Source organism: Serratia sp. A07 (assembly GCF_058725505.1).
Map to the genome: position 1 here is coordinate 55,286 of NZ_JBZXDO010000010.1, position 102,388 is coordinate 157,673.

96 protein-coding genes and 3 tRNA genes (1 of these 99 only partly in view) are annotated in these 102,388 nt (G+C 59.3%); 52 read left to right on the plus strand and 47 right to left on the minus strand.

What is annotated here, in order from left to right:
• A protein-coding gene (locus AC4PR2_RS12795) for a DNA-binding protein (RefSeq protein WP_038879765.1) crosses the window boundary here: on the plus strand, positions 1–244 show its 3' portion. It extends 113 nt beyond the left edge of the window; the window shows 244 of its 357 coding nt (coding positions 114–357); the start codon falls outside the window, past its left edge; its stop codon occupies positions 242–244.
• A gap of 48 nt (positions 245–292) precedes the next feature.
• Here the strand turns inward: AC4PR2_RS12795 and ispB are convergent, their stop codons facing one another.
• A complete protein-coding gene (gene ispB, locus AC4PR2_RS12800; protein WP_047729263.1) occupies positions 293–1,264 on the minus strand; it encodes an octaprenyl diphosphate synthase in 972 nt (323 codons plus the stop codon).
• 270 nt (positions 1,265–1,534) lie between these two features.
• On the opposite strand from ispB, the gene rplU reads away from it, so the two are divergent.
• The 4 genes from rplU (at position 1,535) to cgtA (ending at position 4,387) form a co-directional block, all read left to right on the plus strand.
• Entirely contained in the window at positions 1,535–1,846 is a 312-nt protein-coding gene (rplU, locus tag AC4PR2_RS12805) for a 50S ribosomal protein L21 (RefSeq protein ID WP_004933561.1), read from the plus strand.
• A 17-nt stretch (positions 1,847–1,863) separates the two neighbouring features.
• A complete protein-coding gene (gene rpmA, locus AC4PR2_RS12810) occupies positions 1,864–2,121 on the plus strand; it encodes a 50S ribosomal protein L27 (RefSeq protein ID WP_004933559.1) in 258 nt (85 codons plus the stop codon).
• A 105-nt stretch (positions 2,122–2,226) separates the two neighbouring features.
• Entirely contained in the window at positions 2,227–3,198 is a 972-nt protein-coding gene (locus tag AC4PR2_RS12815; protein WP_055311901.1) for a DMT family transporter, read from the plus strand.
• A gap of 16 nt (positions 3,199–3,214) precedes the next feature.
• Positions 3,215–4,387 (plus strand): Obg family GTPase CgtA, encoded by a 1,173-nt coding sequence (gene cgtA / locus AC4PR2_RS12820; protein WP_004933553.1) that lies wholly within the window; start codon positions 3,215–3,217, stop codon positions 4,385–4,387.
• A 36-nt stretch (positions 4,388–4,423) separates the two neighbouring features.
• On the opposite strand, the gene pmrB is transcribed toward cgtA, so the two are convergent.
• From pmrB to dacB, 3 genes are read right to left on the minus strand one after another with little or no spacing between them, the layout of a single operon-like run.
• The gene (gene pmrB, locus AC4PR2_RS12825; protein ID WP_492175182.1) at positions 4,424–5,485 is read right to left on the minus strand and encodes a two-component system sensor histidine kinase PmrB; all 1,062 of its coding nucleotides are present in this window, start codon (positions 5,483–5,485) and stop codon (positions 4,424–4,426) included.
• Positions 5,482–6,144, minus strand: coding sequence for a two-component system response regulator PmrA (gene pmrA, locus AC4PR2_RS12830; RefSeq protein WP_019453348.1), 663 nt, complete (start codon positions 6,142–6,144; stop codon positions 5,482–5,484). The genes pmrB and pmrA overlap by 4 nt, the downstream gene beginning before the upstream one ends.
• Positions 6,145–6,152: 8 nt before the next feature.
• On the minus strand, positions 6,153–7,586 hold the full coding sequence (gene dacB, locus AC4PR2_RS12835; RefSeq protein WP_492175183.1) for a serine-type D-Ala-D-Ala carboxypeptidase: 1,434 nt from the start codon (positions 7,584–7,586) through the stop codon (positions 6,153–6,155).
• Between the two features lie 256 nt (positions 7,587–7,842).
• On the opposite strand from dacB, the gene greA reads away from it, so the two are divergent.
• Positions 7,843–8,319: a transcription elongation factor GreA gene (gene greA / locus AC4PR2_RS12840; RefSeq protein WP_004933539.1), complete on the plus strand. Its 477-nt coding sequence runs from the start codon at positions 7,843–7,845 to the stop codon at positions 8,317–8,319.
• 112 nt (positions 8,320–8,431) lie between these two features.
• Here greA and yhbY read toward each other — a convergent pair whose 3' ends face one another.
• Positions 8,432–8,725: a ribosome assembly RNA-binding protein YhbY gene (gene yhbY / locus AC4PR2_RS12845; RefSeq protein ID WP_004933536.1), complete on the minus strand. Its 294-nt coding sequence runs from the start codon at positions 8,723–8,725 to the stop codon at positions 8,432–8,434.
• A 143-nt stretch (positions 8,726–8,868) separates the two neighbouring features.
• Between yhbY and rlmE the strand changes: the two genes are divergently transcribed.
• From rlmE to yedF, 19 genes are all read left to right on the plus strand, one after another.
• Positions 8,869–9,498, plus strand: coding sequence for a 23S rRNA (uridine(2552)-2'-O)-methyltransferase RlmE (gene rlmE / locus AC4PR2_RS12850; protein WP_004933533.1), 630 nt, complete (start codon positions 8,869–8,871; stop codon positions 9,496–9,498).
• A gap of 56 nt (positions 9,499–9,554) precedes the next feature.
• Positions 9,555–11,486, plus strand: coding sequence for an ATP-dependent zinc metalloprotease FtsH (ftsH, locus tag AC4PR2_RS12855; protein WP_004933529.1), 1,932 nt, complete (start codon positions 9,555–9,557; stop codon positions 11,484–11,486).
• Positions 11,487–11,578: 92 nt separating this feature from the next.
• Entirely contained in the window at positions 11,579–12,415 is an 837-nt protein-coding gene (gene folP, locus AC4PR2_RS12860) for a dihydropteroate synthase (protein ID WP_060421940.1), read from the plus strand.
• A 4-nt stretch (positions 12,416–12,419) separates the two neighbouring features.
• Positions 12,420–13,757, plus strand: coding sequence for a phosphoglucosamine mutase (gene glmM / locus AC4PR2_RS12865; protein ID WP_038879137.1), 1,338 nt, complete (start codon positions 12,420–12,422; stop codon positions 13,755–13,757).
• A 220-nt stretch (positions 13,758–13,977) separates the two neighbouring features.
• Positions 13,978–14,313, plus strand: a complete 336-nt coding sequence (gene secG, locus AC4PR2_RS12870) for a preprotein translocase subunit SecG (protein WP_492175185.1) — start codon at positions 13,978–13,980, stop codon at positions 14,311–14,313.
• A gap of 70 nt (positions 14,314–14,383) precedes the next feature.
• Positions 14,384–14,470, plus strand: a tRNA-Leu gene (locus AC4PR2_RS12875).
• A 60-nt stretch (positions 14,471–14,530) separates the two neighbouring features.
• A tRNA-Met gene (locus AC4PR2_RS12880) sits at positions 14,531–14,607 on the plus strand.
• A gap of 217 nt (positions 14,608–14,824) precedes the next feature.
• On the plus strand, positions 14,825–15,277 hold the full coding sequence (gene rimP / locus AC4PR2_RS12885) for a ribosome maturation factor RimP (protein WP_028127574.1): 453 nt from the start codon (positions 14,825–14,827) through the stop codon (positions 15,275–15,277).
• 21 nt (positions 15,278–15,298) lie between these two features.
• Complete coding sequence (gene nusA / locus AC4PR2_RS12890) at positions 15,299–16,807, plus strand: transcription termination factor NusA (RefSeq protein ID WP_019453340.1); 1,509 nt, start codon at positions 15,299–15,301, stop codon at positions 16,805–16,807.
• 23 nt (positions 16,808–16,830) lie between these two features.
• Positions 16,831–19,518 (plus strand): translation initiation factor IF-2, encoded by a 2,688-nt coding sequence (gene infB / locus AC4PR2_RS12895; protein ID WP_197784299.1) that lies wholly within the window; start codon positions 16,831–16,833, stop codon positions 19,516–19,518.
• 70 nt (positions 19,519–19,588) lie between these two features.
• Entirely contained in the window at positions 19,589–19,999 is a 411-nt protein-coding gene (gene rbfA, locus AC4PR2_RS12900; protein ID WP_004933508.1) for a 30S ribosome-binding factor RbfA, read from the plus strand.
• Entirely contained in the window at positions 19,999–20,943 is a 945-nt protein-coding gene (gene truB / locus AC4PR2_RS12905) for a tRNA pseudouridine(55) synthase TruB (protein ID WP_039567792.1), read from the plus strand. The genes rbfA and truB overlap by 1 nt, the downstream gene beginning before the upstream one ends.
• A gap of 124 nt (positions 20,944–21,067) precedes the next feature.
• Positions 21,068–21,337 (plus strand): 30S ribosomal protein S15, encoded by a 270-nt coding sequence (gene rpsO, locus AC4PR2_RS12910; RefSeq protein WP_004933502.1) that lies wholly within the window; start codon positions 21,068–21,070, stop codon positions 21,335–21,337.
• Between the two features lie 256 nt (positions 21,338–21,593).
• Complete coding sequence (gene pnp, locus AC4PR2_RS12915) at positions 21,594–23,711, plus strand: polyribonucleotide nucleotidyltransferase (protein ID WP_047729246.1); 2,118 nt, start codon at positions 21,594–21,596, stop codon at positions 23,709–23,711.
• Between the two features lie 128 nt (positions 23,712–23,839).
• Entirely contained in the window at positions 23,840–24,724 is an 885-nt protein-coding gene (gene nlpI, locus AC4PR2_RS12920) for a lipoprotein NlpI (protein ID WP_492175187.1), read from the plus strand.
• Positions 24,725–24,846: 122 nt separating this feature from the next.
• Entirely contained in the window at positions 24,847–24,921 is a 75-nt protein-coding gene (yrbN, locus tag AC4PR2_RS12925; RefSeq protein ID WP_223182019.1) for a protein YrbN, read from the plus strand.
• Positions 24,911–26,833: a DEAD/DEAH family ATP-dependent RNA helicase gene (locus tag AC4PR2_RS12930; protein ID WP_033641661.1), complete on the plus strand. Its 1,923-nt coding sequence runs from the start codon at positions 24,911–24,913 to the stop codon at positions 26,831–26,833. Before yrbN ends, AC4PR2_RS12930 begins: the two co-directional genes overlap by 11 nt.
• Positions 26,834–26,979: 146 nt before the next feature.
• Positions 26,980–28,194 (plus strand): selenium metabolism membrane protein YedE/FdhT, encoded by a 1,215-nt coding sequence (yedE, locus tag AC4PR2_RS12935; RefSeq protein WP_126179787.1) that lies wholly within the window; start codon positions 26,980–26,982, stop codon positions 28,192–28,194.
• On the plus strand, positions 28,191–28,430 hold the full coding sequence (gene yedF / locus AC4PR2_RS12940; protein ID WP_004933486.1) for a sulfurtransferase-like selenium metabolism protein YedF: 240 nt from the start codon (positions 28,191–28,193) through the stop codon (positions 28,428–28,430). The genes yedE and yedF overlap by 4 nt, the downstream gene beginning before the upstream one ends.
• Before the next feature lie 38 nt (positions 28,431–28,468).
• Here the strand turns inward: yedF and AC4PR2_RS12945 are convergent, their stop codons facing one another.
• Positions 28,469–29,482 (minus strand): luciferase-like monooxygenase, encoded by a 1,014-nt coding sequence (locus tag AC4PR2_RS12945; protein WP_197786182.1) that lies wholly within the window; start codon positions 29,480–29,482, stop codon positions 28,469–28,471.
• A gap of 230 nt (positions 29,483–29,712) precedes the next feature.
• On the opposite strand from AC4PR2_RS12945, the gene AC4PR2_RS12950 reads away from it, so the two are divergent.
• From AC4PR2_RS12950 to AC4PR2_RS12970, 5 genes are all read left to right on the plus strand, one after another.
• On the plus strand, positions 29,713–30,684 hold the full coding sequence (locus tag AC4PR2_RS12950) for an HlyD family secretion protein (protein ID WP_060440881.1): 972 nt from the start codon (positions 29,713–29,715) through the stop codon (positions 30,682–30,684).
• A complete protein-coding gene (locus AC4PR2_RS12955; RefSeq protein WP_049201576.1) occupies positions 30,666–31,820 on the plus strand; it encodes an ABC transporter permease in 1,155 nt (384 codons plus the stop codon). Before AC4PR2_RS12950 ends, AC4PR2_RS12955 begins: the two co-directional genes overlap by 19 nt.
• Positions 31,817–32,956 carry an ABC transporter permease gene (locus tag AC4PR2_RS12960; RefSeq protein ID WP_060440880.1) on the plus strand — a complete coding sequence of 380 codons (1,140 nt, stop codon included), beginning with the start codon at positions 31,817–31,819 and terminating at the stop codon, positions 32,954–32,956. Before AC4PR2_RS12955 ends, AC4PR2_RS12960 begins: the two co-directional genes overlap by 4 nt.
• Positions 32,957–33,510: 554 nt before the next feature.
• The gene (locus AC4PR2_RS12965; RefSeq protein WP_060440879.1) at positions 33,511–34,299 is read left to right on the plus strand and encodes an alpha/beta hydrolase; all 789 of its coding nucleotides are present in this window, start codon (positions 33,511–33,513) and stop codon (positions 34,297–34,299) included.
• A gap of 13 nt (positions 34,300–34,312) precedes the next feature.
• Positions 34,313–34,855: a chorismate mutase gene (locus AC4PR2_RS12970; protein ID WP_060440878.1), complete on the plus strand. Its 543-nt coding sequence runs from the start codon at positions 34,313–34,315 to the stop codon at positions 34,853–34,855.
• A gap of 127 nt (positions 34,856–34,982) precedes the next feature.
• Here AC4PR2_RS12970 and AC4PR2_RS12975 read toward each other — a convergent pair whose 3' ends face one another.
• Together AC4PR2_RS12975 and ubiU are read right to left on the minus strand one after the other, a co-directional pair.
• Positions 34,983–35,861, minus strand: coding sequence for a U32 family peptidase (locus AC4PR2_RS12975; RefSeq protein ID WP_492175189.1), 879 nt, complete (start codon positions 35,859–35,861; stop codon positions 34,983–34,985).
• Between the two features lie 11 nt (positions 35,862–35,872).
• Positions 35,873–36,868 (minus strand): ubiquinone anaerobic biosynthesis protein UbiU, encoded by a 996-nt coding sequence (gene ubiU / locus AC4PR2_RS12980; RefSeq protein ID WP_048321239.1) that lies wholly within the window; start codon positions 36,866–36,868, stop codon positions 35,873–35,875.
• A gap of 258 nt (positions 36,869–37,126) precedes the next feature.
• On the opposite strand from ubiU, the gene ubiT reads away from it, so the two are divergent.
• Positions 37,127–37,648 carry a ubiquinone anaerobic biosynthesis accessory factor UbiT gene (ubiT, locus tag AC4PR2_RS12985; protein ID WP_039567957.1) on the plus strand — a complete coding sequence of 174 codons (522 nt, stop codon included), beginning with the start codon at positions 37,127–37,129 and terminating at the stop codon, positions 37,646–37,648.
• Entirely contained in the window at positions 37,642–38,145 is a 504-nt protein-coding gene (locus AC4PR2_RS12990; protein ID WP_048321240.1) for a GNAT family N-acetyltransferase, read from the plus strand. Before ubiT ends, AC4PR2_RS12990 begins: the two co-directional genes overlap by 7 nt.
• Here AC4PR2_RS12990 and AC4PR2_RS12995 read toward each other — a convergent pair.
• The 4 genes from AC4PR2_RS12995 to speFL form a co-directional block, all read right to left on the minus strand.
• Positions 38,132–38,437: a GIY-YIG nuclease family protein gene (locus tag AC4PR2_RS12995; protein ID WP_145958049.1), complete on the minus strand. Its 306-nt coding sequence runs from the start codon at positions 38,435–38,437 to the stop codon at positions 38,132–38,134. The two genes, AC4PR2_RS12990 and AC4PR2_RS12995, sit on opposite strands and share 14 nt — an antisense overlap.
• A gap of 86 nt (positions 38,438–38,523) precedes the next feature.
• Positions 38,524–39,840, minus strand: a complete 1,317-nt coding sequence (gene potE / locus AC4PR2_RS13000) for a putrescine-ornithine antiporter (protein WP_028127578.1) — start codon at positions 39,838–39,840, stop codon at positions 38,524–38,526.
• A gap of 62 nt (positions 39,841–39,902) precedes the next feature.
• Positions 39,903–42,065: an ornithine decarboxylase SpeF gene (speF, locus tag AC4PR2_RS13005; protein ID WP_060448244.1), complete on the minus strand. Its 2,163-nt coding sequence runs from the start codon at positions 42,063–42,065 to the stop codon at positions 39,903–39,905.
• 273 nt (positions 42,066–42,338) lie between these two features.
• The gene (speFL, locus tag AC4PR2_RS13010) at positions 42,339–42,443 is read right to left on the minus strand and encodes a leader peptide SpeFL (protein ID WP_004933443.1); all 105 of its coding nucleotides are present in this window, start codon (positions 42,441–42,443) and stop codon (positions 42,339–42,341) included.
• 433 nt (positions 42,444–42,876) lie between these two features.
• Here speFL and AC4PR2_RS13015 point away from each other — a divergent pair, with 433 nt between their 5' ends.
• Positions 42,877–43,317 (plus strand): YhbP family protein, encoded by a 441-nt coding sequence (locus AC4PR2_RS13015; RefSeq protein ID WP_015376428.1) that lies wholly within the window; start codon positions 42,877–42,879, stop codon positions 43,315–43,317.
• Between the two features lie 30 nt (positions 43,318–43,347).
• Positions 43,348–43,980 (plus strand): NAD(P)H-binding protein, encoded by a 633-nt coding sequence (locus tag AC4PR2_RS13020; protein WP_492175192.1) that lies wholly within the window; start codon positions 43,348–43,350, stop codon positions 43,978–43,980.
• Here the strand turns inward: AC4PR2_RS13020 and phnP are convergent.
• From phnP to phnF, 11 genes are read right to left on the minus strand one after another with little or no spacing between them, the layout of a single operon-like run.
• The gene (gene phnP, locus AC4PR2_RS13025; RefSeq protein WP_492175193.1) at positions 43,937–44,719 is read right to left on the minus strand and encodes a phosphonate metabolism protein PhnP; all 783 of its coding nucleotides are present in this window, start codon (positions 44,717–44,719) and stop codon (positions 43,937–43,939) included. The two genes, AC4PR2_RS13020 and phnP, sit on opposite strands and share 44 nt — an antisense overlap.
• Positions 44,720–44,731: 12 nt before the next feature.
• Positions 44,732–45,334 carry a DapH/DapD/GlmU-related protein gene (locus AC4PR2_RS13030; protein ID WP_015376431.1) on the minus strand — a complete coding sequence of 201 codons (603 nt, stop codon included), beginning with the start codon at positions 45,332–45,334 and terminating at the stop codon, positions 44,732–44,734.
• Positions 45,331–45,900 (minus strand): ribose 1,5-bisphosphokinase, encoded by a 570-nt coding sequence (phnN, locus tag AC4PR2_RS13035; protein WP_492175194.1) that lies wholly within the window; start codon positions 45,898–45,900, stop codon positions 45,331–45,333. The genes AC4PR2_RS13030 and phnN overlap by 4 nt, the downstream gene beginning before the upstream one ends.
• Entirely contained in the window at positions 45,900–47,036 is a 1,137-nt protein-coding gene (phnM, locus tag AC4PR2_RS13040) for an alpha-D-ribose 1-methylphosphonate 5-triphosphate diphosphatase (RefSeq protein ID WP_015376433.1), read from the minus strand. Before phnM ends, phnN begins: the two co-directional genes overlap by 1 nt.
• The gene (phnL, locus tag AC4PR2_RS13045) at positions 47,036–47,740 is read right to left on the minus strand and encodes a phosphonate C-P lyase system protein PhnL (protein ID WP_047729228.1); all 705 of its coding nucleotides are present in this window, start codon (positions 47,738–47,740) and stop codon (positions 47,036–47,038) included. Before phnL ends, phnM begins: the two co-directional genes overlap by 1 nt.
• A 16-nt stretch (positions 47,741–47,756) precedes the next feature.
• Complete coding sequence (phnK, locus tag AC4PR2_RS13050; RefSeq protein ID WP_038879071.1) at positions 47,757–48,545, minus strand: phosphonate C-P lyase system protein PhnK; 789 nt, start codon at positions 48,543–48,545, stop codon at positions 47,757–47,759.
• Positions 48,545–49,405 carry an alpha-D-ribose 1-methylphosphonate 5-phosphate C-P-lyase PhnJ gene (locus tag AC4PR2_RS13055; RefSeq protein WP_049198733.1) on the minus strand — a complete coding sequence of 287 codons (861 nt, stop codon included), beginning with the start codon at positions 49,403–49,405 and terminating at the stop codon, positions 48,545–48,547. Before AC4PR2_RS13055 ends, phnK begins: the two co-directional genes overlap by 1 nt.
• A complete protein-coding gene (locus AC4PR2_RS13060; protein ID WP_041037630.1) occupies positions 49,398–50,483 on the minus strand; it encodes a carbon-phosphorus lyase complex subunit in 1,086 nt (361 codons plus the stop codon). The genes AC4PR2_RS13055 and AC4PR2_RS13060 overlap by 8 nt, the downstream gene beginning before the upstream one ends.
• The gene (gene phnH, locus AC4PR2_RS13065; RefSeq protein WP_048232515.1) at positions 50,483–51,064 is read right to left on the minus strand and encodes a phosphonate C-P lyase system protein PhnH; all 582 of its coding nucleotides are present in this window, start codon (positions 51,062–51,064) and stop codon (positions 50,483–50,485) included. Before phnH ends, AC4PR2_RS13060 begins: the two co-directional genes overlap by 1 nt.
• A gap of 3 nt (positions 51,065–51,067) precedes the next feature.
• Entirely contained in the window at positions 51,068–51,511 is a 444-nt protein-coding gene (phnG, locus tag AC4PR2_RS13070) for a phosphonate C-P lyase system protein PhnG (protein WP_016929298.1), read from the minus strand.
• A complete protein-coding gene (phnF, locus tag AC4PR2_RS13075) occupies positions 51,512–52,240 on the minus strand; it encodes a phosphonate metabolism transcriptional regulator PhnF (RefSeq protein ID WP_015376439.1) in 729 nt (242 codons plus the stop codon).
• A 227-nt stretch (positions 52,241–52,467) separates the two neighbouring features.
• Here phnF and AC4PR2_RS13080 point away from each other — a divergent pair, with 227 nt between their 5' ends.
• Together AC4PR2_RS13080 and AC4PR2_RS13085 are read left to right on the plus strand one after the other, a co-directional pair.
• The gene (locus AC4PR2_RS13080) at positions 52,468–53,529 is read left to right on the plus strand and encodes a permease (RefSeq protein ID WP_492175195.1); all 1,062 of its coding nucleotides are present in this window, start codon (positions 52,468–52,470) and stop codon (positions 53,527–53,529) included.
• Positions 53,530–53,579: 50 nt separating this feature from the next.
• Complete coding sequence (locus AC4PR2_RS13085) at positions 53,580–53,831, plus strand: hypothetical protein (RefSeq protein WP_492175196.1); 252 nt, start codon at positions 53,580–53,582, stop codon at positions 53,829–53,831.
• 158 nt (positions 53,832–53,989) lie between these two features.
• Here the strand turns inward: AC4PR2_RS13085 and AC4PR2_RS13090 are convergent, their stop codons facing one another.
• The 4 genes from AC4PR2_RS13090 to AC4PR2_RS13105 all read right to left on the minus strand — a co-directional run bounded on the left by AC4PR2_RS13090 (position 53,990) and on the right by AC4PR2_RS13105 (position 59,742).
• The gene (locus tag AC4PR2_RS13090) at positions 53,990–55,348 is read right to left on the minus strand and encodes a hypothetical protein (protein ID WP_492175197.1); all 1,359 of its coding nucleotides are present in this window, start codon (positions 55,346–55,348) and stop codon (positions 53,990–53,992) included.
• Positions 55,349–55,811: 463 nt separating this feature from the next.
• Positions 55,812–56,276 carry an anaerobic ribonucleoside-triphosphate reductase-activating protein gene (gene nrdG / locus AC4PR2_RS13095; RefSeq protein WP_197757303.1) on the minus strand — a complete coding sequence of 155 codons (465 nt, stop codon included), beginning with the start codon at positions 56,274–56,276 and terminating at the stop codon, positions 55,812–55,814.
• Positions 56,277–56,444: 168 nt separating this feature from the next.
• A complete protein-coding gene (gene nrdD, locus AC4PR2_RS13100) occupies positions 56,445–58,583 on the minus strand; it encodes an anaerobic ribonucleoside-triphosphate reductase (RefSeq protein WP_015376445.1) in 2,139 nt (712 codons plus the stop codon).
• 244 nt (positions 58,584–58,827) lie between these two features.
• Positions 58,828–59,742 carry a LysR family transcriptional regulator gene (locus AC4PR2_RS13105; RefSeq protein ID WP_102985536.1) on the minus strand — a complete coding sequence of 305 codons (915 nt, stop codon included), beginning with the start codon at positions 59,740–59,742 and terminating at the stop codon, positions 58,828–58,830.
• Positions 59,743–59,848: 106 nt separating this feature from the next.
• Here AC4PR2_RS13105 and AC4PR2_RS13110 point away from each other — a divergent pair, with 106 nt between their 5' ends.
• Complete coding sequence (locus AC4PR2_RS13110) at positions 59,849–60,373, plus strand: NAD(P)H-dependent oxidoreductase (protein WP_047729213.1); 525 nt, start codon at positions 59,849–59,851, stop codon at positions 60,371–60,373.
• Positions 60,374–60,401: 28 nt separating this feature from the next.
• Here AC4PR2_RS13110 and treC read toward each other — a convergent pair whose 3' ends face one another.
• The 3 genes from treC to treR form a co-directional block, all read right to left on the minus strand.
• Positions 60,402–62,066: an alpha,alpha-phosphotrehalase gene (gene treC, locus AC4PR2_RS13115; protein WP_330113211.1), complete on the minus strand. Its 1,665-nt coding sequence runs from the start codon at positions 62,064–62,066 to the stop codon at positions 60,402–60,404.
• Between the two features lie 67 nt (positions 62,067–62,133).
• Entirely contained in the window at positions 62,134–63,549 is a 1,416-nt protein-coding gene (gene treB, locus AC4PR2_RS13120; protein ID WP_492175198.1) for a PTS trehalose transporter subunit IIBC, read from the minus strand.
• 137 nt (positions 63,550–63,686) lie between these two features.
• Entirely contained in the window at positions 63,687–64,634 is a 948-nt protein-coding gene (treR, locus tag AC4PR2_RS13125) for a trehalose operon repressor TreR (RefSeq protein ID WP_038879034.1), read from the minus strand.
• 422 nt (positions 64,635–65,056) lie between these two features.
• Here treR and mgtA point away from each other — a divergent pair, with 422 nt between their 5' ends.
• From mgtA to AC4PR2_RS13145, 4 genes are all read left to right on the plus strand, one after another.
• Positions 65,057–67,765 (plus strand): magnesium-translocating P-type ATPase, encoded by a 2,709-nt coding sequence (gene mgtA / locus AC4PR2_RS13130; protein WP_084826926.1) that lies wholly within the window; start codon positions 65,057–65,059, stop codon positions 67,763–67,765.
• A gap of 211 nt (positions 67,766–67,976) precedes the next feature.
• Entirely contained in the window at positions 67,977–70,370 is a 2,394-nt protein-coding gene (locus AC4PR2_RS13135) for a beta-N-acetylhexosaminidase (protein WP_346420381.1), read from the plus strand.
• A gap of 141 nt (positions 70,371–70,511) precedes the next feature.
• The gene (locus tag AC4PR2_RS13140) at positions 70,512–71,090 is read left to right on the plus strand and encodes a hypothetical protein (RefSeq protein ID WP_346420380.1); all 579 of its coding nucleotides are present in this window, start codon (positions 70,512–70,514) and stop codon (positions 71,088–71,090) included.
• 62 nt (positions 71,091–71,152) lie between these two features.
• Entirely contained in the window at positions 71,153–71,419 is a 267-nt protein-coding gene (locus tag AC4PR2_RS13145) for a hypothetical protein (protein WP_084826923.1), read from the plus strand.
• A gap of 47 nt (positions 71,420–71,466) precedes the next feature.
• On the opposite strand, the gene ridA is transcribed toward AC4PR2_RS13145, so the two are convergent.
• The 5 genes from ridA to argF all read right to left on the minus strand — a co-directional run bounded on the left by ridA (position 71,467) and on the right by argF (position 76,505).
• The gene (gene ridA, locus AC4PR2_RS13150; protein WP_004933379.1) at positions 71,467–71,853 is read right to left on the minus strand and encodes a 2-iminobutanoate/2-iminopropanoate deaminase; all 387 of its coding nucleotides are present in this window, start codon (positions 71,851–71,853) and stop codon (positions 71,467–71,469) included.
• 157 nt (positions 71,854–72,010) lie between these two features.
• On the minus strand, positions 72,011–72,475 hold the full coding sequence (gene pyrI / locus AC4PR2_RS13155) for an aspartate carbamoyltransferase regulatory subunit (protein WP_038879023.1): 465 nt from the start codon (positions 72,473–72,475) through the stop codon (positions 72,011–72,013).
• Between the two features lie 12 nt (positions 72,476–72,487).
• Positions 72,488–73,423: an aspartate carbamoyltransferase gene (gene pyrB, locus AC4PR2_RS13160; RefSeq protein ID WP_038879020.1), complete on the minus strand. Its 936-nt coding sequence runs from the start codon at positions 73,421–73,423 to the stop codon at positions 72,488–72,490.
• 298 nt (positions 73,424–73,721) lie between these two features.
• The gene (locus AC4PR2_RS13165) at positions 73,722–75,290 is read right to left on the minus strand and encodes an ABC transporter substrate-binding protein (RefSeq protein ID WP_346420379.1); all 1,569 of its coding nucleotides are present in this window, start codon (positions 75,288–75,290) and stop codon (positions 73,722–73,724) included.
• A 195-nt stretch (positions 75,291–75,485) separates the two neighbouring features.
• Positions 75,486–76,505: an ornithine carbamoyltransferase gene (argF, locus tag AC4PR2_RS13170; protein WP_110157243.1), complete on the minus strand. Its 1,020-nt coding sequence runs from the start codon at positions 76,503–76,505 to the stop codon at positions 75,486–75,488.
• A gap of 162 nt (positions 76,506–76,667) precedes the next feature.
• Here argF and rraB point away from each other — a divergent pair, with 162 nt between their 5' ends.
• Both rraB and miaE read left to right on the plus strand, forming a co-directional pair.
• Positions 76,668–77,093, plus strand: a complete 426-nt coding sequence (gene rraB / locus AC4PR2_RS13175) for a ribonuclease E inhibitor RraB (RefSeq protein ID WP_025305115.1) — start codon at positions 76,668–76,670, stop codon at positions 77,091–77,093.
• Between the two features lie 177 nt (positions 77,094–77,270).
• Entirely contained in the window at positions 77,271–78,035 is a 765-nt protein-coding gene (miaE, locus tag AC4PR2_RS13180) for a tRNA isopentenyl-2-thiomethyl-A-37 hydroxylase MiaE (RefSeq protein ID WP_015376459.1), read from the plus strand.
• Between the two features lie 15 nt (positions 78,036–78,050).
• On the opposite strand, the gene AC4PR2_RS13185 is transcribed toward miaE, so the two are convergent.
• From AC4PR2_RS13185 to pepA, 5 genes are all read right to left on the minus strand, one after another.
• Entirely contained in the window at positions 78,051–79,658 is a 1,608-nt protein-coding gene (locus tag AC4PR2_RS13185) for a GMC family oxidoreductase (protein ID WP_492175199.1), read from the minus strand.
• 226 nt (positions 79,659–79,884) lie between these two features.
• Positions 79,885–80,388, minus strand: coding sequence for a GNAT family N-acetyltransferase (locus AC4PR2_RS13190; RefSeq protein ID WP_004933360.1), 504 nt, complete (start codon positions 80,386–80,388; stop codon positions 79,885–79,887).
• A 199-nt stretch (positions 80,389–80,587) separates the two neighbouring features.
• A complete protein-coding gene (locus AC4PR2_RS13195; RefSeq protein ID WP_492175201.1) occupies positions 80,588–83,464 on the minus strand; it encodes a valine--tRNA ligase in 2,877 nt (958 codons plus the stop codon).
• Positions 83,465–83,476: 12 nt separating this feature from the next.
• Positions 83,477–83,926: a DNA polymerase III subunit chi gene (locus tag AC4PR2_RS13200; protein WP_019453292.1), complete on the minus strand. Its 450-nt coding sequence runs from the start codon at positions 83,924–83,926 to the stop codon at positions 83,477–83,479.
• Between the two features lie 84 nt (positions 83,927–84,010).
• Entirely contained in the window at positions 84,011–85,522 is a 1,512-nt protein-coding gene (gene pepA, locus AC4PR2_RS13205) for a leucyl aminopeptidase (protein WP_033636874.1), read from the minus strand.
• A 282-nt stretch (positions 85,523–85,804) separates the two neighbouring features.
• On the opposite strand from pepA, the gene lptF reads away from it, so the two are divergent.
• Together lptF and lptG are read left to right on the plus strand one after the other, a co-directional pair.
• The gene (lptF, locus tag AC4PR2_RS13210) at positions 85,805–86,899 is read left to right on the plus strand and encodes an LPS export ABC transporter permease LptF (protein WP_019453291.1); all 1,095 of its coding nucleotides are present in this window, start codon (positions 85,805–85,807) and stop codon (positions 86,897–86,899) included.
• A complete protein-coding gene (lptG, locus tag AC4PR2_RS13215) occupies positions 86,899–87,969 on the plus strand; it encodes an LPS export ABC transporter permease LptG (protein ID WP_019453290.1) in 1,071 nt (356 codons plus the stop codon). The genes lptF and lptG overlap by 1 nt, the downstream gene beginning before the upstream one ends.
• 60 nt (positions 87,970–88,029) lie before the next feature.
• Here the strand turns inward: lptG and AC4PR2_RS13220 are convergent, their stop codons facing one another.
• Complete coding sequence (locus AC4PR2_RS13220; RefSeq protein WP_049271167.1) at positions 88,030–88,788, minus strand: DeoR/GlpR family DNA-binding transcription regulator; 759 nt, start codon at positions 88,786–88,788, stop codon at positions 88,030–88,032.
• A 199-nt stretch (positions 88,789–88,987) separates the two neighbouring features.
• On the opposite strand from AC4PR2_RS13220, the gene AC4PR2_RS13225 reads away from it, so the two are divergent.
• Positions 88,988–89,704, plus strand: a complete 717-nt coding sequence (locus tag AC4PR2_RS13225; protein ID WP_193158605.1) for a helix-turn-helix transcriptional regulator — start codon at positions 88,988–88,990, stop codon at positions 89,702–89,704.
• Here AC4PR2_RS13225 and AC4PR2_RS13230 read toward each other — a convergent pair whose 3' ends face one another.
• The 5 genes from AC4PR2_RS13230 to deoC all read right to left on the minus strand — a co-directional run bounded on the left by AC4PR2_RS13230 (position 89,705) and on the right by deoC (position 95,631).
• The gene (locus AC4PR2_RS13230) at positions 89,705–90,349 is read right to left on the minus strand and encodes an acyl-homoserine-lactone synthase (protein WP_070913710.1); all 645 of its coding nucleotides are present in this window, start codon (positions 90,347–90,349) and stop codon (positions 89,705–89,707) included.
• Between the two features lie 1,249 nt (positions 90,350–91,598).
• The gene (locus tag AC4PR2_RS13235; RefSeq protein ID WP_492175203.1) at positions 91,599–91,991 is read right to left on the minus strand and encodes a VOC family protein; all 393 of its coding nucleotides are present in this window, start codon (positions 91,989–91,991) and stop codon (positions 91,599–91,601) included.
• A 1-nt stretch (position 91,992) separates the two neighbouring features.
• Entirely contained in the window at positions 91,993–93,324 is a 1,332-nt protein-coding gene (gene fucP, locus AC4PR2_RS13240; protein WP_492175204.1) for an L-fucose:H+ symporter permease, read from the minus strand.
• The gene (locus AC4PR2_RS13245) at positions 93,321–94,850 is read right to left on the minus strand and encodes a xylulokinase (RefSeq protein WP_230491083.1); all 1,530 of its coding nucleotides are present in this window, start codon (positions 94,848–94,850) and stop codon (positions 93,321–93,323) included. The genes fucP and AC4PR2_RS13245 overlap by 4 nt, the downstream gene beginning before the upstream one ends.
• Before the next feature lie 67 nt (positions 94,851–94,917).
• A complete protein-coding gene (gene deoC, locus AC4PR2_RS13250; RefSeq protein WP_492175205.1) occupies positions 94,918–95,631 on the minus strand; it encodes a deoxyribose-phosphate aldolase in 714 nt (237 codons plus the stop codon).
• 279 nt (positions 95,632–95,910) lie between these two features.
• On the opposite strand from deoC, the gene AC4PR2_RS13255 reads away from it, so the two are divergent.
• The 5 genes from AC4PR2_RS13255 (at position 95,911) to AC4PR2_RS13275 (ending at position 99,074) form a co-directional block, all read left to right on the plus strand.
• Positions 95,911–95,995: transfer RNA gene (locus AC4PR2_RS13255), tRNA-Leu, on the plus strand.
• A gap of 213 nt (positions 95,996–96,208) precedes the next feature.
• The gene (locus AC4PR2_RS13260; protein WP_492175207.1) at positions 96,209–96,730 is read left to right on the plus strand and encodes a type IV secretion protein Rhs; all 522 of its coding nucleotides are present in this window, start codon (positions 96,209–96,211) and stop codon (positions 96,728–96,730) included.
• A complete protein-coding gene (locus AC4PR2_RS13265; protein ID WP_330113218.1) occupies positions 96,727–97,107 on the plus strand; it encodes a putative T6SS immunity periplasmic lipoprotein in 381 nt (126 codons plus the stop codon). Before AC4PR2_RS13260 ends, AC4PR2_RS13265 begins: the two co-directional genes overlap by 4 nt.
• Positions 97,108–97,450: 343 nt before the next feature.
• Positions 97,451–97,747 carry a helix-turn-helix transcriptional regulator gene (locus tag AC4PR2_RS13270; RefSeq protein WP_330113219.1) on the plus strand — a complete coding sequence of 99 codons (297 nt, stop codon included), beginning with the start codon at positions 97,451–97,453 and terminating at the stop codon, positions 97,745–97,747.
• Positions 97,748–97,751: 4 nt separating this feature from the next.
• Positions 97,752–99,074: a type II toxin-antitoxin system HipA family toxin gene (locus tag AC4PR2_RS13275; protein ID WP_492175208.1), complete on the plus strand. Its 1,323-nt coding sequence runs from the start codon at positions 97,752–97,754 to the stop codon at positions 99,072–99,074.
• 213 nt (positions 99,075–99,287) lie between these two features.
• On the opposite strand, the gene AC4PR2_RS13280 is transcribed toward AC4PR2_RS13275, so the two are convergent.
• Positions 99,288–102,173 (minus strand): AAA domain-containing protein, encoded by a 2,886-nt coding sequence (locus AC4PR2_RS13280; RefSeq protein ID WP_492175209.1) that lies wholly within the window; start codon positions 102,171–102,173, stop codon positions 99,288–99,290.
• On the opposite strand from AC4PR2_RS13280, the gene AC4PR2_RS13285 reads away from it, so the two are divergent.
• Positions 102,159–102,388: hypothetical protein (locus AC4PR2_RS13285; protein ID WP_492175210.1), on the plus strand; the 230-nt coding region annotated here is incomplete at its 3' end. The genes AC4PR2_RS13280 and AC4PR2_RS13285 overlap by 15 nt on opposite strands.

The window sequence follows — 102,388 nt, forward strand, 5'->3', positions numbered from 1 at the left end:
TAAAGGCGTGCAGGGAAAAGCGTTGGAGTACCATATCGACAGCCTGCCTTCAAACGTGCGTAACCTGCTGGTGCTGAAGGAGGACGGGGCGGTATATGACGTAGAGCGTCAGGATCCGTTGGCGGTCTGGATCGAGTATTACTACCATTTGACGGAGAGCGAGCGCGAGAAAATGGTGGCTTTCCTGATGCGGGAAGGGATCGGCGGCCTGTTGGCGCGCATCGACGAAGAGAGCAATAGCTAGGCAGGCCCGCGTACGCGGGCCTGATGGTTTTTAAGAAATATTAATTTCTTAAAAGTCGCGTTGCACCGCCAGATGGGCCAGGCCCTCCAGCGCCGTACGGTGCTCCGATGCCGGCAAGACCTGCAGCGCGGCGATCGCCTTGTCGGCTTCTTCTTCGGCGCGTTTGCGGGTGTACTCCAGCGAACCGCATTGTTGCATCGCCTGCAGTACCGGCTCCAACAGATGACGACCGTTACCTTGCTCAATCGCACCGCGGATCATGTCACGCTGCGCGTCGTCGCCGTTGTGCATCGCGTGCAGCAGCGGCAGGGTCGGTTTCCCTTCGTTCAGATCGTCGCCGGTGTTTTTGCCCAGGGTGCTGCCGTCGGCGCTGTAGTCGAGCAGATCGTCGATCAGCTGGAAAGCGGTGCCGAGGTAGCGGCCATAGTCTTGCAGCGCCTGCTCTTGTTCGGCGCTGGCACCGGACAGGATCGCCGATGATTGCGCCGCTGCCTCGAACAGGCGGGCGGTTTTGCTGTAGATCACCCGCATATAGCTTTCTTCGCTGATGTCGGGATCGTGCACGTTCATCAACTGCAGCACTTCGCCTTCGGCGATGACGTTGACCGCCTCCGACATCAGCGCCAGCACGCGCAGGGATTCCAGGCTGGTCATCATCTGGAAGGCGCGGGTATAGATAAAGTCGCCGACCAGCACGCTGGCGGCGTTGCCGAACGCCGCGTTGGCGGTGGCTTTGCCGCGGCGCATGTCCGATTCGTCGACGACGTCGTCATGCAGCAGCGTGGCGGTATGAATGAATTCGATCAGGGCGGCAACGGTGACGTGCTTGTTGCCTTCATAGCCCAACGCCCGCGCCGCCAGGACGGCGATCATCGGCCGGATGCGCTTACCGCCACCGCTGATAATGTAATAGCCAAGCTGATTGATGAGCGTGACATCGGAATTCAGCTGTTCGAGAATTGTTGCGTTCACGGCCGCCATATCTTGCGCGGTTAACTCGGTAATTTGATCTAGGTTCATTGTGTTTTTTTCAGCTGTGTTTCTCTTCACCGCGTTGAGATCGCTGCTCACATCGGTACATGGCGGTAACTGTCCCTATGATTGTACTTGAAAAACGGTTCAGATAAACGCCACGAAAGAAACTGCGCTTTTTTTCTTCTTTTTTCTCCTTCTGGTCTTATTCTGCTCTTGTCATGCGCTGCTTTTTTGCGTAGAATTCGCGCCCTATTGTGAATATTTATAGCGCGCTCTGAACTAACACAGTCGGGCACGCGGAAAGCGGAGTTTTATATGTACGCGGTTTTCCAAAGTGGTGGTAAACAACACCGAGTAAGCGAAGGTCAGACCGTTCGCTTGGAAAAGCTGGACATCGCAACTGGTGAAGCGGTTGAGTTTGACCAGATTCTGATGATCGCTAATGGCGAAGATATCAAAATCGGCGTTCCTTTCGTCGATGGCGGCAAGATCAAAGCTGAAGTCGTTGCTCACGGTCGTGGCGAGAAAATTAAGATTGTTAAGTTTCGTCGTCGTAAGCACCACCGTAAGCAGCAGGGCCACCGTCAGTGGTTCACTGACGTTAAAATCACCGGCATCAGCGCTTAAGTTAGGAGAGCGGATTAATGGCACACAAAAAGGCTGGCGGCTCGACTCGTAACGGTCGCGATTCAGAAGCTAAACGTCTGGGCGTAAAACGCTTTGGCGGCGAAGCAGTACTGGCAGGCAGCATCATCGTTCGTCAGCGCGGCACCAAATTCCACGCTGGTACCAACGTGGGTTGCGGCAAAGACCACACTCTGTTTGCTTTGAAAGACGGTAAAGTCAAATTCGAAGTTAAAGGCCCGAGCAATCGTAAATTCATCAGCATCGAAGCTGAATAATTTTTCGAGCCTTACGAAATAGATGTAAGCCCCGCAATTCGTTGCGGGGCTTTTTACATTTATGGGCTGCCTGGGGGTTGGCCTGTCAGCGTTGGCGAAGGTGATATGGATACGAAGCAGCAGGTCGGCGTTGGTATTTCCCTGGCGTTAACCACGGCGGTTTGCTGGGGTGCGTTGCCGATCGCGATGAAAGAAGTGTTGACGGTGATGGAGCCGTTTACCGTCGTTTGGTATCGCTTTACCATGGCCGCCATCGGTTTGGGCGCGATCCTCGCGGTGCGCGGCAAGCTGCCGCCGCTGACGATGTTCCGCCAGCCGCGCTGGCTGCTGCTGTTGGCGATCGCGACGGCGGGGCTGCTGGGCAACTTTGTGTTCTTCAGCTCCTCGCTGCAATACCTGAGCCCGACGGCGTCGCAGGTGATTGGCCAGCTGTCGCCGGTGGGCATGATGTTCGCCAGCGTGCTGATTTTAAAAGAACGCATGCGTATCACCCAGGTCATTGGCGCCCTGATGCTGATCGGCGGGCTGATGCTGTTTTTCAACGTCAGTCTGATAGAGATCTTCACCCGGCTGACGGACTACACGCTGGGCGTTATGCTGGGCGTGTGTGCGGCGATGGTTTGGGTGAGCTACGGCGTGGCGCAGAAGGTATTGCTGCGCCGGCTGGCTTCGCCGCAGATCCTGGTTATGTTGTACACTTTATGTGCGATAGCGTTGTTCCCTCTGGCCAAACCCGAGGTGATTTTCCAGCTTAGCGGCTGGCAATTGGCGTGCCTGCTGTTTTGCGGCGCCAACACGCTGATCGGCTATGGTGCGTTGGCAGAGGCGATGGCGCGCTGGCAGGCGGCGCAGGTGAGCGCGTTGGTGACGCTGACCCCGCTGTTTACCCTGCTGTTTTCAGATTTATTGGCGTTGGCCTGGCCCCAGGCATTCGCCGCGCCGACGTTGAATGTCGTCGGCTATGTTGGCGCGTTTGTGGTCGTGGCGGGCGCCATGTTTTCCGCAATTGGTCACCGGTGGTGGCCGCGACGGGCAGAACCCCCCCTGGTTGCTCCTTTGAAGCAGCCCGGTGAATGATTTACGGAGACGGTAAATGAAGTTTGTAGATGAAGCAGCGATTCTGGTCGTTGCAGGCGACGGCGGCAACGGATGCGTCAGCTTCCGCCGCGAAAAATATATCCCGAACGGTGGGCCTGACGGCGGTGACGGCGGCGACGGCGGCGACGTCTACCTGCTGGCGGACGAGAACCTCAACACCCTGATCGACTACCGTTTTGAGAAGTCTTTCCGCGCCGAGCGCGGCCAGAATGGCCAGAGCCGCGACTGTACCGGTAAACGCGGGAAAGACGTCATCATCAAGGTGCCGGTCGGCACGCGCGTGAAGGATCAGGGCACCGGCGAGATCCTCGGCGACATGACCCGCCACGAGCAAAAGCTGATGGTCGCCAAGGGCGGCTGGCATGGCTTGGGCAACACCCGTTTCAAATCTTCGGTCAACCGTGCGCCGCGTCAGAAGACGCTGGGTACCGCCGGTGAAGCGCGCGACCTGTTGCTGGAACTGTTGCTGCTGGCCGATGTAGGCATGCTGGGCCTGCCGAACGCCGGCAAATCGACCTTCATCCGCGCGGTGTCCGCCGCCAAGCCGAAGGTGGCCGACTATCCGTTTACCACGCTGGTGCCGAGCCTGGGCGTGGTGCGTATGGACCACGAGCAGAGCTTTGTGGTCGCCGACATTCCGGGGCTGATCGAGGGCGCATCCGAAGGCGCGGGCCTGGGCATTCGCTTCCTGAAACACCTGGAGCGTTGCCGCGTGCTGCTGCACCTGGTGGACATCGCGCCGATCGACGAATCCGATCCGGTGGAAAACGCCAAAGTCATCATCAACGAGTTGAACCAATACAGCGAAAATCTGGCGCAGAAGCCACGCTGGCTGGTGTTCAACAAAATTGATGTGATTGGTGAGGAAGAAGCCGCCGAACGCGCCAAGGCGATTGTGGAAGGCATGGGCTGGGAAGGGAAGTACTACATGATCTCCGCCGCCAACCGCGAAGGCGTCAACGCGCTGTGCTGGGACGTGATGAACTTCATCAACACCCAGCCGAAAGCGATGGCGATCGAAGAAAGCGCGCCGGAAAAAGTCGAATTCATGTGGGATGACTACCACCGCGAGCAAATCGCGGAAGTGGAAGCCGAAGCAGAAGATGACTGGGATGACGACTGGGACGAAGACGACGACGAAGGCGTCGAAATCATTTACCAGAAGTAATTCGGTGATAAAGGGCTCAGCAACGCTGGGCCCTTGTTATTTGAGCGCCTTTTCCGGCAGCCAGCATTGGGCGTTCAGGCCGCGGGCATCGCGGCGGTTTTCCAGCGTCAAACGCCCCTGGTGCAACTGCACGATGCGGATCACGATATTCAAGCCCAGCCCGCTGCCGCCGTAGCGTTGATCCATGCGACGAAACGCCTGCGTCAGCTCCCCGACCATCTCTTCCTTGATCCCCGGGCCATCGTCGATGACCTGCAGCAGATAGCCGCTGTCCTGCGGCGTTAACCGCACCTGTATTGCACCGCCTTCCGGGCCGTAACGGTGGGCGTTTTCGACCAGGTTGCGCAGCAGCAGCCGCAGCAGCACCGGATCGCCGTTCACCGCGGCGGTGGCCGGCAATTGCCAGTCCAGCGTCTGCGCGCGTTGGGCGGTCATTTCGCCGAGTTCTTCCTGCAGCGGCTGAACCACATCGGCCACCCAATCGAAATGCTGGTAATGACCGCTGGCGAAGTCTTGCCCGGCGCGCGACAGCATCAGCAGTTGCTCAACGGTGTGCATCAGCTGATCGATGCGGGCGATCAGTACCTGGCTGCCTTTGACGCCCTGTTTCTCCATCAGTTCCAGATGCAGGCGAATGCCGGCCAACGGCGTGCGCAGCTCGTGGGCAGCGTCGGCGGTGAACAGGCGTTCCTGCTGGATAGTGTTGTCCAGCCGCGAGAACAGCTGATTGAGCGCATTGGTGACCGCCACCATCTCCAGGCTGTCGCTGTTGATTGGCAGCGGCGTCAGGTTATCGGCAGAGCGCTTTTCCAGCCGCTGCTGCAATTGGTTGAGCGGGCGGGTGATCCAGCTGATGGCCCAGAACGACGCCAGCAGCGTGACGATCATCATGATCAGCGAAGGCGCCAGCAGCGACGCGATGGCCTCGGCTATCTCGGTATCGACGCGCTCGCTGCGCACTTTGGCGGACAAGGTTTCGTCCACCAGGAAGCTGATCTGTTCCTGGCTTTCGTGCCACAGCCAGAAGGCGCTGATGAGCTGTGTGACCAGCAGGATCAGCGCCAGCATCAGCAGCAGGCGGCGGCGCATGCTGATCATGAAGAAGGTTCCAGACGGTAGCCGATGCCGCGCACGGTGCGGATGCGATCCTTGCCCAGCTTGCGGCGCAGGTTGTGGATATGCACTTCCAGCGTGTTGGAGCCCAAATCGTCTTGCCAGGTGTAGAGATCCTGCTGCAGGAGTTCACGGTTGACCGTTTGGCCGGCGCGCATGATAAGACGCGCCAGAATGGCGAACTCTTTCGGCGTAACCTCCACCGGCTGCTGCTGCAGGTAGACCTGCTGGCTGGAGAGGTTCAGCTGCAGGTCATCCACCTGCATCAGATTGTCGCTGTGGCCCTGGTAGCGCCGCAGGAGGGCGCGCACGCGTGCCTGCAGTTCAACCAGCGCGAAGGGTTTGACCAGGTAGTCGTCGGCGCCGGCGTCCAGCCCGTCGACGCGATCTTCCAGGGCGTCGCGGGCGGTCAGGATCAGCACCGGCAGATCGATCTGCTGGCGGCGCCACTGCCGCAGCAGCGCGGCGCCGTCCATGTCCGGCAGGCCGAGATCCAGGATCACCATGCTGTATTGGCTGGTGATGAGCAAGCTGTTGGCCTCCGCCGCCGTGGCGGCGCAGTCGCAGACGTAGCCTTCGCCGGTCAGCGCCAGCGCCAGCCCCTGTTGCAGCAGTTCATCATCCTCAACGACCAACAGCTTCATGACGATCCTCAGTTGTTTTGGTAAATATCTCGATACAGGCGGCTTTCGAAGCGTACCAGCGGTGCGCGGCGCTGTTTCTGATCTTCCGGCGGTACGGCGTAGCCGGAAAGATACTGCACGAAGGTCATGCGCTGGCCGCTGGCGGTGGTGATGAAGCCCGCCAGGTTGTACACGCCCTGCAGCGCGCCGGTCTTGGCCGACACTTTGCCGTCGACGCCGGCTTCGTGCAGGCCGCCGCGGTAGCGCAAGGTGCCGTCATAACCGGACAGCGGCAGCATCGAGATGAAGTTCAGCTCGTTGTCGTGCTGCGCGATGTACTGCAGCGCCTGCATCATGGTCGCCGGCGCCAGCAGGTTGTGGCGCGACAGGCCGGAACCGTCGGCGATGATGGTATTGCCCAGATCGATGCCGGCCTTCTGGCGCAGCACCTGCCGTACCGCATCGGAACCGGCTCGCCAGGTGCCCGGCACGCCGAAGCGTTCGTGGCCGATGGTGCGGAAGACGGTATCGGCGATCATATTGTCCGATTTCTTCAGCATGATCTTCAACAGATCGTGCAGCGGCGCTGACTGGGTTTGCGCGATCACCGTGCCGGTGATGCCAGGGCGCGTCTGGCGTTTCAAATGTCCGTCGATCTGGATGCCGGCCTGCGTCAGCTCGTCTTTCAGGATGGCGCCCGCGTAGCTGGCACCGTCCTGGATGGCGAAGGCCAACGGCAGCGGTTCGCTGCGCTGCGTCAGGCAGCCGGTCAGGGTAAAGCGGTTCAGCTCGCCCGGCACCACGTCCAGTTCGCAGTACTGCGCGTCAGCGGAGCCGCGTGCCAGGGTGCGCACCTGGCTAAACATATTGACCGGATAATAGGAGGCGACGCGGATAAACGCCATGTCGCCCGGGTTCGGCGCGCTGTAGAGCGAGACCGAGAAACAGTTGCGATCGACGATGGCGGCGGCCGGCGGCGCGCTGAAGCACTGCGTCAGATCGTTCCACGGCCAGCCGGGCGCCTTGTCATGGCTGGCGAAGACCGAGGTGTCGACCAGCACGTCGCCGCTGATTTGGCGCACGCCCTGTTTCTTCAGGACGGCCACCATATTGCGCAGGCTCTGGCGTTTGAAGGTCGGATCGCCGCTGAAGCGGGCAATCAGGTTGCCGCGCAGCACGCCGTCGCGAATATCGCCCTGGCTCTCCAGCGTGGTGGTGAAACGGTAATCGGGCCCTAGTTGCAATAGCGCAGCCAGCGCCGTCAGCACTTTTTGGGTACTGGCCGGCAGCGCCATCTGCTGAGAGTGGTAATCGATCGTCGGCGCGCCGGCGCCGATCTTCTGAACGACCAGGGCAAGGTTGGCCCCATCAGGCAGATATTGTGTGTACTCTTCAACCGGGGCCGCATTCGCATTCAGAACAAATGCGCAAGCCAATGCACTGACAATTCGTGAAAAACGCATAATCTCGGGATAACAGCTGGATAACGTGCCGTCATACTACGGTGCAATCAGGGAAAAAGTAAACGATGACCCTCAAGGAACTCTAGGCTAAAATGCGTATCAAAATGCAAAACCGATCTTGGCTTGGGCCCCGTTCCGAGTCAGGTTTCTTTTGTTTGTCGCCTGGAGGCGGGTGGCGGTATGCCAACCGTGTTTTCATACGAATACGTCAGGATGACGGTTATTTGAACAGGAAAGATTTAGAGGTATTTATACGATGAACCAAATTCCGATGACCTTGTTTGGCGCTGAAAAACTGCGCGAAGAGCTCGAATATCTGAAAAGCGTGCGCCGTCCGAAAATCATTGCGGACATCGCGGAAGCGCGCGAGCACGGCGATTTGAAAGAGAATGCCGAGTACCACGCCGCCCGCGAACAGCAGGGTTTCTGCGAAGGCCGCATTCAGGAAATCGAAGCCAAGCTGTCCAATGCTCAGGTGATCGATATCACCAAGATGCCGAACACCGGCCGGGTGATCTTCGGCGCCACCGTATCGGTGATGAATCTGGACAGTGAAGAAGAAGTGACTTACCGCATCGTTGGCGACGATGAGGCCGATTTCAAGAAAAATCTGATTTCGGTAAACTCGCCGATGGCGCGCGGCCTGATCGGCAAAGAGCAAGACGATGTGGTGGTGATCAAAACCCCTGGCGGCGACGTCGAGTATGAGATCCTGAAGGTTGAGTATCTCTGATCGAGGCCGTTGGTCATTAATGCGCCAACGTTTTGTAAAGATAGGAAAAAGGCCGCAAGCGGCCTTTTATCTTGGTCAGGCGCATGGCACCTTTTCGTTAACCTGATGGTTATTAACGCGGTAGACTGATCTTGCGCTCTTTCGACGGGCGGTAAAGAATAAGCGTGCTGCCAATAACTTGCACATTGCAGGCGCCCGTTTCACGCACGATAGCGTCGGCGATCAGGGTTTTGGTTTCGCGATCTTCAGCGGCGATTTTCACCTTGATCAGCTCATGATGCTCCAGAGCCTGTTCAATTTCAGCCAGCACCCCTTCGGTAAGACCGTTATTGCCCAGCATCACCACCGGTTTTAACGGATGCGCCAGGCCTTTCAGGTGCTGTTTTTGTTTATTATTCAGATTCATTGTCTTTTTTGCTTAAGTTGGGATTGAAAACGGTACATTCTACCGCCATCTCATGTATATCACCAAATCGGTCTTCACCGGTGTGAGTCTACGTGAGCAGCGACCCTGACATAAGACTCTTTTTATGATAGTTGGAAAACGAGATGGCTAATAAAAAGCGTTCGGCTAGCTCCAGTCGCTGGTTACAAGAACACTTTAGCGATAAATATGTACAGCAGGCACAGAAAAAGGGACTGCGTTCCCGTGCCTGGTTTAAACTTGATGAAATACAGCAGAGCGACAAACTGTTCAAACCGGGCATGACCGTGGTTGACCTGGGTGCCGCACCGGGCGGCTGGTCGCAGTATGTGGTCACCCAAATCGGCGGTACCGGGCGCATCATCGCCTGTGATATTTTGCCAATGGATCCTATCGTTGGCGTCGATTTCCTTCAGGGCGATTTTCGTGATGAACTGGTGCTGAAGGCGCTGTTGGAACGAGTAGGCGAGAGTAAGGTTCAGGTGGTCATGTCCGATATGGCCCCGAATATGAGTGGCACCCCGGCGGTCGATATTCCAAGGTCGATGTATCTGGTGGAGTTGGCGCTGGATATGTGTCGTGATGTCCTCGCACCAGGCGGAAGTTTCCTGGTGAAGGTGTTCCAGGGAGATGGCTTTGACGAGTACCTACGGGAAATTCGCTCCCTGTTTACGAAGGTTAAGATTCGTAAGCCAGACGCTTCCCGCGCCCGTTCGCGCGAAGTGTACATTGTAGCGACAGGGCGCAAACTGTAGTACCCTAACGCTGTTTGTTAACACAGTTGTAAGATGAGGTTAATCCCTTGAGTGACATGGCGAAAAACCTAATTCTCTGGTTAGTCATCGCGGTAGTGTTGATGTCTGTATTCCAGAGCTTTGGGCCCAGCGAGTCGAATGGCCGTAGGGTGGATTACTCTACCTTCATGTCCGAACTGACCCAGGACCAGGTTCGCGAAGCGCGAATCAACGGACGTGAAATTAACGTTACCAAGAAAGACAGTAACAAATACACGACCTACATCCCTGTCAACGATCCTAAGTTGCTGGATACGTTGTTAACGAAGAATGTGAAAGTGGTCGGCGAGCCGCCTGAAGAGCCGAGCCTGCTGGCTTCTATCTTTATCTCCTGGTTCCCGATGCTGTTGCTGATCGGGGTCTGGATCTTCTTTATGCGGCAAATGCAGGGCGGCGGCGGCAAGGGCGCGATGTCCTTCGGCAAGAGCAAGGCCCGCATGCTGACGGAAGACCAGATCAAGACCACTTTCGCCGATGTCGCCGGTTGTGACGAAGCGAAAGAAGAGGTGAGCGAACTGGTGGAATACCTGCGCGAGCCGAGCCGTTTCCAGAAATTGGGCGGCAAGATCCCGAAAGGCGTGCTGATGGTTGGCCCGCCGGGGACCGGTAAAACGCTGCTGGCGAAAGCGATCGCCGGCGAAGCGAAGGTGCCGTTCTTCACCATTTCCGGTTCTGACTTCGTCGAAATGTTCGTCGGTGTGGGTGCATCCCGCGTGCGCGACATGTTCGAACAAGCGAAGAAAGCCGCGCCGTGCATCATCTTCATCGATGAAATCGACGCCGTCGGCCGCCAGCGTGGCGCCGGCCTGGGTGGCGGTCACGATGAGCGCGAGCAGACTCTGAACCAGATGCTGGTTGAGATGGACGGTTTCGAAGGCAACGAAGGCATCATCGTCATCGCGGCCACCAACCGTCCTGACGTGCTTGACCCTGCGCTGCTGCGTCCGGGCCGCTTCGACCGTCAGGTCGTGGTCGGGCTGCCGGATGTGCGTGGCCGTGAGCAGATCCTGAAGGTGCACATGCGCCGCGTGCCGTTGGCTGCCGACATCGACGCCTCCGTCATTGCGCGCGGAACGCCGGGCTTCTCCGGTGCCGACCTGGCTAACCTGGTCAACGAAGCGGCGCTGTTCGCTGCCCGCGGCAACAAGCGCGTGGTGTCGATGGTGGAGTTCGAGAAAGCCAAAGATAAGATCATGATGGGGGCGGAACGTCGCTCCATGGTGATGACCGAAGCGCAGAAAGAGTCGACCGCGTATCACGAAGCGGGCCACGCCATCATTGGCCGCCTGGTTCCTGAACACGATCCGGTACACAAGGTGACGATCATTCCTCGTGGCCGTGCGCTCGGCGTGACCTTCTTCCTGCCGGAAGGGGATGCGATCAGCGCCAGCCGTCAGAAGCTGGAGAGCCAAATCTCCACTCTGTATGGCGGCCGTCTGGCGGAAGAGATCATCTACGGGCCGGAAAAAGTCTCTACCGGTGCGTCGAACGACATCAAAGTGGCGACCTCCATCGCCCGCAACATGGTGACCCAGTGGGGCTTCTCCGAGAAGCTGGGGCCGCTGCTGTATGCGGAAGAAGAGGGTGAAGTGTTCCTGGGCCGTTCCGTGGCCAAGGCGAAGCACATGTCGGATGAAACCGCGCGCATCATCGACCAGGAAGTGAAGTCGCTGATCGAGCGTAACTACACGCGTGCTCGCTCGCTGTTGATGGAAAACATGGACATCCTGCACTCGATGAAGGATGCGCTGATGAAGTACGAAACCATCGATGCGCCGCAGATCGACGATCTGATGAACCGCAAAGACGTGCGTCCGCCGGCGGGTTGGGACGATGCGAACAAAGGCAACAGCTCCGACAACGGCGGCACCCCGAAAGCCCCGACGCCGGTAGATGAGCCGCGCACCCCAACGCCGGGCAACACCATGTCCGAACAGCTCGACAAGTAACAGCGGCTGTGTAATAACATCAAACCCCGGTACGCCGGGGTTTTTTTTTGCCCGGCGGGCAGTGAACCAGGCAACAGTAAGGTGGACCAACCATGCAGTTAACCGTGCGCGACATGACGCTCAACCTCTCCTATCCGCAGGTGATGGGTATCCTCAACGTGACGCCGGATTCGTTTTCCGACGGCGGCCGCCACAACACCCTGAACCAGGCGCTACTGCACGCGCATGCGCTGATTTCGGCCGGTGCCACGATGATCGACATCGGCGGTGAATCGACCCGGCCGGGGGCGGCGGAGGTGAGTGAAGAGGAAGAATTGGAACGGGTCGTGCCGGTGGTGGAAGCGCTGGCGCAACGCTTCGAAGTCTTCATCTCGGTCGATACCTCGAAAGCGGGCGTGATCCGCGAATCGGCGCACGCCGGCGCACACCTGATCAACGATATTCGCTCACTGCAGGAGCCAGGTGCTCTCGCGGCGGCGGCGGAAAGCGGCCTGCCGGTTTGTCTGATGCACATGCAAGGACAGCCGCGCACCATGCAGCAGGCGCCGCATTACGACGATCTGATCGCTGACGTTCAGGCGTTTTTCGAGCACCATATTCGGCGCTGCAACGAGGCGGGGATAACAAATCAGAAATTGCTGCTCGACCCAGGCTTCGGTTTCGGTAAAAATTTGGCGCACAACTATCAGCTTCTGGCACGGTTGTCGGAGTTTCATCGTTTCGGTTTGCCGCTGTTAGTCGGCATGTCGCGCAAATCGATGATAGGACAACTGCTGAACGTACCGCCGGATCAACGGGTTATCGGCAGCGTGGCCTGCGCGGTAATTGCGGCGATGCAGGGCGCGCAGATTGTCAGAGTGCATGACGTTAAAGAAACCGTCGAGGCGATGCGTGTCGTCGAGGCAACACTTTCAGCTAAGGGACAGTAGAGACATGAGCGAGCGCAAATATTTTGGCACCGACGGCATCCGTGGCAAGGTCGGGGACAGCCCCATCACGCCGGACTTCGTGCTGAAGCTGGGCTGGGCGGCGGGTAAAGTGCTGGCGCGTCACGGTTCGCGCAAAATCATCATCGGTAAGGACACGCGCATCTCCGGTTATATGCTGGAGTCCGCGCTGGAGGCCGGCCTGGCGGCCGCAGGATTGTCCGCCTCCTTCACCGGGCCGATGCCCACCCCGGCGGTGGCTTATCTGACGCGCACCTTCCGCGCCGAAGCCGGCATCGTCATCTCCGCGTCGCATAACCCGTTTTATGACAACGGCATCAAGTTCTTCTCGATCGACGGCGCCAAGCTGCCGGACAACGTCGAAGAAGCGATCGAAGCCGAGATGGAAAAGCCGCTGACCTGCGTGGAGTCCGCCGAGCTGGGTAAAGCCAGCCGCATCATCGACGCCGCCGGCCGCTACATCGAATTTTGCAAAGGCACCTTCCCGAGCGAGCTGAGCCTGAAGGGGCTGAAAATCGTGGTTGACTGCGCCAACGGGGCGACTTACCACATCGCGCCGAGCGTGCTGCGCGAGCTGGGCGCCACGGTGATCGCCATCGGCGTTGAGCCGGACGGCATGAACATCAACGAAAAATGCGGCGCTACCGACGTGCGTCAGCTGCAGGAGCGCGTACTCAAGGAAAAAGCGCACGTGGGCCTGGCGTTCGACGGCGACGGCGATCGCGTGATGATGGTGGACCATCTGGGCAACAAGGTGGACGGCGATCAGATCCTGTACATCATCGCCCGTGAAGGCCTGCGTCAGGGCCAGCTGCGCGGCGGCGCAGTCGGCACCCTGATGAGCAATATGGGACTGGAGCTGGCGCTGAAACAGCTGGGCATTCCGTTCGCTCGCGCCAAAGTGGGCGACCGTTACGTGCTGGAGAAGCTGCAGGAGCTGGGCTGGCGCATCGGTGCGGAAAACTCCGGCCATGTGATCCTGCTGGACAAAACCACCACCGGCGACGGTATCGTGGCCGGGCTGCAGGTGCTGACCGCCATGGTGCGCAACCACATGAGCCTGCATGACCTGTGCAGCGGCATGAAGCTGCTGCCGCAGATCCTGGTCAACGTGCGCTTCGCCGGCGATCACAACCCGCTGGAGTCCGACGCGGTGCGTAAAGTCACCGAGCAGGTGGAAGCCGAACTGGCCGGCCGCGGCCGGGTGCTGCTGCGCAAATCGGGCACCGAACCGCTGATCCGCGTGATGGTGGAAGGCGAGGACGAACAGCAGGTGACCGCGCTGGCGCATCGCATCGCCGACGCGGTGAAATCCGCTGGTTAAAACAGACAGTTAGCCGCCGGGCTCGGCAAAGCTGAGCCCGGAGAGGCGATTGTTGGCGTTTTTTTCCGCAAACGCGCCGGCGGCTGCAAATTGCCCTTGCGCGGGTTGGCGGCTTTGGTTAGTATTCACACCCGCTTCAGTAGGCAGTTTATAAAAACGCCTGCTTGATGAGTGTGAAGCATTTGGCATGCGGTGAGGCCGCAAGGATACGGGTACTACTATGTACGAAGCTCTTCTGGTAATTTTCCTGCTGATCTCAATCGGGCTGGTCGCTCTGATTGTGCTGCAGCAAGGTAAAGGCGCTGATATGGGAGCCTCTTTCGGAGCAGGTGCATCAGGCACGTTGTTCGGTTCGAGTGGTTCCGGTAACTTTATGACCCGCATGACTGCTGTGCTGGCGACGCTGTTCTTCGTCATCAGCCTGATTCTGGGCAACCTCAGCAGCAACCAAAGCAAGAAAGGCAGCGAGTGGGAAAACCTGGGTCAGCCAGTGAAAACTGAGCAGACAACCGCGCCGGCAGCACCTGCCAAGCCGAGCAGCGATATCCCGCAGTAAGCCGCAACAAAGTTTGAAAACGGTGGTTGTGAACTCGAAAGAACAACGGCCGTTAGCAGTAAGAATCAGTACCGAGGTGGTGGAATTGGTAGACACGCTACCTTGAGGTGGTAGTGCCCTAACGGGCTTGTGGGTTCGAGTCCCATCCTCGGTACCAAATCCCAGAGATAACTTGCAATTTTGCGATTATCGGCGTAGTATTTGCCACGTTTTCGGACGCGGGGTGGAGCAGCCTGGTAGCTCGTCGGGCTCATAACCCGAAGGTCGTCGGTTCAAATCCGGCCCCCGCAACCACTTTCCTTTAAGTGTTTATTTTCAAATACACTTTTCGATTGAAACCCGCTTTTCTCGATCAACATTTGAAAATGACACTTGCTCGAAAGTTGTACCGAGGCCGCCTAGCGGCAAACAGGGTCCAGTTGCATAAAGCCCCGATTTTTCGGGGTTTTTTGTTATTTGGCAACAGAATCACTGGGCTATTTAGCCCTTTTTTTATGTCTTGGGGGTGGGCTTGTCCACATTAGAGCAACAGTTAACAGAGATGCTTTCGGCACCGGTAGAAGCGTTGGGCTTTGAGCTTGTAGGCATCGAATTCATTCGTGCGCGCCAATCGACGCTCCGCATCTATATTGATAGTGATAACGGCATCAATGTTGATGATTGCGCTGATGTCAGCCACCAGGTCAGCGCTGTATTGGACGTCGAAGATCCAATCACGGTCGCTTACAACTTGGAAGTCTCCTCTCCTGGCCTTGATCGCCCGATGTTCACCGCTGAGCACTATACGCGTTTCCTCGGTGAAGAAGTCAGCCTGGTCCTGCGCATGGCGGTACAAAACCGTCGCAAGTGGCAGGGTATTATCAAGTCTGTCGAAGGCGAGATGATCACGGTTACTGTGGAAGGGAAAGATGAAGTGTTCGCGCTGAGCAACATCCAGAAAGCGAACCTGGTACCCCACTTTTAAAGTTTGGAAGAGGCAACTAGGATGAACAAAGAGATTCTGGCTGTTGTTGAAGCAGTTTCCAATGAAAAATCCCTTCCGCGCGAGAAGATTTTCGAAGCGCTGGAAACTGCATTAGCCACCGCAACCAAGAAAAAATACGAGCAGGAAATCGACGTGCGCGTCAGCATTGACCGCAGAACCGGCGATTTCGATACCTTCCGCCGTTGGGTCGCCGTAGATGAAGTGACTCAGCCAACGCGTGAAATCACGCTGGAAGCCGCTCAGTTTGAAGACCCGAGCATCGAGCTCGGCGGCTACGTCGAAGATCAGATCGAGTCCGTGACCTTCGACCGTATCACCACCCAAACCGCCAAGCAGGTTATCGTGCAGAAAGTGCGCGAAGCCGAGCGTGCGATGGTGGTCGACGCTTTCCGTGAACACGAAGGTGAGATCGTCACCGGCGTGGTGAAGAAAGTGAACCGTGACAGCATCGCGCTGGATCTGGGCAACAACGCCGAAGCGGTGATTGGCCGTGAAGACATGCTGCCGCGCGAAAACTTCCGTCCGGGCGACCGCATTCGCGGCGTACTGTACGCCGTGCGTCCTGAAGCTCGCGGCGCGCAGCTGTTCGTCAGCCGTTCCAGCTCGGAAATGCTGAAAGAACTGTTCCGCATCGAAGTGCCGGAAATCGGCGAAGAAGTGATTGAAATTAAAGCGGCAGCCCGCGATCCTGGCTCCCGCGCGAAAATTGCAGTGAAAACCAACGACAAGCGCATCGACCCGGTCGGCGCCTGCGTAGGTATGCGCGGTGCGCGCGTTCAGGCCGTGTCGAGCGAGCTCGGCGGCGAACGCATCGACATCATCCTGTGGGATGATAACCCAGCGCAATTCGTCATCAACGCCATGGCGCCGGCCGACGTCGCGTCGATCGTGGTAGACGAAGATAACTGCACCATGGATATCGCCGTTGAAGCCAGCAACCTGGCGCAGGCGATCGGCCGTAACGGCCAAAACGTGCGTTTGGCTTCCCAGCTGCTGAAACAACACCGCGGCGACGATCGTTGGGAACTGAACGTGATGACGGCGGACGACCTGCAGGCCAAGCACCAGGCCGAGGCTCATGCCGCTATTGATACCTTCACCAAGTATCTTGATATCGACGAAGATTTCGCCACCGTACTGGTTGAAGAAGGCTTCTCCACGCTGGAAGAGCTGGCCTACGTGCCGATCAAAGAGCTGTTGGAAATCGACGGTCTGGATGAAGATACGGTTGAAGCATTGCGCGAACGCGCCAAAGCTGCATTGACCACGCTGGCCCTGGCACAAGAAGAAAGCCTGGGCGACAACAAACCGGCCGACGATTTGCTCAACCTGCCGGGTCTTGAGCGCAGCATGGCCTTTAAACTGGCCGCGCGTGGGGTTTGTACGCTGGAAGATCTTGCCGAGCAGGGTGTTGACGATCTGGCTGATATTGAAGGGCTTAGCGACGAGCAAGCCGGTGAGCTGATCATGGCTGCACGCAATATCTGTTGGTTTGGCGACAACGCGTAATAACTGTAGCAGGAAGGAACAGCATGACGACAGATGTAACCGTAAAATCGCTGGCAGCAGAGATTCAGACTCCGGTTGATCGCCTGGTACAGCAGTTTGCTGATGCAGGGATCAACAAGTCCGAGTCGGACTCTGTTACCCAGCAAGAAAAAGAAACATTGCTGGCGCACCTGAACCGTGAACACGGCAGCGCGCCGGGTAAACTCACTTTGCAGCGCAAAACGCGCAGCACCTTGAATATCCCGAGCACCGGCGGTAAAAGTAAATCGGTGCAAATTGAGGTCCGCAAGAAACGCACTTATGTAAATCGCGATACGCAGGAAGCCCAGTTGGCTGAAGCGGCAGAGCAGGCACAGCGTGAAGCGGAAGAGCAGGCACGGCGCGAAGCGGAAGAGCTCGCAAAAAGCGAAGCGGAAGCGAAGCGCGCTGCCGAAGAGCAAGCCAAACGTGAGGCCGCGGAGATTGCTAAGCGTAATTCAGCGGAAAAAGAAAAAGTGACCAATCAACATACCGACGAAATGACCAAGCCAGCTCAGGCGGAAAAAGCACGCCGTGAAGCCGAAGCCGCTGAACTGAAACGCAAAGCGGAAGAGGAAGTGCGCCGCAAGGTTGAAGAGGAAGCCAAGCGCGTGGCGGAAGAAGCCCGTCGCATGGCCGAAGAGAACGGCGAGAAGTGGGCCCAGGCAGACGCGGCAAGCGCCGCGGTTGAAAGCGCCGACTATCACGTGACCACCTCTCAGCACGCCCGTGCCGCAGAAGACGAGAACGACGCCAAAGTTGAAGGCGATCGTCGCAGCCGCACCCGCGGCGGCAAAGCCACCAAGCAGAAGAAAGGCAACAAGCTGTCCGAGTCCAAAGCGGACCGCGAAGAAGCGCGTGCCGTTACCCGTGGCGGTAAAGGCAAACGCAAGCCTAGCGCTCTGCAGCAGGGCTTCAACAAGCCGGCGCAGGTGGTTAACCGTGACGTGGTGATCGGCGAAACCATCACCGTGGCCGAGCTGGCCAACAAGATGGCGGTAAAAGGTTCTCAGGTCATCAAAGTGATGATGAAGCTGGGCGCCATGGCCACCATCAACCAGGTTATCGACCAAGAAACCGCACAGCTGGTTGCCGAAGAGATGGGCCACAAAGTTATCCTGCGTCGTGAAAACGAGCTGGAAGAAGCGCTGATGAGCGACCGTGATACGGGCGCTGCGGCCGAGCCGCGCGCGCCGGTCGTGACCATCATGGGCCACGTTGACCACGGTAAAACCTCTCTGCTGGACTACATCCGCTCCACCAAAGTGGCGGCGGGCGAAGCCGGCGGCATCACCCAGCACATCGGTGCCTACCACGTAGAAACCGAGAACGGCATGATCACCTTCCTGGATACCCCGGGCCACGCCGCGTTTACCTCGATGCGTGCTCGCGGTGCTCAGGCGACTGACATCGTGGTTCTGGTAGTGGCGGCCGACGACGGCGTGATGCCACAGACCATCGAAGCTATCCAGCACGCGAAAGCGGCGCAGGTGCCGTTGGTGGTTGCGGTGAACAAAATCGACAAGCCGGAAGCCGATCCGGACCGCGTTAAGCAGGAACTGTCTCAGTACGGCGTTATGCCGGAAGAGTGGGGCGGCGAAGCGCAGTTCGTCCACGTGTCCGCGAAAGCCGGTACCGGTATCGACGAGTTGCTGCAGGCTATCCTGCTGCAGGCCGAAGTACTGGAGCTGAAAGCGGTTCGCAGCGGCATGGCGAGCGGCGTGGTGATCGAGTCCTTCCTGGATAAAGGCCGTGGCCCTGTGGCTACCGTGCTGGTTCAGGAAGGTACGCTGAACAAGGGCGACATCGTCCTGTGCGGCTTCGAATACGGCCGTGTGCGTGCGATGCGTGACGAGCTGGGCCGTGAAGTGACCTCTGCCGGTCCGTCTATCCCTGTGGAAATCCTGGGTCTGTCCAGCGTGCCAGCAGCGGGTGACGAAGCGACCGTGGTGCGTGACGAGAAGAAAGCGCGTGAAGTGGCGCTGTACCGCCAGGGCAAGTTCCGCGAAGTCAAACTGGCGCGTCAGCAGAAGTCCAAGCTGGAAAACATGTTCGCCAACATGACCGACGGCGAAGTGTCCGAGCTGAACATCGTACTGAAGTCCGACGTACAGGGTTCTTGCGAAGCGATCAGCGACTCGCTGCTGAAACTCTCCACCGACGAAGTGAAGGTGAAGATTGTCGGCTCCGGCGTAGGTGGTATCACCGAAACCGACGCGACGCTGGCTGCGGCTTCCAACGCCATCATCCTGGGCTTCAACGTGCGTGCCGACGCTTCTGCGCGCCGCGTAATCGAAGCGGAAAGCCTGGATCTGCGTTACTACTCCGTGATCTATAACCTGATCGACGAAGTGAAGCAGGCGATGAGCGGTATGCTGGCGCCGGAATACAAGCAGCAGATCATCGGCCTGGCCGAAGTGCGCGACGTGTTCAAATCGCCTAAGTTCGGCGCTATCGCCGGCTGTATGGTTACCGAAGGGACCATCAAGCGTCACAACCCAATCCGCGTACTGCGCGACAACGTGGTTATCTATGAAGGCGAGCTGGAATCCCTGCGCCGCTTCAAAGATGACGTTAACGAAGTCCGTAACGGCATGGAATGTGGTATCGGCGTTAAGAACTATAACGACGTGCGCGTCGGCGACATGATCGAAGTGTTCGAAATCATTGAGATCCAACGCACCATCGCTTAACGATTGCACATCTGCTTATATCTGTTTACGGGGGGCCTTTGTGCCCCCCGATTTGTCTGGAGAATCCAAAATGGCAAAAGAATTCAGCCGCGGTCAACGCGTGGCGCAAGAGATGCAGAAAGAGATTGCGATCATTCTGCAGCGTGAAGTGAAAGATCCGCGCGTCGGCATGGCGACCGTTTCCGGCGTGGAAGTGTCCCGAGACCTGGCGTATGCCAAGGTTTACGTCACCTTCCTGAACGTGCTGACCGAGAACCACGATCCGGATCTGGTCACCAACGGCATTAAAGCGTTGCAGGACGCTTCCGGCTACATCCGCACCCTGCTGGGCAAAGCGATGCGCCTGCGCGTGGTGCCGGAGTTGACCTTCGCCTACGACAACTCCCTGGTGGAAGGCATGCGCATGTCCAACCTGGTGACCAACGTGGTGAAGAACGACGCCGAGCGCCGTTCCGCCTCAGGCGATGACAAGGAGGATTAATGAGTCGCCCTCGTCGCCGCGGCCGTGATATCCACGGCGTGCTGTTGCTGGACAAGCCGCAAGGCTTGTCATCCAACGATGCGCTGCAAAAAGTAAAACGCCTGTACAACGCCAACCGGGCGGGCCATACCGGCGCGCTCGATCCGTTGGCGACCGGCATGCTGCCTATCTGCCTGGGCGAAGCGACCAAGTTTTCGCAATACCTGCTCGACTCCGACAAGCGTTATCGGGTGATCGCCAAGCTGGGGCAGCGTACCGATACCTCCGACGCCGACGGCCAGATCGTGCAGGAGCGTCCGGTGAACTTCACCCAGGCGCAGCTCGACGCGGCGCTGGACACCTTCCGCGGCGACATCCAGCAGGTGCCGTCGATGTATTCGGCGCTGAAATACCAGGGCAAGAAACTCTACGAGTATGCGCGCCAGGGGATTGAAGTGCCGCGCGAAGCGCGCAGCATCACGGTGTACGAGCTGCAGTTTATCCGCTGGGAAGGGGATGAACTGGAGCTGGAGATCCACTGCTCGAAAGGCACCTACATCCGCACCATCACCGACGATCTCGGCGAGCTGCTGGGCTGCGGCGCGCACGTGATCTATCTGCGCCGCCTGCAGGTGGCGACTTATCCGATCGCGCGCATGGTGACGCTGGAACAGCTGAACGCTTTGCTGGCTCAGGCGCAGGAACAGGCGATCGCGCCCGGCGAGCTGCTCGATCCGTTGCTGATGCCGATGGACAGCCCGGTTGAGAACTATCCGGAAGTGAATTTGCTGCCGGTGGTGGCGGGCTACGTCAAGCAGGGGCAACCGGTGCAAGTGGCCGGCGCGCCGGCTTCCGGCCTGGTGCGGATCACCGAGGGTGAAGAGCGAAAATTCATCGGCGTTGGTGACATCGCCGAGGACGGTCGCGTGGCGCCGCGCCGCTTGGTGGTCGAGCATTTCGACTGACGGCGGGGCACTGCGTCGCCTTGCGATCGCACTGCGCTAAGAGTAGAATGGCGCAGCTTATGCATTGGGTTGCTGAATTAGAGATCGGCGCCTGTTTTTATTATCTATAATCTGGAGTATTACAATGTCTCTAAGTGTTGAAGCTAAAGCTCAAATCGTAGCTGATTTCGGTCGTGGTACTAACGACAGCGGTTCTACCGAAGTTCAGGTTGCCCTGCTGACTGCGCAGATCAACCATCTGCAAGGCCACTTCTCCGAGCACAAAAAAGATCACCACAGCCGTCGTGGTCTGCTGCGTATGGTTTCTCAGCGTCGTAAGCTGCTGGACTACCTGAAGCGTAAAGATGTAGCACGTTACACCAGCCTGATCGAGCGTCTGGGTCTGCGTCGCTAATCTAGCAAGTTTCAGTGGAAAGGGGCCTATTTTGGCCCCTTTCTTCTAGGAAGCATAAGCAAATCAGGTTAATGTATTACTGATGTTTCCAAACAGGTTCTTCCGTTACAGAGGTTCGCGCGGCTAATGAGAGGCTTTATCTCCCGTCTGAGATAAGGATTGTCATTAGTCGCGAGGATGTAGTGAGAAGGCAAATCGAGTCACAGGCGTGTCGAGTCGTCAATGCGATTGCGCGCCGCTAATCAAGGATATAATTTTGCTGACACCGATCATTCGCAAATTCCAGTATGGCCAGCATACCGTCACCATCGAAACCGGTATGATGGCTCGTCAGGCCACCGCCGCCGTTATGGTGAGCATGGATGACACCGCCGTCTTCGTTACCGTCGTTGGCCAGAAAAAAGCCAAGCCGGGCCAGAGCTTCTTCCCGCTGACCGTTAACTACCAAGAGCGTACTTACGCCGCCGGCCGTATCCCGGGCAGCTTCTTCCGTCGCGAAGGCCGTCCGAGCGAAGGCGAGACGCTGACTTCCCGTCTGATTGACCGTCCGATCCGCCCACTGTTCCCGGACAGCTTCCTGAACGAAGTTCAGGTGATCGCGACCGTGGTTTCCGTTAACCCGCAGGTGAACCCGGACATCGTTGCGATGATCGGTGCTTCCGCGGCCCTGAGCCTGTCCGGTATTCCGTTCAACGGCCCAATCGGCGCAGCGCGCGTGGGTTACATCAACGACCAGTACGTACTGAACCCAACGACTGACGAACTGAAAGAAAGCCGTCTGGATCTGGTGGTTGCCGGTACTGCGGGTGCGGTGCTGATGGTTGAATCCGAAGCGGACGTGCTGAGCGAAGACCAGATGCTGGGCGCCGTGGTGTTCGGCCACGACCAGCAGCAAGTGGTTATCGAAAACATCAACGCGTTGGTTGCCGAAGCCGGCAAGCCGAAGTGGGATTGGCAGGCGCCTGCGGTCAACGAAGCGCTGCACGCGCGCGTGGCTGAACTGGCCGAAGCTCGCCTGGGCGACGCTTACCACATCACCGAAAAACAAGAGCGCTACGCTCAGGTTGACGCGATCAAAGACAGCGTCGTTGAAACCCTGCTGGCGCAGGACGAGACTCTGGATGCCTCTGAAATTCAAGACATCCTGGGCAACGTCGAGAAAAACGTGGTGCGCAGCCGCGTACTGCGTGGCGAGCCGCGTATCGACGGCCGTGAAAAAGACATGATCCGTGGCCTGGACGTGCGCACCGGCGTACTGCCGCGCACCCACGGTTCCGCGCTGTTCACCCGTGGCGAAACTCAGGCGCTGGTTACCGCGACCCTGGGCACCGCGCGCGACGCACAGAACCTGGACGAGCTGATGGGCGAAAAGACCGACAGCTTCCTGTTCCACTACAACTTCCCTCCGTACTCCGTGGGCGAAACCGGCATGGTCGGTTCACCTAAGCGTCGTGAAATCGGTCACGGTCGCCTGGCGAAACGCGGCGTATTGGCTATGATGCCTAAACCGGAAGATTTCCCGTACACCGTTCGCGTGGTGTCTGAAATCACCGAATCCAACGGTTCTTCTTCCATGGCTTCCGTGTGCGGCGCGTCTCTGGCGCTGATGGACGCCGGTGTGCCAATCAAGGCTGCCGTTGCGGGTATCGCGATGGGCCTGGTGAAAGAAGCCGATAACTTTGTGGTTCTGTCCGACATTCTGGGTGACGAAGATCACCTGGGCGACATGGACTTCAAAGTGGCCGGTAGCCGCGACGGTATCACCGCGCTGCAGATGGATATCAAAATCGAAGGCATCACCCGCGAAATCATGCAGGTGGCTCTGAACCAGGCCAAGGGCGCGCGTCTGCACATCCTGGGCGTGATGGAACAGGCTATCAGCACCCCGCGCGGCGATATCTCCGAATTCGCACCGCGTATTCATACTATCCGCATCAACCCGGATAAAATCAAAGACGTGATCGGTAAGGGCGGTTCCGTTATCCGCGCACTGACCGAAGAGACTGGCACTACCATCGAAATCGAAGATGATGGTACAGTTAAAATCGCTGCGACCGACGGTGAGAAAGCGAAATTCGCTATCCGTCGTATCGAAGAGATCACGGCAGAGATCGAAGTGGGCCGTATCTATCAGGGTAAAGTGACCCGTATCGTTGATTTCGGCGCGTTCGTCGCCATTGGCGGTGGTAAAGAAGGTCTGGTACACATTTCTCAGATCGCCGACAAGCGCGTCGAGAAAGTGACCGACTATCTGCAGATGGGTCAGGAAGTGCCGGTTAAGGTACTGGAAGTTGACCGTCAGGGCCGCGTGCGTCTGAGCATCAAAGAAGCGATGGCGCCGGAAGCGGGTTCACCTGCGCCTGAAGCAGAATAACTGTATAGATAGTTTTACAGCTCCCCGCCATGGGGTTGGGAGCTGTTCGTATCGCGCGGGTAGGATGCCCGCGTATTAGCAAACGGAGGACAGGACGTTCATCCAATGTTTGTCTTCGGGAGTGGGAAATGAAGCCTTTCTTGCGCTGGTGTTACGTTGCGACAGCACTCATGCTGGCAGGATGCAGCAACCATGATTGGCGTAAAGACGAAGTTTTGGCAATCCCGTTGCAGCCAACGTTGCAGCAGGAAGTGATCCTGGCGCGCATGGAACAAATTCTTGCCAGCCGGGCACTGACGGACGACGAACGCGCACAGCTTTTATATGAGCGCGGTGTGCTGTATGATAGCCTCGGGTTACGTGCATTAGCGCGCAATGATTTCTCGCAGGCGCTGGCGATACGTCCCGACATGCCGGAAGTTTTCAACTACCTGGGCATTTACTTAACGCAGGCAGGCAATTTTGATGCTGCCTATGAAGCGTTTGATTCTGTACTAGAGCTTGATCCAACTTACAATTACGCGCGTTTATACCGGGGCATCGCACTGTATTATGGCGGCCGCTTCCCGTTGGCGCAGGATGATCTGCAGGCGTTTTATCAAGACGACCCAAACGATCCCTTCCGTTCGTTATGGCTGTATCTGGTGGAGCGAGAAATCGATCCCAAGAAGGCCGAGGTAGCGCTTCAGCAGCGCTATGACAAAGCGGACAGAGGGCAATGGGGATGGAATATTGTCGAATTCTACCTGGGCAAGATCAGCGAAAAAACGCTGATGGAACGCCTCAAGGCAGATGCAACGGATAACACTTCGCTCGCTGAGCATCTCAGTGAAACTGACTTCTATTTGGGTAAACACTACCTGAGTCTGGGGGACAAGGACACCGCTTCGGCGCTGTTCAAACTGACGGTGTCTAACAACGTTCACAACTTCGTTGAGCACCGCTATGCATTGTTGGAATTGGCGCTTTTGGGCCAAGAGCAAGACGACCTATCGGAATCGGACCAGCAATAGCTGACGAACACCTATCAGCCTGATGGACATTGGTTTTTAACCAAAGTTATCGCCTTCACGGGCGAGGGCTTTTTTGTTCGTTTTATAATCTAATTTGAGCCGGTTCACACTTTTCAATGAAAATGACTGAAAATTTTCTCGACGAGTTATGTAGACTGGCTGCCATTATTAATGAGGCACGTGTACATGACGACTGAGTTTGAAACCTCTTTTGCTGATCTGGGGCTGTCTGCTCCAATCATTTCCGCCCTGAACGATCTGGGCTATGAAAAACCATCTCCGATCCAGGCTGAGTGTATTCCTCACCTGTTGAACGGCCGCGACGTGCTGGGCATGGCACAGACCGGTAGTGGTAAAACTGCAGCGTTCTCGCTGCCGCTGCTGCACAACCTGCAGGCAGACCTGAAAGCACCTCAGATCCTGGTGCTGGCACCGACCCGCGAACTGGCGGTTCAGGTTGCTGAAGCGATGACCGATTTCTCCAAACACATGAACGGCGTCAACGTGGTAGCCCTGTACGGCGGCCAGCGTTACGACGTGCAGCTGCGCGCTCTGCGCCAGGGCCCGCAAATCGTTGTGGGTACCCCAGGCCGCCTGTTGGACCACCTGAAGCGCGGCACCCTGAACCTCTCTAACCTGAGCGGTCTGGTGCTGGATGAAGCCGACGAAATGCTGCGCATGGGCTTTATCGAAGACGTAGAAACCATCATGGCTGAGATCCCGGCTGAACATCAGACCGCGCTGTTCTCCGCCACCATGCCGGAAGCGATCCGTCGCATCACCCGCCGCTTCATGAAAGAGCCGCAGGAAGTGCGCATCCAGTCCAGCGTGACCACCCGTCCGGACATCAGCCAGAGCTACTGGTCGGTCTACGGCATGCGTAAAAACGAAGCGCTGGTGCGTTTCCTGGAAGCTGAAGACTTTGATGCGGCGATCATCTTCGTGCGCACCAAGAACGCGACCCTGGAAGTGGCCGAAGCGCTGGAGCGCAGCGGTTACAGCAGCGCCGCGCTGAACGGCGACATGAACCAGGCGCTGCGTGAGCAGACCCTGGAGCGTCTGAAAGACGGTCGTCTGGATATCCTGATCGCGACCGACGTTGCGGCCCGTGGCCTGGACGTTGAGCGCATCAGCCTGGTTGTCAACTATGACATCCCGATGGACTCCGAGTCTTACGTTCACCGTATCGGCCGTACCGGTCGTGCGGGCCGCGCCGGCCGCGCGCTGCTGTTCGTGGAAAACCGCGAACGCCGCCTGCTGCGCAACATTGAACGCACCATGAAGCTGACCATCCCGGAAGTGGAACTGCCGAACGCAGAACTGCTGGGTGAGCGTCGTCTGGCCAAGTTCGCCGCAAAAGTTCAGCAGCAGCTGGAAAGCAGCGATCTGGATCTGTACCGCGCACTGCTGACCAAACTGCAGCCGGAAGAAGAGCTGGATATGGAAACCCTGGCCGCAGCGCTGCTGAAAATGGCACAGGGCGAACGTCCGCTGATCCTGCCACCGGATCCGGTCTTCAAGCCGCGTCAGCGCCGCGAGTTCAACGACCGTGACGATCGTCGCGGTGACCGTCGCGACAGCCGCGATAGCCGTGACGGCGACCGTCCGCGTCGCGAACGTCGTGACGTTGGCGAAATGCAGCTGTACCGCATCGAAGTGGGCCGTGACGATGGCGTAGAAGTCCGTCACATCGTTGGCGCTATCGCTAACGAAGGCGACATCAGCAGCCGTTACATCGGTAACATCAAGCTGTTTGCTTCCCACTCCACCATCGAGCTGCCAAAAGGCATGCCGGGCGAGATCCTGAATCACTTCACTCGCACCCGCATTCTGAACAAGCCGATGAACATGCAGCTGCTGGGCGATGCACAGCCGTTCGAACGTCGCGAGCGTCGTGACGGTGGCAACGGTGGCGAGCGTCGTGGTAACGGTCGTCCGTTCAACGGCGAACGTCGCGAAGGCGGCCCACGTCGTTCCTTCGGCGAACGTCGTGAAGGCGGCAACGGCGGCGAGCGTCGTGGCGGTAACTACAACCGTGACGGCAAACCGGCGCCACGCCGTGATGACGGCGCACCGGCAGCACCACGTCGTCGTTTCGGCGACGCGTAATCGCTGATTCACCGTTCGCGGTGAAGCGCTCTGAAAAACCAGCCTGCGGGCTGGTTTTTTTATGCCTGAAAGTTGCCGTCAAACGTCCCCGAATGGCGTATCATTCATAAGGTTTTTTCTTACGGATGATATGCACGGGAGATGCCATGAGTTGGCAGCAGTTCAAATCTCAATACCTGGTGCGCTTTTGGGCGCCGCTGCCGGCGGTGGTCGCCGCCGGGATCCTTTCTACCTACTACTTCGGCATGACCGGCACCTTCTGGGCGGTGACCGGCGAGTTCACCCGCTGGGGCGGCCATGTGCTGCAGTGGTTCGGCCTGCACCCCGAGCAGTGGGGCTATTTCAAGGTTATCGGCCTGCAGGGCACGCCGCTGGAGCGCATCGACGGGCGCATGATCATCGGCATGTTCGCCGGCTGCATCGCCGCCGCGCTGTGGGCCAACAACATCAAGCTGCGCCAGCCGCAGCACCGCATTCGCATCGTGCAGGCGCTGCTGGGCGGCATTATCGCCGGCTTCGGCGCGCGCCTGGCGATGGGTTGCAACCTGGCGGCGTTCTTCACCGGCATTCCGCAGTTCTCGCTGCACGCCTGGTTCTTCGCGCTGGCGACCGCCGCGGGTTCGTACTTCGGTGCCAAATTCACGCTGCTGCCGATGTTCCGCATCCCGGTCAAATTGCAAAAGGTGAAGGCCGCCGCGCCGCTGACGCAGAAACCTGAGCAGGCGCGCCGCCGCTTCCGGTTGGGCATGGCGGTCTTCGGCCTGGCGGTGGCCTGGTCGCTGTGGACGCTGTTCGATGCGCCGAAGCTCGGTATCGCCATGCTGTTCGGCATCGGCTTCGGTCTGCTGATCGAACGCGCGCAGATCTGCTTCACCTCGGCGTTCCGCGATCTGTGGATCACCGGCCGCACCCACATGGCGAAAGCCATCATCATCGGCATGGCGGTGAGCGCCATCGGCATCTTCAGCTATGTGCAGCTCGGCGTGGCGCCGAAAATCATGTGGGCCGGCCCGAATGCGGTGCTGGGCGGCTTGCTGTTCGGCTTCGGCATCGTGCTGGCCGGCGGTTGCGAGACCGGCTGGATGTACCGCGCGGTGGAAGGGCAGGTGCACTACTGGTGGGTGGGGCTGGGCAACATCATCGGCGCCACGCTGCTGGCCTATTACTGGGACGATCTGGCGCCGGCGCTGGCGACCGACTACGACAAGATCAACCTGCTCGATACCTTCGGCCCGATCGGCGGCCTGCTGGTGACCTATCTGCTGCTGGCGCTGGCCTTCGCTGCCATGCTGTGGTGGGAGAAACGCTTTTTCCGCGCCCGGCCTGAGGCGCAGGTGGTGAATTTGAGGAGCATGCCATGAAAGAGACGACGATAGTGCCGGACTACCGGCTGGACATGCTGGGCGAGCCTTGCCCGTACCCGGCAGTGGCGACGCTGGAGGCGATGCCGCAGCTGAAGCCGGGGGAAATTCTGGAGGTGATCAGCGATTGCCCGCAGTCGATCAACAACATCCCGCTCGATGCGCGCAACCACGGCTACAAGGTGCTGGATATCCAGCAGGACGGGCCGACCATCCGCTATCTGATCCAGCGTTAACGCCGAGGCGGTGGGGTTCCCCACCGCCTTTTCGCGTTTTATCCCTTCACGACGTCGCCTTTCACTCCGGCAACAATCTCGAACGAACGCAGCCGCGCCTGATGATCGAAGATCTGGCCGTTGACCATGATCTCGTCGGCATCGGTTTCACGCAGCAGCGTTTGCAGCCCGTGGCGCACGGTTTTTTCATCGCCGACGATCGACATCCGCAGCGCCTGCTCGACGCCGTATTGCTCACCGGCGGTCCACAGCGCGTGGATGTTATCCACCGGCGGTGGCAGCGGGCCGGGCGAACCGCGGCGCAGATTGATGAACTGCTGCTGCATCGAGCTGAACAGGAAGCGCGCATCGCTATCGCTCTCAGCGGCGATCACGTTGACGCACACCATGGCGTGCGGCTGCGCCAGCTGTTTGGACGGTTTGAAGTTCTCGCGGTACAGCTGCAGCGCCTGGAACAGCATATCCGGGGCGAAGTGCGAGGCGAAGGCGAACGGCAGGCCGAGCTGCGCCGCCAGCTGCGCGCTATAGAGGCTGGAGCCGAGCAGCCAGAGCGGCACGTGCAGCCCCTGGCCCGGCACCGCCTGCACCGGCTGGCCGGGCTGCGCATCGCAGAAATAGTTTTGCAGCTCCTGCACGTCGCGCGGGAAGGTATCCACATCGCCGGACAGGTGGCGGCGCAGCGCCATCATGGTGCGCTGATCGGTGCCGGGCGCGCGGCCCAGCCCCAGATCGATGCGGCCGGGGTAGAGCGACTCCAGCGTGCCGAACTGCTCGGCGATCACCAGCGGCGCATGGTTCGGCAGCATCACGCCTCCGGAGCCGAGGCGAATGCTCTGGGTGCCGGCGGCCAGATAGCCCAGCAGCACCGAGGTGGCGGCGCTGCCGATGCCGGTCATGTTGTGGTGCTCGGCCAGCCAGTAGCGCCGGTAACCCCAGCGTTCGGCGTGCTGTGCCAGATCCAGCGAACAGTGGAAAGCGTCGCGCGCTTTGGCCCCTTGCGGGATTGGCGATAAATCCAGTACCGACAGCGGTACGGCAGTGTTTTCAGTCATGACATCGTCCATCAGAGAGTGGATCGCTTAAAGGGCGATTGCAGGAGTCTGCATACCAAAAAGCCGAAAATGATGCTTTTTAGTGTTAAAAGCATAATCCAATTTATAGTTATAAAAGAGGAGATATGTGCTTGTGATATCCTCATGAGAGCAATGGTGTTTTTTGGAGCAATTTGAGATATGGAAATGATGATCCCCGCCCGCCGCTTACCGTTCCGGGAGCCGATATAATGAAAAAAAAGACGCTGTTTACCCTGTTGCTGATGATGGTGGCGATCGCATTGGCGATCCTGTTCCGCGCGCATAATCAGGATCTGTTACTGCAGGGTGAAGTGGACGCCCCCGAAGTGATCGTCGCTTCCAAAGCGAAAGGCCGGGTGGTTGAACGCCTGATCGAACGCGGCGACGACGTGAAAAGCGGCCAGCTGATTATTCAGCTCGACAGCCCCGAACTGATGGCGCAGCTGCGTTCCGCGCAGGCGACGCGCGACGAAGCCAAGGCGCAGCTCGATCAGTCGCTGCACGGCACCCGTGAAGAGAGCATCCGCAACCTGCGAGCCAACCTGGCGCAGGCCGAGGCGCAGTACCGCAACGCGCAAAACGACTACAACCGCAACCTGAGCGTGTCCGGCAAGGGTTATATCTCGAAGTCCGAGCTGGACGCTTCGCGCCGGTCGCGCGATACCGCCTTCCAGCAGGTGCAGGCGGCCAAGGCCAACCTGGACGAAGGTATCAACGGCGACCGCGTCGAGCTGCGGCAACAATACGCGGCGGCGCTGCGGGCGGCGGAAGAGAACCTGCTGCAGATCCAGGCGCAGAGCGACGATCTGCAGGTGAAAGCGCCGGTAGACGGCGAAGTGGGGCCGATCCCGGCCGAAGTGGGCGAATTGCTGAACGCCGGCAGCCCGCTGGTGACGCTGATCCGGGTACCGGACGCCTACTTCGTGTTTAACCTGCGCGAAGACATCCTGGCCCACGTGCGCAAAGGCGACAAGGTCAAGCTGCGGGTGCCGGCGCTGAAGGACAAAATGATCGACACCGAGGTACGCTACATCGCGCCGCTGGGGGATTACGCCACCAAACGCGCCACCCGCGCCACCGGCGACTTCGACCTGAAAACCTTCGAAGTGCGCCTGTATCCGTCACAGCCGGTGGACGGCCTGCGTCCGGGGATGAGCACCTTATGGCAATGGAAAGAGTAAGGGCCGGCTGGCGCTGCTTCAGTCACGCGTTCGACAAAGAGTGTCGCGTCGCCTTTCGCAGCCCGGTGGTGCACTGGCTGAGCTGGATCTTTCCGCTGATCCTGTTTGGGCTGATCAGCAGCAACTTCTCCGAAGGCACGCTGCTCGATCTGCCGGTCTCGGTGGTGGACAGCGATCACAGCCCGCTGTCCAAGTCGCTGACGCGGCGGTTGGACGCCGGGTCGCACGCCCACGTCGAGGCCTACGGCGGCGGGCTGCCGGAGTCGCTGAACCGCCTGCGCAGCGCGCAAGATTACGCGTTGCTGTACATCCCGCCGGACTTTGAGGCTAACGCGCTGTCGGGCAAGCAGCCGAGCGTGGTGATGTATTACAACGCGCTGTTCTACGGCGCCGGGCTGTACTCCACCCAGGACTTCGGCGGCCTGATGAACGAAATCAACGCCAGCACCCGCAGCATCATCGCCACCGAGATGGGCAAATCGCTGCCGCCGCTGGCGGACGTAACGCTCTCTTACGGCAGCCTGTTCAACGCCAGCGGCAGCTATATCTATTATCAGCAGTTTGCCGCCACCATTCACCTGCTGCAGCTGTTCGTGGTGACCTGCATGATCTACGTGCTGGCGCGCAGCAAATCGCTGCTGCAGGCCAAGCCGTTCAGCCTGGCGCTGCTCGGCAAGCTGGCGCCTTACACGCTGTGTTTCACCACCCTGCTGATGGTGGAGATCGCGGCGCTGGTGGGCATCTTTGACGCCCGCGTCAGCGGCAACCCGCTGTTTATGTTGATGATCGGCCTGTTTTACGTGATGGCGGCGCAGAGCATCGGCCTGTTGCTGTACACCTTTACCGGCAGCACCATCACCGCGTACAGCCTGATCGGTATTTTGGTCAGTATCGCGATGACCTTCTCCGGCATGGCGGTGCCTGAGCTGTCGATGCCGCTGCCGGCGCGCATCATTTCCAACATCGAACCGCTGACCCACGCGCTGTACGCGATGTTCGACGTGTTCCTGCGGCAGGTGCACGCCAGCGCCATCTTCAGCGTGTGTGCGCTGCTGGCGGTCTACCCGCTGGTGGCCGCGCTGCTGGTGCGTAATCGCCTGCCGGCGCGGCTGGAAAAAGAGGGGAACGCCGGATGAAGCTCTATTGGCAAACCTTCGTTAAGGTGCTGCTCGGCATGCTCGAGCGGCCGGTGTGGCTGATGCTGATCCTGTCGCTGTGCATCATGAGCATGGTGTACGCCAACCGCACGGTGTGGGATCTGCCGGTGGGGGTGGTCGATCAGGACCACAGCACCGCCAGCCGGAAGCTGATCCGTCAGCTGGACGCCACCTCCAAGATAGCGATTGAAACCTACGACAGCCTGGAACAGGCGCAGCGCGATCTCGGCTGGCGCAAGCTGTTTGCGGTGATCATCATGCCGGTGGATCTGGAGAAGAAGATCCTCAGCGGGCAGAACATCGTGGTGCCGGTGTACGGCGACGCCACCAATCGCCTGGCCAACGGCCAGATCCAACAGGACGTGGTGGCGGCCTACCAGCAGCTGCTGACGGAGTACAACAACGGGCTGCTGCTGCGCAGCGGCTTCAGCGAACGGCAGGCGCAGATACTGCTGACGCCGATACTGGGGCAAACGCTGGACGTGTTTAACCCCGGCATCAGCTTCGCGGCGATCATCTTCCCGGGCCTGCTGGTGATGCTGCTGCAGCACTCGCTATTGATCGCCTGTATCCGCGTCAACATCGCCATGAAGAGCATGCCCGGCGGCAAGGCGCCGCTGGCGGCGCACCTCGGCGGGCTGACGGCGCTGCTGCCGATCTGGCTGTTCCTGTCTATCGTGCTGTTCGTGCTGTGGCCGTGGGTATTGGGCTACAGGCAGACGGCGAACATCGCCGAACTGCTGCTGCTGACCTTCCCGTTCCTGCTGGCGGTACTGGGGCTGGGCAAGCTGGTGACCGAGTGCCTGCGCAGCGTCGAAATGATCTACCTGACGCTGGCGTTCATCACCACGCCGATCTTCTACCTGTCCGGCACCATCTGGCCGCTGCAGTCGATGCCGGCCTGGGTGCGCGCCATCTCGTACAGCATTCCCTCCACCTGGGGCACCAAGGCGATCGCCGGCGTCAACCAGATGGGGCTGTCGCTGAACGAAGTGTGGGGCGACGTGATGATGATGCTGGTGCTCGGCGTGGTCTACACCCTGCTGGGCTTTGGCGTCGGCTTCTTGCGCAACAGCGTGGCGCTGCGCGGGATGTTCAGGAGGCGGCGGGCGTAGGGGATGTATAGATTCATTTCCCGGTGACCACAAGAGTTAATTAATCCCATGGTTTGTTGCGTTATCCCCGCCGTTGGCGGGGATAACGCAACCTGGCACTCTCCTTTCGGCCCTGCATAAACCTCATCCGCTAACGGCACTCAGCAACATCACCTTGATATTCGATCTGGCTCGCCGAAAATAGCGCCCCCTCAATCAAGCCTGTTTGTAAGGTAGTGTTATGTTCTCTTTTTGATAAGGACATTCCTAATTCTTTCAAACTTATCATCCCTAAAAAATAAGCATTCGACTATTTAGCCAAAAGTGATATTTGCCGGAATAGAACATTGCGTATCCAACTTTAATTGTTATATTTCTATCTCGCGCAGAATGATTAGATTCTCTTAATTATTGATGCGTGTGATGAACTCCTCGGTATTTACGATATGAGCATGCGGAAATCATTAAGCATCGCGTAATTCAAATGATTACTCGCTCATAGCCATGAGATTGGTCTGTAAACGGGATGTTTCAGATAGGTGCCGTTATGTAATAAATATGAAGGAGCATGACTTATGACGAGTAAAGTAAGCGTTCAAACGGTGTTGTTTGAATATCATGGGCAAAAATATAAGCTTTTCCTGGCATGGAATAAAAAACACGTTGGGTGTAACGAACTAAATCCGTTGTATTTTTTAGATGCCAACCGACAGTTTGATACCATGATTAAGGAGGATTATCACGGTGATGATATTTCCCCCGTACTTTATATAGGAATAGGCTATCAGGAAGGGGTAGATATTAAGGCGGCTCGCACATTTGACTATACGGTAAGCGATGGCAGCGAGCGCTTCAAAGACGGGGGCGGGGCGGAGCAGTTCTATCGGTTTATTCAGGATGTCGTCAAACCCTGGGTCGAATGTCGTTTTAAGATCAATAAGCAAATGCAAACGCTGGCGGGGCATTCGTTCGGCGGGCATTTCACTTTATATGTGGCGTTTAATCATAATACGGCTTTTCAGCGCTATGTTGCCGCCAGCCCTTCCCTCTGGTGGGCGAATGGCGCGGTGCTGCCCGAAGGCGACGTTAAGCTTGCCGCAAGCATTGATTGGTTATCGCTGTTACTAGGCAGCCGCGAAGAGCGGGCGGAGCCAGACAGTACCGATCTTGAGAGGGAAATCTTCCAGCGTATTGAGGATAACCCAAGGTTGAATATCAGGAATCTGGCGTCTCAGTTAGTGAAAGAAGGCGGGCGCTGCAGCTTCGAGTTTCTTCCCGGGCGAAAACACCCGGCGGTCGTAAAAGATTATGCACGCTTAGCGAATTTCGTTGCGAGCCAAAAACCACTGCCAACCGGGCTGTGACAGGAGAGGTTAAATGGATTTTAAAGTGACGAGAGGGTTGCTGCTTTTGGCTGGATTATTTTTCTCTATCACGGTGGTAGCAAAGCCTATTCAAACCGACGAGACCACATCATTGATTAACCAGCGGTTGTCTTACATGAAAGACGTTGCCGGGTATAAGGCAAACAACCATCTGGCCATTGAGGATTTGCCTCAGGAGGCCAACGTGTTGGCCAATTCAGTCCGCGAGGCAGAAACATTGGGATTGGATGGCAAGACGGTGGCTCCCTTTATACAGGCGCAAATGGATGCCGCCAAGGCGATTCAATATCGTTACCGGGCAGACTGGTTGTCGGCACCGGAAAACGGCTGGCAGCCGGAACCGCTGGATAGCGTAAGAGCGAAAATCAGCCGTTTGAATACCCAAATTTTGACCAGCGTCAGCAATAAATTAAAGAAAGGCGAGCGTTTTAACGACAGGTTTGCCTTTATGAAGTCCCTTGAGCAAACCCACCTGGAAGTCGGCGATAAAGAGCGCCTGTGGCAGTCCTTAAAACAAATTGCGTTGAAAAGGTAATCGCCGCCGGCGCAGGCACTGAATACGCCTGATGAGTGATCTCGGGCGTATTTTCCTCGCTGGCGGCCAGCCGGATGATCGTGTCGAAGGGCCGCTCAGGCGAGGAAAAGAATAGCGGTGGCCTCCATCACCCCACCAACTCCAACCCCGCCACGCGGCGCCAGTAGCCGTTGCAGTCGGCGTGGTCGGTCAAGGTCAGCGGCTGCTCGCCGCGTTCGTTGGCGCGGAAGGCATCGATTTGCGCCAGCGTCTCGGCGCCCTGCGGCGATAGCCGCACGATGTCCACCAGCCCCTGCATGCTCGGCAGCTCGTTGCCGAGGTTGTAGCAGTAGCCGCTCATGGTCTGGATGCCGTTGAGCACGAACACCTGCTGTTGCTCCTGCGAACGCATCATGCGGCCCTGCGGATACTTGATGCAGCAGGTTTCGCACTCGTCCTTGCCGCGGTTCTCCGAGCGGGCGGTGAAGCAGCGCGCCGAGTAGGCTAGCGGCAGGTGGCCGTAGCTCAGCACCTCCACCTCGAAGTCGTGGCGGAACCCCAGCTCGTCGCACTGCGTCAGCAGGTTGGCCAGCCAGTCGCGCGACAGCTCGACCGGCATGCACCAGCGCATCATGCCCTGGCGGCGCAGCAGGCGCAGGGTATAGGCGTTGTAGCAGTTCAGCGCATGGCCGGCGACGAACGGCAGACCGCGCTCCGCCGCCATGTTCACCGTGCCCAGATCGTTGGCTTCAAACAGGAACTCGCCGTTCTCCACATAGCGTTTCAGCTCATTCAGCTCGGATGGCGCCTGCAACAGCGCCAGCGTGGAGATCACCACCTGCTTGCCGCTGCGGGCGATTTCGCGCGCCAGCGCCAGCCAATCGCCGACCTTCATCTCGCGCCGCTTGGTGCAGACGCTCTCGCCGAGATAAATGATGTCGGCGCTGCTCTCCGCCGCCTGCTGATAGAACGCCGCGATGTCGTTTTTCGGCCAGTAGTAGAGTACCGGCCCCAGTGCGTATTTCATGTTTCCTCCGGCTACTGCCATTTGCGGTGATAGGCGCCCAGCGTGGTCTGAGTGCCCTCGGACATCGCGCCCAGCGTCTCCATCCAGGCGGCGTCGGCGCGGTAGGCGGCCGGATCGGCCTGGCAGCGGTCGATCGCCTGGCGCCAGACGCGCGCCACCTGGCTGACGTAAGCCGGGCTGCGCTGGCGGCCTTCGATCTTCACCGAGGCGATGTTGGCGGCCAGCAGCTCCGGCAGCAGCTCCAGCGTATTGAGGCTGGTGGGCTCTTCCAGCGCGTGGTAGCGCACGTCGTCCACCAGATAGCGGCCCTTGCACAGCGTCGGGTAACCGGCGTTTTCATGATCCTGATAGCGGTCGATCAGCACGTCGTTCAGGCGCGACTCCATGCCCTGCGGGGTTTGCTGCCAGCGCACGAAACGCGCCGGCGAACAGGCACCGACGGTGTTCGGCGACTCGCCGGTCAGGTAGGAAGAGAGATAGCAGCGCCCCTCGGCCATGATGCACAGGCTGCCGAAGGCGAACACTTCCAGCGGCACCGGGCTGGTGCGCGCCAGCTGTTTCACCTGGTGCATCGACAGCACGCGCGGCAGCACCACTCGGCCCACGTCGAAGTTGCGCTGGTAGAAACGGATCGCCTCTTCGTTGGTGGCGGAAGCCTGCACCGAAACGTGGCGTTCCAACTGCGGGTAGCGTTGGGCGGCGTATTCCAGCATCGCCAGATCCGCCAGTATCAGCGCGTCGGCGCCCAATTGGGCCGCCATATCCACCGCGCGCTGCCAGCGGGCGTAACCGTCGGGATGGGCGAAGGTGTTGATGGCGATATGCAGTTTGCGGCCGTGGCGATGCACGTAATCGACCGCTTCCTGCAGCTTTTTCTCGGTGAAGTTGAGGCCGGCGAAGTGGCGCGCGTTGGTATCGTCTTTCAGACCGATGTAAACGGCGTCGGCACCGTTATCCACCGCGGCCTTCAGGGCCGGCAGGTTGCCGGCGGGACAAAGCAGCTCCATAGATTTATCCTGGCTTAGCCGTGCGCCCGGCCGGGCGCACGCTGTCTTTAAAGGTTGCCGGCGGCGGTGTTCCGCCGGCAAACGCGAATCGGGGAGGCCATTTTAGGCAAAGGGGCGCACACAGGTTTTGATTTGGGGCAGCTTATGGCGTATTGATAAACATGGCGGTGAAATGCACTATTTGTTGATATAGACCGCTGAAGCCGCGCGCCAGTGTGGCAAAATAGCGATAGTCCGTATTGAAAGGAGTGGATGACCGTGTTGGAACAACTACGAGCACGCCTTGTGCGCCAGGGGCCGTCGCTGCTGCGCATCCCGCTGAAATTCACGCCGTTCGCCCTGCAGCGTCAGCTGCTGCAACAGGTGCTGAGCTGGCAGTTCCGCCAGGCGTTGGCGGATGGCGATCTGGAATTTCTCGAATCGCGCTGGTTGAAGATCGAAGTTCGCGATCTGGCGCTACAATGGTTTATGACGGTAGAAAACGACAAACTGGTGGTCAGCCAGCACGCCGAAGCGGACGTCAGCTTCAGCGGCGACGCCAACGATCTGATCCTGATCGCGGCGCGCAAGCAAGATCCGGATACGCTGTTCTTTCAGCGTCGGCTGCAGATTGAAGGGGATACCGAATTGGGCCTGTATGTGAAAAATTTGATGGACGCCATCGAGCTGGAAAGCATGCCTGCGCCGCTGCGCATGGGGCTGTTGCAGTTGGCGGATTTTGTCGAAGCAGGGTTGCAGGAGGGCACGGCGTCGGCTTCCCGTGTGGCGGTATCATGCTGATCCGCGTAGAGATCCCGGTAGACGCGGCGGGCATCGATGCCTTGCTGCGCCGCGCCTTTGGCCGCGACGACGAAGCCGATCTGGTGCAGCAGCTGCGCGAAGACGGCCTGCTGACGCTGGGCGTGGTCGCCACTGACGACGAAGGCGGGGTAGTGGGTTACGCCGCGTTCAGCCCGGTAGACGTGGCCGGCGAAGACCGCCAATGGGTGGCGCTGGCGCCGCTGGCGGTAGACGAAAGCCTGCGCCGCCAGGGGCTGGCTGAAAAGCTGGTGTACGAAGGTTTGGATTCGCTGAACGAATTCAGCTACGCCGCGGTGGTGGTGCTGGGCGATCCTGCTTACTACGGCCGCTTCGGTTTTAAACCGGCCGCCGCCTATGGCCTGCACTGCCGCTGGCCGGATACGGAAAGCGCGTTCCAGGTCTACCCGCTGGCGGAAGACGCCCTGAATGGCGTCAGCGGCGAAGTGGCTTTTTCGGCGCCGTTTAATCGCTTTTAACGACCGGCAATAGATACTCCAACGACAGCGGCGGGTGATTCACCAGCCGCTCTTTTTGTATTTTGCTCAGCTGTTTGACGCGGTATTCCAGCTTCAGCGCCGTTGAGCGATCCCCCACCTGGCAGTGAAACGCCAGTGTCAATTCCCCTTTGCCGCGCAGCGCCTTGGCGCCTTTGCCGGCCTGATGCTGCGCCATGCGGCGCGCCACGTCGGTGGTGATGCCGGTATACAGCATGCCGCTCGGTAGACGCAGCATGTAGAGGTGCCAGAGAGTGGGGGAAGTGTCGGTCATCGTACGCCGTTTCGGTGGCCAGGGTCGGCGTATGATGGCATGTTCGCCATCACAATCCCATCCCCGGCCGCCGGTGCCCTACCGCTTTACCCCTTTTTTCCCGCCAGCTCGAAGCGCGGCGAGACGATGCCGTACAGCGTCCAGCCGAGGAAGGTGGCGATGGCGCCCCACATCATCGCTTCTTCACCGGAGCTGTAGAGCGCGTAGAAGCTGTACAGCGCACCGATGCCGGCGATGATATTGGCGATGCGCGCCTTGTTGTCCGGCACCTTCGCCACTTTCTGAATAATGACCAGCGCCGCCATCGACAGGATGTAAGGGATGATGTTGGTCACCACCGCCAGGTTCACCAGCACGTTGAACTGCTTGTTCAGCGACGGGCTGATGGTCATCAGCGACAGGCCGCTCTGGATGACGACGATGGTCAGCATGCCTTTAACCGGCGCGTCGGCCTTGCTCAGCTTGGAGAAGATTTTCGGGAAGAAGCCGCTGTCGGCGGAGGATTTGAACACCTGAGCGATGGTGAACTGCCAGCCGAGCAGCGAGCCGACGCAGGACATCACCATCAACGCCATGATGATCTTGCCGACCGTCGGGTTGAACATGTGGGAGAACGCCAGCCCGAACGGGGCGGTGGAGTTGGCCAGATCCATGTTCGGCACGATGCCGGCGATCACGTTGGTCGAAACGATATAGATCACCGCCGCGCTGAGGGTGCCGCCCAGTACGGCGATCGGCACGTTGCGCTCCGGGTTTTCCACCACGTCGGTGTTGGCGCAGGCGGATTCCAGCCCCAGGAACGCCCACAGGGTCATTGAGATGGAGGCGCCGATGGCTTCGAAGGTCGGCACCTGATGCGGGTTCCAGGCGGCGACGTAGGCGCTGCCGCTGAACCAGTACCAGCCGATGACCGAGATGCCCACCACCGGAATGATCACGCCCCAGACGGTGATGCCGCTGATTTTACCGGTGATGCGCGCACCGCCGAAGTTGGCGACGGTCGCAAGCCACAGCACGCCGATGGTGGCGATACAGATCCCGAGCGGGCTGAGCGTAGCGCCAAATAGCTCGGTGCCGTAGCCGACGGCGGAAATGGCGATGGCGATGTTGGCGATCAGCAGCGAAACGCCGTAGGTGTAGTTCGCCATAAAGTTGCCCGATTTGCCGAAGGCGTATTCGGCGTAGCCGCCCATGCCGCCGGATTTACGGCTGAACATGCCGCATTTGGCGAACGCGTAGGCTAGCGCCATCGAGCCGACGGCGGTCACCAGCCAGGAAACGATCGAAATCGTGCCCACTTCGGCCAGCTTGGTTGGCAGCATAATTATGCCGGAACCCATCATATTCACGGCGGTCAGGATCGTTAATTGCACGACCCCCATTTTATTATTGGACTTACTCATGATCATTTTCTCTTTTAGGATGCGATCCGGGCGGCGAGAATCATCGCCGCCCCGTAAGGTGATTAATTTTTCATGACGTAGCCGTAAGCGCGGTTCCAGCCGTCCTCATCCTGTTGGATATAAACGCCCTGCAATTCCGGCGCGAATCCCGGCAATAAGTTGATGCCTTCTTCCAATGCCAGGAAATAACGCTGCGCGGCGCCGCCCCAAATTTCACCGGGTACCACGCACAGCACGCCCGGCGGGTAAGGCAGGGCGCCTTCGGCGGCGATGCGGCCCTCGGCCTTGGCCAGCGAGACCAATTCCACATTGCCGCGCACGAACTCGGTATTGGCGTCCTGCGGATTCATCACCACGCGCGGGAAATAACTTTTGCGGAACATCTCTTTTTGCAGCTCTTTAACGTCGTAGCTGACGTAAAGGTCGTGCATTTCCTGGCACAGCTGGCGGATGGTGTAGTTTTTGTAGCGCTGCTGGTGGTTTTTATAGACCGCAGGCAGCACCTCGCTGAGCAGGGAGTTCTGCTCGATGTGCTTCTCGAAGCGGGCGATCAGGGCCACCAGATGCTGCATCTTGGCGATGTCTTCCGCCGGCGTCAGCAGGAACAGGATCGAGTTGAGATCGCATTTTTCCGGCACGATGCCGTTTTCACGCAGGTAGTTGGCCAGAATGGTCGCCGGGATGCCGAACTCGCTGTAGCTGCCGGTGGCGGTATCGATGCCCGGCGTGGTGAGCAGCAGTTTGCACGGATCGACGAAGTACTGCGATTCGGCATAGCCCTCAAAGGCGTGCCATTTTTCGCCGGGCACGAAGTTGAAGAAGCGCAGATCGTTGGCCATCGCCGCGGTGTCATAGGCCTGCCACGGTTTGCCGTCGATCTGATCCGGCACGAACGGTTTGATCATCGTGCAGGTGTCCAGCAGCATTTTGCGCGCTTCGATCCCCACGCGCACGCACTCCTGCCACAGGCGCTGGCCGCTTTTGCCCTCGTGCATCTTGGCGTTGACGTCCAGCGCGGCGAACAGCGGATAGAACGGGCTGGTGGAGGCGTGCAGCATAAAGGCGTTGTTGAAGCGCTTGTGGTTGCAGTAGCGGCTTTGGCCCTTGATGTGCTTATCTTTTTTGTGGATCTGCGAGGTTTGCGAGAAGCCGGCCTGCTGTTTGTGCACCGACTGGGTGACGATGATGCCGGGATCGTTTTCGTTCAGCTCCAGCAGCAGCGGTGAGCAGTCTTTCATCATCGGAATGAACTGCTCATAGCCTACCCAGGCGGAGTCGAACAGGATGTAATCGCACAGGTGGCCAATCTTGTCGACCACCTGGCGGGCGTTGTAGATGGTGCCGTCGTAGGTGCCGAGCTGGATGATCGCCAGGCGGAACGGGCGGGCTTCGTTGGCGCGTTCCGGCGCCACTTCGCGGATCTGTTGGCGCAGGTAGCGTTCGTCGAAGCAGTGCGCGTCGATGCCGCCGATAAAGCCGAACGGGTTGCGGGCGGTCTCCAGATACACCGGCGTGGCACCGGCCTGGATCAACGCGCCGTGGTGGTTGGATTTATGGTTGTTGCGGTCGAACAGCACCAGATCGCCGCGCGTCAGCAGGGCGTTGGTCGCCACCTTGTTCGAGGCCGAGGTGCCGTTGAGCACGAAGTAGGTCTTGTCGGCGTTGAATACCTTGGCGGCGTGCTGCTGGGCGGCGCAAGGCGCGCCTTCGTGGATCAACAGATCGCCCAGTTTGACGTCGGCGTTGCACATGTCGGAGCGGAAAAGCGTTTCGCCGTAGAAGTCGAAGAACTGGCGGCCCGCCGGGTGTTTGCGGAAGAACTCGCCGCCCTGGTGGCCGGGGCAGGCGAAGGTGGCGTTGCCCATTTCTACGTATTGCGTCAGCGTGTTGAAGAACGGTGGCAGCAGCTCGCTCTCATATTTGGCGGCGGCGGCCTCCAGCTGTTTGCCGTAGAACTGGGTATTCTTGCCGCACAGCTCAAACACGCCGTGCAGCGCCGGCAATACGGCGTTATCCAGCTCTTCTTCGCAGCAGACGGCGACGAACAGCGGAATGTTCAGGCCGTGCTCTTCGATGCGCGCCACCATGCCTTGCGTGACGTCGTCTACCGACAGCACGATGGCGGCGACGTCATTAAAATCGCTGTGGTGCACATCGACGATGTCGCGTTCAGTTTCAAAGCAGCCGAGGGTTTGGGTGTTGGCGGCAATTTTTAATTTTTTCATTTTTCTCATTCTTCAGGCAAAGGCAGTCCGTCGGCAAATAATTCCATTTGCCGCTAACGCCTTCACGAAAATAAAGGTGTGCGAGAACCCAGTGATGCCGAGTGGCATTAACTGTGTTCGCTGTTTTATTTAGCTTGGATGCGCTTGGCCGAAATTAAGAATGAATTGCGTGTCCTTCCCGGTTAGCGAGAAAGCGATATTATCACCGGCGTGCGGAGAATAAATAAAAACGCAATGACACTCTTATCAACGGCGTAAGAGCGAGGGGGAGGGTTATCTGTAGTTGAAGAATGCGAAGCTAAAGCAGCTGCGATGAGCCATCATCATAATATGGGTTGTGCGCCTGATATGCGCCATTTTTCGGTTATTGTTTTCCATTTTCTAATCCACCTTGCTGAGTGAAAAGATGGCGCTATTTTAACGCAAGGTGGGCTAAAAATCGTGATGAAAGTCACATAAATGCCGGTGTTTATAAATAACTATTCACCTGTTATGCAGTAGATTGCATAAACAGCGTTCAGGCGAGCGAACGGGCATGTAAACGAATTGCTAATCGGTACCGGGGCGGTGCGTTAATTTTGCATGCCGTCAGGATAGGAAAAATACAATCGCGCGATTAACCGGTTGCATAACGATCAAATAAATCCGTCTTGTATTTTTTATGTTATAAATCCGCTTCGGGCTTAAATTAATAAAAATGCATTTATTGTGTTTTTATATTCACTTTTGGTTTTTGATGATTATCGTTATTTGTGACTCGCCTCAACAACGCAGGGTAAGATGAAGTGAGTGAACAGGGAGGCGAGCAACCTTGAATACCCCAGAACAACGGCAGCAGATTGCGGATTTCATCGGCAAACAACACGTCTTGACGCTGTGCGCCGGCGACGGTCTCGACATGTGGTGCGCCAACTGTTTTTACGTGTTCGACGCCGCGACGATGGCGCTGTGGCTGATGACCGAACCGCACACCCGCCACGGCGGGCTGATGCTGAACAACGGCCGGGTGGTTGGCACCATCGCGCCGAAGCCGAAAAGCATCGCGCTGATCCGCGGCGTGCAGTATCGCGCCGAGGCGGTGCTGCTGAGCGGCGAAGAAGCCGAGGCGGCGCGCGCGCGTTACTGCAAGCGCTTCCCGATCGCCAGGGCGATGAAGGCCTCGGTTTGGCGGCTGGATCTGCACGAGGTGAAGATGACCGACAACACCCTCGGCTTCGGCAAGAAGCTGCATTGGGCGCGGTCTATACTTTAAGTTGACGTATTGATTACAACGGGAGATTGCATGGCGCGAGCACTGTTAGTCGGCGCAACCGGGTTGGTGGGGCGCGAGTTGTTGCAGCGGTTGCAAAGCGATCCGCATATAACGGCCATCGTGGCGCCGACGCGCACGCCGCTGCCGCCGCACGGCAAGCTGACCAACCCGGTCGGCGATGCGCTGTTCGAGCTGCTGAGTAGCCTGCAGCAGCCGGTCGATCTGGTGTTCTGCTGTCTGGGCACCACCCGCCGGGCGGCGGGCAGCGCCGATGCCTTCCGCTACGTCGATTATCAACTGGTGGTGGAGAGCGCGCTGACCGGCCGTCGCTTGGGGGCGCAGCACTGTCTGGTGGTGAGCGCGCTGGGCGCCAACGCGGATTCCACCTTCCTGTATAACCGCACCAAAGGCGAGATGGAGCAGGCGCTGCGCGAACAGCACTGGCCGCGCCTGACGCTGGTGCGGCCTTCTATGCTGGTGGGGGATCGCCCTGCGCCGCGCCTGATGGAGCGCCTCACGCTGCCGCTGTTCAGGCTGCTGCCCGGCAAATGGCGCGCCGTCTCCGCCAAAGACGTGGCGCAAACGCTGCTGCAGCAGGCGTTCACGCCGGGCGAAGGGGTCAGGGTGCTGGAGTCGGATCGGCTGCACTGCTACCGAGGCTGACGCTGAGGTGATCGAACGCCAGCTCCAGCCCGGCGGGCAGTTCGTTGTCCAGCAGCCACAGATCGAGATGATGGCTGATGTGCGTCAGCAGCGTGCGTTTGGGCTGCAGCAACCGCTGCGTCTCCTGCGCGCGGGTCAGGTCATTGTGGTTGCGCGGCGCCTGCGGCTGAGGCGGCAGGCTGCAATCGAGCACCAGCAGATCCAGCGCCACGTTTTGCAGATAGTCGACGGTGGCCGGCGGCAGGCCGACGGTGTCAGTCAGGTAGGCCAGCGAAGCGCCTGCCGCCTGGATCAGATAGCCGTGGGTCAGCTTGGAGTGTTGCAGCGGCAGCGGGGTGATGCGCATGCCGCCCAGCTCGACGGTGGCAAAGGGCGCCAGCGGCGGCTGAAACGCCAGAATGCCGGGGTGTTTGAACAGGTCGTCGCAGCCCTGTTCATCCGGCGGGCCATACACCGGAATGGAATTTCCGCACCCCCAACGCAAAGGAAATAACCCCTGGACGTGATCCATGTGGTAATGTGTCAGTAAAAAACGTTGAATTTGCCCCGCCGAAAATCGCCGCTCCAAAGCCGGCAATCCCGCATCCAATAAGGTCGTTTCCCCCTGATAGTTAAGCATGGCGCTGCACGCTCGCCGCCGAAATGCCGGCTCGCGCCGCGCCCGTTGGCAGATCAGGCAGTCGCAGCCGAACACCGGCACCTGCTGCGCGCCGCCGGTGCCGAGAAAGGTCAGTTGCATCGCTCCCCTCCGTTAAAGGTACTTCTGGGCAAAGCGGTTGATGTCGCGAAAATCCGCCAGCCGCGCCTGCAGTGTGGCATGATCCCAGTGCCACCACTGGCTGCGTTCGATGCGTTCTATCAGCGCGTCGTCAAAGCGCATGCCGATCTTCTTGGCCGCCACGCCGGCGACGATGCTGTAAGGCTCCACGTCCTTGGTGACCACCGCCGCGCTGCCGATCACCGCGCCGTTACCGACGCTGACGCCCGGCATCAGGATGGCGTTATGGCCGATCCACACGTCGTGGCCGACGGTGACGTGGTGCTCGCGCCGCCAGTCGAAGAACGCCGCGTCGTCTTCCCCCAGCCCGTATTCGGAGGCGCGGTAGGTAAAGTGGTGCTGCGCGATGCGCTGGTAGGTTGGGTGGTTGCCGGGATTGATGCGCGCATAGGAGGCGATGGAGACGAACTTGCCGATGGTGGCGTAAAAGATCTGGTTGTGCCCGGCGGTGTAGGAGTAGTCCCCCATCTCCACCTCTTCCAGGATCGCATCGTCGGCCAGGTGCACATACTGGCCGAGCCGGGTGCGGTTAAGGGTCACGTTGTCGCCGATTTTCGGCTGGGCAAAGTCGTTCATGGCGTCGCGTCCTGAGCTTGTCGGGTAGGGGTGGGCAGCAGCGCCAGCAGCGCTGCCAAAGTGTCGTCGAGTGGGCCATCGTTGTGCAGCACCCGGCAGCCGGCGGGCAGACTCTGCTGATATTCCGCCGCCCGCGCCAGCCGCTGCTCGATCTGTTCGGCGCTTTCTCGCCCGCGATCCTGCAGGCGCCGGCGCAGGATCCCCGCGCTGACCTGCAGGCACACCGGCAGCAGCTGCGCACCATAGCGCTGCTGCGCCTGCGGCAGGTGGGCGCGCGAACCGTTGACCGCCACGTCGATCCCCTGCAGCAGCCAAAGATCCACCTCGATCCCGAACGCGTAGTGCTGCTGATGCGCCTGCCAGTCGAGCGCGAACAGCCCCTTGGCGCGGCGGCGCAGAAATTCCGGTTCGCTCAGCGCGATGTGATTCTCGCAGCCGGCGTCCGCCGGCCGGGTGATGTAACGGTGCGCCACCAGCGGCGCGCTGTCGGCGTCGGCCCGCAGCGCGGCCAGCAGGCTGTCCTTGCCTGCGCCGGAAGGCCCCATCAGGTAGATGAGCCGCGCCATCAGAACACCTGCCTGCCCTGGCGCCACACGTTCTGCACATAAACGTGCTCGCCGTGCGGCCGCGCCAGCACCAGATCCGCCCGCAGTCCTTCGGCGAGGGTGCCGCGATCCTGCAGATCCAGCGCCCGCGCCGGGTTGCGGGTGATCATGCGTACCGCCTGGGGCAGATCGTAGGCGTTGCGCTCGTCCGCCGCGAGGCGAAACGCCGCGTCCAGCAGGCTGGCCGGGTAATAATCGGAAGAGAGAATATCCAGCACCCCCAGCGCCGCCAGGTGGTGCGCCGCCACGTTGCCGGAGTGGGAACCGCCGCGCACGATGTTCGGCGCGCCCATCAGCACCTGCAGGCCCTGCTGGTGCGAGGCGCGGGCGGCTGCCTCGGTGGTGGGGAACTCGGCGATGGCGCTGCCCAGCGCGCAGGATTCGGCCACGTGCGCGGCGGTGGCGTCGTCATGGCTGGCCAGCGAGATGCGGCGCGCGCGGCAGTGGGCGGCGATCGCCTCGCGGTTCGGCGCGGCCCAGCGGGCGGACAGGGCGACCTGCTGCTCCTCGTACTCGCTCATCTGCTGGTCGTTGAGGTGATATTTGCCCTGATAGTATTCGCGGTATTTTTCGCGCGAGGCGAACTGGCGCTGGCCCGGCGAATGGTCCATCAGCGACACCAGCGACACGCCCGGCTTGTCCATCAGCTGTTCGAACAGCGGCAGGGTGCTCTCGTGCGGCAGCTCGCAGCGCAGGTGCAGCCGGTGCTCGGCGCGGTTCACCCCGGCGCGCTGACTGTGGATCACCGCGTCGATCATCTTCTGCAGGTTTTCCAGCCGGTGGCCGCCATCGCGCACGTCGCCGATCGCCACCGCGTCCAATACCGTGGTGATGCCGTTGGCCACCATCAGCGCGTCGTGGCTGCTCATCGCCGAATGGGCCGGCCAGTCAACGTTCGGGCGCGGGGTAAAGAACTTGTCCAGGTTGTCGGTATGCAGCTCGATCAGCCCCGGCAGCAGCCAGCCGCCGTCGCCGTCCAGCGCCTGCGGCAGCCGGCTCGGGCCGTCGGCGAAGCTGCGGATCACGCCGTCCTGCATCTCCAGCGAGCCTTGCACCACCTGGTCATCCAGCACCAGCTTAACGTTATTGACGATCATCAGAGGGCCTCCAGCGCCTGCGGCGCCTGCATGTCATAAAGCCGGTCGGCGACCTGTTGGCGGACGCCTTCATCGTGGAAAATGCCGACGATCGCCGCGCCGCGCGCCTTGGCGCGTTCGATAAGTTGCACCACCGCCGCGCTGTTGCGGCTGTCGAGCGAGGCGGTCGGTTCGTCCAGCAACAGAATGGGGTAATCGACGATAAAGCCGCGCGCGATGTTCACCCGCTGCTGCTCGCCGCCGGAGAAGGTGGACGGCGCCAGCGGCCACAGGCGCTGCGGCACGTTGAGCGCAGCGAGCAGCGCTTCGGCGCGTTCGCGGCACTCGGCGCGCTCGACGCCCTGTTCCAGCAGCGGCTGCATCACCACCTCCAGCGCGCTGATGCGCGGGATCACCCGCAGGAACTGGCTGACCCAGCCCAGCGTATGGCGGCGCACCGCCAGAATTTGGCGCGCGTCGGCGCTGACCATGTCCAGCCAGTCGCCCTGGTGGTTGATCCAGATATGGCCGCTGTCCGGCAGGTAGTTGGCGTACAGCGAGCGCAGCAGGGTGGATTTGCCGCTGCCGGAGTGGCCGTGCAGCACCACGCATTCGCCGCCGTGGACCGTCAGGTTGGCGTCGTGCAGCACCGGCAGGCGGGTGCCGTACTGCTGGTGCAGCACAAAGGTTTTACTGAGATGTTCAACTCGGATTTGCATAGTCATCTGTTATCGCCTTGGGTTACGACAGCACCGAAGAAACCAGCAGCTGGGTGTAGGGATGGTGCGGATCGTCCAGCACCCGGTCGGTCAGGCCGCTCTCCACCACTTCACCCTGTTTCATCACCAGCAGGCGGTGGGCCAGCAGCCGCGCCACGCCGAGATCGTGGGTGACGATCACCGCCGCCAGCTGCATTTCCACCACCAGGTTGCGCAGCAGATCGAGCAGGCGCGCCTGCACCGACACGTCTAGCCCGCCGGTCGGCTCATCCATAAACACCAGCTTGGGGTGGGTCACCAGATTGCGGGCGATTTGCAGCCGCTGCTGCATGCCGCCGGAGAAGGTGGTCGGCAGATCGTCGAGGCGCGACAGCGGGATTTCGACGTCTTCCAGCCACTGGCCGGCCTGGCGGCGAATGTCGCCATAGTGGCGCTGGCCGATGGCCATCAGCCGCTCACCGATGTTGCCGCCGGCGGAGACCTGCGGCCGCAGCCCGTCGAGCGGGTGCTGGTGCACCACGCCCCAGTCGGTGCGCAGCAGGCGGCGGCGATCGCTCTCCGCCATGGCGTACAGATCCTGTTCCTGGCCCGCCTGCGGGCGGTAAAGGATCTGCCCGCGCTGCGGCGCCAGCCGCGCCGAGATCGACTTCAGCAGTGTGGTTTTGCCGGAGCCTGACTCGCCGACGATGCCCAGCACTTCGCCGGGGTAGATGTCGAACGACACGTCGCTGAAGCCCTTGCCGGGGGCGTACAGGTGGGTGAGCCGGTTCACCGACAGCAGCGGAGTGGTGCTCAAAGGGGTGGAAGTCATCAGTGCTGCGCCTCTTGCGAAGATTGCGCCAGCTGCTGCCGGCAGTAGTCGGTGTCCGAACAGACGAACATGCGGTTGCCCCGATCGTCGAGCACCACCTCGTCCAGGTAGCTGTGGCGCGAGCCGCACAGCGCGCAGGGTTCGTCCCACTGCTGCACGCTGAACGGATGGTCGTCGAAGTCCAGGCTCTCCACCTTGGTGAACGGTGGCAGGGCGTAGATGCGTTTCTCGCGCCCGGCGCCGAACAGCTGCAGCGCCGGCATCATGTGCATTTTCGGGTTGTCGAATTTCGGGATCGGCGACGGATCCATCACGTAGCGATCGTTGACCTTCACCGGATAGGCGTAGGTGGTGGCGATATGGCCGTAGCGCGCGATGTCTTCATACAGCTTCACCTGCATCACGCCGTACTCCTCCAGCGCGTGCATCTTGCGGGTCTCGGTTTCGCGCGGTTCGATAAAGCGCAGTGGCTCCGGGATCGGCACCTGATAGATCAGGATCTGGTCTTCGCTCAGCGCGGTTTCCGGAATGCGGTGACGGGTTTGGATCAGCGTGGCCTCCGGCGTGCGTTCGGTGGTTTCTACCCCGGCGACGCGCTGGAAGAAGCGGCGGATCGACACCGCGTTGGTGGTGTCGTCGGCGCCCTGGTCGATCACCTTCAGCACGTCGGCGCGGCCGATGACGCTGGCGGTGAGCTGAATGCCGCCGGTGCCCCAGCCGTAGGGCATCGGCATCTCGCGGCCGCCGAATGGCACCTGATAGCCGGGGATCGCCACCGCCTTCAGGATGGCGCGGCGGATCATGCGCTTGGTCTGCTCGTCCAGATAACCGAGGTTATAGCCGGTCAATACTTCACTCATCGCGGGCCTCCTGACGCTCGCTGTATTCCTGTCGCAGCCGCTTGAGCAGCTCCAGTTCGGCCTGGAAGTCGACGTAGTGCGGCAGCTTGAGATGGGAGACGAAGCCGGCGGCCTCGACGTTGTCGGCGTGGGCCAGCACGAACTCTTCGTCCTGCGCCGGGCCGGCGACGCCTTCGCCGTAGTCGGGGCTCTGCAATGCGCGGTCCACCAGCGCCATCGCCATCGCCTTGCGTTCGGCGCGGCCGAACACCAGCCCGTAACCGCGGGTGAAGTGCGGCGGATGGTCCTTGGGATCGACAAAGCCGTTGACCATTTCGCACTCGGTCAGCAGGATTTCGCCGATGTCGATGGCGAAACCGAGCTCTTCAGGCACGATCTCCACCGAAACGTGGCCGGTGCGGATCTCGCCGGCGAACGGGTGGTTGCGGCCGTAGCCGCGCTGGGTGGCGTAGCCGAGCGCCAGCAGAAAACCTTCGTCGCCGCGCACCAGCTGCTGCAGGCGCGCCGAGCGCGAGCAGGGGTAAACCGGCGGGTTGCGGGTGATGTCGTCCGGCGTACTGCCGTCGTCCTGTTCCTCCCGCGCCAGCTGCTGGCGACACAGCAGATCGAACACGTGGCTGCAGTTGTCCGGCAGCGGTTCGTCGGCCTGCGGCGCACGCGGCGCCTCGCCTTCCGCCAGCAGCGCGAAGTCCAGCAGCCGGTGGGTGTAGTCGTAGGTCGGCCCCAGCACCTGCCCGCCGGGCAAGTCCTTGTAAACCGCCGAGATGCGCCGCTCCAGCCGCATGTTTTCGCTGGCCAGCGGCTCGCTGACCGCCAGGCGCGGCAGGGTGGTGCGGTAGGCGCGCAGCAGGAAGATCGCCTCCACCAGATCGCCGCTGGCCTGTTTGATGGCCAGCGCCGCCAGCTCACGATCGTAGATGCCGCCTTCGGTCATCACCCGATCCACCGCCAGCCCCAGCTGCTGTTCGATTTGTTCCGCGCCGATCGCCGGCAGCGCGTCGTCGCCGCGCCGCAGCTGTTCCTGCAGCTGATGGGCGGCCTCAATGGCTTTTTCGCCCCCTTTTACCGCTACGTACATCAGCACACCTCCACGCGGGTGGTCCGCGGGATCGCCAACAGGCGATCGCCGCAGGTCAGCAAGATATCCAGCCCCAGCGGGAAGCGCTGCGGGCGGTTGACCAGGTAATCCAGCAGCGCCGGCGGCAGGCGCGGCGCAATCAGGCGTTGGCTCTCGATGCCGGGGCCGGTCAGGCGCAGCGGGGCGCCGCTCTCCAGCTCGGCGAGCTGCACGATGACCGTGGCGCCAAACTCCGGCGAGATTTCCGTGCCGTGCGGCAACGCCTGCAGATCGGCGGCCTGCAGCTGCTCATCGAACAGGGCAAAACAGACCTCCTGCGCCGTGGCGGCCAGCGGCGCGCCGCTGTGAAAACGAATGTTTGTTAGCACTTGCTCACTTTTGAGCGCAGCGCACAGCTGCAGCGGCGTTTCCTGATCGGCCAGCGTCAGCAGCGCGGCGGTGCTGGCGGCGTTCAGCGGCGCCCAGGCCGGGCCGTTCGACAGCGTCACCCGGTGGCCCGGTTCGCTCAAGGCTTTAAGAATCAAACGGAAAGCGTGCTGCGATTGGTCTATCGGTTGTTCAAAACCGGTCAATAAACTCATGGCTTAATCCCCTCGCACCAGCGTAAAGAAGTCCACCCGGCTGGCGGCGATCGCCCGGGCGCGCAGCTGGCGCTGTTCGTGCTGCAGCGCGGCCAGCGGCGCGATCAGCTGTTGTTGCAGGCGTTCGCCGTGTTCCGGCTGTTGCAGCAGCGCATCGGCCAGCGCGCACAGCTCGGCGTGCGCCTTGTCGCGCCCGGCGATATAGCTGTAGCCGTAGCCGCCGTTGTCCAGCTGCACCACCGCGCGGGTGACCGTCATGTCCCCCAGCACGAAGCGGCGGCCGGTGGCGCCCATGCGCCCCTGCAGCTGGGCCAGGCCGATCTCCGGCGCGCGGATGCTGCGGTAACCCGGGCTGAGGTTCAGCGCCTGCCAGTGGCTGCGCAGCTGCTCGGGCCGGCTGTGCGCCAGCACCGACATCCAGCGTTGTCTCGACTCTAAGGCGTGCATTCAGTGCTCCATCGTCAGTTCAATCATGTCGGCGCGGGCCAGGCTGACGGAGTATTCCGCCACGTCTTCGCCGCCGCTGCGGACGTTAAGGGTGCGCACGCACAGCAGCGGCGCGTGGGTGGCGATCTCCAGCAGCCGGCTCTCTTTGGCCTGCGCGCGGCGCGCGCTGATGCGCGTCTGGCGGCGGGTCAGCGGCTGCTGGAGATGCTGTTCGATAAACTGGTGCAGCGAACCGCTGTGGAACTGCTGCAGCGCCGGCCACCAGTCCAGATCGGGCAGATAGTGGTCGATCACGCTCATCGGCACGCCGTTGACCCGGCGCAGGGTGCGCAGGTGGATCACCATTTCGCCTTCTTCACGCGAGAGTGCGCTGGCGACATGCCCATTGCACGGGCGCAAGACAGCGAGTAAGCGCTCACTGGTGGGGTGGCTGCCCTGCTCGAACAGGTTCTGGCTGAAGCGGGTATTGGCGTGCAGCGGGTAGTCGTAAGGCCGCATCAGCACCAGAATGCCGACGCCGTGGCGGCGCTGCAGCCAGCCGCGCTCCACCAGCTGATCCACCGCGCGGCGCAGGGTGTGGCGATTGACCTGGTAACGCTCGGCCAGCTGCTGTTCCGAAGGCAGGTAGTCGCCGCAGCGGTACTGCGTGCGCAGCTCCTGTTCCAGCTGCGCGGCGATCTGCTGATAGCGGGTGGGGTAAGTGGTCGGATGTCTAGATAACTCCATCATAATAAAAACCTCGTCATACCGATGGCTGTGCGATGAAGGCGGAAGCGGTGCGTTTCATCGGGCGTCTACCCTGTGGTTTTCAAGTTGGCATCATGGTGCCGGGCGCAGATGACAATCGCGTTACGCCTCGGTGGCGAACAGATGAACTATTTAGGACAGCCCGGGCGTGCACGGGCGGCGGCGGCGCGCTATGCTGGCGCCACTGTTGACTGACTCTGGCCGCTACCATGCCGCAACCTCTGAACGCCCCTGAACCCGCCCCACGCGCCTGGCCGCTGTGGAAACCGATCCTGTTTCTGCTGGTGGTGGCCGTCGGCCTCTACTACGTCAAATGGCAGCCTTACTACGGCAAAGCGTTCGTAGCGGCGGACAGCCACTCGATCGGCAAATCGATCCTGGCCGACGGCGCCGCGAGCCCCTGGCTGGCGGCCTGGCAGTACGCGCTGGTCTACTTCACCGCGGTGTGGAAGGCGGCGCTGCTCGGCGTGCTGCTAGGTTCGCTGGTGCAGGTGCTGATCCCGCGCGACTGGCTGGCGCGCACGCTCGGCCACCGGCGTTTTTCCGGCACCGTGCTGGGGGCGCTGATCGCGCTGCCGGGCATGATGTGCACCTGCTGCGCCGCGCCGGTCGCCGCCGGCATGCGCCGCCAGTCGGTGTCCAGCGGCGCCGCGCTGGCCTTTTGGCTCGCCAACCCGGTATTGAACCCGGCGACGCTGGTGTTCATGGGGTTTGTGCTCGGTTGGCCGTTCGCCGCCATCCGCCTGGTGGCGGGCGTGGTGATGGTGCTGGGCATCGCCTGGCTGGTGCAGCGCATGACCGCCAACGATCCGCAGCCCGCCGCGCCGCAGCCTTTGGTGCTGACGGCGCAGAGCGACGAGCGGCCGTTCCTCGCCCGCTGGGGCAAAGCGCTGTGGGCGCTGTTTTGGTCGACCATCCCGATCTACGTGTTAGCGGTGCTGGCGCTGGGCGCGGCGCGGGTCTGGCTGTTCCCGCACGCCGACGGCGCCGTCGACAATAGCCTGCTGTGGATCATCGCGCTGGCGATAGTCGGCTGCTTGTTCGTGATCCCCACCGCGGCGGAAATCCCGATCGTGCAGACCATGATGCTGGCGGGCATGGGCGCAGGCCCGGCGCTGGCGCTGCTGATGACCCTGCCGGCGGTCAGCCTGCCTTCGCTGCTGATGCTCAACAAGGCCTTCTCCGCCCGCGCGCTGTGCCTGACGGCGGCGCTGGTGGCGCTGTGCGGCGCACTGACCGGCGTGGTGGGGATGGGGTTGGTGTTGGTGTAACTTACCGTTGCTGATGAGTGGCCCGATGCTGTCTCAAGGAGGAGATAGAAATGGAACAGCGGAATAAACCTGAAATGGACGTAGAGGCGATGTTTGTGGTGCAAGCGCTGCGTGAAAGGGTGGATGCCGCCCTTGAACGCTTAAGAAACGGCACCGCGGTTTATCTCAGCCATTCGGAGGCAGAAAAACGAATAGCTTTATTTAAAGCGAAAATTCGGGAACGTTATTGGCGGGGGATTGAGGGGAATTCGTTCAGGGCTGGGCTGGTAGTTTCTACGAATAGAACTGCCAGGCGGCTTTGAGCGAAAAGCGGACATTCAGGTCGTGAATTAAAAACTTGTTTATTAGGAAGGTTAATCTGAACAACCTACATAGACATAGATGGTGAAGTTGATCAAAAGCAGGATATCATAATGCCTATACTGCGTTAATTCTTGACAAGCATATAATTTTTCACTAATTAAACTTTCAATGAGGATACCAGAGAGTCTTTTCTTATAGCATGATCTTTTCGCAATAACACAAGTTCAAGCACTGCATAGGGTTCAAGAGACTTTTTTATAATGCTCTCTTCATCGATAAGCTCATCAAAGGAGGAAGGCCTCTTCAAGGATTTAAATTCTTTTAATATAGTTTGATATTGCTCTGATAAACCATAATGCTGCGCTATTTCTATGAATAAATCCCGATAATATATTGGTTTTTTAATCGGGTATGAATCGACGATTTCGGCAAGGGTACTTAAAACAAGAATGTGAAACATCTGAAAAGGCCATAGTTGTTCATGTTTTCGATTCATTTTCAGGTGCCGTGGAAAAGAGGGGGCTTTCTTGTCTAATACTGGTGTAAAAAGATGTCTCTTAATCATCCATTTTTTCCAAAGCGAATAGTTTTTCTTGAAGAATGTGTCGTGTCCGTTTGAGTATTCTGAGGCTAAAGTTTCAACCTTTTCTTTTATATGACGCAATTTGTCGATGTTAATTAATTCTAGTATATATTGGCTCCTTCTTTTATGAATGCTTGCCTCTACAGAAGGATGTTTCAACCACAAGCAATTAATGACGTTAGACTCATCGTCAAAGTAGTTACATATTGCGTATTTATCAGTAAGAGGCAGCAATTCAGGAATACAGCTTGAGTATGAATAAGCAACTCTGATCGTTCTGCCTCCCGTAACTATATCGAGAATGACACATTCATCAGACTCAAACGTCAGCGAGACTTTTTGACATATAACAGTGCGAGCAGTAAATACCTCTCGATTTATGTTATGCGTCTCACCATTGTGTTCGAGTTCTATGTCTTGGCGTATACAGGGGAGATACAGCGTTTTATCTTTCATAGAACGCTTAACGAGTTCGTGTACTTTAGATTCTCTTTCAGCTTTGGCTCGCTGCTGTTCTTGTTCAACCTTTTCCAAGTGCTTGAGCTTCTTTTTCTCCAGAGCTGAGTGGTAGATCCATTTGTAGTCTACGTTGTTAACTTTTAGTAGAGCGACCCATTCGTCAATGCTCCTGTTTTCATTCGGTGGAAAACGGTACTCAATCGAATCAATCTGGTGGTCGATGTAATATTGTCTCTTCTCTTCTTCACATTCATGGGTAACCCAGACTTCGATTGCTACATCACCAACGCCTGTTTCTAAGTACACATCTGCCCAGTATTTTCCGATCTTGTACTCAAGGGTTGATTTACTAATGTCTGTGGAAAATTCAGGAACAAAGATGTCAGTATCATCTAAAGACAACGAATTTTGGGGGAGGGTAAACTTGGATATCGATAAGAAGTGTTGCTGCATCCCGATGTGCAACTGTGTCATTTGACAGTCTCGGCTTTCTTCTTTAGTTGTATGCGAGAAATGGTGTCTGACTACCCTACCGTTGTTCTTTGCTACCAGAGCGTCTCCACAGTTCTTACAGATGCATTCACAGCGTTTTCCGTTAGGAACGGAATCAACGTGAACAATCTTGTTTGTATTTTTATGGAGGGCATACTCAAATAGCATTTATTCTTTTAGCATCCTTGTTCAGATATGACGCTGATTGGTCTTCATTTGACCTATTCTTGATTAGAAGACCACTTTTCCAACTGTTCGGACCATTCTTGCATCATTGCCTTCCTTTCATCAAGGTAATGTAAACACCCCGTATAACCGTGCCATGCGATTTTAGATATCTTGACTGAATGTGTCGTAATGTTCGCAACATCCGCTCCTGGCACAAACCCGCCCGTCAGATTGGCTCCATGCCGTAATTGTGCCAGATCAAGTCTGTGCTGCCAGCTCATCGCAACCTATGCACCACCTGGTTGCTGCTGCCGCGCCAGATCAGCGCCGGGTCTTTCAAATCCTGCACGAACTTGCCGTCGATCAACACGTTGATCCTGTCCACCACCTGCATTTGCTGCGCGTCCAGTTCCGCCAGCCGGTAGCCGGTCCACAGCCAGATATCCTTGCCGGGGCACTCGGCGCGCACCCGTTTCACCAGCGTTAAGATGCTCGGCACGTTGGCCGGATGCAGCGGATCGCCGCCGGAGAGTGACAGCCCCTGGCGCGGCACGCGCGAATCGTTCAGATCGGTGATGATGCGGTCTTCCAGCGCCGGGGTAAACGGCTGGCCGGAGTTGAGCCGCCAGGTGCTTTTGTTGTAGCAACCGGGGCACTGGTGCACGCAGCCGGCGACAAACAGCGTGCAGCGGGTGCCGGGGCCGTTGACGACGTCAATCGGGTAGTACTGGTGATAATTCATGTGAGGCCTGCCCATCAGGCTATTTTACTGGCCATTTTGCCTCCGGGCAGTGCTGCCAATCCTCACGTACTGCGTGTACGCTCCGGTTGGTGCGCGCTGGCCGAAGGCAAACTGGCTGCGACAATCACGCCTGATGAACAGGCTTCTGCATAGGTTGCACGGCGCTTTTCAGCCGAGCTGCCCGTTGCCGAGGTGTTTCACCCGGCGTTTCACCTCTTCCTGCTTGCCGGCGTTGAACGGCCGGGCATCGGGGCTGCCGAGGTAGCCGCACACCCGGCGGGTGACCGAGACCTTGGCCGAGTCGTGGTTGCCGCATTTCGGGCAGGTGAAGCCCTTGCTGGTGCAGGAGAATTCACCGGTGAAGCCGCACTCGTAGCACTCGTCGATCGGCGTGTTGGTGCCGTAGTAAGGCACCCGGCTGTAGCTGTAGTCCCACACGTCTTCCAGCGCCTTCAGGTTGTGCTGCAGGTTCGGGTACTCGCCGTAGCAGATGAAGCCGCCGCTGGCCAACGGCGGGTAGGGCGCTTCGAAGTCCAGCTTGTCATACGGGTTAACTTTCTTCTCCACGTCGAGGTGGAAGCTGTTGGTGTAATAGCCCTTGTCGGTGACGCCCGGCACTACGCCGAAATCGGCGGTGTCCAGCCGGCAGAAGCGATCGCACAGGTTCTCGCTCGGCGTGCTGTAGAGGCTGAAGCCGTAGCCGGTCTCGTCTTTCCAGGCGTCGACGGCGGCGCGTAGCCGCGCGACGATCGCCACCGCTTTGGCGCGCAGCGCTTCGTCGTCATACACGTGGTTTTCGCCGCCGAACAGCGCGTTGATGGTTTCGTGCAGGCCGATATAGCCCAGCGAGATTGAGGCGCGGCCGTTCTTGAAGATATCGGCGATGTTGTCGTCGGCCTTGAGCCGCACGCCGCAGGCGCCTTCCATGTACAAGATTGGTGCCACCCGCGCCTTGATGCCTTCCAGCCGGGCGATGCGCGTCATCAGGGCCTTTTTCGCCAGCTGCAGGCGCTGATCCAGCAGCGTCCAGAAGCGCGACTCATCGCCCATCGCCTCCAGCGCGATGCGCGGCAGGTTGAGGCTGATGACGCCGATGTTGTTGCGGCCGTCGTGCACCAGTTCGCCGTCCTGCTCGTAGGTGCCGAGGAAGCTGCGGCAGCCCATCGGCGTTTTGAACGAGCCGGTGACCTTCACCACCTGATCGTAGTTGAGGATATCCGGGTACATGCGCTTGCTGGCGCACTCCAGCGCCAGCTGCTTGATGTCGTAGTTCGGATCGCCGTACTGGTGGTTGAGGCCGTCGCGGATGGCGAACACCAGTTTGGGGAACACGGCGGTCTTGCGGTTTTTGCCCAGCCCGGCGATGCGGTTTTTCAGGATTGAGCGCTGGATCAGGCGCGACTCCCAGCTGGTGCCGAGGCCGAAGCCGAAGGTGACGAACGGCGTCTGGCCGTTGGCGGTGTGCAGGGTGTTGACCTCGTACTCCAGCGACTGGAAGGCGTCGTAACACTCTTTCTCGGTACGCGCCATGGCATAGCCTTTGGCGTCCGGGATCTGCCATTCCTCCGCCACCTGCAGGTGTTTGCGGAAGCTCTCGTCGACGAACGGCGCCAGAATTTCATCGATGCGGTTGATGGTGGTGCCGCCATAGATATGGCTGGCGACCTGGGCGATGATCTGCGCGGTCACGGCGGTGGCGGTGGAGATCGACTTCGGCGGCTCAATCTCGGCGTTGCCCATCTTGAAGCCGTTGGTCAGCATGCCTTTCAGATCGATCAGCATGCAGTTGAACATCGGGAAGAACGGCGAGTAGTCGAGATCGTGGTAGTGAATTTCGCCGCGTTCATGGGCCAGCACCACGTCGCGTGGCAGGATGTGCTGCTTGGCGTAGTGTTTGGCGACGATGCCCGCCAGCAGGTCGCGCTGGGTGGGGATCACCTTGCTGTCCTTGTTGGCGTTCTCGTTCAGCAGCGCGCGGTTGCTCTGCTCGACCAGGCCGCGAATCTCCTGGTTCAGGCGGCCGCGCAGCTCGCGCGCCACGTCGCGATCGTGGCGGTATTCGATGTAGGCGCGCGCCAGCTGTTTGTACTCGCCGGCCATCAGCTGGTTTTCCACCGCCTGCTGGATCTCGTGGATATCGACGCGCGGCTGCTGCTCCATGCGCTGAGCGACCACGCGGGCGACGGTGGCGCAGTAGTCGGCGTCAACCACGCCCACCGCCAGCGCGGCGCGCTCAATGGCCTGCGCGATGCGCGCTTCGTCAAAAGGTACCTGGCAACCGTCCCGCTTAATCACTACTGGTTTCACGTTGTACTCCTTGTTCCCCGAGGGAGCGTTCATACCCGCCTGGCGTGGCGAGCAACCGTCAAATTTCGCTTATCCACAGGGCAAAGCCGCAGCGCGCAAGGGCTGTGGCGGCGTGTGGATGATTTTGTGGATAACTACTATATATAGGTGTTCGCAATTCTTAATGCACTATATATAGATATTGGCGAGATTCTTTTGATGTAGAACAAGGAAAACGGAAGAGCGTGCGCAAGCTGAACAGTCGTCAATCGCTCACTGGCCGATCGCGGAAATGTTCCAGCAGAAAGTCGACCCAGACGCGCACCCGCGGCGGCAGATCCGCCGAGGCGTAATAGAGCCACAGCTGCACCGGGCGCGGCCAGCACTCCGCCAGCACCGGCCGCAGCGTGCCCTGCTCAAAGTGCTTTTCGAGGTACCAGCGCGCCAGGTTGACGATGCCCAGCCCGGCCAGCGCCGCATCCAGCAACATTTCCGGGCGGCTCACCACCAATCGGCCGTTCAGATCCAGCGCCAGCGTTTCGCCCTGATGGCGCAGCTGCCATTTGACGTGGCGGCCGTTGCTGGGGTTGCGGTGCAGCAGGCAGTCGTGCCGCAGCAGGTCGTGCGGCGTTTGCGGTTCACCGCGCCGCGCCAGATAGTCGGGCGACGCCGCCAGCACCATGTGCATCGGGTAGAGCGGGCGCGCCACCAGCCGGCTGTCGGGATCGACCCGGCTGCCGATGCCGACGTCGAAGCCTTCGCCCACCAGATTCACCACCCGGGCGTCCAGCGACAGATCGAGATCGATCTGCGGGTAGCGCGCCAGAAATTGCGGGATCAACGGCATCAGCATCTGGCGGCCGAAGCCGGGGATCATCGTGACGCGCACCACCCCGGCCGGCGCCTGCCGCTCGCCGCCGGCGCTTTCCAGCGTCGCCGCCAACGCCTGCCACAGCGGCGCCACCTGCGCCAGCAGCGCTTTGCCTTCGTCGGTCAGCAGCACGTTGTGGGTGTTGCGCTGAAACAGCCGCAGCGCCAGCTTCTCTTCCAGCGCGCGGATATTTTTGCTGACCGCCGCCGGCGTGACGCCCAGCTGGCGGGCGGCGGCGGAGAAATTTTGCGCCTGCGCGGCGGCGAGGAAGGCCGGCAGCAGGCGGTGCACGTCAAAGGGCAGCGACATAGTGGTTGATACTTTCGGTTGAAATTGAAGTGACCTTGAACAGCCTACACCCGAAGCGGCAGAAATGGAAAAATGCCTCATCTTCTTTACGTTCAAGGAATCCTTTATGTCACGCATTTTAGTGTTAACCGCCCACCGCACCCCCGACGAGTCGCGCATCAACCAGGCGCTGATCGAGGCCGTGCGCCCGCTGCCTAACGTGACCGTGCACGAGCTGATCCGCGCTTACCCGGATTACCGCATCGACGTGGCGCGCGAACAGGCACTGCTGGAAAGCCACGATGCGGTGGTGATGATGTTCCCGTTTTTCTGGTACAGCTCGCCGGCGATCCTGCGCGAATGGCAGGACGCGGTATTAACCTATGGTTTCGCCTACGGCAGCGAGGGCACCAAACTGCACGGCAAGCCGCTGCAGCTGGTGGTGAGCACCGGCGGCAACGCACAGGCCTACACGCCGGCAGGCTACAACCGCTATCCGGTGCAGGATCTGCTGCTGCCGTTCCACGCGCTGGCTAACCTGACCGGCATGGATTATCTGCCGCCGCATCTGGTGCAGGGCGTGACCGACATGAGCGATGAGCAGTTGGCGCAAGCGGCCGCCGGGGTGGTGGCGCTGATGGGGACATTGTAGGGCGCAGCGCTCGCCGCGCCCTGCGGGATCAGTCTTCGAGCAGCCACCACACCGCTTCGAACGGCCGCAGCGTCAGAGCCTGCGGCTGATCCGCCGAGTCGCTGTAGTTGCTCATCAGCGGGCGCCACTGGGCGGAGGCTTCCACGCCTTCCGCCGCCCAGGCCAGCGGTTCGCGGCTCAGGTTGGCTACCACCAGCAGGCGCTGGCCGTTCCAGCTGCGCTGATAGCACCACAGCGCCGGGTGATCCGGCGCCAGATCCTGATAGTCGCCGTGGGTCAGCAGCGGATACTGCTTGCGCAGGATGATCAGCTGGCGGTAGGCGTAAAACACCGAGTCGAGATCGGCCAGCGCCGCGTCGGCGTTGATCTGCGGGTAGTTCTCGGCGCAGCCGATCCACGGCGTGCCGGTGGTGAAACCGGCGTGCGGCGCGGCGCTCCACTGCATCGGCGTGCGGCCGTTGTCGCGCGATTTGTCCGCCAGGATCGCCAGCAGTTCGGCGTCGCCGCGGCCCTGGGCGCTCAGTTCGGCGTACATGTTCAGGCTTTCCACGTCGCGGTACTGCTCGATGGTGCGGAAGCCGGGGTTGGTCATGCCGATCTCTTCACCCTGGTAGATATAAGGCGTGCCCTGCATGCCGTGCAGCACCATCGCCAGCATTTTGGCGGCCGGCACCCGCAGTGCGCCTTCATCGCCGAAGCGCGACACGATGCGCGGCTGATCGTGGTTACACCAGAACAGCGCGTTCCAGGCGCGGTTATGCATCCCTTGCTGCCAGTGGCGGAAGATCTGCTTTAACTCCACGTAATCCGGCGCCGCCCGCGTCCATTTTTCGCCGTTGGCGTAGTCCACTTTCAGGTGGTGGAAGTTGAAGGTCATCGACAGCTCTTCGCCGCTCTGCGCCGCGTACTGCTGGCAATGCTCAAGCGTGGTGGAAGACATCTCGCCCACCGTCATCAGGCCGCGTGGCTGGAACACGTCGCGGCTCATTTCCTGCAGGAACTCGTGAATGCGCGGGCCGTCGGTGTAGAAGCGGCGGCCGTCGCCCTGGCTGTCGGACGGGAAGTCCTGCTGCTTGGACACCAGGTTGATCACGTCGAGGCGCAGGCCGTCGACGCCTTTGTCCGCCCAAAACTGACACACTTTCTTCAGCTCTTCGCGCACCGGTGGGTGCTCCCAATTGAGATCCGCCTGCTCGACGGCAAACAGGTGCAGATAGTACTGGCCGCTGTCGGCGTGCCACTGCCAGGCGTTGCCGCCGAACTTGGAGCGCCAGTTGTTCGGCGGCGTATCCCCCTCGCCGTCGCGCCAGACGTAGAACTGGCGATACGGGCTGTGGCGATCCTGCGCGGCCTTGAACCACGGGTGCTCGGTCGAGGTGTGGTTGAACACCATGTCCATCACGATGCGGATGCCGCGCCGGTGGGCGGCGGCGACCAGCTGCTCGAAGTCCGCCATGGTGCCGTAAGCCGGATCGATGGCGCAGTAGTCCGCCACGTCATAGCCGTTGTCCACCTGGGGTGAGACGTAGACCGGCGTCAGCCAGATGGCGTCGACGCCCAGTTCCTGCAGATAGTCCAGCCGCCGGGTCACGCCGGCCAAATCGCCGTAGCCGTTGCCGGTGCTGTCTTGAAAACTCTTCGGATAAATTTGATAGATGACGCCGTTCTGCCACCAGGGGGTTGGGTTGCTCATAGATCAATACCTTTGAATCGTGACAACGGGCCTGCGTAAGCAGGCCCCTACATTCATTTTGCGTCAATTAAACCGGCAGCTCGCCGCGGGCGGCCTTGCGTTTGTAGACCATGATGGTCAGCACCAGCGGGATGACGATCGCCACCAGAATTGCCAGCGAGTAAATCAGCCAGAACTGCGGCTTGATAGACAGGATGCCCGGCAGGCCGCCGACGCCGATGCCGTTGGCCATCACGCCGTCCAGGCCGCAGATAAGGCCTGCGATCGCGGAGCCGATCATCGCGCACAGCATCGGGAAGCGGTATTTGAGGTTGATGCCGTACATCGCCGGTTCGGTCACGCCGAGGTAGGCGGAGATCGCCGCCGGCACCGAGATTTCACGCTCGTTGGCCTTGCGGCTGATGATGATGATGCCGAGCACCGCCGAGGCCTGCGCGATGTTGGACAGCGCAATCAGCGGCCATACCGGGGTGCCGCCCATGCTCTGGATCATCTGCATGTCGATGGCCAGCGTGGTCTGGTGCACGCCGGTGATCACCAGCGGTGCATACAGGAAGCCGAACAGCGCGGCGCCCACCGGGGCGAAGCTGCCGGTCATCACCGCTTTCACCGCCCAGGCGACGCCGTCGCCGATCATGCGGCCGAACGGCCCGATCAGCGCGTGCGCCAGGAACACCGCCAGCAGCAGCGAAACTACCGGCACCACCACCAGATAGAGATAGTCGGGGACGATCTTTTTCAGCCGGGTTTCGATCCAGCCCAGCGCCATGCCCGCCAGGATCGACGGGATCACCTGCGCCTGATAGCCGACTTTCTGGATCACGAACCAGCCGAAGTTCCACACTTCCGGCGTTTGCTGGCCGAGCAGGTAGGAGTTCATCAGCTGCGGCGACACCAGGGTGACGCCCAGCACGATGCCGAGCACCGGCGTGCCGCCCATCTTTTTCACCGTCGACCAGCAAATGGCCACCGGCAGGAACATGAAGATCGCTTCACCCAGCAGCCACAGGAAGTCGTAAACGGTTTTCCACGCCGGGTGTATCTGCGCCAGCGTTTGGCCGTCGGACATCGGGATGTCGCCGATCACGTTGCGGAAGCCGAGGATCAGACCGCCGCTGATCAGCGCCGGCAGCAGCGGGAAGAAGATCTCGGCGAAGTGGGAGATGGTGCGCTCGGTCCTGGTCATGTTCTGGCGCGCGGCTACCTTGGCCTGTTCTTTGTCGGCTTCGTTGACGCCGGTGCTGGCGATCAGCGCCTGATAGTAGTCGCCGACGTCGGTGCCGATCACCACCTGGAACTGCCCGGCGTTGGTGAAGCAACCTTTGACCATCGGCAGCTCTTCGATTTCTTTGGGGCTGGCCTTGCTGGGGTCATTGAGAACGAAACGCAGCCGGGTAATGCAATGGCTGACGGTGGCGATGTTCTCGCGGCCGCCGACCAAAACAATCAGGCGATCAATATCCTGCTGTTTTACTTTGCTCATTATGGGATACCTGCAGAGGTGTTGACTGAGTAATGATCAAAGCTTAGCCACTCGGCTTTTTGAATGAAATGGGAACGTTCCCGGTTTGGGGCGAGGATCACAAAATGACAAAAAATGGTCAACTTCTAAGCAGGTCGTCAGGAAAGTTTGCTGGGCACCACCAGGCGGCGGATCCCCTGTTCGCCGCTGAGCTGTGCCAGCAGCTGCTGCGCCGCCAGCAGGCCGGCGCTGCCGTAGCCGAACTCGACCGACAGGGTATCGGGGAACAGGAAGCTGAGCAGCGGGGTGTTGCCGATGGCGCACACCTGAATGGCGTGCGCCGGCTGCTGCTGCAGATATTTAATCGCCCCCAAGGCGATGCTGTCGGAGGCGCAGATCAGCGCGCTGGTGTGCGAGTCGATCACCTCGGCGGCGTGTTGGAAACCGCTCTGGTAGCTCAGCTCGCCCAGCGTGGCGCGCGGCGTGAGCTTGAGGCGTTCACAGGCGTCGAGGTAGGCCTGGTAGCGGCGTTGGCCGGTGGTGGCGTCGCTGAGCTGCACCCCCAGATAGCCGATATGCCGGTGCCCTTGCCGGTGCAGGCGATCCATCAGCAGGTTCACCGCGCCGGCGTCGTCGTAGCAGACGGACGAGAAGCCGTCGTATTCACGCACCATCACCACCATTTTTTCCTGCCACGGTTTGAGCATCGCCGCGGTCAGGCCGGTGAAGCCGAACAGGATCACGCCGTCGACGTTGCGCTGGCGCAGCACGTGCAGGTGCTCCTGCACCAGGCGGGTTTCGAACTGGCTCTCCATCACGATCGGGTCGAAGCCCTGCTGATACAGCAGCGGCAGCATGGTGCGCACCGCCTGGTTTTCCGACGGCGAATCGAGACGGGAAACGATGATGCCCACCACCTTGTCGCTCTGGCCGCGCATGGCGCGCGCCGACTTGGAGGGGGTAAACCCTTGCTGACGGATCACCGCTTCCACCCGTTCGCGGGTTTGCGGGCTCACGCTGCCTTCATTGTTCAGCACGCGTGAGACGGTGGATTTGCCTACGCCGCTCAGGCGTGCGATGTCCTTGATGGTCAGCCGGTTTTGCATGGTTTACTTGTCGTTTAGGTTGTAAGGCGTAAATTGACGGCCAATAATGAATGCCCGTCAGCATAGCTCATTTTCCGACGCGGATCTTGATGCAAAACGGGATTGTGACATTGCGATGAACGGCCGCTCCTGCCGCTCTGTTTTTCCCTTTACCGGAGGTTATACCCCATATGGACCCCGACCCGACTGCTTTAGACACTCACTCGGTTCTCCGGTAAAACCTCTCCGCCTGGCGCTGCTGTTTTACCGGTGAAGTACATCACGGTAACCGGTGGCGCGCGCTTCGTCGTTCGCTCCTGCTGCTGAAAAAAAGAATAAGGATCTGCATTGGCAGAGGCTTTTTGGCGTGCCCGCCATCCGCCCGGCCGATGACGATCCCCGTTTACCCGCTGCCGTGAGGCACCGGGCGACGAGGTGCGACCATGAAACTGAAAAAACTCCCCCGTCAGCTGCTGGGCCTGTTCGCCCGCGGCCTTCCGCGCCGTTTGGTGCGCCGCGACAGCCTGCTGGACAGCGTCGGCGGCGCTGCGCGCGATATGCCGGCCGGCCTGGCGCAGCAGCGGCTGGAATGCGCCGCCGCAGAGACGATGCAGCTGTTTGAGCGTTTCCACAGCCACCCGGAAGGCATCACCGCCCATGAGGCGGAACAGGTGCGCCAGCGCTGCGGCGAGAACGTTATCGACGATCAGCAGAAAGAGGCCTGGTGGCAGCACCTCTGGCACTGCTACCGCAACCCGTTCAACCTGCTGCTGACCGCGCTCGGCATGATTTCTTATGCCACCGAGGATCTGACCGGCGCCTTGGTGATCGCGCTGATGGTGCTGATCTCCACGCTGCTGAACTTCATCCAGGAGGCGCGCTCCAACCGGGCGGCCGACGCGCTGAAGGCCATGGTGAGCAACACCGCCACGGTGATCCGCAGCGACGCGCTCACCGGCAAGAGCGAGCACGTGGAGCTGCCGATCGCGCAGCTGGTGCCGGGCGATATCATCAAGCTGGCGGCCGGCGACATGATCCCGGCGGATCTGCGCGTGCTGTCGGCCAAGGATCTGTTCATCAGCCAGGCGGCGCTGACCGGTGAATCGCTGCCGGTGGAGAAATCCGCGGCGCCGCAGGCGTTGGCGGCCGATCCGCTCGACTGCCAGAACCTGTGCTTCATGGGCACCAACGTGGTCAGCGGCACCGCGCTGGCGATGGTGATCGGCACCGGCGGCAACACCTATTTCGGCCAGCTGGCGCAGCGCGTCACCAGCCAGGATGAGCAGCCGAACGCCTTCCAGAGCGGCATCAGCAAGGTCAGCTGGCTGCTGATCCGCTTTATGCTGGTGATGACGCCGATCGTGCTGCTGATCAACGGCTACACCAAGGGCGACTGGTGGGAAGCGGCGCTGTTCGCGCTGTCGGTGGCGGTCGGGCTGACGCCGGAAATGCTGCCGATGATCGTCACCTCGACGCTGGCCAAAGGGGCGGTGAAACTGTCGCGCCAGAAGGTGATCGTCAAACGCCTGGACGCCATCCAGAACTTCGGTGCCATGGATATTCTGTGTACCGACAAGACCGGCACCCTTACCCAAGACAAGATCGTACTGGAGCGCCATACCGACGTGTTCGGCGCCAGCAGCGAGCGGGTGCTGCGCTACGCCTGGCTGAACAGCTTCTACCAGACCGGGCTGAAAAACCTGCTCGACGTGGCGGTGCTGAGCTGCGCGGAGCAAAATCAGCAGCCGGAAGCGCTGCAGCACTACCGCAAGGTGGATGAGATCCCGTTCGACTTTGTGCGCCGCCGCATGTCGGTGGTGGTGGCGAAAGACAACGAGTATCACGAGCTGGTGTGCAAGGGCGCGCTGGAAGAGATGCTGGCGATTTGCAGCCACGTGCGCCACGAAGACGAGGTGATCCCGCTCAGCGAGGCGCTGCTGACGCGCATTCGCCGCATCACCGACGATCTCAACCAGCAGGGGCTGCGGGTGGTGGCAGTGGCCAACAAGATCCTGCCGGCACAAACCCATGAATACGGCGTGGCGGACGAGTCGGATCTGATCCTCGAAGGCTACGTCGCCTTCCTCGATCCGCCGAAGGAGAGCACCGCGCCGGCGCTGGCGGCGCTGAAACAGAACGGCGTCACGGTGAAGATCCTCACCGGCGACAACGAGCTGGTGGCCGCCAAAGTGTGCCGGGACGTCGGGCTGGCGGCCGAGCACCTGCTGCGCGGCAGCGAGATCGAGCAGATGGACGACGAGCAGCTGGCCCAGGCGGCGGCGCGCACCACGGTGTTCGCCAAGCTGACGCCGCTGCACAAAGAGCGCATCGTCAAACTGCTGCGCCGCCAGGGGCACGTGGTGGGCTTTATGGGCGACGGTATCAACGACGCGCCGGCGCTGCGTGCGGCCGATATCGGCATCTCCGTCGATTCGGCGGTGGACATCGCCAAGGAAGCGGCGGACATCATCCTGCTGGAAAAAAGCCTGATGGTGCTGGAGCAGGGGGTGATCGAAGGGCGCCGTACCTTCGCCAACATGCTGAAATACATCAAGATGACCGCCAGCTCCAACTTCGGTAACGTGTTCAGCGTGCTGATCGCCAGCGCCTTCCTGCCGTTCCTGCCGATGCTGCCGCTGCACCTGTTGATTCAGAACCTGATGTACGACATCTCGCAGATCGCCATCCCGTTTGATAACGTCGACGACGATCAGATCACCCAGCCGCAGCGCTGGAACTCCGCCGATCTGGGGCGGTTTATGGTGTTCTTTGGGCCGATCAGCTCGATCTTCGACGTGCTGACCTTCTGCCTGATGTGGTGGGTGTTCAAGGCCAATACGCCGGAAATGCAGACGCTGTTCCAGTCCGGCTGGTTCGTTGAAGGGCTGCTGTCGCAAACGCTGATCGTGCACATGATCCGCACGCGCAAAATTCCGTTTATCCAGAGCCGCCCATCCTGGCCGCTGTGCATCATGACGCTGGCGGTGATCGCCACCGGCATCGGCCTGGTGTTCTCGCCGCTGGCCGGCTTCCTGCAGCTGCAGGCGCTGCCGCTCGCCTACTTCCCGTGGCTGGTGCTGATCCTCGCCGGTTACATGGTGCTGACCCAGTGCGTGAAAGGCTGGTTCGTGCGCCGCTACGGCTGGCAATAACCCGCTCGCCCCCTCCGGCCGGGAGGGGGCAACTGTGATCCCGTCCGCTTTTTCACCGTAACGGTTGGACATCTGTTCTGTGCTGAGTCTTTATCTACAGCGTTGGCTGTTTTCCCCTGCGCCTTTCAAGCCACCGCGTTGTTGTTTATCGCCTAGCGGTGGCTTGAAATTCATTGGGGATATTTTGTTTTTTTCCTCTGAGGAATTTCCGATGCACAGACCTTTCCGTTATACGCTACTGGCTTCATCGTTATGGTTTTCTTGCGGCGCGCTGGCGCAGCCGGCCGGCGATCTGCCGCTGATGCCCTGGCCGCAGCAGGTGGACGTGACGCAACCGGCGGGCAAGCTGATTTTGGATCACCAGTTGTCGTTAAGCGTGCAGGGTGACGACTTGGGCGACGTGCTGCCGCGCTGGCGCCAGCGCATCGAACTGCAGACCGGCTGGACGCTGGCGCCGATGGAAGAAGCGAACGGCGCGGCGATCAAGGTGGTGATCAAGGACCGGGTGGCGGCGCAGCCGCTGCCGGGCAGCGACGAAAGTTACCGGCTGGCGGTCACGCCGCAGGGCGCCACGCTGACCGCCAACACCCGCTTCGGCGCGCTGCGCGGCATGGAAACCCTGCTGCAGCTGCTGCAGACCGACGGGCAAAACACCTTCCTGCCGCTGGTGGATATCCGCGATGTGCCGCGCTTCCCGTGGCGCGGCGTCTTGTTGGATTCGGCGCGCCATTTCCTGCCGCTGCCGGACATTCTCCGCCAGCTCGACGGCATGGCGGCGGCCAAGCTTAACGTGTTCCACTGGCACCTGACCGACGATCAGGGCTGGCGCTTTGCCTCCGAGCATTATCCCAAACTGCAACAGCAGGCCAGCGACGGCCAGTTCTACACCCGCGAGCAGATGCGGCAGGTGGTGGCTTATGCCACGGCGCGCGGCATTCGCGTGGTGCCGGAGATCGACATGCCGGGGCACGCCTCCAGCATTGCGGTGGCCTATCCCGAGCTGATGAGCGCGCCGGGGCCGTATCGCATGGAGCGCGAGTGGGGCGTGCATAAGCCGACGCTCGATCCGACCCGCGACGAGGTGTATCAGTTTGTCGACACGATCGTCGGCGAGCTGGCGGCGATCTTCTCCGATCCTTATCTGCACATCGGCGGCGATGAGGTGGACGCCAGCCAGTGGCGGGCGTCGCCGTCGATTCAGGCGTTTATGCAGAAGAACGGGCTGGCGGATACCCATGCGCTGCAGGCCTACTTCAACCAGAAGCTGGAAAAGATCCTCGAGAAGCACCAGCGACAGATGGTCGGCTGGGACGAGATCTACCACCCGTCGCTGCCGCGTTCGATCGTCATTCAGTCTTGGCAGGGGCAAGACTCGCTGGGTGCCAGCGCGCAGGACGGCTATCAGGGCATTCTCTCCACCGGTTTCTACCTCGATCAGCCGCAAAGCACCGCCTATCACTACCGCAATGAAATTCTGCCGCAGCCGCTGGGGATCGAGACGGCGGTGCAACCCGGCGAGCAGGCGCAAAGCTGGCGCTTCAGCATGCCGCGTCTGAAGGGGAGCGCGGTGGAGGGCAGCTTCACGCTGATCGAGGGCAAGCAGGGCTGGCGCGGCTTTATCGATTTCAACGGCAAATCGCGCCGCGCGGTGCACGACATCGTCTGGCGCACGCCGCAGCAGGTGACGTTCCGCGTCGATACCTGGATGGGCGACACGCGGCCGGTGTTCACGCTGCAGCAGGACAAGCTCAGCGGCTATACGCTGGTCGGCAACGTGCGTTACCCCACCCGCGGCGACAAGCTGGCGGCGGTGCCGGCGGGCAAGATGCCGGTGGTGCCGGACGAGAAAGGGCAGGCCAACATTCTCGGCGGCGAAGCGGCGCTGTGGGCGGAAAACGTGCGCGCGCCGCTGCTCGATCTCAAGCTGTGGCCGCGCGCCTTCGCGGTGGCGGAGCGGCTGTGGTCGGCGCAGGACGTCACCGACGAAAGCAACATGTACCGGCGGCTGGCGGCGATCGACGCCTGGTCGGTGGTGTCGGTCGGCCTGCAGCAGCACGCGGAAACGGCGCGCGAATTCACCCGGCTGAGCAACAGCGTGCAGATCCTGCCGCTGCAGATCCTGGCCGAGGCGGTGGAGCCGGCGCAGTATTACACCCGCCAGCACCTGAAGTTCCAGGCCGGCAACTATCACCAGTTCGAACCACTGAATCGCTTTGCCGATGCGCTGCCGCCAGAGAGCAGCGCGGTGCGCGACATGCATGCCCAGGTCGCGGCCTTGTTGCAGGATAAGCGCGATAAGGCGGCGGCGCAGGCGCTGCGCGAACGGCTGCAGCGCTGGCAGGCGAACGGCGCTGCACTGCAGACGGCGATCGCGGGCAACCGCACGCTGCGCGATCTGGCGCCGGTGGCGCAGGACGTCGATGCTTTGGCCGCGCTGGGCTTAACGCTGCTGGATCGCCACCAGCAGGGCAAACCGCTGAGCCGGGCCGAGGCCGAGCAAGCGCAGCGCCGGCTGGATGCGGCGGCGCAGACGCGCGACGAAGTGGTGATTGCGGCGGTTTACCCGCTGGAGGCGCTGCTGCGGGGACTGCAAGCGGCGCCGTAAGGAGAGGTGGCGAATATACTGCGGGGCGTATTCCATATCTCGACATTGCGATGTGGTTGAAAGAGCAGAAACGACGGGCTGGTTGTAAAATCCAGCCCGATTTGTTCATTCAATACGGTTTACGCATTCAAAGGATTGATAATGCCGCATGTTTTTAATGTCCGATTGATTGGAGAACGCGCACTGGCTGCAACCAATGACCTCTTTGCTGAGGCCGGGTATGGCGTCCGGGTGCAAATGATGAATGCTAAAGATTTTGAGTGGTGCGTTGCGTTGGCTCGCCAACAACCTGAAGAGCGCCGTATTCCCTGGGCGTTGAATGGCGCCGCGTTGGGCGATCCTGACGGCTTTATGTTTAGCTTTAAGATACAGGGCATCGATGACCGGCCGGCAGGCGCCTGTCTCTGCCGGTTTTGTCCGGCTGCAGGCGAGCATCTGGCGATGTTAAATATTGAGATGCTGCAGAATTTTCGTATTAGAGACTCGAGCCTTGATGGCAATACGCTACGTTTTGCGCTCTATGTCGCCGTGCTCTTTATGGTGGAGACGGCATGCGCAGGTTTGCGCTTAATATCGCCGATTAATACGGAGTTGGCTGATTATTATATAAATCATCATCATTTTGTCGACCTCACCGGGGGGCTCAAACAGATACTTTATCGAGACGCTGAGGCGCTTTTCCTGTGGTTCCAGGAAGGTTTTTCGCCGCCGGCCTCATAATTGAAGGTGGGTGAAATTTGCGCAATAATGGCGAAATGCCGGTAGGGTCACAGGAGGTTCGCATGGTGATAAAGTCAACAAAACGTCAGGTAACAAAACCTGCCTCTTATGAGCTGAAGGTGTATAAATTCGGCATGGAAGGTGTAGATGCAGTGAACACCTATACATCTGAACAGATTGACCGCATAACGCCTCGCGGCAAACCGATTACGGCTTCGCGAGAAGAGGTTATCGCCGTTTTAAAACAGGCGGTTAAACAGGTTAACGCTTCATCCTCTCCGGCTGCTGAAACTTTGGGCTGTGTCCGTCGGCGCCCAGCATTCAAGTAATGTAAAAACGGCCAGTCTGCGCTGGCCGTGATTCGCGTGAGCGTCGATTAACGACGTACGGCGATGGCTTCGATTTCGATCTTCACGTCTTTTGGCAGACGCGCCACTTCCACGCAGGAGCGGGCCGGGAACGGCGCGCTGTGCTCGGTGAAGAAGGCTTCGTACGCGGCGTTGACGGTGGCGAAGTCGTTCAGGTCTTTCACGAACACGGTGGTTTTCACGATGTCGGCAACGATCAGGCCGGCGGCTTCGACGATCGCTTTGACGTTTTCCAGCGACTGGCGCGCCTGAGCGGCCACGTCGTCGGCAACGGCGCCGGTTTTCGGATCGACCGGGATCTGGCCGGAAGTGATGATCATGCTGCCCAGATCAACGCCCTGCACGTAAGGACCAATGGCTGCCGGGGCGAGTTCAGTGCTGATATTACGTGACATGTTTTCTCCTGATAGACCCGTTGTCTTTCACGCCGCCGCGCGGTCGGCCGCAGCGTAAAATTCGGTGGGTAGCAACGTGGGTAGAGTTATTTTCAGGCATCCATTATAGGGAGTGACGCGCAGATTAACAGCGCCGCTCCCGCTAAAAGGGCAGAATTCAGTCGGCCTGCAACACCACCTGATGCTCGAACTCTTTCTCGCAGTAGCGGCACTTCAGGTGCACTTCGCCGTCGCGCGGCTTCACGCTGAAGCTCGACGCTACCGGCTCGCTGCGGCTGATGCAGTTGCTGTTCGGGCAGGTCAGCACGCCGTCGATGTGATCCGGCAGGCTGAGGGTCAGCTTGCGCACCACTTCATAGTTATCGATGCGGTTTACCGTGGCCTTCGGCGCGTACATCGCCAGCTGGTTGGCCTGCTGCTCGGTCAGGAAGGTGTTCTCGATCTTGATCAGATCTTTGCGGCCCAGCTCGTTGGAGGGCAGGTTCAGGCCGATGGTGATGCGCTGGTCGGTGGCGGTCAGCTTGAACAGCGTCAGCAGTTTGAAACCGATCTGCGCCGGAATGTGGTCGATCACCGTGCCGCATTTGATCGCTTCGACCTGCAGTTTGTTGTCGTGAGTCATGGCGGTTCCCCCTTAAAGAGCCAAATCTGCGTTAAGCACCAGCGCCAGCAGCGCCTGGCGGGCGAAGATGCCGTTGCCCGCCTGCTGGAAGTAGTAAGCGTACGGCGTTTTATCTACGTCGGTGGCGATCTCGTCGATGCGCGGCAGCGGGTGCAGCACCTTGAGGTTGGCGCGCGCGCCGGCCAGATCCGCAGCGCGCAGCACGAACTGCGCCTTCACGTTGGCGTACTCGGACGGATCGAGGCGCTCTTTCTGTACCCGGGTCATGTAGAGAATATCCAGCTCCGGCACCACTTCTTCAATGCTGCTGTGCAGGCTGTACTCGATGCCTTTCTCTTCCAGCATTTTCAGGATGTAGGCCGGCATCGCCAGCGCGTCCGGGGCGATGAAGTAGAAACGGTTGCCTTCGAACTTGGCCAGCGCCTGGGTGAGCGAGTGCACGGTGCGGCCGTACTTCAGGTCGCCGACCATGGCGATGCTGAGGTTGCTCAGGCGGCCCTGGGTTTCCTGGATGGTGAACAGATCCAGCAGGGTCTGGGTCGGGTGCTGGTTGGCGCCGTCGCCGGCGTTGAGCACCGGCACATTGCCGGAGAATTCAGCGGCCATGCGCGCCGCGCCTTCCTGCGGGTGGCGCATCACGATGGCGTCCACGTAGGTGCTGATCACCGAGATGGTGTCGGCCAGGGTTTCGCCTTTCTTGCCGAGCGAGGTGTTGCTGCCATCGGCGAAGCCCACCACCGAGGCGCCGAGGCGGTGCATCGAGGTTTCGAACGACAGGCGAGTACGGGTCGAGGCTTCGAAGAAGCAGCTGGCGATCACCTTGTGTTTCAACAGTTCCGGCTGCGGGTTGGCTTTCAGACCGGCGGCGGTGCGCAGCACCAGCTCCAGATCCTCGCGGCTGAGATCGTTAATAGAGATGATGTGTTTGTGATACAGCGGGTTGGCCATTTTTCACTCCTCCTCGACGCGTGCCCGTGGCGCGGGACTTTGGGATATTCTCAAGGCAAAAAAAAGCCCCTCAATGAGGGGCTTGAAACGATCGGCTTAGCAACAGGAGAAACAACGGCAGCTGGCCGCCGATAGGCAGTCGGTTTTGTCGATTGTGGCTAACAAAACAAACGTCGTTTTTCATGCTTTCTCCTGGCAAATTGTGGCGCATTATACTCGCGCTTTTCGCCACTGCAAGCGTTAAAACGCCGTTTTTTGCCGCCCCGCAATCGATTGGCCGGCGATGGCCGCCCGCCGGCTATTTGCTGACGCGATCGTAGTAGACCATGTCGGCGTTCAGCCCCTGCTGGTAGCCTTTGACGTTGTCGCGCAGCACCACTTCGGTTTTGGCCTGATCGATAAACACGTAAGGCGAACTGCGCTGCAGCTCCTGCTGCATGGCGGTGTACAGCGCGCGGCGCTTGGCCGGATCGGCTTCGGCCAGCGCCGCCAGCGTCTGCTGGTTCAACTGCGGGATCTGCCAGCCGTTCAGTCCGGCTACCGTGCTGCTTTTGCCGTCGTTGTAGGCGAAGGCGCTGGCGTTGGAGTGGGCGTCGAAGTAATCCGGGATCCACAGGCGGATCGCCGCCTGATGCTGCCTGGCGCGCACGCGGGAGTAAACCTGGCTGCCCGCCGCCGGCAGCAGCTCTACCTTCACGCCGGCGGCGGCGAAGCTGCCCTGCAGCGCCTGTGCGATGGTGATGAACGGCGGCTTGTTCTCCACGTCCAGCGTAAAGGCGGCGTGGGTGATGCCCGCCTTGGCCAGGATGGCTTTCGCCTTGGCCGGATCGTAGCTGAACGGGTTGGTCTCCAGCGCGCCCGGCAGCCCGACCGGCAGGAAGCTCTGGTGCACGAAGTATTGGCCCTTCAGCAGATCCTTCGTGATGCCTTGATAATCCACCAGGTAGCGCGCCGCTTCCCAGAAGGCCGGGTTGTTCAGCAACGGATTGGCGCCGTTGCCGGTGTTGAACACCAGGTAGTTTTGCTCGGCGGACGGGATCTCCAGCACCTTGACGCCCGGCTGGTTCTTCAGCGTGTCGGTCTGATCGGCGCCCAGTTCACGGGCGATATCGGCGTCGCCCTGCTGGATCAGCAGGCGGCGGGTGGCCGGATCCGGCACGTTTTTAATGATGATGTTTTTCAGCTGCGGCTTGTCGCCCGGCGAGGTGGGGTTGGCGTCCAGCACGATCGCCTGATGCGGCTGATAGACGCGCATCTTGAACGGGCCGCTGCCGGCGGAGTGCATTTTCAGCCAGGCGTTGCCGAAGTCGCCGTCTTTAACGTTGGCCAGCGCCGCCTTGCTGTCGACGATCGAGGCGATCGGCGTCGAGAGGATATTCAGCGCCACCGCCGGGCTGACGTCCGCCGTCCAGCGCAGCTGCACGGTATGTTCGTCAATCTTCTTCAGCTGCGCGTCGATGTTGTCCGGCTGCCAGCCGAGCACGTTGAGGATGAACGCCGGCGATTTGTTCATCTTGACCGCGCGACTGTAGGAGAAGATCACGTCGTCGGCGGTCAGCGGGTTGCCGGAGGCGAACGCCGCCTGCGGCCGCAGTTTCACCGTCAGCGTTTTGGCCGCCGCATCGCTCTGCCAGCTTTCCGCCAGTACCGGTGCCACCTTGGCCGGATCGTCGCGATCCGCCTGCACCAATCGTTGATACAGGCTGGGCACCGTCTGGATGCTGGAGAGTTCGTTGGCTTCCGCCGGATCGAGGCTGACGATGTCATCCAGCGATTGCACCACCACCAGCGTATTCGGCGGCGTGGCGGCTAACGCGGCGGCGGGCAGGGCGGCGAGCAGGAACAGCGGCAAGAGTTTGGCTTTCATCGGTGTGTATCCCCTGAAGGCGCCGCCAGGCGGCGCTGAGAACGGTTTGTTATCGTTGGTTTTTACGGCGCGGGTGCCGTCGGCCTGTCACGGTAGAACCTTTGCCCGCGGCGGGCAAAGGTCAATCCGCTATTTGATATTCCAGGAATATATTAGCCGCCCTGGCCGGGGGCGCCAGGGCGGAGGGGAGGACTGTCAGAGGGTTTCGCTCAGCGTGGCGACCAGCACCGCCTTGATGGTGTGCAGCCGGTTTTCCGCCTGATCGAACACCACGCTGTGCGCCGATTCGAACACCTCGTCGGTCACTTCCATGCCGCCGTGCAGATCGTACTGCTGCGCCATCTGCTTGCCGAGCGTGGTTTGATCGTCGTGGAACGCCGGCAGGCAGTGCAGGAACTTCACGTTCGGGTTGCCGGTCAGCTTCAGCATCGCCATGTTGACCTGATACGGCCGCAGCAGCGCGATACGCTCCTGCCAGGTCTCTTTTGGTTCGCCCATCGACACCCACACGTCGGTGTAGAGGAAGTCGGCGTCTTGCACCCCTTCGGCGATGTCTTCGGTCAGGGTGAGTTTCGCGCCGGTTTGCTGTGCCAGCGCCTGGCACTCGGCCACCAGCTCCGGCTGCGGCCAGCAGGCCTTCGGCGCCACCAGCCGCAGATCCATGCCCGCCAGCGCGGCGGCTTCCAGCAGCGTGTTGCCCATGTTGTTGCGCGCGTCGCCGACGTACGCCAGTTTCACTTCACTCAGCGCCTTGCCCGGCAGGTGCTCCTGCACGGTGAGCAGATCCGCCAGCAGTTGGGTGGGGTGGAACTCGTCGGTCAGGCCGTTCCATACTGGCACGCCGGCGTATTCCGCCAGGGTTTCCACCAGCGCCTGGCCGTAGCCGCGATACTGAATACCGTCGTACAGGCGGCCCAGCACCCGGGCGGTGTCTTTCATCGACTCTTTATGGCCGATCTGGCTGCCGCTCGGGCCGAGGTAAGTGACCTGGGCGCCTTGATCGAATGCGGCAACTTCGAAAGAGCATCGCGTGCGGGTCGAGTCTTTTTCGAAGATGAGCGCAATGTTTTTGCCCTGCAGCCGGCGCTGTTCCTGCCCCTGCTTCTTGGCCTGCTTCAGATCGGCCGACAGCCGCAGCAGCGCCTGCAGCTCGTCGGGGGTGAAATCCATTAACCTCAGAAAGTGACGTTGGTAGAACGCATTGCCGGTGCTCATAGTCCGATTCCCTGATTGCTTAATTGAATTAAAATTCACTTTATATGTATGAATATTCAATTTCAACCCCGGCGAGGAAATCTTTCACGTTTATCGTGGAAGCAATGTCGGCGGTGTGTGAAAATAGAAGGAATGAAGGCCATTTGACTTGAGGATATAGGCATGGCAAACCGCGAATTGCTGGAAGAACAACGTGAAGAGACCCGCCTGATCATCGAAGAACTGCTGGAAGACGGCAGCGATCCGGACGCGCTCTACACCATCGAGCACCATCTGTCCGCCGAGAAATTTGAGGTTCTGGAGCAGGCCGCCGTTGAAGCCTTCAAGCTGGGCTACGAAGTGACCGACGCCGAAGAGCTGGAAGTGGAAGACGGCTCGATGGTGATGTGCTGCGACGTGATCAGCGAAGTCGGCCTGAACGCCGAGCTGATCGACGCTCAGGTCGAGCAGCTGGTGGCGCTGGCGGAGCGCTGCGGCGTCAACTACGACGGCTGGGGCACCTACTTCGAAGATCCGAACGGTGAAGACGGTGAGGATGACGAAGACGGCGACTACATCGACGAAGACGACGACGGCAAACGCCACTGATTAACCCCGCTTATTCACATGGGCCGGTTCTCGCCGGCCCCTGATATCCCCGTCGTCTTTCAAGCTGCAGCGTTGTTGGCTGCACTCCCTCACCCCAGTCACTTACCTAAGTAAGCTCCTGGGGATGAGTGAGCTGGCCGCCTAGCTGCAACTTGAAATACATAGGGCAATGACGCCATGACATACCAATCCCTGTTAGCCCCGATTTTAAGCTTCCTGCACTGTGAAACTCCCGACGCCTGGATCGACGCCGCGCGCCGTCCGGAAAACCTGCAGCTGTTGCTGACCGACCACCTGGTGTGCGAGCTGAAAGCCGCGCAGACCGGCATGTGGCTGATCCGCCGCTACGTGGCGGACAAAGAGAGCGGAGACGCGCTATTGGCGCTGCTGCGGCCCTACGAGGCGTTTCTGCACGAAGCGCAGGGCGCACCGGACACGCTGTTTCGCCAGGGCCAGTTCACCCGCAAGATCCTGCCGAAAAACGGCTCGGCCTACGGCCAGGATCTGGCGGATCGCATGGTGCTGTTGATCAAGGAAGAGTTGCATCACTTCTCGCAGGTGCTGGAGATCATGCAGGCGCGCGGGATCCCGTATCGCAAGATCACCGCCAGCCGCTACGCCAAGGGCATGATCCGCGAGATCCGCACCCACGATCCGGCGACGCTGATCGACAAACTGATCTGCGGCGCCTACATCGAAGCGCGATCCTGCGAACGCTTCGCCAAACTGGCGCCGCATCTGGACGACGAGCTGAACCGCTTTTACGTCTCGCTGCTGCGATCCGAAGCGCGCCATTATCAGGACTACCTGACGCTGGCCGAACAGATCGCCGGCGGCGACATCAGCGAACGTGTAGCGCATTTCGGCCGTCTCGAAGCTGAGCTGATCCTGTCGCCGGACAGCGAGCTGCGCTTCCACAGCGGCGTGCCCGCCGCCGCCTGACGTTGAGGCGCGCCCTTACTGCGGCGCGCCCAGCAACAGGTCCACTGCCTTTTCCGCCAGCATGATGGTCGGCGCATTGGTGTTGCCGCTGGTGAGCTGCGGCATCACCGAGCAGTCGATCACCCGCAGCCGTTCAAAACCGTGCACCCGCAGCTGCGGATCGGTCACCGCGTCCTGCGGCGACGGCCCCATACGGCAGCTGCCCACCGGGTGATACACCGTCTTGCAGAAGTTGCGCACGAACTCTTCCAGCTGCGCCTCGTCGCGCGTCCACTCCGGCTGCGGCATCAGCAGATCTTTGATCAGCGGCTTCAGCGCCGCGGTTTGCAGGAAGCCCAGGCCGAACTTCACCGCGCGCACGCTGCCGGCCAGATCGTCCGGGTGGCCGAGGTAGTTGGCGTGCAGCTTGACCGGATCGCGCGGGTTGCTGCTGCGCAGCAGCACTTCGCCGCGCGCCTTCGGCTGCAGATAGCCGACCTTGAGTGTGAAGCCGTGAATGTTCGGCAGCGGCTCGCCGGGCACGTCGTCCCAGCTGTCCAGCAGCGGCAGGAAGTGGATTTGTACGTCCGGCCGGCCGTCGCCCTGGCTGTCGGTGAAGGCGGCGCCTTCCAGCACGTTGGACGAGAGCACGCCGCTGCGAAACGCCAGCCACTGCGCGCCGTGGCTCAGCGCCTGCAGGCCGCGATCGGCGCCGAACAGGCTGATCGGCTCGTGGGTGCTGACGTTGATCGACATGTGCAGGTGGTCGTGGAAGTTTTTACCCACCGGCAGATCCGCCCGCACCTCGATGCCCAGCTGTTGCAGGTGGTCGCGCGGGCCGATGCCGGAGAGCATCAGCAGCTTCGGCGAACCGACCGCGCCGGCGCTGACGATCACCTCTTTGGTGGCGCGCGCGGTGACTTCCGCGCCGCCGTTCTGGCTGTAGACCACGCCGGTGGCGACGTTGCCCTCGAAGGTCAGCCGGTGCGCCAGGGCGTTCAGTTTCACCACCAGCCGCCGTTCGTCGCGCACCGCCTTCAGGTAGGTGCGGGCGGTGCTGGCGCGTTCGCCGTTGTGGGTGGTGGTTTGGTAGAAACCGACGCCGTGCTGGCTGTCGCCGTTGAAGTCGTTGCGATAGGGCAGGTTCAGCTCCTGGCCGGCGCGGATACACGCCATGCTGAGCGGGTGGCGGTAGCGGTTTTCGCTGACCGGCAGCAGCCCGTCGGCGCCGTGGTAGTCGTCCGACAGGCTTTCGTTGGCCTCGGCGCGTTTGAAATAGGGCAGCACCTCCCGGTAGCTCCAGCCGGTGCAGCCGTAGCGGTCGGCCCAGTCGTCGTAGTCCTGCGGCTGGCCGCGCAGGTAGATCATGCCGTTGACCGAGCTGCTGCCGCCCAGTACCTTGCCCTGTGCGATCTGCATGCGGCGGTTGTTGGCGTGCGGTTCCGGTTCCGTCTCGTAGGGCCAGCTCTTTTTGGCGATGATCTTGGCCACCCCGGCCGGCATCTTGATGAACAGGTTATTGTCGTCGCCGCCGGCTTCCAGCAGCAGCACCCGCGCCTGGGTGCGGCGGATCAGCTGCGCCGCCAGCACGCAGCCGGCGGAACCGGCGCCGACGATGATGTAATCAAAGGTATTTTCCGACATGACAGCTCTCCGTGCGCGATTGGGATACTGGCAGAGTAACGCGGGGGGAAAAGCGGTCAATTTGCGATCGTTAATTTATTAACGAACTTCACATTAAATTTACATCGTGGTTTTTAACGTCAGTTTATCTGCTTGAAAAACGGCGTTATAGTGAGTTTTACTGATTGATTGCGATATTAATAAAATGGCGCAGCAAGCTACGCCATGATAGAGAGGCGGGGGACGATTACAGCGTTTTCAGCATGGTGACTTCGCAATCGACGTGGCCGGTGGCGCCCATCGCGTGGTCGATGTGTTCGAAGCCCAGGTGTTCGTACAGCGCAACGGCCTGCGTCAGGCTGGCGGTGGTCTCGAGGTAACAACAGCGGAAGCCGTGCTGGCGGGCGAAATCCAGCGCCTGCAGCGCCAGGCGCTTCGCCAATCCCTTGCCGCGCAACACCGGCAGGAAATACATCTTCTGCAATTCGCAAATATCGTCTGCGCCGCCCTGCAGCGGCGCGATGCCGCCGCCGCCGGCGACCTGACCGTCCACCTCGATCACCCAGTAAGCGCTGCGCGGCAGGCTGTAGAGCTGATACAGGGCGTCCAGATTGGGATCGGAGACGGTATAGCCTTTATCCGCCGTCAGGCCGTGCTCGGCAGAGACTTCGCGAATGACGTGAGCAATGGCGGGATTGTCTTCCGCCGTGATGGGGCGCACCAGCAGGCGCGCCGGGGTTGCTGTTGTCATGTTTACACTCGCCATTGAAAGAGACCACGTTCATTTTCGTTTTTATCGCAGCACGAAACGCGCCGGGGGTTATTTCCCGGCGGCGTCCCTGCAGCAGTAATATCTTGTAATAACATCTAACCCGGCCCGGATGCAACGGCGATAAAAAAACAGCGGGGAAGACCCCGCTGTTTTTCAGGCGTTGGCGTGAGCCGGTGGATTACAGCGCGGCGATGGTCGCCTGCTGTTCCTGCAGCTTCACTTTGCCTTCTTTGCAGGCCGCCAGACGATCGCGCTCTTTGGCGACCACCGCTTCCGGCGCGCGCGCCACGAAGCCTTCGTTCGCCAGCTTGCCTTCGATCGAAGCGATTTCCGCATCCAGCTTGCCCATCTCTTTCGCCAGGCGCGCGATCTCGGCGTCCTTGTCGATGAAACCGGCCATCGGGATCAGCAGCTCGGCGCCGTCCACCAGTTTGGTGACGGAGACCGGGCCTTTATCACCGGCCGGCAGCAGCGCGATGGATTCCAGGCGCGCCAGACGGGCGATAAAGCTTTGGTTCTCCTGCACGCGGCGCTGGGCGTCGGCGCTGCAGTTGCGCAGCAGTACGTCGAGCGCTTTGCTTGGCGCGATGTTCATCTCGGCGCGGATGTTGCGCACGGCGATGATGGTTTGTTTGATCCACTCCAGATCGTTCAGCGCCTGCTCGTCTTCCAGCGCGGCGTCGTAGGCCGGGAACGGCTGCAGCATGATGGTGTCTGCGGTCGTGCCGGTCAGCGGCTTCACGCGCTGCCAGATGGTTTCGGTGATGAACGGAATGATCGGGTGCGCCAGGCGCAGCAGCGCTTCCAGCACGGTGATCAGCGTGTGGCGGGTGCCGCGCTGTTCCGCTTCGCTGCCGTTGCTCACGACAGGCTTGGTCAGCTCCAGATACCAGTCGCAGAACTGGTTCCAGGTGAATTCGTACAGGATGTTGGCCGCCAGATCGAAGCGGTAGGTGTCCAGCGCTTCGCGGTAGGCTTTCACCGTGCGGTTGAATTCGGCCAGGATCCAGCGATCCGCCAGCGACAGCACTTTCTCGCCGCCGTTGAAGCCGCAGTCGTGCGCTTCGGTGTTCATCAGCACGAAGCGGCTGGCGTTCCACAGCTTGTTACAGAAGTTGCGGTAGCCTTCCAGGCGCTTCATGTCCCAGTTGATGTCGCGGCCGGTCGAGGCCAGCGCCGCCAGGGTGAAGCGCAGGGCGTCGGTGCCGTGCGGTTCGATGCCGTTCGGGAACTGCTTCTCGGTGCGCTTGCGGATTTTTTCCGCCAGCTGCGGCTGCATCATGTTGCCGGTGCGTTTTTCCAGCAGATCTTCCAGCGAGATGCCGTCGACCATGTCCAGCGGATCGATCACGTTGCCTTTCGACTTGGACATCTTCTGGCCTTCGTCGTCGCGGATCAGACCGGTCATGTAGACGGTCTTGAACGGCACCTGCGGCTTGCCGTTTTCATCCTTGATGAAGTGCATGGTCAGCATGATCATGCGCGCGATCCAGAAGAAGATGATGTCGAAGCCGCTGACCATCACGCTGGTCGGGTGGAAGGTTTTCAGCGCGTCGGTCTGCTCTGGCCAGCCCAGGGTAGAGAAGGTCCACAGGCCGGACGAGAACCAGGTGTCCAGCACGTCTTCGTCCTGGGTCAGCACCACGTCGGCGCCCAGGTTGTTCTCGCTGCGCACTTCTTCTTCGCTGCGGCCCACGTAGACTTTGCCGTTCACGTCATACCAGGCCGGGATGCGGTGGCCCCACCACAGCTGACGCGAGATGCACCAGTCCTGAATGTCACGCATCCAGCTGAAGTACATGTTTTCGTACTGCTTCGGCACGAACTCGATTTGGCCCTGTTCGACCGCTTCCACCGCCACTTTGGCCAGCGGCGCGGTGCGCACGTACCATTGGTCGGTCAGCATCGGCTCGATCACCACGCCGCCGCGGTCGCCGTAAGGCACCGTCAGGTCGTGCGGTTTGATCTCGTCCAGCAGGCCCAGATTATCGAAGGCGGCAACCACCGCTTTACGCGCCGCGAAGCGCTCCAGGCCACGGAACTCGGCCGGGATCTCGTTGCAGTAGTCGGTGCAGACTTCGCCCAGGGTGTTGAACACTTCCGCTTCCTGGCGGATGTCGCCGTCGAAGGTCAGAATGTTGATCATCGGCAGGCCGTGGCGTTTGCCGACTTCGTAGTCGTTGAAATCGTGCGCCGGGGTGATCTTCACGCAGCCGGTGCCTTTTTCCATATCGGCGTGTTCGTCGCCGACGATGCGGATGCGGCGGCCGACCAGCGGCATAATGATCTCTTTGCCGATCAGATCTTTATAGCGCGGATCTTCCGGGTTGACCGCCACGCCGGTATCGCCCAGCACGGTTTCCGGACGGGTGGTGGCGACCACCAGATAGTCTTTGCCCTCGGCGGTTTTCGCGCCGTCGGCCAGCGGGTAGCGCAGGTGCCACATGGAGCCTTTGGATTCGCGGTTTTCCACTTCCAGATCGGAGATGGCGGTGCGCAGCTTCGGATCCCAGTTCACCAGGCGCTTGCCGCGGTAGATCAGGTCTTCTTTGTGCAGACGGACAAACACTTCGCGCACCGCGTTCGACAGGCCTTCGTCCATGGTGAAGCGCTCGCGCTCCCAGTCCACGGAGTTGCCCAGACGGCGCATCTGGCGGGTGATGGTGCCGCCGGATTCCGCCTTCCACTGCCAGATTTTGTCGATGAACGCGTCACGGCCGTAGTCGTGGCGGGTTTTGCCTTCTTCCGCGGCGATTTTGCGCTCCACCACCATCTGGGTGGCGATGCCGGCGTGGTCGGTGCCCGCCTGCCACAGGGTGTTTTTACCCTGCATGCGCTGATAGCGAATCATGGTGTCCATGATGGTCTGCTGGAACGCGTGGCCCATGTGCAGGCTGCCGGTGACGTTCGGCGGCGGGATCATGATGCAGAAGCTTTCCTGGCTGGTGTCGCCGTTCGGCTTGAAGTAACCCTGATTCTCCCAATGATCGTACAGCTTCTGTTCGATCTGTTTTGGGTCGTATGCGGTGTCGAGCTGACTGTTTGTCTTTTCCATTCTTTATCGTATTCAGTGAGTTGGCGGCGTAGCCGTGGTCAAATGGAAGCCGACGCTGCGATAGGCCTTGTAACGGTCGCGCGCCAACTGTTTCAGAGTGTCTTCGTAAGGAACGAAGTCTACCACTTCATGGAAAGCGGTAGCAAAATCGGCAAACTGCGGCAGCAGGGCGATCAGCAGATCGCGCGGGGCATTGCCGCGCTTGCCGGGCCAGCACAGTTCTACCGGCGCGCCGTAGTGCGGCCCTTCGCCGGCCAGGTTGTGCGGCACGAATTCATGCGGCTCGCGCTGCCACAGCGCTTCGTCCAGCCGCTGGGCCTGCTCCTGGCTCTCGCAGGCGATCAGCACCCGCTTGCCGGCACGCCAGCGTTCGGCGGCAACGGCGCAGGCCACGGCCTCATGGGCGCTGAGCGCGCCTGACGGTTCCGCGTTGTCGAGCAAATAAAACGTCGCCTGTTTCATTAAGGATCCACCGCTGCCGATAAAAAAATGTAGGGGCACAGCATGCTGTGCCCCTTGGGATTATACCTGAATTACCGCTCAGATTTAATCGTCGCCGTTCAGGCCCGCGCGGTTCAATAGGAACTGCGACAGCAGCGCCACCGGGCGGCCGGTCGCGCCCTTGGCTTTACCGGAGCGCCAGGCGGTGCCGGCGATATCCAGGTGCGCCCAGGTGTACTTGCGGGTGAAGCGCGACAGGAAGCAGGCGGCGGTGATGGCGCCGCCAGGGCGGCCACCGATGTTCGCCATGTCGGCGAAGTTGGAGTCCAGCTGCTCGTAGTACTCGTCGGCCATCGGCAGGCGCCAGGCGCGGTCGCCGGCCTGCTCGGAAGCGCCCAGCAGCTCGTGCGCCAGCGGGTTGTGGTTCGACATCAGGCCGGTGATGTGGTGGCCCAAGGCGATCACGCAGGCGCCGGTCAGGGTGGCGATGTCGATCACCAGCTCCGGCTCGAAGCGTTCGACGTAGGTCAGGGTGTCGCACAGCACCAGGCGGCCTTCGGCGTCGGTGTTGAGCACCTCGACGGTCTGGCCGGACATGGTGGTCAGCACGTCGCCCGGACGGTAAGCACGGCCGCCCGGCATGTTTTCACAGCCGGCCAGCACGCCGATCACGTTCAGCGGCAGGTTCAGCTCCGCCACCACGCGCATCACGCCGTACACGGTCGCCGCGCCGCACATGTCGTATTTCATCTCGTCCATGCCGTCGGCCGGTTTGATCGAGATGCCGCCGGAGTCGAAGGTCAGCCCTTTGCCTACCAGCACGATCGGCTTAGCGTCCGGATTTGGGTTGCCCTTATATTCCATCACCGACATCAATGATTCGTTCTGCGAACCGGCGCCGACCGCCAGATAGGCGTTCATGCCCAGCTCTTTCATCTGCTGTTCGCCGATGACGCGGGTGGTGATGTGGGTGCTGAAGGCGTCCGCCAGCTGGCGGGCCTGCGAGGCCAGGTAGCCGGCGTTACAGATGTTCGGCGGCATGTTGCCGAGATCTTTGGCCGCCTTGATGCCGGAAGCCACCGCCAGGCCGTGCTGGATAGCGCGCTCGCCGCTGGTGAGCTCACGGCGGGTCGGTACGTTGAACACCATTTTGCGCAGCGGACGACGCGGCTCCACCTTGTTGCTTTTCAGCTGATCGAAGGTGTAGAGCGTCTCTTTGGCGGTTTCTACCGCCTGACGCACTTTCCAGTAGGTATTGCGGCCTTTCACGTGCAGTTCGGTCAGGAAGCAGACCGCTTCCATCGAGCCGGTGTCGTTGAGGGTATTGATGGTTTTCTGGATCACCTGCTTGTATTGGCGCTCATCGAGCTCGCGCTCTTTGCCGCAGCCGATCAGCAGGATGCGCTCGGAGAGAATGTTGGGCACATGGTGCAGTAGCAGCGTCTGCCCGACCTTGCCTTCCAGTTCGCCACGGCGCAGCAATGCGCTGATATAACCATCACTGATTTTGTCGAGTTGTTCTGCGATAGGGGACAGGCGGCGCGGTTCGAAAACGCCGACTACAATACAGGCACTGCGCTGTTTTTCCGGGCTACCGCTTTTTACACTGAACTCCATGCACTCTCCTGAATCTTAAAGACAAAGGCGGACGCTACGGCTAGAATAACCGACTCCGTAACGATCTCCTGCCATTTGAGTTAACGGATTATGTTAACCTGAACGGCATAAATTGCTCTGTTTTGGCGACTATAAGCAAGTTCCTATAGGACACCCAAACGGCTTGATGTTGTAATACTATTTTAGCTGTGAAGGTTGCCATATGATGAGAATAAATGGCGGATTAACGATGAAATTATCGATTTTCCTGCAAAAAGACAAGTTTTCACAGGCGTAATAAGCGTGATCATCATAAGATATCTGGTACGGGAAACGCTCAAGAGCCAAATCGCCATTCTGTTCATCCTGCTTCTGATCTTCTTTTGTCAGAACCTGGTCAGGGTGTTGGGCGACGCGGTGGACGGCAATATCCCGACAAACTTAGTACTCTCCCTGCTCGCGTTGGGCGTGCCGAAAATGGCGCAGCTCATCCTGCCTTTGAGCCTGTTTCTCGGCTTGCTGATGACGCTTGGGCGGTTGTATACCGAGAGCGAAATCACCGTCATGCACGCCTGCGGGCTGGGTAAACGCACCCTGATTATCGCCGCCATGATCCTGGCGCTGCTCACCTCTGCGGTCGCGGCGGTGAACGTGTTTTGGGCCGGCCCCTGGGCCTCGCGCTATCAGGACGTGGTGGTGAACGAAGCCAAGGCCAACCCGAGCATCGCCGGGCTGGCGGAAGGGCAGTTCAAACCCTCGCAGGACGGCAACGCGGTGCTGTTTATCGGCAACGTGAAGGGCAGCACCTTCAACGACGTGTTCCTGGCGCAGCTGCGGCCGAACGGCAACCAACGCCCGTCGGTGGTGGTGGCCGAGCACGGCAACATCGTGCAGCAGAAAGACGGCTCGCAGGTGGTGACGCTCGACAAGGGCACCCGCTTTGAAGGCACCGCGCTGCTGCGCGACTTCCGCATTACCGACTTCACCGACTACAAGGCGGTGATTGGCCACCGCACCGTGGCGGCGGACAACACCGAATCCGAACAGATGTCGATGCAGACGCTGTGGGAGTCCGACGATCCGGACGCGCGCGCCGAGCTGCACTGGCGCCTGACGCTGGTGGTCTCGGTGGCGCTGATGGCGCTGCTGGTGGTGCCGCTCAGCGTGGTGAACCCGCGCCAGGGCCGCGTGCTGAGCATGCTGCCGGCCATCCTGCTGTATCTGATCTTCTTCCTGCTGCAGACCTCGCTGCGCTCCAACGCCGGCAAGGGCAAGCTGGATCCGATGCTGTGGCTGTGGCTGGTTAACGGCGTTTACTTCGCGATCGCGCTGGCGCTGAACCTGTGGGATACCGTGCCGATGCGCAAGCTGCGCGCACGCCTGAGAGGAGCGGCCTGATGTTTGGCGTATTAGACCGGTATATCGGTAAAACGATTTTCAACACCATCATCATGACGCTGTTCATGCTGGTGTCGCTGTCCGGCATCATCAAGTTCGTCGATCAGCTGCGCAAGGTGGGCCAGGGCGAATACACCGCGCTGAGCGCCGGCATGTACACCCTGTTGAGCGTGCCGAAAGACATCGAGATCTTCTTCCCGATGGCGGCGCTGCTCGGCGCGCTGCTCGGCCTGGGCCAACTGGCGACGCGCAGCGAACTGGTGGTGATGCAGGCTTCCGGCTTCACCCGCCTGCAGATCGCCGGCTCGGTGATGAAAACCGCCATTCCGCTGGTGCTGCTGACCATGGCGATCGGCGAGTGGGTAGCGCCGCAGGGCGAGCAGATGGCGCGTAACTACCGCGCCCAGCAGATGTACGGCGGCTCGCTGCTCTCCACCAAGAGCGGGCTGTGGGCGAAGGACGGCAACGACTTCATCTACATCGAGCGCGTCTCCGGCGATAAAGAACTCTCCGGCGTGAACATCTACCACTTCAACGATCAGCGCCGCCTGGAGACGGTGCGCTATGCCGCTACCGCCAGCTTCGAGAACGGCCTGTGGCAGCTTTCGCAGGTGGACACCTCGGATCTGACCAACCCGAAACAGGTGACCGGCACCCAGACGCTGACCGGCGAATGGAAAACCAACCTGACCCCGGACAAGCTGGGCGTGGTGGCGCTGGATCCGGATTCGCTCTCCATCAGCGGGCTGCACAACTACGTGAAGTACCTGAAGCAGAGCGGCCAGGAATCCAATCGTTACCAGCTCAACATGTGGAGCAAAATCTTCTCGCCGCTGTCGGTGGCGGTGATGATGCTGATGGCGCTGTCGTTCATCTTCGGCCCGCTGCGCAGCGTGCCGATGGGTATCCGCGTGGTGACCGGCATCAGCTTCGGCTTCCTGTTCTACGTGCTGGATCAGATCTTCGGCCCATTGAGCATGGTCTACAGCATGCCGCCGGTGCTGGGCGCGCTGCTGCCGAGCATGCTGTTCCTGCTGATCAGCGTGTATATGCTGCTCAAACGCAAATAGCAGGGCGAACGGTTGTGAAGAAAGGCGTGGCCGCGGGGCCGCGCCTTTTTTTTGGGGGGATCAGCCGACGCTTAGTAGCGCAATGCCGGCATCCTGATAGGCCTGCGCGTCTTCCGGCAGGCGATCCAGCACGAGAGTGTCGATCTGGGCAGGGGAGGCGAACTGCGCCAGCGAGGTGTTGCTCAGCTTGGAGTGATCGCACACCACGATCACCTGATTGGCATGCTCCACCATCGCACGCTTGGTTTCGGCCAGCATGATGTCGGCTACGCAGGCGCCCTGTTTCAGCGACAATGCGTTGGTACCCATAAACGCCTTGTCGATGTTCAGCGTATCCAGCAGCGAACGGCCGTTGATGGCGACCGCGCAGTGATAACCCTTTTTGACGATGCCGCCCAGCAGGATGATCTGGATCGATTCGACGTCTTCCAGACTCTTGGCGATCATGAAATCGTTGGTGACCACGGTCAGGTTGCGGCGCTGGCGCAGATGGCGGGCGATCTGCAGGGTGGTGGTGCCGGTGTCCAATACGATGATGTCGCCGTCTTCCACCAGGCCGGCGGCCAATTGACCGATTTGCTCCTTGGCGCTGAGGTTCACCTCTTCACGCTGATCGGAACCGACCTCGAAGCTGGCGCGGGTGCGCAGAATGGCGCCGCCGTGGGTGCGTGTCAGCATACCGGCGTCTTCCAGAATGCGCAGATCGGTGCGGATGGTGGCGCCGGAGACGTTAAAGCGCGAGCTCATTTCCCCCACGGAGAGCTTGCGCTTCTCCTTGAGAATGGCGAGGAGTTTTTCCTGGCGCTCTTCTGCGAACATGCTCACTCATTCACTCCTGACAGGCACAATGGACGTGCGGCTAATATACCCCGCGTATCGGCGGCAGGCAAAGCGCTTGCCGGCTGCCGCTGGCAATATTCCACCGGGCGTTATCCGTGCAAGATGCGAAGGTTACGGCGTGCCGATCCTTTTTGGTATAGTCTACCCAGCGGCGTATTGGGTAGGGGGCAGGCAGTTAATGGAATATGAAGAGAATATCAGTCACATTATCAGCAAGCATCTAGAAGCGGCATTAGGTGATTTCGGCGAGCTTATCTGGGCCTACGTGGTGTTATCCAAGAAAGATATGTCATGTATCTTTGGCGTCACCAATTATCCCGGTGAATGGGTAAAGCAATATAAAGAGCAAGGGCTGCAATATACCGATCCGGTAGTCATTACGGCGCTCAATCGCCTGACGCCTTTTGCCTGGGATGAGAATCTCATGGCCGGCGCCGGCTTCCGTTTTTCTGAGTTGTTCGAGCAAGCACGCGAATTCGGCGTAGCCGACGGCTATACCTTCGTGTTACATGATTTTAATAATAATCTGGTGACCCTTTCCTTTACCCTCGCAGCCGAGCGCAAGGCGGAAATCATGCAGATGCTGAACCAGCATAAAGGCGATATCTCGTTGCTGCTGGCATCGACCCATGAGATGTATTTAACGCTGACTTCACTGTCGGAAAAAAACACCGCACGCCAGGAAAAAAATGCCCGTTTTACAGAGAGAGAAAACGAGATCCTCTATTGGGCCAGCGTGGGGAAAACTTACCAGGAAATGGGCATAATCCTGGGGATCAAAACCTGCACCATCAAGTTTCATATGGGTAACATTGTCAAAAAGTTGGGGGTGGCGAATGCCCGGCATGCTATCCGTTTAGGGATGGAACTTCAGCTGATTAAACCGGTGAGGTAATTAGAACGCAGGCTCGTCGCTCAACGGCCAGGCGTTTAGCATGTGCTCGTCTTGCGTATTCAACTTTTTGAATATTCTGCTTTTTAATGTCTCCTGACTCTGACGATCAACGTGGCCCAACAGCAAATGAACGGGCTCGTTCTTTTCCGACATGCCTGTCTTCAGCAGCGTGACATTCCAGCCGGAGCTTTTGATGATATGCAACATCGGATGGCTGGAGACGGCCAGTATGCCGTCATAGCCGTGTTGCCGCGCATAGTTGATCAGGGACAAGAACAGCGCCAGAGTCACAGGAAACCGGCGGCCCAGCAGTGACTGGGTTCTTTCTTTATCGACGAAAAAGCGTGTGGACTCGATGAAATTCCCCTCTGGAATGACGACGTCATGAAAGAAAGAGGAAAATGCGCTGTTCAGCATATTCTTGTGTTTCATATCAATCATCCTGGTACCACAAACTATCATGTTGTCCTTTACGCCAAATATATAGTTTGTCTTATCATTATCAAACTCATCCAGCTCCTTGCCGTCTGAACAGTTCACGGCCCATTGCAGTCTATCTTTAAAGACGTTTTTCCTTAAAACATAAAGATCTGCTGATTTTTCGGTGCTCATTGATGCGTAGTTGGTGCTGTAAATATTAAACATAATGTTACCTTTGAATAAATTAAGAGAAATAACTTTATCCAGTAACATCAGAGAAGTTTCACTACGAGCATGCCGGTGCGTGAGAATGATAAGGCTTTTTAAGCGATCGGCGCTAACCTTATTATGCCGTGTGGCGAGACAGTTTCAGGGCAATGGGACGGTGAACAAAGCAAGTCAGCGAGATTGAACGCCCTGGCCTATAAGGCAAGAGAGGATTTCAATTTGCTCCTTGGCTGCCCGGCGTTATCTTTCGTGGCGAAATATTAACCGGTTATTTTATAATGAATGGTGTTTTCATTATTTTAATAGTGAATTGGTGATATTTTATTACTGGAGATTTCCCGATAAGGCATGACTTTGTCATCCGGCAGAGGAATAAGCGTGTAAAGGGCAGCTGGAGTGATGTCCCAGGGCCTGAACTTCTACAGAAGTTAAATTCATCTTAAAAAATATCTGATAGAGATCACATTATTTTGATGACAGAAACGGTGCTATTTCGTGATGGTTCTGCGGGTATTTTGGGTTTTTGTGTGAAATGAGCAGCGTGTGGTGGTCGTGGTAGAACGCCGTGGCGGCTGAGATACAGAGTGAAAAATAGTGCTGGCAGCCGATTTCCGCTATGTGAAATAATAACCTAACTGACCTAATGAAGGTCTAGTAAGGTACTATACTTTAGTCTAACTAGCTTCTAACTCCCTAAGGCGATACACTTTTCTGGTCAGTTCTCGACGAAAAAAACATAAAAAAAACCTGACCTCGTAGGGTCAGGCTGCCAAGATCGGCCAACACCAGGGAAAATTTTCTTACACCATCTTAAAGCTATCAACTCAGCAGAGGCAAGTGTTCTCTGCTGGTTTTTAGCTTTGGGTTGCTGTTTTGTTACGTATGCACGCTATTTTCTGTTGGTTCCAGATAAAATCCCCTCTCAACAAATAACATCTCTCTCCTGACAACCCCGTTCCCATTGGCTTATTCCAGCCATGACTGCCATAAATGAAAAAATATTGTTCCTGGAATGTTGCGCAAACTCACTCTTTATTGGCTGACACATGGGTATGCAATTATTTGCAGTATTGCCATTGCGGCTGGGGATTATTTTTCGCTGTCTGGTAGGGTGATTAAGGAAATGTTGGCGATGGCCGATAAGGTGCATGGCTATGGCGGTAAAGGCTCGTGAGCTGACAAAAAAGCGAATGAGGCCTGATGGCTTATAACCGCCATCGGGCCTTGTGCTACGTGGGAAGAAACATTACAGCGGTTGGCTGAACTCCACCCGCTCACCGTCCGGCCCGGCGATCATCAGATAACGCACGCCGTTGGCACCGCTGGGCTGCAGCGTCGGCCCTTCAATCACCGGATACCCCAGCTCCGCCAGCCAGCGTTGCGTGGCCGCCAGATCGGTGACCCGCAAAGCGATATGGTCGATACCATAGGCGCTGGCGGGGCGAGTCAGCCCTTCGTCTGTTAACTGGTATAACTCAAGCGTTAGCTCACCCAACTGCAAAAACTGTACGGCGACGGGGCCGCCGAGCGCCAGCGTTTGTCGGGGTTCGAAACCGAGTGAACGATAGAAGCCGGCGGCTCGTTCGATATCGGAGCAGCGCAGACCGACGTGCATCAACCCGTTAATCCGGTGTGCCATATCAAATCCCCTTGCGCGCGCAGTAGAAGCCATAGAAGGCGACGTAGGCGAAGCAGACCAGCGGTACTGCGAAGGCGATCTGCATATCGCCGCCGTTGAGATCGGAGATGATGCCCATGATTAACGGCACCACCGCACCGCCGATGATCGACATCACTACGATCGAACCGGCCACCTGAGTTTCTTCGCCCAGCCCTTTGATCGTCAGGCCAAAGTTGGTTGGCCAGCACAGCGCCATGCAGAAGTTGACGCCCATGATCGCCACCACCGCCAGCAGGCTTTGGATGTTGACGGCCAGCAGCAACAGCAGCACGCATACCGAACAGAACACGCCGAGCAACCGCGCCGGGCTGAACTTTTTCATCAGCGCGGTGGTGACCACCTTGCCGGCCGAGTAACAGACCAGCGTGGCCAGCAGCCAGTAGGTGGCCGAATGCTCGGTTGCCCCCTGTTCAATCATTTGCACAAAACGAATGGTGAAACTCCACAGCCCTACCTGCGCGCCGACATACAAGAACTGCGACAGCACCCCCAATCGGAAGCGCGGCAGCGCCAGCAGGATCTTCAGCGATTGCATCAGCGGCTTGCTCGCTCCCTGGTGCGAGCGTTGGGTTTTGCAGGCGGGGAATTTCACTGCCACGAAGATCAATGCCAACACGATCAGCACGCTGCCGATGATCAGATAAGGTGTGACCACCTGCGACACCATCTGGGTGCGTGCCGCTTCGGCCGCCGCCGGCGGCATTTGCAGCAGCTCGGCGTGGCTGGGATCGTTTTTGCCGAACACCAGCTGCTGGCCGATCAATACGCCAAAAATGATCCCCAGCGAGTTGAAGATCTGCGAGAAGTTGATGCGCTGGGTGGAGGTTTCCAGCGGCCCCAGCAGGCTGGAGTAAGTATTGGCTGAGGTTTCCAGGAACGACAGCCCGGTGGCGATCACCCCCAGGCAGGCCAGGAAGGCACCGTAGGTCATGATCTGCGCTGCCGGGATAAACAGGAAGCAGCCGAGCGCGTACAGGCACAGGCCGATTACGATCGCCACCTTGTACGAGTAGTGTTTGATCACCGCTGCGGCGGGCAGCGCCATCACGAAGTAGCCGAGGAAGAAGATCGACTGCACCAGTGCGGTTTGGGTATCCGACAGATCGAACCCCTTTTTGAACTGGGCGATCAGAATATCGTTCAGGTTGCCGGCCATGCCCCATAGGGCGAACAGGCAGCAGACCAGCATCAGCTGCAGCCAGGGCGTGGCGGGCAGATAGGCGCTGCGGTCGATACTTTCGGCCGCGGCGTGCTGCGCGATGTCGCCCTTGTTAATCAGAGAGTCGCTCATTGCGGTGTTCCTTCATCCGGAGAAAAAGAGAACGAGCTAATAACGTCAAGCTGTTCGTAGAGGGGCTGCGCCTGGCGGTAGAGCTGTTCGAACAGCTCGAAGCAGCGCAGGTAGTGTTCGTGCTGGCGCGGATCGGGAGTAAATTCGCGCTCGATGCTGACGGTGCGGCTCACCCCCTGGGCAAAACTGCTGAACAGCCCGACGCCGACCCCGGCGACGATCGCGCAGCCGGTGGTGCCGTTCTCCTGATTGCGCGTCTGCAGCAGCGGCAGGTTATAGACCGAGGCTTTGATCTGCAGCCACAGCGGGCTGCGTGCGCCGCCGCCGGAGGCGATCATTGCCTCCGGCTCCTGTGCGTGGCGCCTGAGCTGCTGGAGATTACGCAGGGAGGCCAGCGCTACGCCTTCCAGCACCGCGCGGTAGAGATGCGGCTGCCTATGCTTGCGCTGCAGGCCGAAGAACTGCGCGCGCGAGTTGGTGTGTTCCGCCAGCCGCTCGCCGGTCAGGTAGGGCAGGAACAGCAGCCCCTCGGCACCCGGCGGCACCTCGGCCGCCATATCGAGCATCTGCTGATGGCTGAGTTGGCCGGCGCTCAGCGCCGAACGCGCCCAGCGCATGGCGTCGCCACCGGCATCAAGCAGGGTAAAACCGCCCCAGGCCGAGTTGGCCAGGTGCAGGTTGTTGACGCTGGCAGAGAGCAGCGGGTGTTCCGAGACCACGGTGAGCAGCGTGGAGGTGCCGGTGCTGTCGGAGGCGATGCCGGCCTGATAGACGCCGGAACCGAGCAGGGTAGCGGCCATATCCGCCGTGCCCGCTACCACCGGTACGCCCGGCGGCAGACCGGTCACGCGTGCCGCTGCGGGCGTAATGTGGCCAATCACCTCGCTGGAAAGATGGATGGCGGGCAGCTGATCGGCGCGCAGCCCGAACTGCCGCAGCGCCTCTGGCGACCACTGCAGCGTGGCGCTGTCCATCAGGTAATAGCAGGAGGCTTCGCTGTAATCGGTGGCGCGTACGCCGCAGAGCCGGAAATTGACGTAATCCTTCGGCATCAACACCGTAGCGATGCGCTCCCACTGCGATGGGTGATGCTCGCGCAGCCAGGCCAGCTTGAACGCCGGCCAGGCGGCGGTAGGGGGATTGTTCAACAGTTCAAGCCAGGGCTGCGGCGGCTGTTGGTGGCTAAAGCGCGCCACCTGCGGCTGCGCGCGTTTGTCGTTCCACAGCATGGCGCGATCGACGACCAGCTCGCCGTCGGCATCGAGCAAGACCGTGCCGTGCATTTGCCCGCAGGCGCCGACGGCGGCGATACGCGGCCAGTATTCGGCGTAGCGCGCGTACAGCTCCTGCGTACACTGGCAGACACTCTGCCACCACAGTGAAGGCGGTTGTTCCGACCAACCGGCCTGCGGCATGATCTGCTCGTACTCGCGCTGCGCGAAGCCAAGGATTTCCCCGGTGTTGGTGACCAGCCCGGCGCGAGTGCTGCCGGTGCCAATATCAAGGGTAAGAAGTAAATCTTTCATTGTTATCACTCCCGTGGCGGATGGCGCGGGCCACCCGCAGAAGCGTGCGCTGGGAATCGCGCAGGATTTAGTTATCGTTCAGTTCCGGGAACAGGCCTGGATCCTGTTCGAGCTGCTCCAGCACGCGCTGGGTGGCCGCCGCGCTCATGCCAAAGCGGCGTACGCCCAGCCGATACAACGCGCGCACCGTGTCCAGATCGCGAATGCCACCGGCCCCTTTGATCGGGATGCGGCCACGCAACTGATCGGCGATGATCGCCACTTTCTCTACCGTGGCACCGGTCGGTGCCCAGCCGGTGGAGGTTTTCACCCAGGCCATGCCGACCTCGACCGCGATATCGCACACCCGACGGATCTGCTGCTCGTTCAGATAGTGCGTCTCCAGAATGACTTTGGCCGGCACCGGCGCGGCGGCCTTGACTACCCGGCGCAGATCTTCGCGCACATAGTCGTAATCCCCCGACAGCACCTTGCCGATGTTCACCACCATATCGACCTCGCGCGCGCCCTCGGCGATCAGCTGACGCACCTCCTGCACCTTGAGATCGGTGGTCTGCCCACCGCCGGGAAAGCCGACCGGCCCGCCAATCATCACGTCCGCCTGGCCGCGCTCCGGCAGCAGGGTGCTGAGGAAACGCGTCCAGCACGGCAGCACGTGTACCGAGATGATGCGATAGCGGCTGGCCAGCGCGGCGCAGTGGCGCACGTCTTCCTCGGTATTGGTGGCCTGCACCGCGCTCAGATCGATCAACCTGGCCATGCGTTTGGTTGTTTCATTCATTGCGTTTATCCTTCTTTTATTTTCATTTGATTTTATTTATTCACCTTATTCTCTTTCATATGGCTTTAAAATCAGCATTTGGCGAAATTGTGATCGGATCTGCGGTTTTGCTGTGAGGGGCGTGAAAGTGCGGGAGGAAGATGCGGTAAACGCCGCAATAAGAGGGTAAACGGGGATTGTGACGCTTTTTTCAACATTTAACTCATTGAATGCCTGATAACTCTTGCGCACCGATCGCGGGAAGGTATAATGCACCCGTTTTCCGCATACTACTTCAGTGCCGAAGTGGCGAAATCGGTAGACGCAGTTGATTCAAAATCAACCGTAGAGATACGTGCCGGTTCGAGTCCGGCCTTCGGCACCATTAAGTACCGCGCGAACAAGAAGCCACCGAAAGGTGGTTTTTTTGTGCCTGGAATCTGCCTGCCGCAATTACCTACCCACTTTACTCTGTATTGACGTATTTCCCATTTCAGTAAAAACCGGATCTTCCTGATGCTTTCCTAAGGTCTATCTGATTGACCTTAAAGGATAAAATGGCGTTTCATTGAACCCTTTCGGATCAAGGAGTTCCAGGATGGAGCCACAACAGGAAGGGAGCACGCGGGCGTTAACGCCGGGCGAAGTCAATCTGGCGCGTTCAGTGTTTGGCAGCACCATTTTCTATCAGACCGTATTGGTTCACTGCGACAGCTACCTGCCGTTTGGGCTACAGAATCAGTACACGGCGATGAGCCCGAATGGGGAGTTGTACTTTCGTAGGGCTTTATATCGATCTGATTTCACGGTGCATCATTTGGCACAGCACCTGTTTATCCACGAGATGGCACATGTTTGGCAGCATCAAAAAGGCATGTGGGTGCGTACACGTGGGCTTCTCAGTTGGGCGGTGAGCTATCAATATCGGCTCGATCGGTTGCTGTTGCGTGAGTATAGTATGGAACAGCAAGCATCGATAATTGCAGACTATTTCTATCTCAAGAAGTTTGGCGTTAGCGATTTTATCGGTTTATACGGTAGGAATTACTCAGGGATAGTAGACAGAAGTACATTGTCAAAATTTCAACCCATAATCAGAAGCGCAGGGCTGCCACTATGAAAAAATTCCTCTTACTCTTTATTCCTCTTTTTATCTCTGGTTGCCCTATGGGGGATAAAGTCAATTTACGCCCGGCAAAAGCAACGACTGTCGGTAGCAAGATCTGCGTTTTTGTCGATAAGAATGACATGGAAAAAGAGGAGTCCATTCTCACGGTAGCCATATGGAAGTATGGCAATGATAATTATGTCTATGAAAAGTCATATGCAAACACGCCTGTTGCATTGGAACCGGGGAAGTGCGTGCCCGGCATTGGCGAGTATGATTTTATCCCTGGTGAAGGATACAGTGTTATTGTCAGTACGCCTTTGCATCCTTATGAGGCCGGGTTTATTGTGTGGAAGCGAGGTGAAGAGGTTATGTTGGAGCCGTATTAGGTTTTAATGTGATCATGCGAGTTAGCCGCTCAGGAGTTTTGGTTGCACTGGAGAACGGACTGGCGATTTCATAAAGTGGCTTACTTTTTCAATAACTGCCGCATTGACCCGCGCTGATGAGCAACAGAGAAGATCGCCAATGCCCCGGAGTAAATTTTGCCAGGGCTACTGCATAGTCAGCACTCCGTTCCGCAGCTGGTTTACTCTTCATATAACAGTTTATAAGCTGTATTAATAATAAAACACCCTATAAGCTGTATTTTGCATTTACAGCCTGTAAGGTGTAACGTGGACAAAACAGCCTATAATCTGTACACAGCGATAAGCCAGCGAGCCGCTATTTATGAATACCGTCTATCCGTTAAAAACACTAAGCCAGCTACGTCCTTTGCTGGTGGGGTTTCGTAAAGCAAAAGGTCTGACGCAAAAAGACGTTTCGGAGAGGCTGGGCGTTACTCAACAGACCTATGCGCGCCTGGAGTCAAACCCTGCATCAGCCAGTCTGGAGCGCCTTTTTAGGGTGTTTAATGTGCTGGGGATTGAAATGGTGTTTTCCTCAGAGCTTGCCTCCCCGAGATGTGAAACGGAAGAAACCTCTACAACTCATTTAGACTCGCCTGCAAGACGGGAACAGTGGTGACGAGATGCGTCGTTCGCAACAACGGTTAGCTATCTGGATGAACGGTATTCCGGTGGGATATTGGGAAAAGCGTAGAGGTGAAGATCGGCTGGAGTATCTGCCTGAGTGGATTGCAGATAGTCAGGGGAGGCCTTTGTCGCTTTCTTTGCCTTTCACGCCGGGGAATCAGCCTTATCGCGGTAGCGTGGTGCGCGATTATTTCGATAACCTGCTGCCGGATAGCGAGGGGATCCGCCGACGTTTGGCTATGCGCTATCATGCCGAAAGTCTGGACCCTTTCGATTTATTGGCCGAACTGGGCCGCGACTGTGTTGGTGCCATACAGCTTCTCGATATCGGTGAGCAACCTGCTGATATATTTTCCATCAGGCAGCGCCCGCTGGAAGAGGCGCAAATCGCCGAAATGCTCCGCAATACTACCACGACGTTACCGGGGCGGCAGGGCCAGGATGACGATCTGCGTTTATCCATCGCCGGCGCTCAGGAAAAAACGGCGCTGCTGTGGCATGACAACCAGTGGTGTTTACCTGAGGGAAATACGCCGACCACGCATATTTTCAAATTAGCGCTAGGCCTGGTAGGAAACATGCGGGCCGATATGCGCACGTCCATCGAGAATGAATGGCTCTGCTCTCTGATTGTTGAACATTATGGTGTGCCGGTAGCAAGTACCCATATAGCGCAGTTTGAAGATCAAAAGGCACTGATCGTTGAGCGTTTTGACAGAAAACTATCAAGCGACAAACGGTGGTGGATCCGCCTGCCGCAAGAGGATATGTGCCAGGCACTGGGCGTTTCGCCGCTGAGGAAGTATCAATCAGACGGTGGCCCCGGCAATACCGATATTATGGAAATTCTGAGTCGCTCGGAACAGGCTGAAACAGATCGCAGGCGCTTCTTTAAAGCGCAGATTATTTTTTGGCTGCTGGCCGCGACAGATGGCCACGCAAAGAATTTCAGTCTTGCGCATTTACCGCAAAATCGTTACCACCTGACGCCACTGTACGATGTGCTATCGGCTTGGCCGATGATTGGCCCGGGCAATAACCAGATAGCCTGGCAGAAGTGCAAACTGGCGATGGCCGTTCGCGGGAGCAGTAACCATTACCTGCTTAGCCAGATCCGACGCCGCCACTGGATAAAACACGGTGAAATAACCGGATTAGGCCAACAGGAGGTTGAGTCCATTATTGAAGAGCTGCTGGCGGCAACCCCGGGAGTGATTGAACGTGTCATTGGACTACTACCGGATTCGTTCCCAGCCGAATTAGCGGAATGCATTTTTGAGGGTATCAGGCAGCAGTGCGCGCGGTTGGCAGGGCGATAGTGATAGTGCGCGGTGTGGGTAGGGCATGCAGAGCATGCTACTGAAGCTGATCTGTTAGTTTCTGATTATTGTAGGAAGCATCAATAATGTGTCTGGCTTCCGGTTAAAGTATTTCTCGGGTGAAAGGTTTTTGATTATTATTCCGTCACTCATCACCCTAAAGCTGAGCACCTTTGGCGAATGCTCGGCTTAGGGGTGACTTACAGGTTTATTTTAAATCAAATGTGAATTTTTATATTCATTAATAAAATCAATGTCATGTAACTCTACGCTGGTTTCCCTGCGTATGGCTAACCGCTGCCATTCTTCTCTTTCGCAATGGCGTCGATAGCCATGAGAGAGCCAATTCCAACTGCCCAGAATCACTCGTTCCCCGTCGATGATAATCAGTTTCTCGTGTGTCCCTTCCGGTAGACGAATGACGTTATCGTGACCTAACAATTCGCAATACTGTGCGACTAACGCCGGTTCGCTATCCTCATTCTGGTAGTTCTGTCGGTAGTAGCCATAGTAAACTTTCACATTAACGCCACGGCGCTGAGCCTCAGCCAATAGTTTTAGCTGCGGCGGTTGGCCAAATCCGCCTTTTTCCCCATAGCGAATCCACGGTGAAATCACGATTAACTCTTTTTCGCACATGGCAGCCTGGGCGGTAAAGGCCGCTATGTGCTCGCAATCGTGATAATAGGCCAAGCGATGCGGACTATTTTGCAAGGTATCGAACTGCGGATGCTGTGAGCCGAATTCCAGTAAGAAATCTTCCGCTACCGCATTAGCCAGTGTTTTTAAATAGCCCCCGGCTTTGACCAATCGCTGATAATTGCCAACGATAATGAATTGTTGTTTTGCACGTGAGACCGCCACGTTCAACATATTTGGCGCTTTATTCTGGAAAATTTCACCATCGCGGGCGTGATAAATTACCGGGCTATAAATGATTACTTCAAAACCTACCCCCTGAAATTGATGCACGGTGCCGATTCGGGGGGAGGAATAGTGATCCAGCCGTTTGCCAAGGCGCTGTATTAACAACATTTTTTGATTGGAATACGGGGTAACGATACCTATATCTTGTGTCAGGTCATAGCCGGCGTCTTCCAGTTTATCGAGCAACTGTTCGATGGCATCGACTTCATCCATGTTGGTATTGACCGCACTGCCTTTTTGCCCTTCGACGCTATAGAACATCAAATGATGCTCGCCCATTTCTTTAAAAGCCTCGCTAATGCGAGTTTTGGACGGTGCCGTTTCAATATTGATGCCGCGATAACCTGCTAACTTACAGAACAGATTGGCGATCGGCGTTTGGCAGCGGCGATGTTCATCCAGGACAATGCCGTTGCCAATATCGCTGACTTGTCCCGATTGCGTGCCGGCCGCACGGTGATAAGCGGTGACTGTCATTGGTGAGACCTGTTCGAAAAGTGTGTTGTCCTGAGCGAAATATTTCTCACGTATCTGGTTTTGCCCTGCTTCAGATAAATTGCGTATTGGCTCGATCTGCAGTGGGTCACCGACCACCATAGCACGCTCACAGCGGCTTAACAGGGGAACTAATGATTCTGCGGACATCATCCCAGCCTCATCGCAAAGCGCTAAATGCCATGGCTTATGGCCGTTAAGATCGTTAAGCCATTGATAGCCTGCGGCCTTGCGTGCGGAAACCAATGTGGTAGCCATTACCGGGTAAACAAGCGACAACAATCGGTAGAACTGGTCGAAGCGATCTTTCCACCAATAAAATTTTGGGGCCTTGCCATTGCCAAGCAGGCTTCGCCAGTGGCTTAACACTTCTTCCAGCTCATTTTTCCGCTTTAACTGCTCTTGCCAGAGATAACCAATGGAGGCGGCGAACATACTACGATGGGTTTTGATAAAGCGCTGACGAAGGATGTCGCACCATGAGCCTTCCGGAAAATGCGCTTGCAGTGTATTGGCCTTTTGCCGGGCGGTTTCAAGCTGTATCTGGAGAGCGATGACCGCCTGTACGTCTTCCCTCAATGCATCCAGCGCAGCGCTGTGCTGCGGGTCCGGAGCAGGTTCTTGTAGAGTGTTTAAATGGGCACATAATTCCGCGTTGTTTTCCAGCGAGTTTGTCGCCGTAACCAGTTGCGCAAGAACGGTATGAGGCTGGTCCGCCAATTTAAAATAGTGGAATTCTTCTGGATAAAAGCTTTCCAGTTTTTGACGGATTGCCATCTGGCGTGCAGAGAAAAACCGGACGAACAGGGCGGCGAGGCCCGTTTGAGGATAACTGCTGTAGCCCTGTTCCAACGGCGAACGCAGTGGGCTTGCTTGCATCCACTGAACAATCTCATTCCAGCTATGGGGCAATGGCCACGTCGCTTCTAACGCTTTCGCGTGTTTTTCGGCATCGATGCGTTTGGTATATTCGCGAGCAATGCTTTCCTGATGAGCTTCAACCTGAACCAGCAATTCCGTTAAATGCTCGGGGCCTGATGCTGCGGAACTCAATCCATGCTCGTTAGCCACAGTAGAGAGCTGTTGCAGGCGTTGCTCGAAATAGGCCTGGAACGCAGTCAGATCAGGATACGAGAGCAGGGCCTGTTTGGCTTGCTCGACGCTATCTTGATATTGGGTAAAACAGTGGAGGATTTCCGCCTGACCTGTTTTCAACACGCTGGCATGGACCGTTTGCCGTTGTTCTTCATACACTTCGCTTTGCCATGAATGCAGTAAGGCGTCCAATCGCAGTAATTCTTTATTGATTTGCTCTTTAGAGCCAGCCTGGAACCACAACCAATTCAGATCCTGCGTAAGCGGGTCTTGGCGTAAGTCGTCGATGATATTTTCAACCGCTTTAATGGCCGTTGACGTGACCAGCATACCCAGATTGACATCATCATCGTTTATCAACCGAAGCGCTCTTTCGACAATCTTTTGCGCAATCAGCGATTTAAATAACGTCGTTTTACCCGTGCCGGGGGCGCCTTGCACGGCAACCAGAAGTTCATCCTGATTAATGGCTTGGATGGCCTGCATTTGCCCATGGCCCAACGGCCAGGTCTCTTCAAAGAGGCCGCAGGTCGCGACATCCCGATAATGAACAGGATGTTGTTCGTCATGGCTGTAGGTCAAATACCGTTCCAGCGGCGGATAGTCATAGTTGTTATCGATGTCGCACAGCGCTTCGTAGTCTTTGCCGTCACTTTTCGTTTGTCCGTCGTCGTTGTGAAGCGGGGCGATGAGCAGATTGAAGCCGGATTCCGGAACGGCTATCTCGCGTCAATTATTTTGGCCGGTCGGCGACAATTAAAATGGCCGGTTCACTACGGCGCCAGTGATGCCGCCTC

Bases quoted from the DNA above. Each gene is read 5' to 3' on its own strand.
- ispB (WP_047729263.1), bottom strand. From the start codon at position 1,264: ATGAACCTAGATCAAATTACCGAGTTAACCGCGCAAGATATGGCGGCC.
- truB (WP_039567792.1), top strand. From the start codon at position 19,999: ATGAGTCGCCCTCGTCGCCGCGGCCGTGATATCCACGGCGTGCTGTTG.
- AC4PR2_RS12970 (WP_060440878.1), top strand. From the start codon at position 34,313: ATGGATTTTAAAGTGACGAGAGGGTTGCTGCTTTTGGCTGGATTATTT.
- phnF (WP_015376439.1), bottom strand. From the start codon at position 52,240: ATGATGGAGTTATCTAGACATCCGACCACTTACCCCACCCGCTATCAG.
- yhbY (WP_004933536.1), bottom strand. From the start codon at position 8,725: ATGAATCTGAATAATAAACAAAAACAGCACCTGAAAGGCCTGGCGCAT.
- rraB (WP_025305115.1), top strand. From the start codon at position 76,668: ATGGCAAACCGCGAATTGCTGGAAGAACAACGTGAAGAGACCCGCCTG.
- infB (WP_197784299.1), top strand. From the start codon at position 16,831: ATGACGACAGATGTAACCGTAAAATCGCTGGCAGCAGAGATTCAGACT.
- AC4PR2_RS13105 (WP_102985536.1), bottom strand. From the start codon at position 59,742: ATGTCGCTGCCCTTTGACGTGCACCGCCTGCTGCCGGCCTTCCTCGCC.
- mgtA (WP_084826926.1), top strand. From the start codon at position 65,057: ATGAAACTGAAAAAACTCCCCCGTCAGCTGCTGGGCCTGTTCGCCCGC.
- AC4PR2_RS13275 (WP_492175208.1), top strand. From the start codon at position 97,752: ATGCGTCGTTCGCAACAACGGTTAGCTATCTGGATGAACGGTATTCCG.
- AC4PR2_RS12990 (WP_048321240.1), top strand. From the start codon at position 37,642: ATGCTGATCCGCGTAGAGATCCCGGTAGACGCGGCGGGCATCGATGCC.
- rpsO (WP_004933502.1), top strand. From the start codon at position 21,068: ATGTCTCTAAGTGTTGAAGCTAAAGCTCAAATCGTAGCTGATTTCGGT.
- rplU (WP_004933561.1), top strand. From the start codon at position 1,535: ATGTACGCGGTTTTCCAAAGTGGTGGTAAACAACACCGAGTAAGCGAA.
- yedE (WP_126179787.1), top strand. From the start codon at position 26,980: ATGAGTTGGCAGCAGTTCAAATCTCAATACCTGGTGCGCTTTTGGGCG.
- ftsH (WP_004933529.1), top strand. From the start codon at position 9,555: ATGGCGAAAAACCTAATTCTCTGGTTAGTCATCGCGGTAGTGTTGATG.
- AC4PR2_RS13230 (WP_070913710.1), bottom strand. From the start codon at position 90,349: ATGTTTAATATTTACAGCACCAACTACGCATCAATGAGCACCGAAAAA.
- rbfA (WP_004933508.1), top strand. From the start codon at position 19,589: ATGGCAAAAGAATTCAGCCGCGGTCAACGCGTGGCGCAAGAGATGCAG.
- AC4PR2_RS13145 (WP_084826923.1), top strand. From the start codon at position 71,153: ATGGTGATAAAGTCAACAAAACGTCAGGTAACAAAACCTGCCTCTTAT.
- AC4PR2_RS12995 (WP_145958049.1), bottom strand. From the start codon at position 38,437: ATGACCGACACTTCCCCCACTCTCTGGCACCTCTACATGCTGCGTCTA.
- lptG (WP_019453290.1), top strand. From the start codon at position 86,899: ATGTTTGGCGTATTAGACCGGTATATCGGTAAAACGATTTTCAACACC.
- AC4PR2_RS12955 (WP_049201576.1), top strand. From the start codon at position 30,666: ATGGCAATGGAAAGAGTAAGGGCCGGCTGGCGCTGCTTCAGTCACGCG.
- AC4PR2_RS13220 (WP_049271167.1), bottom strand. From the start codon at position 88,788: ATGTTCGCAGAAGAGCGCCAGGAAAAACTCCTCGCCATTCTCAAGGAG.
- argF (WP_110157243.1), bottom strand. From the start codon at position 76,505: ATGAGCACCGGCAATGCGTTCTACCAACGTCACTTTCTGAGGTTAATG.
- secG (WP_492175185.1), top strand. From the start codon at position 13,978: ATGTACGAAGCTCTTCTGGTAATTTTCCTGCTGATCTCAATCGGGCTG.
- nrdG (WP_197757303.1), bottom strand. From the start codon at position 56,276: ATGAATTATCACCAGTACTACCCGATTGACGTCGTCAACGGCCCCGGC.
- AC4PR2_RS13195 (WP_492175201.1), bottom strand. From the start codon at position 83,464: ATGGAAAAGACAAACAGTCAGCTCGACACCGCATACGACCCAAAACAG.
- fucP (WP_492175204.1), bottom strand. From the start codon at position 93,324: ATGAGCGACTCTCTGATTAACAAGGGCGACATCGCGCAGCACGCCGCG.
- pyrB (WP_038879020.1), bottom strand. From the start codon at position 73,423: ATGGCCAACCCGCTGTATCACAAACACATCATCTCTATTAACGATCTC.
- AC4PR2_RS13140 (WP_346420380.1), top strand. From the start codon at position 70,512: ATGCCGCATGTTTTTAATGTCCGATTGATTGGAGAACGCGCACTGGCT.
- phnH (WP_048232515.1), bottom strand. From the start codon at position 51,064: ATGAGTTTATTGACCGGTTTTGAACAACCGATAGACCAATCGCAGCAC.
- nlpI (WP_492175187.1), top strand. From the start codon at position 23,840: ATGAAGCCTTTCTTGCGCTGGTGTTACGTTGCGACAGCACTCATGCTG.
- nusA (WP_019453340.1), top strand. From the start codon at position 15,299: ATGAACAAAGAGATTCTGGCTGTTGTTGAAGCAGTTTCCAATGAAAAA.
- pmrA (WP_019453348.1), bottom strand. From the start codon at position 6,144: ATGAAGCTGTTGGTCGTTGAGGATGATGAACTGCTGCAACAGGGGCTG.
- AC4PR2_RS12815 (WP_055311901.1), top strand. From the start codon at position 2,227: ATGGATACGAAGCAGCAGGTCGGCGTTGGTATTTCCCTGGCGTTAACC.
- AC4PR2_RS13085 (WP_492175196.1), top strand. From the start codon at position 53,580: ATGGAACAGCGGAATAAACCTGAAATGGACGTAGAGGCGATGTTTGTG.
- AC4PR2_RS13090 (WP_492175197.1), bottom strand. From the start codon at position 55,348: ATGACACAGTTGCACATCGGGATGCAGCAACACTTCTTATCGATATCC.
- AC4PR2_RS13245 (WP_230491083.1), bottom strand. From the start codon at position 94,850: ATGAAAGATTTACTTCTTACCCTTGATATTGGCACCGGCAGCACTCGC.
- treB (WP_492175198.1), bottom strand. From the start codon at position 63,549: ATGAGCAAAGTAAAACAGCAGGATATTGATCGCCTGATTGTTTTGGTC.
- pepA (WP_033636874.1), bottom strand. From the start codon at position 85,522: ATGGAGTTCAGTGTAAAAAGCGGTAGCCCGGAAAAACAGCGCAGTGCC.
- AC4PR2_RS13060 (WP_041037630.1), bottom strand. From the start codon at position 50,483: ATGTACGTAGCGGTAAAAGGGGGCGAAAAAGCCATTGAGGCCGCCCAT.
- AC4PR2_RS13165 (WP_346420379.1), bottom strand. From the start codon at position 75,290: ATGAAAGCCAAACTCTTGCCGCTGTTCCTGCTCGCCGCCCTGCCCGCC.
- pyrI (WP_038879023.1), bottom strand. From the start codon at position 72,475: ATGACTCACGACAACAAACTGCAGGTCGAAGCGATCAAATGCGGCACG.
- yedF (WP_004933486.1), top strand. From the start codon at position 28,191: ATGAAAGAGACGACGATAGTGCCGGACTACCGGCTGGACATGCTGGGC.
- potE (WP_028127578.1), bottom strand. From the start codon at position 39,840: ATGAGTAAGTCCAATAATAAAATGGGGGTCGTGCAATTAACGATCCTG.
- ubiU (WP_048321239.1), bottom strand. From the start codon at position 36,868: ATGGAGCTGCTTTGTCCCGCCGGCAACCTGCCGGCCCTGAAGGCCGCG.
- AC4PR2_RS13080 (WP_492175195.1), top strand. From the start codon at position 52,468: ATGCCGCAACCTCTGAACGCCCCTGAACCCGCCCCACGCGCCTGGCCG.
- rpmA (WP_004933559.1), top strand. From the start codon at position 1,864: ATGGCACACAAAAAGGCTGGCGGCTCGACTCGTAACGGTCGCGATTCA.
- AC4PR2_RS13185 (WP_492175199.1), bottom strand. From the start codon at position 79,658: ATGTCGGAAAATACCTTTGATTACATCATCGTCGGCGCCGGTTCCGCC.
- miaE (WP_015376459.1), top strand. From the start codon at position 77,271: ATGACATACCAATCCCTGTTAGCCCCGATTTTAAGCTTCCTGCACTGT.
- dacB (WP_492175183.1), bottom strand. From the start codon at position 7,586: ATGCGTTTTTCACGAATTGTCAGTGCATTGGCTTGCGCATTTGTTCTG.
- speFL (WP_004933443.1), bottom strand. From the start codon at position 42,443: ATGGAAAACAATAACCGAAAAATGGCGCATATCAGGCGCACAACCCAT.
- AC4PR2_RS13260 (WP_492175207.1), top strand. From the start codon at position 96,209: ATGGAGCCACAACAGGAAGGGAGCACGCGGGCGTTAACGCCGGGCGAA.
- AC4PR2_RS12950 (WP_060440881.1), top strand. From the start codon at position 29,713: ATGAAAAAAAAGACGCTGTTTACCCTGTTGCTGATGATGGTGGCGATC.
- glmM (WP_038879137.1), top strand. From the start codon at position 12,420: ATGAGCGAGCGCAAATATTTTGGCACCGACGGCATCCGTGGCAAGGTC.
- AC4PR2_RS13110 (WP_047729213.1), top strand. From the start codon at position 59,849: ATGTCACGCATTTTAGTGTTAACCGCCCACCGCACCCCCGACGAGTCG.
- phnN (WP_492175194.1), bottom strand. From the start codon at position 45,900: ATGGCGCGGCTCATCTACCTGATGGGGCCTTCCGGCGCAGGCAAGGAC.
- cgtA (WP_004933553.1), top strand. From the start codon at position 3,215: ATGAAGTTTGTAGATGAAGCAGCGATTCTGGTCGTTGCAGGCGACGGC.
- phnP (WP_492175193.1), bottom strand. From the start codon at position 44,719: ATGCAACTGACCTTTCTCGGCACCGGCGGCGCGCAGCAGGTGCCGGTG.
- AC4PR2_RS13030 (WP_015376431.1), bottom strand. From the start codon at position 45,334: ATGAACGACTTTGCCCAGCCGAAAATCGGCGACAACGTGACCCTTAAC.
- AC4PR2_RS13265 (WP_330113218.1), top strand. From the start codon at position 96,727: ATGAAAAAATTCCTCTTACTCTTTATTCCTCTTTTTATCTCTGGTTGC.
- AC4PR2_RS13200 (WP_019453292.1), bottom strand. From the start codon at position 83,926: ATGAAACAGGCGACGTTTTATTTGCTCGACAACGCGGAACCGTCAGGC.
- AC4PR2_RS12975 (WP_492175189.1), bottom strand. From the start codon at position 35,861: ATGAAATACGCACTGGGGCCGGTACTCTACTACTGGCCGAAAAACGAC.
- greA (WP_004933539.1), top strand. From the start codon at position 7,843: ATGAACCAAATTCCGATGACCTTGTTTGGCGCTGAAAAACTGCGCGAA.
- AC4PR2_RS13225 (WP_193158605.1), top strand. From the start codon at position 88,988: ATGGAATATGAAGAGAATATCAGTCACATTATCAGCAAGCATCTAGAA.
- AC4PR2_RS13020 (WP_492175192.1), top strand. From the start codon at position 43,348: ATGGCGCGAGCACTGTTAGTCGGCGCAACCGGGTTGGTGGGGCGCGAG.
- ridA (WP_004933379.1), bottom strand. From the start codon at position 71,853: ATGTCACGTAATATCAGCACTGAACTCGCCCCGGCAGCCATTGGTCCT.
- deoC (WP_492175205.1), bottom strand. From the start codon at position 95,631: ATGAATGAAACAACCAAACGCATGGCCAGGTTGATCGATCTGAGCGCG.
- phnG (WP_016929298.1), bottom strand. From the start codon at position 51,511: ATGCACGCCTTAGAGTCGAGACAACGCTGGATGTCGGTGCTGGCGCAC.
- folP (WP_060421940.1), top strand. From the start codon at position 11,579: ATGCAGTTAACCGTGCGCGACATGACGCTCAACCTCTCCTATCCGCAG.
- phnL (WP_047729228.1), bottom strand. From the start codon at position 47,740: ATGACTATGCAAATCCGAGTTGAACATCTCAGTAAAACCTTTGTGCTG.
- rlmE (WP_004933533.1), top strand. From the start codon at position 8,869: ATGGCTAATAAAAAGCGTTCGGCTAGCTCCAGTCGCTGGTTACAAGAA.
- AC4PR2_RS13190 (WP_004933360.1), bottom strand. From the start codon at position 80,388: ATGACAACAGCAACCCCGGCGCGCCTGCTGGTGCGCCCCATCACGGCG.
- pmrB (WP_492175182.1), bottom strand. From the start codon at position 5,485: ATGATCAGCATGCGCCGCCGCCTGCTGCTGATGCTGGCGCTGATCCTG.
- treR (WP_038879034.1), bottom strand. From the start codon at position 64,634: ATGCAAAACCGGCTGACCATCAAGGACATCGCACGCCTGAGCGGCGTA.
- AC4PR2_RS12945 (WP_197786182.1), bottom strand. From the start codon at position 29,482: ATGACTGAAAACACTGCCGTACCGCTGTCGGTACTGGATTTATCGCCA.
- phnM (WP_015376433.1), bottom strand. From the start codon at position 47,036: ATGATCGTCAATAACGTTAAGCTGGTGCTGGATGACCAGGTGGTGCAA.
- AC4PR2_RS13270 (WP_330113219.1), top strand. From the start codon at position 97,451: ATGAATACCGTCTATCCGTTAAAAACACTAAGCCAGCTACGTCCTTTG.
- speF (WP_060448244.1), bottom strand. From the start codon at position 42,065: ATGAAAAAATTAAAAATTGCCGCCAACACCCAAACCCTCGGCTGCTTT.
- AC4PR2_RS13135 (WP_346420381.1), top strand. From the start codon at position 67,977: ATGCACAGACCTTTCCGTTATACGCTACTGGCTTCATCGTTATGGTTT.
- AC4PR2_RS12965 (WP_060440879.1), top strand. From the start codon at position 33,511: ATGACGAGTAAAGTAAGCGTTCAAACGGTGTTGTTTGAATATCATGGG.
- AC4PR2_RS13235 (WP_492175203.1), bottom strand. From the start codon at position 91,991: ATGGCACACCGGATTAACGGGTTGATGCACGTCGGTCTGCGCTGCTCC.
- AC4PR2_RS13055 (WP_049198733.1), bottom strand. From the start codon at position 49,405: ATGAGTGAAGTATTGACCGGCTATAACCTCGGTTATCTGGACGAGCAG.
- AC4PR2_RS12960 (WP_060440880.1), top strand. From the start codon at position 31,817: ATGAAGCTCTATTGGCAAACCTTCGTTAAGGTGCTGCTCGGCATGCTC.
- AC4PR2_RS12930 (WP_033641661.1), top strand. From the start codon at position 24,911: ATGACGACTGAGTTTGAAACCTCTTTTGCTGATCTGGGGCTGTCTGCT.
- phnK (WP_038879071.1), bottom strand. From the start codon at position 48,545: ATGACTTCCACCCCTTTGAGCACCACTCCGCTGCTGTCGGTGAACCGG.
- treC (WP_330113211.1), bottom strand. From the start codon at position 62,066: ATGAGCAACCCAACCCCCTGGTGGCAGAACGGCGTCATCTATCAAATT.